Below are 113,532 nucleotides of genomic sequence, written 5' to 3'. Positions count from 1 at the left end.
GAGCAACTGGCTTCGTCCAATAACGGCGGCGGTCATTCCCTCTGGAGCCTCATCATCGTCGGCTCCTTCGTCTCCATCATCCCTCTCGTCGTCGCCTTCCTGACCCTGCAAAAGTACTGGCAGGGCGGCCTGTCCCTCGGCAGCCTCAAATAGAACGTCGTCACTAAGCACGGCGTACCGTTCCGTGCTTCCCCTTACCTGAAAGAAAACTATGGTTTCCGCACGCCTTACCATCGACCCGCAGTTCGCCGTGGGCCCCGTCAATCCCCGCCTGTTCGGCTCGTTCGTTGAACATCTCGGCCGCTGTGTCTACGACGGAATCTATGAACCCGGCCACCCCAGTGCAGATGCCGACGGATTCCGCACGGACGTCATCGGGCTCGTCAAGGAACTCGGTGTCTCCGCAATCCGTTACCCCGGCGGCAACTTCGTCTCCGGATTCCGCTGGGAGGACAGTGTGGGGCCCAAGGACCAGCGCCCCCGCCGCCTTGATCTGGCCTGGCACTCGACCGAAACTAACGAAGTCGGTCTGCACGAATTCGGCTCCTGGCTGGAGAAGGTAGGCAGCGAGCTGATGCTCGCCCTCAACCTCGGCACCCGGGGCACCCAGGAAGCCCTCGACCTCCTGGAATACACAAACATCAGTTCCGGGACGGAACTGTCCGAGCGCCGGGCAGCCAACGGCCGCGAGGAACCCTTCGGCATCAAAATGTGGTGCCTTGGAAACGAAATGGACGGCCCTTGGCAGTTGGGGCACCGCTCAGCTGACGATTACGGCAAGATCGCGTCCCAGACAGCAAAGGCCATGAGGCAGCTCGACCCGTCAGTTGAACTCGTCGTCTGCGGCTCATCCAGCGCCCACATGCCCACCTTCGGCGAATGGGAACGAGTTGTCCTAACCCACGCCTACGAAGACGTCGACTACATCTCCTGCCACGCCTACTACGAAGAGAAGAACGGGGACCTGGGCTCCTTCCTTGCCTCCGCCTCCGACATGGACCACTTCATCGAATCTGTGGTTGCAACGGCCGACCACGTCAAGGCAGTCAACGGCAGCTCCAAGACCATCAACATTTCCTTTGACGAATGGAACGTCTGGTACCTCGAGCGATTCCAGCAGGTCGATAAAATCGAAGGCATCGATAACTGGCCCACGGCGCCGCGGCTGCTTGAGGATGCGTACTCCGTCGCCGATGCCGTCGTTTTCGGCAACCTGTTGATCTCGCTGCTTAAACACGCAGACAGGGTCACGTCGGCCTCCCTTGCGCAACTGGTTAATGTGATCGCCCCCATCATGACCGAACCGGGCGGCCCTGCATGGAAGCAGACCACTTTCTTCCCTTTCGCGTTGACTTCCAAACTTGCCAAGGGAGCCGCTCTGGACGTCAAACTGGAAGCCGACGGCTACAGTACGGAGGTCTACGGCACTGTCCCTCTCATCGACGCGGTCGCCACCTTCGACGCCGAAACCCGCACCACCGCGGTCTTTCTGGTCAACCGCTCCCAAACCGAAGAAGCGAACGTGACGATAGACGTGACTTCTCTGAACGGCGCGATTGTCCTGGATGCTCAAACGCTTTCCGATGTGGACGTTTATGCGAAGAACACACTCGACCATCCAGACCGCGTGGGCCTCAACAGGAACAAGAGCGTCGCTGTCCGTGACGGCCTAGTCGCGATCACTCTGCCGCCAGTCTCGTGGACTGCGCTGCATCTCGGCTGACAGGCAAGGCGGGGGCATCCGAACAAAACGGGTGCCCCGCCACTGGCGCCTGGGGCAATTTCGACTTCCGGCCGGCCGGACCCTGAACCCCCGCCACCCCTCCGCAGTGCCCTGTTGCCATCCGCCGCATCTGAGTAGACTTCCAGTGCGTCCGGCCGGACGCGCCCAGTCCTCCCAAGGAGTGATCAAGCGATGACTGAAAACAGCGAGTCCAATACCGCAGGAAAGACACACAACAGCTCCAGGAACCCTGCACTTGAAGGCGAGAGCGGTCAGTACGTGGAAGGCGACTACGGCGATGCCGGCGTGGTGGCCGACGAGGCCGCCGCCGAAAAGGGTGACTACCCGGCCGGTGACTACGGCGATGCCGGCGTGGTCGGTGACGTGCCTGCGGAGGCCGAAGAAGGCGAATACTCCGAAGGCGATTACGGCAAGGCGGGGACATTGGGCCAGGAGCTCCCCGGCGAAGAAGAGGGTGAATATCCCGAGGGCGACTACGGCGCCGCCGGAACCGCGCGGGAGCGGGGCGCCGCCGGTGAGGTGAAGGACGGACTGACGGACGGCCAGGTCAACGCTCCGAGGAATGACGACGGCGGCACCTCCGCCGGGGGCTAGGAGCCGCCTCGAATAGCACCTCCAGAGCAGGTTCACGCAGAGCGAAACTGTGCTCGCGCCGTCGTCGTGGCCCCCGGTGTTCCGCCAAGTTCCGCGGATCACCGGGGGCCAACTGTTTGCGCGCGACCACCAAAATGGCAAACTTGAGCCGAGTCGACTCAACTTTGGATTGACTTAAATCGTCCGTTGAGTAAAGTTGAGTGCAGATCGCTCAAGGAGTGGGCGAGCCCCGATTCGACACGCCAAGTACTAGGCGTACACGCTCGAGCATCGGGGCCACACAGTTTCCAAGAAAGAAGGAAGCAACACATGTCACGTGCAGTAGGTATTGACCTCGGAACCACCAACTCCGTCGTCTCCGTTCTCGAAGGTGGCGAGCCCACCGTTATTGCCAACGCCGAGGGTGGCCGCACCACGCCGTCCGTCGTTGCGTTCTCCAAGTCCGGCGAAGTCCTGGTCGGCGAGATCGCCAAGCGCCAGGCCGTCAACAACATCGATCGCACCATCGCCTCCGTCAAGCGCCACATGGGCACTGACTGGGGCGTGCAGATCGACGACAAGAAGTACACCGCGCAGGAAATCTCCGCACGCGTGCTGATGAAGCTGAAGAACGACGCCGAGTCCTACCTCGGTGAAAAGGTCACCGACGCCGTGATCACCGTTCCGGCCTACTTCAACGATGCCGAGCGCCAGGCCACCAAGGAGGCCGGCGAAATCGCGGGCCTCAACGTCCTGCGCATCGTCAACGAGCCCACCGCGGCCGCCCTCGCCTATGGCTTGGACAAGGGCAAGGAAGACGAACTCATCCTGGTCTTCGACCTCGGCGGCGGCACGTTCGACGTCTCCCTGCTGGAAGTCGGCAAGGACGAAGATGACTTCTCCACCATCCAGGTGCGCGCCACCGCCGGTGACAACCGCCTGGGCGGCGATGACTGGGACAACCGCGTCGTTGAGTACCTGCTGAACCAGCTCAAGGTCAAGGGCATCGACCTGTCCAAGGACAAGATCGCCCTGCAGCGCCTCCGTGAAGCTGCCGAGCAGGCCAAGAAGGAACTCTCCTCCTCTTCCAGCACCAATGTCTCCCTCCAGTACCTCTCCGTCACCCCCGACGGCCCCGTCCACCTGGACGAGCAGCTGACCCGCGCCAAGTTCCAGGACCTCACCAAGGACCTGCTCGAGCGCACCAAGAAGCCGTTCCACGACGTCATCAAGGAAGCCGGCATCAAGCTCTCCGACATCGACCACATCGTGCTCGTCGGCGGTTCCACCCGTATGCCTGCCGTCTACGACCTCGTGAAGGAACTGGCCGGCGGCAAGGAGCCGAACAAGGGCGTCAACCCGGATGAGGTTGTGGCCGTCGGCGCGGCCCTGCAGGCAGGCGTGCTCAAGGGCGAACGTAAGGACGTTCTCCTGATCGACGTCACACCGCTGTCCCTTGGCATTGAAACCAAGGGCGGTGTGATGACGCACCTGATCGAGCGCAACACGGCCATCCCCACCAAGCGTTCCGAGACCTTCACCACGGCGGATGACAACCAGCCGTCCGTGGCCATCCAGGTCTTCCAGGGCGAGCGTGAATTCACCCGCGACAACAAGCCGCTGGGCACGTTCGAACTGACCGGCATCGCTCCGGCCCCGCGCGGCGTTCCGCAGATCGAGGTCACCTTCGACATCGACGCCAACGGAATCGTGCACGTCTCCGCAAAGGACAAGGGCACGGGCAAGGAACAGTCCATGACCATCACCGGCGGCACCGCGCTTTCGAAGGACGACATCGAGCGCATGGTCCGGGACGCCGAGGAGCACGCAGCCGAGGACAAGGCCCGCCGCGAGGCAACCGACACCCGCAACACCGCCGAACAGCTCGCCTACTCCGTGGACAAGCTGATCGCGGACAACAAGGACAAGCTGCCCGAAGAGGTCAAGACCGAGGTCCAGGCCGACGTCGACGCCCTCAAGAAGGCACTCGAAGGCACCGATGACGCGGCCGTAAAGACCGCGTTTGAGAAGCTGCAGGCTTCCCAGACCAAGCTCGGCGAAGCCATCTACGCCCAGGCCGGTTCCCCGGACGGCGCCACCGGCGCAGCAGGTGCCGAAGGCGCCCCCGCCGGCGACAAGGCAGGTTCTTCAGATGAAGATATCGTCGACGCCGAAATCGTTGACGAAGAAGAGAAGAAGTAGCCATGCCTCATCACGGTAACGAAGAAGAGCACAGCCCTTCACCAGACCAGGAGCATCAGGGCGGGCAGCGCGACGAGCCTGTTATCCGGGACCACCGCAAGGTGGACCCGGTGACCGGGCAGGCCCGCCACCCCGAGGGAGAGCAGCCGGCCGATCCGGCTGGTGCTTCCGCGGATTCGGACGGCGACGCCCTCGCCCAGGCTGAGGAAATCCTCAACCAGGTGGAGGTGCCGGCGGAGGAATCCGTGGCCCAGGGAACTGACGCCGCGGCTGCTGCCGAGCTGAAGAACGATCTGCTGCGCCTCCAGGCGGAGTACGTCAACTACCGCAAGCGCGTCGAACGCGACCGTGCCGTGGCAGGGGAGATGGCCGTCATCGGCGTCCTGAACTCGTTGCTTCCGGTGCTCGACGACGTCGACGCCGCCCGCCAGCACGGTGACCTGACCGACGGCCCGTTCGCCGCGATCGCCGCCAAGCTGGAGAACGCGCTCAAGACGTACGGCCTGGTGCGCATCGATGAGACCGGTGTGGAGTTCGATCCCACGATCCACGAGGCCCTCATCCAGCAGCCCGGCGCGGACATCGGGCTTGGTCCGTAAGGACCAAGCCACCACGCGAAGGGGCGGGGGCCCATGTTCCGCGCAGCGAAACGTAACCACAAACTTTGAAAGGAAACGCCATTGGCTAGCCAGGACTGGGTGGACAAGGACTTTTACGCGATCCTTGGCATCGCCAAGGACGCTTCCGACGCTGACATCAAGAAGGCCTACCGGAAGCTCGCGCGCCAGCACCACCCGGATACGAACTCCGGTGACGCTGCTTCGGAGAAGAAGTTCAAGGACATCTCTGAGGCGTACTCCGTGCTGTCCGACTCCGAGGAACGCCAGCAGTATGACGCCATCCGGGCCATGGGCGGCGGGGCACGGTTCGCTCCGCACGGTGCCGGAAGCACGGCCAACGGCGGCTTCGAGGACCTTTTTGGCGGGCTCTTCACCGGCAACGCCGGACGCCAATCCGGCGGCTTCGGCACGCCCGGCGGCGTCCCGCCCGAGTTCGCCGACCTGTTCGGCGGCGGCTTTGGCGGCGCCGGGGGTCCTGCCGGGTACCAACGCGCGCCGCAGAAGGGTGCGGACCGCACGGCAACCACCAGCATCTCCTTCGCCGGTTCCATCCGCGGCACCACCATCGGCCTGCGCGAGCCGGACGGAGAAGTCATCGACGTCCGTGTTCCGGCCGGCATCAAGGACGGCCAGAAGGTCCGCGTCCGCGGAAAGGGCCAGTACGGTCCCGCGGGCAACGGCGATCTCATGGTGACGGTCAACGTCAAACACCACGACTTTTACACGCGCGACGGCGACAACCTCCGCATCCACGTGCCGGTCACCTTCGCGGAAGCTGCTTTGGGCGCCGACATCGAGGTTCCCACGATCGACGGCGAGCATGTCCGGGTCCGCGTTCCCGCTGGCACGCCCGCGGGGCGCACTCTCCGGGTCAAGGGCCGCGGCGTGAAGACCTCCAAGGGCACCGGCGACCTGCTGGTGACGATCGACGTCGCCGTTCCGAAGAACCTGAGCAAGGAAGCCGAGGAGGCGGTGAAGGCGTTTGCCGCCGCCACCGCCGGCGCGGACGTCCGCGAGGGCCTGGCAGCCAAGGCCCGGCTCTAGAAACGGGCGTCAGCCGTGGACATTAACTTCGATCAGCCGATCTTCGTCATCTCGGTGGCGGCCGAACTGGCTGACATGCACCCGCAGACGCTTCGCCAGTATGACCGGCTGGGCATCGTCTCGCCCAGCCGTGCGCCGGGCAAGTCCCGCCGGTACTCGCAGCGGGATGTCAACATGCTGCGCGAGGTGCAGCGCCTGTCCCAGGAAGGCGTCTCCCTCGAAGGCATCAAGCGCATCCTGCAACTGGAGAACCAGGTGACCGCGCTGCAGCGGCGGGTGGGCGAGCTGACCGAGGAACTGGCCCGACGTCGAGACTCCATTGACTCCCGGATCTTTGCCGCCGGTGCCGCCGGGGACGTCGTCAGCCTTGCCCGCGGCCAGCGGCCCCGGCCACGGTCACAGGCCGTGGTGGTGTGGCGCCCCCGGGGAGCGAACAACCCATAGATCGCTGTGATCCTGCATGCCAGAATGGGATGAACCAGGCGCAGCGCGGCGTCTCGTTCAGGGCGTAAGTGGCCCGGGCAGAAGGGATGCACGGTCGTGACCTACATCAAGGACTTTGATCAGCTCGGGCGCGGCGACGTGGAGGAAGCCGGAGGCAAGGGAGCAAACCTCGGCGAACTCACCCAGGCAGGGTTTCATGTGCCACGGGGCTTCGTGCTCACCACAGCCGCCTACGCTGACTTCGTCGAGGCCAACGGACTCGGCGCGCGGATCCTGGAACTTGCCACTCTTCCCGCCGACGCGCCGCAGCAGGACTACGACGGTGCGGCGCAGCAGATCCGCTCCCTGTTTTCGGGCCGCGTGATGCCACCCGGAATCGCCCGCGAACTCAGCGAGGCCTACAGCCGTCTCCGCCACGCCCTTCCGGACGCCTCGGGTGAGGATATCCCGGTGGCGGTCCGGTCCTCGGCCACGGCCGAAGACCTGGCCTCCGCAAGCTTCGCCGGCCAGCAGGACACCTACCTGAACATCCGCGGTGCTGAGGCCGTGGCTGCCTCGGTGATTGCCTGTTGGGCATCGCTGTGGAACGCCCGCGCCATGGCCTACCGGGCCCGCGAAGGCCTCGGCCCGGCCACAGTGCGGCTGGCGGTTGTGATCCAGCAGATGGTCGAGTCCGACTCCGCCGGAGTGATGTTCACTGCCAACCCGGCCAACGGCCGCCGCGACCAGGTGGTGGTCAGTGCCGCCTGGGGGCTGGGGGAGTCCGTGGTCAGCGGGGCCGTGACCACCGACGACATCGTGGTGGACCCTGCCGCGGGCCGGATCCTGTCGCGGCTCACTGCTGACAAAGAGGTCATGACGGCCTACTCCAAAGATGGGACCGCTGAGCAGCCGGTCCCGGAGCCGAAGCGCCGGGAGCCGGTGCTCGACGACGCCGCGGCGGCCGCTCTGGCGCGCCAGGGAACGGCCATCGCGGAGCATTTCGCGGCGCCGCAGGACATCGAATGGGCGCGGGCGGGCGGGGAGTTTTTCATCGTGCAGGCCAGGCCGATCACCGCGCTGCCTGAACCGTCGGCCGATACCCCGACTGACTGGGAGCTGCCCTATCCGAAGGGTCTGTACTTCCGGGCGAGCATTGTGGAGCAGTTGCCGGATCCGCTCTCACCGCTGTTCGCCGACCTCATCGACGGCTCGGTGACCCGGTCCCTCAAGGCACTGCTGAGGGAGGCGGTCGGCAGTGACGTCGTGCGGGACGGAGACGTGTCCCTGCCCACGATTAACGGATATGCGTATTACTACTACAGCTCCACGGGAATGTGGCGGGTGATGGGCAAGTCCCTGACCGCCGTTGCCGCGTTGGCTCGCGGCAAGGCGCATATGGGCATCAGGGGATGGCGGGACCATTCCCACCCCCGCTACCGGGGCATCGTGAAGTCGTGGGCATCCAAGCCGCTGACGGACCTGCCGGCGTCGGAACTGTTCAAGGGGATCTCGGCCCTGCTGGACGCCGGCACCGTGTACTACACCGCGGTGCAGTCGGTCATTCCGATCGCAGCAACGAGTGAGATCCTGTTCCGGGCGTTTTATGACCGGCTGGTCCGCCGCGACGGCGACCCGCCGGGCCAGACATTCCTGCTGGGTTATGACAGTGAGCCCATCCGGGCGGAGAAGTCGCTCTACGACCTGGCGGCCTGGGCCCGTGGACGCCCGGCGCTTGCCGCCGCCATCACGGAGGGCTCCGCCGCAGCGGTGGCGGCGGCAGTCCGCACGGGGACTCCGCCAGCAGGCGTCGACCCCGCCGCGTGGGAGCAGTGGACCAAGCGGTTTCAGCGGCATCTGGACCAATTCGGGCACGCCGTCTACAACCTTGACTTCGTCAATCCGGTTCCGGCCGATGATCCTTCGGCCTTGCTGGAAACCCTGAAATTTTTCGTGCGCGGGCAGGGCAACAACCCCTACCAGCGCCAGCAGCTCTCGGCGTCCCGCCGGGAGGACCAGAGCCGGCTGGTCCGGGAGCGGCTGGACCCCGCCCGGCGCGCCTCGTTCAACCGGCTGCTGCGCTGGGCACAGAAGGCAGCGCCCGTCCGTGAGGATGCCTTGGCGGACATCGGCCTGGCCTGGCCGCTGATGCGGCGGATGCTGTTGGAGCTTGGACAACGGCTGGTCGGCTCGGGCGTCATCATAGAGCCCGGGGACATCTTCTGGCTGCGGCTCGACGAACTCCGACATGCCATCGACTTCGGACTGGCCACTCCCGGTGCGGCCATCAGCGGTGCCGGGCAGCCCGTCCGCGCGGAGGCCGTGGCCCAGCGCAAGATGCTGTGGCGCGGGCAGCGGAAGGCCGCGGCGCCGCAGATGCTGCCCGAAAGCCGCTGGGCAGACCGTGCGTTCGGAAAGATGATGCCGGCCGGTTCCCAGCAGCAGCGCGGCGACCGGATCTCGGGGACCGGCGCCAGCTCAGGTCAGGTGACAGCGCCAGCACGGCTGCTGGCCGGCCCCGAAGACTTCGCCACCATGCAGCCCGGTGAGGTGCTCGTCGCCCGCATGACCACTCCGGCCTGGACTCCGTTGTTCGCCATGGCTTCGGCGGTGGTCACCGACGTTGGAGGCCCTTTGAGCCACAGCTCAATCGTGGCCCGGGAGTACGGCATCCCCGCGGTTCTCGGCACCGGCGTGGCCACCCAGCGTCTGGCCAGCGGCCAATTAATCCACGTGGACGGCGATGCCGGCACCGTCACGATTGAACGGGAATGAACGCCCTACGGCGGCCCTTCCGGACCGCGTGACCGCGTGACCGCTGCGGTTCGTCAGGGCGTCAGCGTCCGGACCGGGGCGCCGTCCAGCCAGGCCGTTACATCCTCGAACGCGCCGCCGAAGAAGGCCCGGTAGCTCTCCTGCGTGACATAGCCCAGATGGGGCGTCAGGAGCGTTCGGGGCGCGGCCAGCAGGGCGTGTCCCGCCGGAAGCGGTTCCTGGTCGAACACGTCAATGGCCGCCCCGCGGATCCACCCCTCCTGCAGGGCGGAGACGAGAGCAGTCTCGTCGACGAGCGCGCCGCGGGCGGTGTTGACCAGGACACCTTCGGGGCCGAGGAGCTGCAGTTCGCGTTCGCCAACTGTCCCCTCCGAACGCGGCGACAGGCGCAGGTGCAGGGACACGACGTCGGACTCTATGAAGAGTTCTTCCTTGCTGACCCTGCGGGCACCGGCCGCCGCGGCGGTTTCCTCCGTCAGATTCTGGCTCCAGGCCAGCACGTCCATCCCGAAGGCGCGGCCGTAGGCGGCGATGCGCTTCCCGATCTTTCCCAGCCCAACGATTCCCAGGGTCTTTCCGGACAGCTCGAACCCGATGGCGGTCTGCCAGTGGCCGGAGCGCAAGGAGGCCTCTTCCGCGGTCAGGTTCCGGGCGAAAGCCAGCAGCAGTGCCCACGTCAGTTCAGGCGCGGCTGTGGGTGAGCCGCCGGTGCCGCACACCACAATGCCGTGGTCGGTTGCCGCCTCCAGATCGATGGCCGCATTGGCGGCGCCAGTGGTCACCAGCAGTTTCAGCCTGGGCAGCTGCCCGATGACGCTGCGGGGAAACGGCGTGCGCTCCCGCATGGCTATGACGATGTCAAAGTCCGCGAGGGCCGCCGCGGTTTCGGCTTCGGAGGCGAAATGCCCGCCGAACACCGTAACGGCGACGCCCCGCTGCGCCAGGGAGCTCCACGGGGCGAAGTCCTCCGCGACGCCTTGATAGTCGTCCAGAATGGCTAGCCGGTACTGGTTCATGGCTTTACGGTACCGGACGGTTGAGCGTTGCCCAGTTGGCTACGGGTTCACGGGGCGGCCACGTTGGACGGGCCCGGAGATCGGGGGCGCAAACAGTCATTATGGTCCTTTCAAAGCGCCTCGGGCCGGTATCCGGATCCCAATGGATCGGACACCGGCCCGAGGCGTGGTTGTTGACGGGGTGCGTGTGGCGGGCTGGTGATTGCTCCGCCGCAGTGTCAGGCGCCGGCCTTGACCGCCAGCACCGGGCAGGAGGCTTCGAGCAGGATCTGCTGCGCCGTGCTGCCCATGATCAGCTTTCCCACCGGCGTGCGCTTCCGGAGGCCGATGACAATCAGGTCGGCGCGGTACTTCTCTGCGGCTTCCAGCACCTCGTTGGCTGCATCATTCCCGCGGACCGGCTGCAGCACGAGATGCTCCACACCCTCTCGTTCCAGCCGCTCGGTGACTGCGTTGAGGTCCTCGGCCTGGACGTAGCGTTTGTCCACCAGGGCGTCGCCCCGCGAGGAATTGATGATGACGAGCCGGCTCTGGTTTCTCCGGGCCTCGGCGATCGCCCGGTCCAGGGCTGCTGCGCCTTCTGCCGTGGGAACGTACCCGACGATGATGCTCACTGTTTCTCCTGTCCGTTGCTGACGTGGGTGACCGCGTGGGTCTCCGCGTTTTCCCGGCCGTCGGTGGCAACTGCCTGGCTGTCGCGGGCCGCCGTCGAGTCGGCCGCCGTCGGGCTGTGCGCCGTCGACCGTGCCGCGGTAGGGCTGTCCGCGAGGGGGCCGTCCACAAGGGGGCTGTCAGCGAAAGTACCGACGGCTGCCAGCTGGCGGGGGCGGGCGCGGCGCCACGCCTTCAGCAGCAGCGGCCAGACCAGGATGATTCCCACCAGGATGTACACGACGACGGCGATCGGCTCGCTCCAGAGTCCGGAGACGTCGCCGGCGGAGAGCTGCAGCGTCTGACGGAGCTGCTTTTCCAGGCGCGGCCCCAGTATCACGCCGAGAATGAGGGGCAGCACCGGCAGGCCGTAGCGCCTCATCATGAAGCCGAGGGCGCCCAGGACCAGCAGGATCACCAGGTCAAACGACTGGAGGTTCACGGAGTACGCGCCCAGGGTGGCGAAGAACAGGATGCCGGCGTAAAGGTACGGGCGGGGGAGCCGCAGGAGCTTCGCCCACACCGGGGCCAGCGGAAGGTTGACCAGCAGCAACAGCGTATTGCCGATGAACAGGCTGGCGATCAGCGCCCAGACCAGCGGGCCTTCGTTGGCGAACAGGAGGGGTCCGGGCTGGATGCCGAACTGGACGAAGGCGGCCAGCATGACGGCGGCCGTGGCGTTGGTGGGCAAACCGAGGGCGAGCATCGGGGTCAGGGTGCCCGCTGCCGCGGCGTTGTTGGCCGCTTCGGGTCCGGCGACGCCTTCGATGGCGCCCTTGCCGAACTCCTCCGGGTGCTTCGAAAGCCGCTTCTCGGTCACGTAGGAGAGGAAGGTGGGGATTTCGGCGCCGCCGGCTGGGAGCGCGCCGAAGGGGAAGCCGAGGGCCGTCCCGCGCAGCCAGGGTTTCCAGGACCGCTTCCAGTCTTCCTTGCCCATCCAGGGCCGGCCGACGGGAATGATCTGCAGCGGAGTGCGGCGCAGGTGCGCCGCCACCCACAGGGCCTCGCCGACGGCGAAGATGGCGACGGCGACCACCACGATGTCCAGCCCGTCGGCCAGCAGCGGCTGGCCGAAGGTGAGGCGCCGCTGACCGCTGACGGAATCGATGCCCACGAGGCCGATGGCCAGGCCGAGACCCAGCGAGGCGAAGCCGCGCAGCCGGGACGCGCCCAGGACGGCGGTGACGGCCAACAGGGCCAGGATCATGATGGCGAAGTAGCTGGGGGAGCCGAGGCTGACTGCGAACTGGACCACGATGGGGGCGAAAACCACCAGCAGCGCCGTGCCGATGGTGCCGGCCACAAAGGAGCCGATGGCTGCCGTGGCCAGGGCCTGCGCGGCCCTGCCTGCCTTGGCCATCTTATTGCCCTCGATCGCGGTAATCACGGACGACGACTCACCCGGAGTGTTGAGCAGGATGGAGGTGGTGGAGCCGCCGTACATGCCGCCGTAGTAGATGCCGGCGAACATGATGAAGGCGCTGGTGGGTTCCAGGACGTAGGTCACCGGCAGGAGCAATGCCACGGTCATGGCCGGCCCGATGCCGGGGAGGACGCCGACTGCGGTGCCGAGGATGACGCCGATCAGGGCGTAGAGGAGGTTGATGGGGGTCAGCGCCGTCGCGAACCCGTCCATCAGTGAGGACAGGATGTCCATCTAGAGAATCCCTTCAAGGAGTCCGGCCGGAAGGGCGATGCCCAGGCCGAGGTAGAAGCCGTAGAACGTCAGCAGCGCCAGGGCCAGCGAGATGAGCCCGTCGCGGACATAGTGGCGGCTTCCGAGGGCCCAGACGCTGCCCCAGAAGAGCACCGTTCCGGAGATGACCCAGCCGGCCCAGTCGATCAGCAGGATGTTGGCAATGAAGGCGCCGGCCAGCGGGAGGACGGTCTTCCAGTCCGCGGGATGACTCAGGTCGACGTCTTCGCCCGCTTCGGCCTCGCCGTGGCCGCCGCGGAGGACATTCACGGCCAGCATCACGGCCGAGACGAGCAGGAGCGCTCCCACGATGACGGGCAGGGTCTTGGGGCCCACGGGGTCCGACTGGGAGTAGGGCGTGACCAGGCGCGCTGCATCCAGGAGGACCACGGCGCCGGCCGCCCCGAGCAGGGCGGCGACGCCCAGCTCGGAGCGGCCTTTGAGGCGGGATGACAAGGAGGTCACGCCAGGCCGAGCTTCGTCAGAACGTCGGCAACGCGCTTGTCCTGTTCCGTGAGGAAGGACTTAAATTCATCACCGGTGATGAAGGCGTCGGACCAGCTGTGTGTCTTCAGGGATTCCTTCCAGGACGCCGACTCGTGCATCTTCTTGAGGGTGGCGATCAGGGCGTCACGGTCGGCGTCGCTGATTCCGGGAGGAGCCACGATGCCGCGCCAGTTCGTGAAGACCAGGTCGATGCCGGACTCCTTGAGCGTGGGGGCATCAACGCCCTCAAGCTTCTTTTCGCCGCTGGTGGCCAGGACGCGGATGTCTCCGGTCTTGATCTGCTGGAGGTATTCCCCGGCGCCTGAGGCAGCAAAGCCCAGCTTGTTGCCGAGGATGGCGGGGAGCAAGTCACCGCCGCCGTCGTAGGAGACAAAGTTGACCTTGGTGGCGTCGATGCCCACCGCACCCGCGAGCTGCATGGGCAGGAGGTGGTCCGGGCCGCCGGGGGAGGAGCCGCCGCCCACGCTTACCTTGGACGGGTCCTTCTTCCATGCGGCCACGAGGTCGTCGATGGTCTTGTACGGCGAGTCCTTGGACACCATGATGGCGCCGGGCTCCTCGATGAGGCGGGCCAGTGGAGTGGTCTCGGTCAGCTTCGACTCGGACTTGTTGGTGTAGCTGGCTCCGACGACGCCCAGACCCATCAGCATGGTGAGGTCGCCGTTGGCCTTTTCGTTCACGATGCGGGCCAGGCCCACGGTGCCGCCTGCGCCGGCGAGGTTGAAGACCTCCGGGTTCGTGGCGAGCTTCTCGTCTTCGAGGACCTTCGCCGCTGCTCGGGCCGTGGTGTCGTAGCCACCGCCGGGAGTGTTGGGCACCATGATGCGCAGCCCCGCCAGGGGGGAGCTGTCCGCAGCGGCGGTGGACGGGCCTGCGGCAGTCTTGCCGGTTGCGCCGCAGCCTGTAGCCAATAGGGCGATGCCTGCAGCGACTGCAGCCACGCGCAATGCGCTGAATCCGCGCATGTTGTTCCTCTTCTCGTTGATCCGTTTGATCGGGGTTCTCCGATGCTAGGGCCCAAGGTGACGCGGCTCACTCTTGTGTAACCAGAGAAAGTTAAGTTCATTGCGTTCACGTTTCCGGACTGCAATCAGAGGTGCAACGGGGCGCAAACGGAGCCGCGGCAGCGCTCGAAGAAGCCTCGCATGCCGGCGAAAATCAGCCGGCCCGTGTGGGGTATAGTTCACCCCACCGCGATGCAGACGGCGGGGAACCGCGGGCGCGGTGAAGACCTCCCGCCCCACCCGAAAACACAAGGAAGACAGCAGCACATGACTCGACGGCGAGGAATGTCCCTCGCGGGGCAGTATCTCAGGCTCCAGCTGCTGATTGTGCTGGCAGTGCTGGTGGCGGTGGTGGCAATCTCGCTGGCGCAGTCCGCTGCAACCTTTGAACGGATCGAAGGGCGCCGTGCGCTGTCGGCCGCCGAGACGCTGGCTGCCAATCCGACGGTCCGCAGCCTGCTGGCAAACGCCCAGCCGGGCAGCGGGTCCGCACTCCCCTCGGTTGCAGAGTCGGTGCGGACCATCTCGGGTTCCTCGCAGGTTACCCTGGCCCGCGCTGACAGGACGGTAGTGACGTCCTGGGACCCATCACAGGAGGGCCGCGAGATGGAGCTCGGCGACAGCGTGGTGATGTCCGGGCGGGCCTGGACCGGATTGGTGGGGAGCGGGGCCTCGGAAGCGCTCTCGGCTCACGTGCCCGTGCTGGACGACCGGGGCAAGATGGTGGGCATAGCCGCCGTCGGCAGGAACTTCCCGTCCGTGCTGGAGCGGCTGGGCGATGCCGTTCCGAACCTGCTGACCTACCTGGGCGTTGCCAGCGTCCTGGGCCTGGCGGGATCGCTGCTGCTGGCCCGGCGGGTCAAGCGTCAGACCCTGGGCATGGAGCCGGATGAGATCACCGGCCTCGTCGAGAACCGCGAAGCCATGCTCCACGGACTCAAGGAGGGAGTGGTGGCGCTCGACCCCCAACAGCGGATCTCTGTGGTTAATGACAGTGCCCGGCGCCTGCTGGGCCTGCCCGACGACTGCGTGGGCAAGAGTCTTGGCAGCCTGAGGGTGCAGCCCGCCCTGAAGGAAGTGCTGACGCAGGACCAGCCCGGTCCGGACCGCCTGGTCTTGGTGGGGGAGAACCTGCTGGTGCTGAACCGGATGCCCATGCGCTCGCACGGGCGCGTCATCGGTTCGGTGACCACGCTGCGCGACCGGACGGAACTGGCCTCCCTCGAACGGGAGCTTGGCACGACGCGGACGGCCACGGACACCCTCCGCGCGCAGGCGCATGAATTCGCCAACCAGCTCCATACGATTTCCGGGCTGATCCAGATCGGCGAGTATGACGCCGTCGTCCAGTTCGTGAACGGCACTACGTCCAACCGCACGCGCCTCAATGATGAAGTGACCAGCCGGATTGAAGATCCAGCCCTGGCAGCCTTGCTCATCGCGAAGTCGAGCCTTGCCGCCGAGCGCGGCGTTTCGCTTGAACTTGCGCCGGAGTCCCGGCTGGGCAGAGTGGATGAGGAGCTGTCCCGGGACCTGACCACCGTGGTGGGCAACCTTGTGGACAACGCGCTCGATGCAGTCACGAATGCCGCTTTCGACGCCGAGGCGGAGGTGCTCATCGAGGAGGCCGACGGCGGTGTGCGGGTTGTGGTGCGGGACTCCGGTCCGGGCGTCCCGGCGGACGTCATGGATGACATCTTCCGGCAGGGATTCAGCACCAAGAATTCGTCCGACGGCGGCCGCGGCTACGGCCTCGCGCTTGCGCGGGTGGTCTGCCAGCGCCGGGGCGGACGACTCACGGTACACAACGACGCCGGCGCAGTGTTCACGGCGGAGCTTTTTCCCATCGGTCACAAGGGTAAGGGAGGGCGGCCATGATCAGTGTCCTGATTGTTGACGACGACTTCATGGTTGCCAAAGTCCACGCCGGATTCATCCAGCGCACCCCGGGTTTCGCCGTCGTCGGTGTTGCCCATACCGGGGCGCAGGCGATTCTGGAAACGACCAGGCTCCAGCCTGACCTCGTACTGCTGGACATCCATCTTCCGGACATCAACGGGCTGGACCTGATGCACCGCCTGCGGGAGGTGGCGCCCGAGCTGGACGTCCTGGTCATCAGCGCCGCCCGGGAAGTGGAGACGGTGCGGCGTGCCCTGCGCGGCGGGATCGTGCATTACCTGATCAAGCCGTTCTCTCAGACGGACCTGCAGGAACGCCTGGAGCATTACCGGAATGCCTACCAGAGCCTTACCTCCTCGAAAGATGTGGCGGAACAGGCCGACGTCAACCGGGTATTCGGCCTGGAGCGCGGGGACCGGCCGCTGCCGAAGGGATGCAGCGCCGAGACGCTGCAGGTGGTGGAGAGGGCGCTGCACGCGGCCCCGGGGGACGTTTCCGCGGCTGAGCTGGCCGTCCTGGTCGGCACTTCCCGGGTGAGTGCGCGGCGCTACCTGGAGTACCTCAACGATGAGGGGCTGGTGGATGTGACCCTCAAGTACGGCGTCGGACGTCCCGAGCGGCGGTATGCGTGGAAAGCGGTGTGAAGCGCCCCGCGGTGTTGGCCGCGGCTGGAGAAATGCGCCGGCGCGGCTGTCAGGTGGCAGTCCGCGCTTTGACGGTTTCGATCCCCTTCAGCGCGCTGGCGGTGACGTGGTCGACGTCGGCGGTGCCATCGACGGAGACCAGTATGCCGCGTCGGCCGTAGCGTGCGATGACGGGCTGGGTCTCTTCGCGGTAAAGCTGCAGGCGGTGACGGATGACGCTCTCGGTGTCATCGCTGCGCCCTTCGGCCCCGGAACGGAGAAGGAGCCGGCGGACGATCTCGTCGTCATCAGCGGTGACTTCCAGAACAGCGTCCAGGGTTTTCCCGCTGCTCTCGAGAATGCCGTCCAGGTTCTCCATCTGGCTCAGGGTTCGGGGGTAACCGTCGAGCAGGAAGCCGTTCCCCGTGTCGTCCTGCTGCAACCGCTCCCGCACCATCGCCGTAGTGATGTGGTCGGGCACAAGGTCGCCGGCATCGAGATATTTTTTGGCCTGGTTGCCCAGAGGCGTTTGGTCACTCAGGTGGCTTCGGAACATGTCCCCGGTGGAGATCTCCGGGATGCCCAACTTTTCGCTGAGGCGGTGCGCCTGGGTGCCTTTGCCCGACCCGGGAGGGCCGACTATCAACAGTCTCGTCATGCGTCTGTCCGTTCTGGTCTGTCGGCTGACGTTGCGCGGTGGCGTGACCGCCGCACGGAGGCGCTGGACGCCAGGCTTGCAACCATGACATGCGTGCCGGCAGCGGGTCAAGCATCGCTTCAGGGGATGCTGCACCCGGGCCCGACTGCGGACTGCCTGCGTACTGCCGAGTAATTCCGGGTAGTTGCGGCACAAAAGACGGGTAGCTGCCCACCGTGACTTAAGGGTACGGCGGGTCGTTGAATTGGTCTGGCAGGGCAACAGTCACAGTGACGGGGGCAACGAAATGTACTTTTCGGCCAGGCGGGCCGGGTCCCGGCAAGGATCCGCGGCATCCGGTCTTGAATCGTCCTGGAGCAGGCCATGAGCTCCGGACTGGCATCGGCGGTGCAATTCGCAGCCTCCCTGCCGGGCACGGTCCTTTTGACACTGGGGCAGGTCCTCGTCGTCGTGTGCGCCTGCTTCGACATGGTCCGGGTGCTCTCCGTGCCCCGTTCCCACCGCCGCTACGTGGCCAACACCGTCTTCCGGACGCTGGCGCCGCCGGCGATCCTGGTCACGGCGATCAAGGTGCTGATCGCGGCGGCGTCCGGCGTATGGCCGGACGTCACTGCCGGGATGTTTGTGCTGGTCGTCGTGACCTACCGGTGGTACACAGACAACGATGAGGACAGCTGGTGGAAGGGCAAGGGCAAGGCGCTGGGCCGGCGGCTCATGAAGCTGGCTGCGCTGCCGCCCCGGACTGCACCGGCCGCGGCCTGATTCGTGTCGTCCCGGCAGGTTGTCAGTCGTTGAACAGCCCGGCCAGGTCCTCAGCGGTCAGCGAACCGCCGGACAGGGCATCGCCTTCCATCACGTCGGCGAAGAGCTGCGACTTCTTCGCCTTCAGCGCCATGACCTTCTCCTCGATGGTGTCCTTGGCCACCAGCCGGTAGACCATCACGTTTCTGGCCTGGCCGATGCGGTGCGTGCGGTCCACGGCCTGGGCTTCGGAGGCGGGGTTCCACCACGGGTCCAGCAGGAACACGTAGTCGGCCTCGGTCAGGTTCAGCCCGAAGCCGCCGGCCTTGAGGCTGATCAGGAACACCGGGGCCGCGCCGTTCTTGAACTCGTTCACCACGTCGGTGCGGTTCCGGGTTCCGCCGTCGAGATAGCAGAACTCGATGTTCTCCTCGACGAGGCGCTCACGGACCTTCCCTAGGAAACCCGTGAACTGGCTAAAGATCAGCGCCCGGTGGCCTTCGGCCACCAGGTCCTCGAGCTGTTCGAACAGGACGTCCAGCTTGCTGGATCGCACACCGGACAGCGACGCGTCCACCAGCGACGCATCCAGACTTAGCTGCCGCAGCAGTGTGAGCGACTGGAAAATGGTGAAGCGGTTTTTGTTGACGTCGTCGATCAGGCCCAGGATCTTCTGCCGTTCCCGCTGCAGGTGTGTCTGGTAGACCTTCTGGTGCCGGGGGTTCAGCACCACTTCAAGGATCTGCTCCTGCTTGGGCGGCAGGTCGTGGATGACCTGCTCTTTCGTCCGGCGCATCATCAGGGGGCGGACCCGACGGCGGAGCTTGTCCAGCTGCCCCTTGTCACCGTTTTTTTCCACCGGCTTCTGGTAGTACTCGGCGAACCGCTTGGGACTCGCGAACAGGCCCGGCGCCACAATCGATGTCAGCGCCCAGAACTCCATCAGGTTGTTCTCCAGCGGGGTGCCGGTGATGGCGAGCTTGAACGCCGCCGGCAGCTTGCGGGCGCACTGGTAGGCCTTTGACTGGTGGTTCTTCACGAACTGCGCCTCGTCCAGCACCAGCCCGGCCCACTGCCGCGAGGCGTAAGCGTCGTAGTCGATCCGGAACAGCGCATAGGACGTGATGATGATGTCCGCCCCGGCCATGGCCTCGGCGGGGTCCACCCCGTTCTTCGCGAAGGTCTCGCCGATGGCCCGCACGGTGAGGCCCGGCGCGAAGCGCGCGGCCTCCGCCTCCCAGTTGCCCACGACGCTCGTGGGCGCCACCACCAGGAAGGGCGCGGCGCCGTCGGGCGTTGCCGTGTCCTCAACCGGAGCAGCACCAGCAGCGGCGTGGTCCTTGGCGGCGCACATCAGCGCCAGAGCCTGGACGGTCTTGCCGAGGCCCATGTCGTCCGCCAGCACCCCGCCCAGCCCGTGCCGGTACAGGAAGGTCAGCCAGTTGTAGCCCTCCAGCTGGTAGGGGCGCAGGTCGGCGTTCAGCGTGGCAGGCAGCGGCAGGCCGTTCACTCCGCCCTCAAGCAGTCCGCCTACCGCCTCACGCCAGGCGGCCGCCTGTTCGTCCACGATTCCCAGCTGCGCCAGCTCGTCCCACAGGCCCGCCTGGAAGCGGCTGATCTGCAGCGGGGCGTCCTTGTTGTCCTGCAGGGCGCGGGCTTCATCAATCAGCGCCCGCAGCTGGTGCAGCTCGGGGAGGTCGAGGGAGAAGTACGCACCGCTGGGGAGCAGCATGCGTGTCTGCCCGGCCGCCAGGGCCGAGAACAGCGCCGCGAAGGACACAGGCTGGCCCTCGAGGGTGATCACGATGCCGAGGTCGAACCAGTCCCGCTGGTCCGTCGCCTTCGTCGAAATCGCCACCACCGGGGCTTCCTCGGCCTCGCGGTAGTCTGCGATATCGCCGGATGTGTCCACATCGACGCCTGCGGTGTTTTGCAGGCGGGGGAGGACTTCCTCGGTGAAGGCCAGCGTGTCCAGGCCGCTGAGTTCGGCGGTGCCCGCAAGCCGCGGCGTGCCCCAGCCGCCCGTAGCGGATTCACCCAGCGCCGGCACAACATCCCAGGGCTGACCCACGGCCTCAAGGATCCTCGCTTCGGCGGGGTCGTCCCGGTAGCCGTGGTCACCCGGGTGCCGCCACAGCGGCTGCGCGGTGACGAGGTTTCCGGACTTGTAGTGCCACTCCCAGTGCAGCCTGAGGCGGTGGTCGGCGCCGTAATTGGCCAGCAGGGACAGGGTGGGGATGGCCAGGGTGGGCAGTTCAACCGATTCGTCCGACGCCGTAACCCGGGCCGTCTGCTTCAGCTTCGGGTAGAACCCTGTGAGGAAGCGGCTTTCGTCGCGGGCTGGGATGTGAAGGGTGCTCCCGGCCGTGACGAACGTCAGGAGTTCTTCGCTCAGGCCGCTTTCGAGCGGCGCCAGGGTGATCACGGTGTCCGCCGCAACGCCGGGCAGCGCATCCCCGCCGGAGGTTATGAAGATGCCATGCGCCGGGCGGCCGATGGTTCCCACCGATGCCGGATCCACCTCCGCGCCCTCAACGGTGATGGTGGGCGCAAGCTCCAGCCCGCCGCCGTCGGACGTCCTGGACCTGGCGCCATTCGCCGCCGCGTTGTCCGTCGCCGCTGCGACATCCACCGCTGCACCATCCACGCCGGAGCCGTAACGGCTCAGATTAAGGCCGACGGCGGCAGGCACTTCTGCGATCCGGACCGGCTCCTGCCCACGGCTGTGGACCAGGGCCACGCCGATCTTCTTGGCCTCATCCAGCAGGCTCCACAGGTTCTTGCCGGCAAAGGTGTTCATCCCCAGCCACAGGGCGGTCGACGAGTGCACCCGGCTGGCGGCCGACGTATGGGCAACGAGGAAGGCCTGCATCCACTCCACGTGGGCCTCGTTGCATTCGCGCCGGAAATTCAGGTAGCTGAGCGTGTTCCAGGAGACATCGCCACGGATCCACTTGCCCTTGGCCCCCATGATCACCGGGCGGGCCTTGAGCTGGCGGACGCTGCGGAGCGGATCCCGGCGGCCGGTGTAGGAGAAATGCGGGGCCGGTTCCTCCACCTCGAACTGGAGGGCCAGCGGGATGCCGCCGGTGGACTGGGTAATGCCCGGTTGTGAAATCAGCGGGCTCAGCGCCTGCTCCCAGTCCGCGAGCTCCGGACCGGACGGCTCGCGCGACAGCCGGGAAACCTCCGCCGGAGCCAGCAGCTTAACCCGGATGGCAGGATTGTCCTCGGCGGCGAACAGCAGCGCGGCCACATGCTTGCAGTCCTTGCGGACGGGACAGCTGCAGACACCCACCGTGCAGCTCCAGCCAGCGGCTCTCCGCACGAGTTTAGCCGTGGTCGAATACGGCAAGTCGGCGCCGCCGCGCACCTTGCCCAGCATCAGCCCCGTGACGGCGTCGAACGAGATCCCGGACACGCGGCTGCCCATGGCATACGCGAGTCCGGCCGCGAGGGAGCGGTCGTTGATCGCGGGGGTCTGGATTGCCAGTGCCGCACTCTCGTCCGGTTTGGATGGCATGGTGCGCGCTACTTTCAGCAGGTCAAAAATCTGCAGGTTATCTGATCCATCTTAGTCAGCCGGGAGGTGCCCTGAAACTTCGCCTGGCGTTCACCTCCCACTCAACCGCCGGGCAAGTGTCGGCGCGTACGTTGAAAGGGTCCTGAGCACCACCGGCTTTCTGCAGTGAGGATTTCCCATGACTTCCAGCGAATACCCTGTCGTTTTGACCCTTGAAGGCACCGAGGCCGGCAACGACGAGATTGTTGACGCCAACGTCTCCGTGGTGAACACGATGTACCAAGAGCTCCTCAACTCCGGGGAGATCGCGCCCAACGCCCTGCGCAGCTACTTCGTGGACTTCTACGTGACCCAGTCACTGGGCGGCGGCTTTGCACAGTACGTCTTCACCGCGCCGGAGCGTGAAGAGCTGGATACCTACGTCCGCGACGGCCTCGAAGGAATGGGCGCCACAGCCCACCTGGAGCTGTTCAACCGCACCGCGGCGGCCTTCGATTCCCTCGCGGACGAGGAAGCGGACATCTACCTGGACGGCGAATGGGACGCAGAGTCTGACGGGGAACTGCCGGAGGCCGTCCAGGCCATGGAAGACCTCGACGCCGAATTCGAATCGCTGCTGGAAACCGAGGACGTCACCGGCCTCAACGCAGCCTGGCTTCGGGGCCAGGAAGGACTGCTGGTCCTGACCGAGGTCGAGCTCACCGCCCATATCGCGATGCGCGTGGCCCAGATCCCGGACCTCGACGAGCGCCGTGCCGAAGCCGAGGAGGAAGCATTGGATAACGCCCCTGAGTTCGAGGTCATCATCCGCGAGCTGTGCGGCATCGCAGGTTACGCGCTGCAGAAGATCACCATGGGCGATCCCAACTACGAGCACAACGGCGAGACGGTCCTGGCCTGGCACTTCAGCACGGACCACGGCTACTTCCTCATGATTGAAGAGGACGATGAGGCCTTCATGCTCAACCCGGAGACCAAGGAAATCGTGGCGGCCGTGGAGTTCGAGGAAGTGGACGAGGACCTGGTGGACGCGTAGCGAAGCAGGGCACGGGGCCCGGGCACCCCCATTCGGGGGACCCGGGCCCCGCTGTCTAGGTTTTCCGCAGGGTCGCTTTCCGATACTGGCATCCACATCGGGCCATGGACCTGATGTGCATCACCGGCGGGCTGGGGTTCAGCCAGGTGAAGTCTGGGCCTTTGGAGGGGAGCTTTCCATGAATTCTGCACGCAATCGTCAGCGCTTGGCAACGGGGATCACCGCGGGGGCGCTAGTCGTCCTGGCTGCACAGTCCGCGGCCGTACCCGCGTTCGCCGTCATCAATCCTGTGCCGGCCGCGCCGCACTCAATCCTCGTCTTCCCGGTCAGGGATTTCGTGTCTTCATCCGGCTATGCTGCAGGCGACCGGCCTACAGTCCAGGTGCTCCGCGGCGGTGCCGTCATTGGCAGTGCCGCCGGTCTGGTGCCGCAGGATGACCCGACAACTGCCGGCTTTGACGGTCTCGTGGAGGTTAACCATCCCGGTGGTGGCTGCTGGGACACAGTGACCCCGGACATCCGCACGGGGGACGTCGTCCGCATTCTCACGGCGCCCGACGTGGGCGACGAGACTTTCACGGCGGACGTCACTGTAACGCAGCAGGCTACCAAGACGGGGCCGGGAACTGTCGTCATGAAGGGGACCGCAGTCGCGCCAGGCGGCGGACAGATTCCGATTGACCAGCTGCAGGCCCGCATTGTGGCCAAAAACCAGTCATTCGCCGTCAACGGGAAGCGGACACTCCGCGCCAGCGCCGCTGCCGGCGACGACGGCACCCTGGCTTACGACGGCCCGGGGCTCACCACCTGGACGGCGACGTGGACAGGTCTCACAGCTGTGGGCGGGGCTGACGGTCTTTCAGATGCGGACAGGGCATCCAGGCCAGCCAACGCTGAAAGCCGCGGCATGTGGCTCGGGCGCAACCCGGCGCTCCTGACTGAAAACACCATCTTCGAGTTTGGCCAGATCGGCGGCCCAACCGCACCGTGCACGGCGCCGCTCGCCAAAGGCCCGTCGATCCCCGACATGACCGCCGCTTCGGACACGGGTAGCTCTAACGCGGACAACATCACCCGCAATGCCACCCCCACTTTCGCGGGAGCTGTTGCGCTGCCCGATTCCACGAACGCAACGCTCTACGTCGACGGCGTTGCCAGCAGCACGGCAACAGTTGCAGCGAACGGCAGTTTCTCACTGACTCCGACCGCGGCGCTTGCGAATGGTCGCCATACGATCACGGCCAGTGAAACTACTGCAGGCGGCACCGAAACGATGTCGGCCGGGTCCCTTGCCGTTACGGTCGACACCGTGGCGCCCGTCCTCACAGCCAAGGCGCCGGCGCTGAACTCCATGTCGGTCAGCCAGACGGGCAACGTCACGGCAACCTTCAATGAGGCCATCTCCGGCCTGGGCACCGCGTCCTTTACCCTGAAGAACAGTGCGGGCGCCCTCGTGGCCTCACCTGTCAGCTGGAACGCCACCACCAGAGTTGCCACGCTGAACCCAACGGCTACCCTCGCTGCCGACAGGAAGCATACCGCAAGCGTCACTGCGGGCATCACGGATCTGGCGGGCAACCCGCTTGCTGCGTCCTCCTGGGCCTTCACCACCGGCCCGCGGCCGACGGTGACCGGCAGGACGCCCGCGGTCAACGCAACGGGGGTGAGCCGGACGGCCAACGTGACGGCAACCATCAGTGAGGCGGTCAGCGGTGTCAGCGGTGGAACCTTCGCCCTAAGGAACACGGCCACGGGAGCACTCGTCAGCTACGCGGTCAGCTACAACGCCACGACGCGGGTCGCCACGCTGAACCCCAACGTCACCCTCGCAGCAAGCACCAAGTACACGGTGGTCCTGTCCACGAGCATCAAGGATGCTGCGGCAAACCCGCTCATCGGAACGTCCTGGAGCTTCACCACAGGCCGGTAGCGGCACAGCTTCACTCGACGTCCGGCCCGGTGCCGCCCGCAAGGGCGGTCCTGGGCCGGACTCATGTGCGGGCACGGGCTTGCGCTGGTTGAGCTTGTCGAAACCTGGATCCCGGCCTGCGCTGGTTGAGCTCGTCGAAACCTGGATCCCGGCTTGCGCTGGTTGAGCTTGTCGGAACCTGGATCCCGGCCTGCGCTGGTTGAGCTTGTCGAAACCTGGATCACGGCCTGCGCTGGTTGAGCTCGTCGAAACCCCGACAGGGCGCGGATACATGGTGTGTACAAATGTACATAGCACTGTGTACGCTTGTACGCATGACTTCCGACTACTTCGCAGGCGACACCCGGACCAACCACGAGCGCATGCTGGCAGGGGACCTCTACATCTCCGACGACCCCAACATTGCCGCCCGGCAGCAGCGCGCAGTCCGGCTGGCCGTCGAGTACCAGGCAGCCTATGCCCGCGATATCGACTCGGCGCAGCCGATCATCAGGGAACTCTTGGGTGAACTTGCCGACGGCGCCCACATCCGGCCGCCGCTGTTCGTCGACTATGGCACCTACATCCGGGTCGGCAAAGGCACGTTCATCAACTTCAACCTCACAGCCCTGGACGTTGCGCCGATCACCATCGGCGAGGACTGCCAGATCGGCCCCAACGTCCAGCTGCTGACGCCCACGCATCCGCTGGAACCCCGGCCCCGGCGGGACAAGCTTGAGGCGGCCCAGCCGATCACCATTGGCGACAACGTCTGGATCGGCGGCGGGGCCATCATCCTGCCTGGGGTCACAGTGGGTGAAAACAGCGTCATCGGCGCCGGGGCGGTGGTCACCCGCGATGTGCCGCCCAACGTCGTGGCCGTGGGAAACCCGGCCCGCGTGGTCCGTGAGCTGTGACGGCGCCCCAGGGGCCGCCGTCGGAAAAACCGCGCTCCCGCCGCCATGATCCGGGACGCCGGGAGCGCCTGATTGACGTCACGCTGGATGTCATCGCTGAAAACGGGGTTGCCGGCACAACGCACCGGAAGGTCGCGGCGGCCGCAAACGTCCCCCTCGGCTCCATGACCTACCACTTTCAGGGCATCGACGAGCTCCTGGCGGCCGCCTTTACGAAGCTCGCCGACCTTACTGCAGACGGCTTCGAAGCAGCGCTGTCCGCGGCGGACGGTCCCCGGCAGGCGCGGGAGGCCGTCGTCGGGCTGATCACCGGTGACCTGCTGGGGGAGCGGCGAAGCATCCTGCTGACGTACGAGCTGTATGCGCTGGCCGCCCGCCGCCCCAACCTGCGGCAGGTGACCGACACCTGGATGGCGCGGAGCCGGGCAGCACTGGAACGGCACTTCGATCCGGACACTGCCCGGATGCTCGATGCGCTGATTGAGGGCCTGTCCATCCACCGGGCGCTGGCCCTGAACCCCATGCCCGTACAAACGGTCCGCGAGGCCGTCGAAAGAATTGCACCCGACTCATGAGTTCAGCTTTTGTCCCTGCCGACGCGCCCCAACTGTCCCCGCAGCGGCTACAGCGCGCCCGGTTCGCCATGGCGGCACTGTTTCTGACCAATGGCGCGCTCTTCGCCAACCTGCTGCCCCGTTACCCGGCAATTATCGACGATCTCCAGCTGAGCAACGCCCAATTCGGCGTCGCCGTCGCGTCATTTCCGTTGGGGGCAATTATTGCCGGCCTGGCGTCCGGGGTCCTGGTGCGCCGCTTCCGATCATCGCGCGTCGCGACGGCGGGCACCTGGCTGATCGGGGTCGCTATCCTGCTCGCGGGGATCGCCCCGTCCTGGTTGGCCCTTGCGGCAACGCTGTTTGTCGCCGGCGCAATGGACGCCGTCACCGACGTGGCCCAGAATTCGCACGGATTGCGGGTGCAGCGGCTGTACAAACGGTCCATCCTCAACTCGTTCCACGCAGTCTGGAGCATCGGCGCCGTCCTGGGCGGCCTCATGGGTGCAGCGGCAGCCGGACTGGACATCCCGCGGGGCCTGCATCTGGCGGTATCGCTGGTCGTCTTCAGCGCGCTGACTCTTACCTGCTACCGCTACCTGCTGCCGGGGCCGGAGCCCGTCGAAGTGCCGGAGGCAGCCGGAGCGCCCGGACAGAACCGCCGCGCTGCCCGGGGCGCGTTGGCGAAGTACTTCATTCTCGCGGCGCTTGTCCTTATCGCAGCGGCCGGGGCCCTGGTGGAAGACGCGGGCAGTTCCTGGGCCGCGGTCTACCTGTCCGGCCCCCTCGGAGCTTCCGCGACAGTGGCGGGGCTTGGCTTCGTTGCCCTGACCGGCATGCAGTTCATCGGCCGCATGTTCGGAGACCGCCTGGTTGACCGCTTCGGTCAGCGGCTTGTCGCGCAGGCCGGAGGGACCGTTGCCGCTGCCGGAATGGGCACGGCCCTGCTCTTTCCGTCCGTCGCAGGCACTATCACCGGCTTCGGACTGGCGGGCCTCGGGGTGGCGACCCTTGTGCCCGCCGCCATGCACACCGCTGACGAACTGCCCGGGCTCAGGGCGGGAACCGGACTGGCCGTCATCAGCTGGCTCATGCGGCTCGGATTCCTGCTTTCACCGCCCGTTGTCGGGGCAGTCGCGGATACCGCAGGCCTCCGTACCGGGCTGCTGGTCATTCCGTTGGCCGGTGCCATCGTTCTGGCCATGTCTCCGGCGCTTGCCTCCCGGGCCCGGGCAAACCTCCCGGAGCCAGCGTTGCCTGAACCCCTCGGGCAACGCCACTAACCGCCCGGCCGGCAGATCCGGCCGGATCCCTTCGGCCGGGTGGTGTCGGCCCGCGCGGGTTGACACTTGCAAAACGTTTTGTGTACTGTGGGTCACACAAGCACACAAAACGTTTTGCAAAGGACAGTCGATGGCGACCAAAGTTGGTATACGCGAGGTGGCGAGAGCCGCCGGGGTCTCGGTGACCACCGTGTCGCACGCGCTCAACGACGCCACCAGCTTCCGGGTCAAAGCGGAAACCCAGCAGCACGTCCGGGACGTGGCCAAGGACCTTGGCTATGCCCCCAACCGGCTCGCCAGCGGATTGCGTAACCAGCGGTCTCAGATTCTTGGGCTCGTCAGTGACGAGATCACCACCACCCCCTTCGCCGGCGCCATGATCCGCGGAGCGCAGGACGCCGCCTACGAACGCGGCTACGTGGTCATGGTGGTCAACTCGGGCCTGGACAGCGAGCTGGAGGCCCGGGAAATCCGGATGCTCCAGCAGCACCAGGTGGACGGCGTGGTCTACGCCAGGCTGTACCACCAGGGTGTCCAGGTTCCTGCCGAACTGGACGGCCTTCCCACGGTGCTGCTTGATGCCGTCACCGGCGACACCGCGGTCTCGTCAATTGTCCCCGACGAGGTCGGTGCTGCCGAAACCGCCGTCGACGCCCTCATCCGGGCCGGCCACACCCGGATCGGGATGATCAACAACGTGGACGACATCCCGGCAACCCACGGCCGGCTGGAAGGCTACCTCAACGCCCTGCGCCGGCACGGGCTGGAACACGATCCCCGCCACTTTGTGATCGGGAAGCCCGACACCAAAGGCGGCCGGGAAGCCGGGCTGGCCCTGCTCGGCCAGCCGGACCGTCCCACCGCCCTGTTCTGCTTCAGTGACAGGGTCGCGATGGGCGCCTACCAGGCGGCAACGGCACTGGGACTGCGCATTCCGGAAGACGTCTCCATTGTGGGCATCGACAACCTGGAGCTCATCGCGGACTCACTGTGGCCGGGGCTGACTACTGTGGCCCTGCCGCACTATGACATGGGGCGCTGGGCGGTCAACCGCATCCTGGACGACATCGAGAATCCGGGCATGGCGGCGGCCCAGACGCAGCTGGAATGCCCCCTGATTGAGCGGGGATCGGTGGGCCCCCCGCCAGGCTAAGCCACAAGGCACACACACCAACCATCAGTTCCACCACCGGGAAACCGTCAAAAAGGGGGACGCAGCCGTTGCACCGGCCGCGCCCCCGACGGACCCCGGGCAATCATCCACGCACAAATTCAGCAAAGGATTGACCATCATGAACAAGCGATTCACGCGGGTCCTGGCCACCAGCATAGCCGCGGCGGCACTCGTAGGCAGCCTCGGCGCCTGCGGCAAAGGCAGCGCCTCGGCATCGACCGAGGGCTCCAATGAAATCACCATGTGGACCCACAACGCCGGCAACCCGGACGAGCTCAAGGCCATTCAGGGAATCGTCGATTCCTACAACAAGAGCAGCGGCGCCAAGGCCAACATCAAGGTCCAGGCCTTCCCGCAGGAGTCCTACAACGACTCCGTGGTCTCCGCGGCTGCCGCCGGCAAGCTGCCCTGCATCGTGGACATCGACGGCCCCAACGTCCCCAACTGGGCCTGGGCGCAGTACCTGACCCCGCTCAAGCTCTCCGCCGACATCTCGAAGAACCTGCCCAGCACCGTGGCCAAGTGGGAGGGCCAGACCTACGCCGTGGGCTACTACGACGTAGCGCTGGCGATGCTTGCCCGCGCCTCGGACCTTAAGGCCGCCGGAGTCCGCGCCGCCACCATCGACAAGCCGTGGACCAAGGAAGAGTTCCAGGACGCGCTGACCAAGCTCAAGGCCCTCGGCAAGTGGCAGTACCCCCTGGACATGGGGACGGCCGGCGCCGGCGAGTGGTTGCCCTACGGCTACTCGCCGCTCCTGCAGTCCTTCGGCGGCGATTTGGTCAACCGTGACGGCTTCCAGTCCGCGGACGGCGCCCTCAACGGGGACAAAGCCATCGAGTGGGCCAACTGGTTCCGCGGCCTCGTGGACCAGGGCTTCATGGCCAAGAAGAGCGGCAAGGATTCCACCCAGGACTTCCTGAACAACAAGAGCGGCCTTCTCTACACCGGTTCCTGGGCAGCGGATAAGGCCCGTACTGCACTCGGCAAGGACCTGGTGGTCATGCCGACGGTGGACCTGGGCAACGGTCCCAAGATCGGCGGCGCGTCGTGGCAGTGGGGTGTGACGAGCGGCTGCAAGAACGCTGACGCCGCCATGGACTACCTGTCCTACTCCCTGAAGCCGGAGAACCTGGCCGCAGTGGCCAAGGCCACAGGAACCATCCCGGCCACCGACGGGGCCGCCGCGCTCCTTCCGGCCTTTGCCGAGGGCGGCGCCAACCGGGTGTTCATGGAATTCTCCCGCAAGTTCGCGGTCATGCGGCCGGAGACGCCCGCCTACCCGTTCATCGCCACCGAGTACGGCAAGGCAGTCCAGGACATCCTGGCCGGCGCCGACTCCAAGACCGTACTGGACAAGGCGGTCAAGGCGATTGACGCCAACATCAAGTCCAACGGCGGCTACAAGCGCTAGCCAGCTGCCCAACGGTCCGACGACGGCGGCCGGCACCTGCCGCCGTCGTCGGACCACCGGCACCCACTGTCAACGGAGACCCCATGACAACCACCCAGCTTCCCTCCCGCCGCCGCCCCGCCGTCACCGGGACGGCCGCGCCGGCCCAGTCCCCAACCCCGCGGCGCAAACGCCCCGGATACCTGCGCGAACAGCTCAGCGGATGGGGGATGATCACCCCGGCCGCAGTCCTCCTGCTCGCCTTCGTCTTCCTTCCCGCGATCCTGGGCTTCGGCCTCGCCTTCACGAATGCCCGCCTCATCTCGCCCCGTCCCGTGGAGTTCGTCGGAACGGACAACTTCGCCCGGCTCTTCAGCGACCCCACGTTCTGGCGTGCTCTGCTAAACGTCAGCTACTTCGCCGTTGTGGTGGTCCCCGTCCAGTCGGGCATCGCCCTGGCCATGGCGCTGCTGATCAACAAGAAATTCCGCGGCGTGAACTTCTTCCGCACCATCTACTTCCTCCCGGTGGTCACGTCCATGGTGGTGGTGTCCCTGCTGTGGCTGTTCATGTACCGCAAGGAAGGCCTGATCAACGAGCTGCTGTCCACCTTCAGCTTCGGACTCATCCAGGGCGCCGACTGGCTCAACGATCCGGCCACCGCCATGCCGGCCATCATCGCTCTGTCCATCTGGCAGGCGGCCGGATTCCACATGATCATCTGGCTCGCCGGGCTGCAGAGCATCTCCGGCGACCTGTACGAGGCCGCGCAGCTCGACGGAGCCAGTCGCTGGCACCAGTTCCGCTACGTGACCTGGCCGGGCCTCAAGCACACCCGCAGCCTGGTCCTGGTGACCATCACCATCCAGGCCCTCGGTCTCTTTGACCAGGTCAGTGTCATGACCCAGGGCGGACCGCTCGACTCCACCACCACCATCATCTACGAGGCGGTCCGTTCCGGCTTCAAGCAGCAGGAAACCTCCTACGCCTCGGCCATCTCGCTCGTATTCTTCGTCCTGGTGCTGCTGATCTCCGCGGTGCAGCGCTACCTGACCCGAGAGAAGGACTGACGTGAAAAACGCTCTTCGACTCAGCAGCGCAGCGGCCATGGCCGTACGGATCCTGTTCGCCGCCGTCGCCGCTTTCCCCATCGTGTTCATGCTGGTGTCCTCACTGAAGCCGGACACGCAGATCTTCGGCGACATGTCGTCCGTGGCGGCCTTTCTGCCGATCGGAAACATCTCTCTGGACAACTACACGGCAGTGTTCGACCGCGTCCCGGCAGCCCGCTTCCTGATCAACTCCATCGGTGTCTCCACCATCACCGTAGTGCTGGGCATCTTCATCAACAGCCTCTGCGCCTTCGCGCTGTCCCGCATGCAGGTGCGCGGCAAGCGCGTGGTCTTCACCGCCATCCTCGCCACCCTGATCGTGCCCTTCCAGACGCTGGCGCTGCCCTTGGTGTGGTGGGTGAACCAGCTGCCGTACTTTGAGCTCAACGGGTTCAGCCTGGAGATCTCGAAGGGCTGGCTGGACACCTACCAGGTGCAGATCATTCCGTTCATTGCCAACGCGTTCTCCATCTACCTGTACCACCAGTACTTCGAATCCATCCCGAAGGAACTGGACGAGGCAGCCAGAATCGACGGCGCCGGCTGGTTCAAGATCTACCGCCAGGTGGTCATGCCGCTCGCCGGACCGGCCACCGCCACCGTTGCCATCCTGACCTTCCTGCCCGCTTGGAACTCCTACCTGTGGCCGCTCATGGTGGTCCAGTCCGAGGAGCTGCGCCCCGTGATGATCGGCATCCAGTACTTCTTCCAGCTCAACGTCTCGTGGGGCGAAGTGATGGCGTACGCGTCCCTGATCACTATTCCCGTGGTGATCATGTTCATCGCGTTCCAGCGCTCCTTCATCAACAGCATCGCCTCCAGCGGCGTCAAGGGCTGACCACGGCCGGCTCCCAGTGCGAAAGACAGACATCCCCATGAACACAATTACCCAGCTCGACTGCCGGTTCCGGCCGAAGTGGCACTACGCCGCGGAACGCAACTGGCTGAACGATCCCAACGGACTGGTCTACTCCAACGGCACCTACCACCTCTTCTACCAGCACAACCCGCACGGCGATGTCTGGGGCAACATGTCCTGGGGTCACGCCACTTCGGCTGACCTCCTGAACTGGGAAGAACAGCCCGTCGCCATTGCCTGTGACGACGAGGAGGCCATCTTCTCCGGCTCGGTCGTGGTGGACGTGCACAACACCAGCGGCTTCGGCGACGGCGGAGTTCCGCCGCTCGTAGCCATCTACACCAGTGCCTACGCGCCCGCCTCGCCCTTGGCCGGCCGGCAGGCACAGTCCCTCGCCTACAGCACGGACGACGGCGCGACCTGGACCAAGTACGACGGCAACCCGGTGCTGGACCGCGCATCCGCCGACTTCCGCGACCCGAAAGTTTTCTGGTACGACGGCGATGCCGGGAGCTACTGGGTGATGGTCGCCGTCGAAGCCCTGGACCGGGAAGTGGTCCTGTACAAGTCGGCAGACCTGAAGTCCTGGGAATACCTCAGCAGTTTCGGGCCGGCCAATGCCACCGACGGCGTCTGGGAATGCCCGGACCTGTTTGAACTGCCGGTGGACGGCGATGCGCAGAACACCCGCTGGGTGCTCGTGGTCAACCTGAGCCCAGGCGGAATCGCCGGCGGTTCCGGCGGCCAGTACTTCATCGGAACGTTCGACGGCGTGGCGTTCCGTTCCGAGACCACCGTCACCGAGGGCCTGCAGCCGGATGAAAGCCGGATGGCGGAGTACGGCTGGCTGGACTGGGGCCGGGACTACTACGCGGCGGTGTCCTTCAGCAACGTGCCCGGCGGCCGCCGGCTCATGGTCGGCTGGATGAACAACTGGCAGTACGGGGCGTCAACGCCTTCGGACGGCTGGCGCAGCGCCATGTCCCTCGTTCGCGAAGTACGGCTGGTCTCCCGTGGCGGGCGTCCTGCGCTGGTGCAGGCCGCCGTGGACCCGTTTGCTGCCGCCGGAATGGAACTGTTCGCCCTGGACCGGCGGCGGCTACCCGAAGGCGTGACCTGGCTTCCGGCCGAGGCGTCCGGCGAAGTACTGCGGATCGACGCCGAGTTTGAACCCGGCGCGGCCGGCCGGACGGGCCTCGTGCTGCGAGCCGGCGGGGATTTTGGTGCCGGGGCCAGCGGCGGGGAGCGCACGGTGCTCGCTTATGACTCCGTCGCGGGGGAGCTCACCCTGGACCGGACGGCGTCCGGCAACGTGGGCTTCCACGAGACGTTCCCGTCCGTGGAAAGGGTGGCCGTTCCCCTGGAGGACGGCCGGCTGCGGCTCAGGATCTTTCTGGACCGCTGCTCCGTGGAGGTCTTCGCCCAGGGCGGCCTGGCCACGATCACTGACCAGGTGTTTCCCGCGGACTCAAGCACCGCCGTCGGCCTGCTCGCTGAAGGCGACGGCGGCACCCTGGTGAGCCTCTCCGTCGCTCGCTGAGCTTGTCGAAACCGGGCTGCGCTGGTTGAGCTTGTCGAAACCGGGGGGCGCGCTGGTTGAGCTTGTCGAAACCGGGGGGCGCGCTGGTTGAGCTTGTCGAATCCGGGGGGCGCGCTGGTTGAGCTTGTCGAAACCGGCAGTGTCCACATAGGGGTTACGAAGTCTTGCACTCATTTTGCTCGGTAACCATGCTCGAAGGATGCCTCACGTATACATGCTGCGGTGCTCTGACGGTTCCTATTACGTCGGAAGTACCGTGAACCTCGAAATCCGGCTCAGCCAGCATCAATCAGGAGAAGGCGCGGCCTACACCCGTCGCCGGCGTCCGGTGGAACTCGTGTGGGCAGTCGAATTTGACCGCATTGATGAGGCGTACGCCCGCGAAAAACAGGTGCAGGGATGGGGCAGAGCGAAGCGTGAGGCCCTGATCGAGGGGAACTATGGAGCCCTACCACGACTGTCTGTCAGCAAACCGACGCCCGATTGAGACTGTGGTCGGGGGCCTTGATCTCGACAGGCTCGATCAGCGGTTGCGTGGGTTGCCTGTCGAAACCTTGATCTCGACAGGCTCGATCAGCGGTTGCGTGGGTTGGCTGTCGAAACCTTGATCTCGACAGGCTCGATCAGCGGTTGCGTCTCGACCCTCAGTTTAGTGAGCCTCTCCATCGCTGGCTGACAGCTACTACACACGAACACCGCCTGTGGCTGCGGCCCATGCCAAGAGGGCGTCGGCGATGGGCCGCAGGTGCGGGTGGTCTTCGTACTGGCCATCTACTCAGAGGGTAGTGCCGGCGCCTGCACAGCAGGCGCCGGCTTTCCCAGTGTTGTTGCCCTACTTCATCATTGCGCCGTCGGGAGCCACGAGGTACCAGACATTCCCGACGCCCTGGCCGGTGATGTCGCCCGGGGCCTTGTCCTTCTGCCACAGGTAAACGGGCATGCCATCCACCGTCACCTGCTTCTTGCCGTCGGGCGTGGTGATGGTGCCGACCTTTCCGGTGACGCCCTCAACCTTGGGTGCGTCGCTGGTGGCGATGACCGGCGGCCACTTGACGAGGCAGTCACCGGTGCAGTTGCTCTTGCCCGAGTCCTTCACGTCCTTGGTGAAGTAGTAGACGCTCATGCCCTTGCCGTCCACCACAATGTCGCCCTTGCTCGACGATGCGGTCTTGAGGTCCACCGTTGCTGCTTCGCTGGCCGTTGCCGTGGCCGATTCGCTGGCGGACGCTGCTGCCGACTCGGTGGCGGGTGCCGCCGTCGTGGGCGTTGTGCTGGTTCCACCGCCACAGGCGGTCAACGAGGCGGCAAGTGCCAAAACTGCAAGACCAACGCTCAATTGCTTGTTCATGTGCTGCTCCTTGGCTCGGGCCGGCAACTGGGAGACCGGCGCTATCTGGAAGGACGCACAAAGGTGAAGAATGGTTCAAAGCTTCGCCGACAGACCCGAATGAACTTTTTGGGTGCCGCCTGCGTCGTATAGGCCATGAACGCCGGCTCGCGAGGACCGGCTTCAACGAGTACAGCTGGAGGTCCTGGTGGCGCTAGACGAAGAAGTGGTTGCCGCGATCTACCGCGACCACGGGACGGCCCTGCGCCGGTTCGTGATCAGTGCCTCCCACGACCCGCTCCTCGCAGACGACATCGTCCAGGAAACGGTGTTGCGCGTCTGGCAGCAGGCGCCGAAGATTACCGGCAGCATGCGCAGCTACCTGTTCCGGACAGCCCGGAACATCATGATCGACAATTACCGGAAATCCCAGCGCCGGCCGCAGGAGGCCGAAGAGCGCGACCTTGCCGACCCGGCGGAGGCCACCGGAAGGGTCGACGAACTGCTGACCAGGGTGCTGATGGAAGAGGCCCTGCTCCGGTTGAGCACGGAGCACCGGGACGTGCTGGTGGCACTGCATTACCGGCGCTTCACGGTGACCGAGGCGGCGGTCCAGCTGAACATTCCAAGCGGCACAGTGAAATCCAGGGCTTTCTACGCGGTGAAGGCTATGCGGACAATTCTTGATGAAATGGGTGTGGAACGGTGAACGGCAAGGAACTCCATGAGTTGCTGGGGGCATACCTGTTGGGAGGCCTCGACGACGCTGACAGGGCGCGCTTCGAGGAACATCTCAAGCAGTGCGGAATGTGCCGCGACGAACTCGCTGATCTCGAGACCCTGCCCGGGCTTCTGAACGTCGTGCCGGTGCCCGACGCTGTGGCGCTCGCCGTCCCCGCTCCGCGCGCGTCCGGCTCCGGGGAACCGGAGGCCGGCGTCCCCAAAAACGTATTCGACGAGTTGGCAGCCCGACGCCGCAATACCCGACGGCGGTTGACCGCCCTCATCGGGGCGGTCGCCGCAGCTTGCCTGGCCTTGGGATTTGCCGCCGCACCACTCCTCGACCCGGCCAACAAGCCCAACGTCAGTTACTCGGTTCAGGCCGACACCGGGATCCAGGTCACAGTGGGCATGGTCAAAAAGACCTGGGGCACCGAACTGGCAGTGGACGGCAAGAGTCTCCCGCACAAGGGAACGCTGTCACTGTGGGTCAAGGACCGTGCCGGAGCGGCGGATCGCGCCTGCGCCTGGATGGCGACGCCAAGCGGCAAAGTCAGGGTGACGAGTGCGACTCCGTTTCAGTACACGAGCATTGCCAGCGTCGAGCTGCGGAACGAACAGCAGCAGACAATTGCCGTGATTGCCGTGCCGGGCGCCTGAACAGCCCATTTTGTCCGACCCTCCTGTTCTACTGGTGTCCAGCAGCACCTTGCTGCCGGACAGCGCGGTTGGTACCCAGGGCGAAGCGGACGGAGATTCGATGGAGCAGCGACGGCGGGACCGCGGAAACGGCGGCCGGAGCCCCGGGAACCGCACTGAGGATGATCCCGTCGGGGTTGACGGTGCTTACGAGGTTGTCGCCTCCGGTGAGCAGCTCGCGCGGACCCTCACCGCAAAGGGCCGCACACGTCCGGCGGCGGTGATCGCCTGGCACCCCGCCATGCCCCAGAACAAGATCGACGTCGCTCACATAGCCCGCGAGGTGGGGGACCTCGCCGACGTCTACTACCTCGAAAACGGACCTGAGTCGTTCAGTTTCGGTGGCGCCCTGCCTCCCGGTGCCCACGTTTACGGCAATGCGGCACGGGTTTACTCTGCGGACCTCGACTGGATGCGGGACGTCTACAAGAGCCCGCTGCGGATGTCGCAGAGTCCCTTCGCTGCGGCGAAGGCAGCTGATTGCATCATCGAGGACGTTTTGAGCCGGGTCACCGCGCCGCCGCCTCCGGCCGTTCCCACAACACCGCTGAAAATGATGGAGGGCACGGTCAAGGCTTTTGCCAGCGCCGGCTCCCGGGCCATCGTGGAGCTGGCAGACGGCAGGCGCTGCGCCATCCGGCGCGAGCACGTCGCACCGCCCGTGCGCTTGGACTGGATGCTTGATCCGGGGCAGCCGGTGGCCGGCCTGTACGATCCCGTCGGCAGGACCCTGGACATCAGTGGGGCGAAGACAGTTCCGCGGCTCACGGATCTCTACTCTTCGGACGACCTTGTACTGGCACTGGTGGAGGAAGTGACCTGCAAGGCAGCTACCCTCACTCTCTTTCCCGGGTCCAGTTGGTCGGTGCCCGTCGACCGCATGTCGTCCAACCCCCTCGACACCGCAGACAGCCTCGTCACGGAGGGGGAGGTGGTGGTTGTCCGGTTCCTCCGTGACAAGGGTGCCGTTGTTCTCTCCCTCATCGACGTTGATGACGACGAAGAGGTCCGGGCAGCGCCGGCGCTCGTGCGGGGCGGGACTGCCTGGCTGCAGGCAGGACGGCATCTGCTGGAACGGGCGGAGACGGCCACCGGAGAGGCCTCGGCGGCATCCTCAGGGGCAGGGCTGCCCGCCGGACCGGGGCTGCCCGCAGGACCGGCGGGGGTGACGGGGCAGCCAGTCCCGCCAGCCCCAACGGGAGGTGCGGCCGGCACGCCGGCGGCTGCCCTGATGTCGGTGCAGCTTTCCCTTGCCACCGAAAGGGCCGAGGTGGGCAGGCTGCGGGAACTGGTCAAAGCTGGGAGCAGCGCCGGTCCGGAGCTCCTTCGCCTGGAGCGCGAGGTGGCGGCACTGCACGAAGAGCTTGGGCTGGAGCGCCGGCAAGCGGCGGCGAGCGAGGCGCACCTGGCCGGTTTGGCCGCTAAGAATGCCAAGCAGTTGGAGGATCTGCGCACGCTGCGTACCCGCAACCGCGAAATGCAACAGGGGCTGAAGCGGTCCCGCGACGATCAGACCGGGGCTTTTGAAACGGCGGAGGAACAAGTCCGGCACGATATTTATCTGGCCTGGGTGCGTAACGTTCCTGCCGACGACAAGTCCAGATTTCCCTTGCCAGCGGGATTCAGCATGGGGCCGGAGTTCGCCGCTTCAGTGTATTCGCGGAGGGAAAAGGGAGCCGTCGCCAAAGCATTGAAAGCGGTGGTGGAGGTCTTGACGGGCATTGCGGAGCGGAGTTCCGCCCGGGAGGTGCATCCTTTGCGCTCCAACGACGGAGGCGATGCCCCGCAGATACAGCGCGAAGACGGCGCCCGGTGCTTCCGGGCATCGATCGAGCGGGGCGTCGCGTCCGCGCGCAGACTGCACTACTGGAAGACGGAGGGCGGCGTGGAGCTGTCCCGGGTGGTGGTCCACGACGACTTCAAGCCATAGTCCGCCCGGGCCGGGTCACAGCATCGGCCGGGCCGGCTACATCCGGGCGAGCCTCGCGCGGACCACCATGTACGCCCCGTAGCAGATGAGCCCCAGCCCCACGGCTGCGAGCAAATACACGCCGAATGGCTGCTCGCGCAATCCCCTGAGCGCGCCGTCCAGCCCAGTTGATTCCTGGGGGTGGGCCGTGACCGCGGCAACGACCACCAGGAGACCCGTCACAAAGAGGGCCACGCCCTTGGCCACGTATCCGGCCATGCCAAGGCCGCGAACGCCCTTGCGGGAGTCTGGTGAGGACGGCATGCGGATGCGCTTCTCGAAGGACTTCCGGAATCCGCGGACCGCGTAGACGATGCCGGTGGTGGCCACAGCGGCGCCAATCAGCACGAGGAGCAGGACTCCGCCCGGCGCCTTCATCAGCGTGACGGTCATGTCGCTGGTGGACTCCCTGTTGTCCTTGCCACTTCCGCGGGCAAAGGAGGCAAACGTAAATGCGAAGGCCGCATAGACCACGGCCTGGGCTCCCGCCTGGAACTTACGGGAGGCTTTCTCCTTGGACGGCAGATTGCCGAAATCGAAGATCGCGTCGCTGGCCTGCCACAGGGCCAGAGCGATGCAAGCGGCGAAACTGACCCACAGCAGCAATGGCCCGGCCGGCTGGCTGGCCAGTTCCGCCACGGCCCCGCTGACGTCAGCCCGGCCGCCCTTGCCAACCGCCAGCCCGATGGCGATGGTCCCTACCAGGACGTGAAGCAGCCCGCTCACGGCAAACCCTGCCCTGGCCATCAACTCAAGTGTGCGGGAGTTGGTAACCTCCTGGGCTTTGTCCGATACGCCTTGCAGTTCTCTTTTGATGATCGTTCCTTTGCGCCGGCACCGTCGTGCAGTTACTGCGGTTTCCCGCCCGCTAAGGCTAATCGTGCCACGGGAAAGCGCTCGGCGACAGACCGCCGTGGTGCCCAAAACAGGCTGATCGAGGACCGGCTGCACCCCGCCCAAAGGCACGGCTGGGAACTATATCCGCCGGTAGCAGAGATCGAAGATCATGCGGCCGGCCTCGTGTGCCTTGTTCTCGAAGCTGGTGCGGATGCGGCCCTCGAAGCGCGGCGCCCAGCCGCCGGTTTCGTCGACGCCTTCGTTGGGTCCGGTGTGCTCGGTGCTGACAGGCGCCCGGCCTTCTTTCACCGGAGCGCCGCCGACCAGCGATTCGACGCCACTCTGCCAAACGTGCGTGAGAGGGCTCTCGGGACCCCTGCGCTCGCCGTTGTGCAGGTTCTCAAAGGCCGTGGAGCCGGCGAGCACGTCCCGTACATGCACGGCGTAGTTGGACCAGTCCGTGGCGATCCGCCAGAGCCCGCCCGGCTTCAGTGCCCTGGCGGCCAGCTCGGCGAACTCGGGCTGGATGAGCCGGCGTTTGTGGTGCCGGGACTTGTGCCAGGGGTCGGGGAAAAAGATCCACAGCTCGCTGACCGATGCTGGCGGAAGCATGCTCGCGAGGACCTCAGGGGCATTGGCCTCCACGACGCGGACGTTGGTGAGGCCCCTGCTGTTGATCTTGATCATGGTGTTCGCCAGCCCCGGCGTGTAGACCTCCACGGCGAGGAAGTCCTGGTCCGGGTTCTCCTCGGCGGCGTGGCAGACGGCATCTCCCAGACCGGAGCCGACCTCGACGATCAGCGGGGCCCTGCGGCCGAACTCGGCCTCGGCATCGAAAGTGTAATCCGGGTGAACCGAGGTGTTGGCGACGTGGCGCGGAACGTCTACCGCCCAGCGGTCCGAGTGCTCTTCCCAGGCGGCCTGCCGCCGGCCCTGAAGGCGGGTTCCGCGGCGCACGAAGCTGACCGGCCGCCCGCCGTACGTGCCGAACGACGCCTGGCTGCCCGGCGTGACGGGCCGCGGCGCGTTGGGATTTTCGGGCTGCTCGTTCCCAGGCTGCTGGGGGGATTCTGGAGTTTCACTCATCACCTCCAGAATAGTGGAGCCGACGGGCCGATCGCCGCCGTCCCGGCAATCGCAGGTGACCAGCGCAGCTGGCCGCGAGAGACCGAGGGCAAGATGTCTGGCACGGCCAGAGACATCGGCCGGAGCGCGGCGGCCGGCGGGCGTACGTGATGTGAAAGGGGCTCTCCAGCGGTTCAGGACATGAGGGTGATGATGCCTTGGATGACCGCCGGGATGATGAAAAAGGCGGCCTCCGTCCCTACGATCCATAACCCGGCGACCCCGCTTCTCCAGGCCTTGGTGCCACTGCGGTTCCGTCTGACCGCGAGGATGCCAAGGACCGTGCCAAGGAGTCCGAACAGCACGGGCAGGCTAAACAACACCGCCGGCGCCACCCAATCCAGGCCGCTGATGCCGGTGTCCGGCCGCGTAAACAGAACGGCGAATACGGTGGGCACAGCCGTGAGGACCATGCTGGGGATGGCCAGAACACTAAACACGAGACTCGCGCTCCCCTCCCCGGAGCCCTGCTGATCGTCACGGGGAGGCTGGGGCTCGTCGCGGTACATCGGCGCATTTGGAAAGCTCATAGGTCTCCCAACAGTTGGCGATTGATGACACGGAACCGGAAGCTTTCACTCCACACTATTTGCGGACCCGGGCAGACGTGACTGGCTTTTTGCCTAAGTGGATAACTGCCGCCCGGGCGTCCGGCTGGCTCGTTGGGCCACAGTTCGGCCTGTTTGGACAGGGACCGCCGCTGCCTGAGCGCCTGTAAGAATGGGCGAGTGAGGGAAGCGAAGAACACAGCAGCGACGAACCAAGAAATGCCCGGAGCGACTGGCAGGCGTCCTGGCATGCTGGTGGACGCCGAGATCGATGAAATCCCTGCCGCCGAACCCACGCAGGTTGGCGGCCCGCGGGCGCTGGCATACCTTGGCCTGTGCCTGGTGCTGATCGGGCTGAACCTGCGCACGGTGTTCTCAAGTTTTTCGGCCGTGCTCCCCGAAATAACGTCGGACGCCAGACTGCCTGGCTGGACAGTCGTTGTGCTCACCACTGTCCCGGTAACGCTTCTCGGCGTGTTCGCGCCGCTGGCACCCGTGCTGGGGAGAAGATTCGGTGCCGAGCGCGTGCTGCTGGGTGCAATGGCTGTTTTGACGGCCGGGCTCCTCCTGCGCCCGGTGGAAGTCCCAGGCGGCGGGCACCTGCCCGCCTTGCTCGCGGGTACGGCCGCGTGCGGGGCGGCGATTGCCCTGTGCAATGTCTTGCTGCCCGGGCTCGTGAAGCGTGATTTTCCGCACCGGCTGGGCCTAATGGGCGGCCTGTACACCACGGCCATCTGTGCGTCCGCTGCCCTCGGTGCGGGCTTCACCTACCCGGTCTTCATCGCGACGGGACAGTGGACCTCGGCGCTGTGGTTCTGGGCTGTGCCGGCCGCCGTCGTTCTTCTGCTTTTCCTGCCGGTCGCCGTACGGCAGCGGCACGGGCAGCACAAAGCCGTTCACGACGGCGTGAACGTGTGGCGCTCCGCAATCGCCTGGCAGGTCACCATCTTCATGGTGCTGCAGGCCATGATGTCCTTCAGCGTTTTTGCCTGGCTGGCCCCGATCCTCCGCGAACGCGGGGTGGACGGCGGCACGGCCGGGCTGATCGTGTCCGCATCGATCGCGCTGCAGATGCTGGGCTCGCTCTTCGCACCCGCCCTGGCCGCGAAGTTCCGTGACCAGCGCATCATCAACACCGTGGTGGCGCTCATGACCGGCGGCGGCTTCGCGCTGAGCATCTTCGGTCCGCAGGAGCTGATCTGGGTGTGGACCGGCCTTCTTGGCCTGGGCCAGGGGAGCCTCACGGCCGTGGCCCTGACCATGATCATGCTCCGCACACGGGACGGGCAAACAGCCGCACACTTGTCGGGCATGATGCAGGGCGTGGGCTACGGGCTGGGATCAACGGGAACGCTCCTGGTGGGCCAGCTGCACCAGTCCACCGGCTCGTTCACTGCTGCCGGCGTGCTGTTCCTCGTGGTGGGTTCGCTTGCCGCATTCTTCGGATACCGGGCCGGGCGGAACCGCTTCATCTGACTCGCTGGTTAAGCCTGCCTGGACCAAGCTCAACCAGCGGATTGCCAGCTGGCTAGTGCGTCAGGTCCTTGCCCTTGGTCTCGGGGATGGTGAAGATGAACGCCGCGCTAACCACCAGAAGCACCACCGCATAAACGTTGAACAGGTTGGGCAGCTGGAGCGTCGTGCCAAGCCACTGCTGCAGGTAGGGTGCGGTTCCGCCGAACACCGCCACGCAGATGGAGTACGGCACACCCACGCCCACGGTCCGGATGCTGGTGGGGAACAGCTCCGCGTAGACGGCGGGCACAATGGCCGCGCTCGCGGCGATGAAGATGAGCATCACGGACATGCTGACCGCCAGCTGCCAGGCAGAATCCTTCAGCAGCCAGGTCATGGGGAAGTGCATCACGGCCGCACCGATGGCGCCGGCCCACAGGACCTTCTTGCGGCCGATCCGGTCGGACAGCTTGCCCCAGAACGGCAGGGCGGCGATGAACACGATGTTGCCGACCACGCCGGCCCACAGCGCTTCGCCGCGGTCGATCTTCAGGGCGGTGGTGGCATAGCTCGGCGCCACCACACCCCAGATGTAATAGATCACCGTGAGGCCGACCGTCAGCCCGATGACCTGCAGCGCCTGCTTGCGGTAACGGACAATCTGCGGCCAGATCGGCGCGCGCTTCTCGGTGGTTGTCTCGCCTTCGAACACGTCCGACTCGTGCAGCCTGGACCGCATGATGAGCGCGTACAGGCCCATGGCGGCGCCGATCAGGAACGGAATGCGCCAGCCCCAGGCGTTCATGACCTCGGTACTCAGCGCCATGTTCAGGACCGCCCCCAGCAGCGTCCCAAACAGGATGCCCACCGTGCCCGAGGTGTAGATCAGCGTCGCCCAGAAGCCGCGGCGCTCCTTGGGTGCCATCTCGGACAGATACGTTTGCGACGACGGCAGCTCGCCTCCGTGCGCCAGGCCCTGAACGAGCCGGGCCACCAGGAGCATGAGCGAAGCCCACGCGCCGACGCTCGCAAACGTCGGCGCAACGCCGATCATCAGGCTGCCCAGAGACGCCAGCCCGACGGCGAGCGTCATGGAGGTCTTGCGGCCCACCCTGTCGCCGATCCAGCCGAAGAGGAACCCGCCGAACGGCCGGGCCACAAAGCCGACGGCGAAGATCGCCAAGGTGGACAGCACCGCCGACGCCGGATCCGCCTTGCTGAACAGCTGGCTGGCGATGAATGGGGTGAACGTGGCGTAGATGGCCCAGTCGTACCATTCGACTGCGTTGCCGATGCCTGTGCCGATGATGGTCTTCGCGGTGGACGCTCGGCCCGTGCGCTGCTGATTAAAGGTGGTGGTCATGGTTCTCTCCCTCAGGTGGGCGGGGCTAGGAGGCCGAGGCGGCGGCCGGAACGGCGGAGGCGCCGGCGGGCGACGCCGCCGCAGACAGCGTGGCCAGCCGCGAAACGGCGAGTTCGGCATAGAGCGCGGCACCGTCAGCCAGCACGGCGTCGTCGAACGTTGCGTACGGTGAGTGGTTGAACGGGGAGGTGGCGTGGTCCGCATCCCGGGGCACGGCGCTCAGGCCGATGAAGGTGCCGGGCACCTCGGCGAGCACCCGGGAGAAGTCCTCGGAGCCGCTGAGCGGGGTGGCCCAGCGCGCGAGCCGCGATTCGCCGAAGAGGCCCGCGATGACGTTCTCGGCCGTGTGCGTTTCGTCCTCGTCCGTGATGGTGAGGGGGTATTCCTGCTGGTAGTCGACGTCCACGTCGAGCCCGTGTGCGGCGGCGATACCCTTGAGCAGACGAGGCACAGCGTCCATCATCTTCTGCCGGGACTCTTCGGAGAACGTCCGGATCGTGGCCTCGATGCGCGCCGTTTCCGGGATGACGTTGCGCTTGGTGCCGGCGTGGAGTACGCCCACGGACAGAACCACCGGATCGAACATGTTGAACTGCCGGGTGACCATGACCTGCAGGGCCGTCACCATTTCGGCCGCCGCCGTGACGGGGTCCTTGGCCGAATGCGGGGCTGAGCCGTGGCCGCCGGCGCCCAGCACGGTGACCACCAGCCCGTCGGAGGAGCTGAGCATGACGCCCGGCTTCGTGCAGAACGTGCCGTGGGGCTCGAGGGAGGAGAAGACGTGCATGCCGTAGGCGGCGTCCACCCGGCGGCCCGGTGCGTCCAGAACGCCCTCGCGGATCATGTAGCTCGCACCGTCGAAGCCTTCCTCGCCCGGCTGGAACATCAGCACGACGTCGCCGGCCAGCTGGTCCCGGCGTTCTGCCAGCAGCGTGGCGGCTCCTGCCAGCATGGACGTGTGGAGGTCGTGGCCGCACGCGTGCATGGCGCCGTCGATGGTGGAGGTGTACTCGACGCCGGTCTTCTCCTGGACGGGCAGCCCGTCCATGTCCGCGCGGAGGAGGACTGCGGGCCGGTCAGCCCCGGTGGTGCCGGCGGCGCCGGGCGCACCGCCGCGCAGGACCGCGGTGACGGACGTCGTGTCCTTGCCCAGGGTGATCTCGAAGGGCAGCCCGTCCAGGGCCTTGAGGACCTTTTCCTGCGTCCGCGGCAGCTCCAGGCCGATCTCCGGCTCCCGGTGCAAGCCGTGGCGGAGCCGGGCGAGGTCTCCCTGCAGTTCCTGGGCATCGGCGGCAATTGGCACGTGCACTCCTTGTCTTCGGTTTTATGCTCTGTGCGTCTATTCTGAAGTGGCCTGCTTCACACTCCGGAGAAGTGCTAGAACAATGCATTTGTATTGGATTATCTGCAGGATTCATGCAGGACGGGAGGCTCATTTTGGAGCTCAGCGAGGATGACCTCGTTCTCATCAACGCCCTGCAGATCGCGCCCCGGCTCAGCTGGGCGGATGCATCCGGGGTTCTGGGCGTTCACGCCACCACGCTTGCCAACCGGTGGGAGCGGTTGCGCTCCGGCGGGGCCTCGTGGGTGACGGCCCATCTCATCGGCGACCCCAAGCAGATGTGCCTCGCCTTCGTGGCCGTGGACTGCGAGATGAACCGCCGGGAACGTGTCACGGCCAGCCTGGCGGCGATGCCGGAGATCGTCACGGTGGAGGAGGCCGCCAGCAACCGCGACCTGATGCTCACCGTCATTACCCGGTCGCTGGAGGAATTCAGCACCAATGTGGTGTCCCGGCTGAAAGACATCGAAGGCCTGGTGAAGTACCAGACGGCACTGTGCACCCGGCTGCACGCCGGCGGCGATGCCTGGCGGCTCAACGTGCTGAGCCGGGCGCAACAGGCGGCTCTTCGGGAACTCGCGCGCCCCGCTGGTCCCGGCACCGAGCGCCCGGGCTCCGCCCGGGAACCGCTGCCCGCGAGCCACCTGGATCTGCTTCCGTACCTGGCCAAGGATGGGCGCGCGACCGCGGCAGACATCGCGCGTGCCCTGGGCCGCAATCCTGCCACTGTGCAGCGCCAGCTGAACCGCGTGCTCGCCAGCGGAATCCTGTCCCTGCGGTGCGAGGTGGCGCAGCGTTACTCGTCCTACCCGGTCACCTGCCAGTGGTTTGTCAACGTTCCGGCCGGCCAGCATGAGGCCGCCGCCGCGGAGATCCGGACCATCCGGAACGTGCGCCTCAGCGCCTCGACCACGGGGCCCACCAATTTCGTGATCATCATGTGGCTCCAGTCGCTGGCCGACGTCATGACCGCCGAAGTCGCCCTGCAGCAGAAGGTCCCGGGCATCGAGCTGGTCGAAAGCGTCGTCATGCTCAGCACCGTGAAGCGGGTCGGCTGGTTGCTTAACAAGGACTCCACGGCGAGCGGCGCGGTCGTCGTCGATGCCGGGGGCCTCGAGCTCGCGGGTTAGCCCGCGGGTTCCCAGCGCAGCGGACCGGTGCCGGGTGCGTTGCGCCGCCACGTGTGGCATGCTGTCGCCGTGCACGAATCCGCCCCGCCACGTTCCGCAGCACCCGCCGCAGGGATCCTCCGGCACCCCTATCTCCTGGTGACCGTCGGCTCGTGCGCCCTGGTGTTCCTGGCCGCCTTCGAATCGCTGGCCGTGACCACCATCATGCCGATCGTCAGCCGCGAGCTCGACGGGGCAAGCCTGTACGCCCTGGCGTTTGCCGGCCCGCTGGCCACCGGGGTGATCGGCATGGTGGGCGCCGGCAACTGGTCCGACCGGCGGGGGCCTCTGGCGCCGCTGTACGCTTCCGTGGCCGTGTTCGTTCTGGGGCTGCTGATTGCGGGCACGTCCGGCAGCATGGCCGTCCTGGTCTCTGGCAGGCTGGTCCAGGGCCTGGGCGGCGGCGCCATGACCGTGGCCCTCTACGTGGTGGTGGCCCGCGCCTATCCGCCCGAGCTCCATCCCAAGATCTTCGCCGCGTTCTCCGCAGCGTGGGTCATCCCGTCCCTGGTGGGGCCGTTTGCCGCCGGACTCGTGGCGCAGCTGGCCGGCTGGCAGTGGGTGTTCCTCGGCGTAGTGGCCCTCGTTGTCCCCGCCCTGGCCATGCTGGTCCCGGCGCTGCGCGGGGTCCGGTCGGGACCGGAGGAGCAGCCGGCACCGTGGGCCTTCGGGCGGCTGGCCTGGGCTGCCCTCGCCGCCCTCGCGGTATTGGGCCTGAACCTGTCCTCCCGGATTCCGGTGGCCGGCGCGCTCGTCGCGGCTGCCGCCGTCGTGGTTGCCCTGCTGGCCGTCAGGCCATTGGTGCCGCGCGGAACCCTGGCTGCCCGCCGCGGGCTGCCCAGCGTGATCCTTACCCGGGGACTGGCGTCGGCCGCGTTCTTCGGCGCCGAAGTCTACCTGCCCTACCTGCTGGTGGAACGCTACGCCTTCTCGCCCACCTTCGCCGGACTCACGCTGACCGGGGGAGCCCTCGCCTGGGCCGCGGCCTCCGGCATCCAGGGTCGCCTCGGCGGACGGCTGCCGAGCCCGGTCGCGGTCCGGATCGGTTCGCTGCTGGTGCTGTCCGCGATAGTCCTCGCCCTGGTGACCACCGCCTTCGGCTGGCCGGCCGCCATCGCGATCGCCGGCTGGATCCTTGCCGGCGGCGGCATGGGACTGATGTATCCGCGGCTGAGCGTCATGACGCTCGCGCTCTCGACGCCGGACACGGAAGGCTTCAACAGCTCGGCGATGTCCATTTCCGATTCCCTCGGCGGTGCCCTCGCCCTCGCCACCACCGGCATCGTGTTCACCGCGTTTACGACGACGGCGGCATCGTTCGCCGGGGTGTTCGCCCTCACGGCCGCGGTCGCCGCAGCCGCTGTGGCCATTGCACCCCGGGTGGCCGACTAGCGCCGGAGCCTGTTAGAGGCGGGGAAGCACCTTGCAGGCGTCTGCCCGGGTGGCGCGCAGCACGGCGTCGGCCAGGAGCGCCATCTGTCCGTCCGGGCCGGTGGCCTCGCGTTCCCTGGCCTCAGCCACGTCCACCCGCCATTCCGGCGCCGTCAGCCCGAGCTCGGACACGAGCTCCTCCGCCGTGAAAAACCGTCCCGCCGCGTGGCCCGCTCCGCCGTCGTCGGAATGGCTGTGACCGGACCAGGGCGGCAACCCCTCCGGATGGTGCCCCACGATCAGCAGTGAGCCGCCCGGCCGCACCGCGCCCGCGGCAATCCGGTGGGACCGCTGCCAGGGCATTTCGGTGGAGTGCAAGAACTGCGCGGAGACGAGGTCAAACTGTTCCTCCGGCGTCCACGTCTCCAAGTCCTGCCGCAGCCAGGAAATGCGGCGGCCGGCCTCTGATTCCGCTGCATGCGCGGCGGCCCGTTCCAGCGCGACGGCGGACACGTCCACCGCGGTCACCGTCCAGCCCCGTCCGGCGAGCCACAGGGCATCGGCACCTTCGCCGCAGCCGAGGTCCAAAGCCGTTCCCGGTCTCAGCCCGGCCGTTTCAGCGACAAGCTGCGGGTTGGGCCGTCCGCTCCAGATGCGCGGACGGCTCCGGTACATTTCGTCCCAAAGGTGGGCGGCGCCGTCGTTCTTTGCCGCGTAGTGCTCTGCGTTCGCGCCGTCCGCGGAATGCTGGTGGGAAGGTGAAGGCATCCGGTTATCCGCCGCTCTTGATCTTGCGCCAGCCGCCGGCGCGGTTGTTGGCGATGACAGCCCTGAACAGTTCCGTCAGGGCAGGTGCATTGATCGCTTCGCCTTCGTAGAAGGCCACCGTGCGGGCCGTCCTGTTCTCGTGTCCACCGGTGATGAGGTGCTCCGGGTCAGGCACGATCCCGCCGTCGTACAGGAAGACGTTGACGTGGTCCTTGGCCGCGAGGAGGGCGCAGATGTTGCCCTGGAGTTCAAAGTAGGGTTGCCGCGTGCGCTTGATGGTCTCCGTCACTTCCGGATCGGCGGCATGGACCAGCTCGCGGACTTCCCGGCACACCGCCTGCTGCCATTCGGGAAGCGCGCCAATGTAGGCGTCCACGCGCGGATCTGCGGTGTAGTCCATTGGGAACACCCTGCCACACAATCCGCAGTTGGAGACAGTGTCAGGGGAGCTGCAGGATGATGTTCCCCTCGCCGTCCGCGTGCACCGGATAGCTGCGCAGCGGGCCGGCTCCGGTGGTGGAGCAGCCGGTGTCCAGCTCGAAGGAGTGCTGGTGCAGGGGACACATCACCAGGGCCTGGTCGATGGTGCCGTCGGCGATGGGGCCGCCCTTGTGCGGGCAGACAGCGGAAAGCGCCCGGAGGGACCCGTCCCTGAGCCGGAATACCGCGATCTGCTCACCGTCGACGCCGAACGCGCGGCCCTCGCCGACGGGAACCTGGTCCAGCCGGCCGAGGACGTGCAGACCGGCGCTCTGCCCGGCGTTGGAGAGTCCCGTTTTGGAGAGTCCCGTGCTCATCGGACCGGCACCTGGGGAAGAACCTCAAGCGGGAGCGAAGTGCGGAACTGGCCGGGGGTGAACGGATCGTCGCGTTCGGTCCAGGGGTCGACGTAGGCGTCGACGGACTCCTGCATGGCGGCGTCGAGCTGCGCGGCGATCCCTTCGGCGTCGTCCACGATCACAGACCGGAGGTGCTCAATGCCGACGCGCGGCACAAACGCGTACGTGCGCTCCAGCCAGTTGGCGCCCTCCCGGTAGTACTGCATGAAGCGGCCGGTCAGAAGCTTCACAGTCTCGGGGCTGTCCACGGTGGCAAGCAGGTCGCCCTTGCGGATGTGGGCCCCGGCCGCACCGCCCACGTAGATCTCCCAGCGGCCGCCCTCCACCGCCACCACCCCCACGTCCTTCACCAGCGATTCGGCGCAGTTCCGCGGGCAGCCGGACACGGCCAGCTTCAGTTTCGCCGGCGACTCGATGCCCTGGAAGCGCGACTCGATCTCGATGCCCAGCCGGGTGGAATCGCCGGTCCCAAAGCGGCAGAACTCCTGGCCCACGCACGTCTTCACGGTCCGGAAGCTCTTCCCGTAGGCATAGCCGGACGGCATGTCGAGGTCGGCCCAGACCCTGGGCAGGTCCTCCTTGGGAACGCCGAGCAGGTCGATCCGCTGCCCACCGGTGAGCTTCACCATGGGAATCCTGTACTTGTCCGCGACGTCGGCAATCCGGCGGAGCTGCTCCGGGGATGTCACGCCGCCCTTCATCTGCGGCACCACCGAAAACGTGCCGTCCCGCTGGATATTGGCGTGGACCCGGTCGTTCACGAACCGGGCGTCACGCTCGTCGACGTATTCACCGGCCCACATCATCTTCAGCAGCGAGGCCAGGCCCATCTTGGATTTCGCATCCTCGGTTCCGCCGGGAACCAGCGCGGCGAATACCGCAGATACCGAATGCAGATTCTGTTCGCGGATGGCCTTCATGAGGGCAGCCTTCTCCAGCGGCACGCCCGGCACGTAGTAGCTTGCCGCGGGATCTTCCGCCACGGCGCCGTCGGCGGCCCACTCCACCACCTGCCGGACCAGCAATTTGCAGGAGCCGCAGCCCTTGCCCGCGCGCGTCGCGTCCATCACGCCGGCCAGCGTGTTGCAGCCGCCGGCCACGGTGTCCACAAGGGCCTGCTTGCTGACGCCGTTGCAGTTGCAGACCTGCGCGTCACCGCCCAGTTCGGCCACGCCCGCCTCCTCAGCCGGCCCGCCGACGTCGAACAGCAGCGAGACGCGTTCCTCCGGCAGCGGCAGCCCGCGGTCGAACGCCTGCGTCAGGTAGGCCACTTTGCGGCTGTCCCCGAGCAGCGTGGCACCTACGATCTTGCTGTCCCGGATCACGATGGACTTGAAGACGCCGCGGCTCGGCTCCGAGAACACCACGTGTTCGTCGGTGTCCCGTTCCGGGGCCTGCAGCCCCATGGAGGCGACGTCGACGCCGGCCACCTTGAGTTTCGTGGCCGTCCGGGTGCCCAGGTAGGCCGCTTTCGGATTGGCGCCCGTCACGTGGTCGGCCAGTACGGCGGCCTGCTCCCACAGCGGCGCCACGAGGCCGTACACCTCGCCGCGGTGCTGGACGCACTCGCCCACCGCGTAGATCTCGTCCTCATCCGGCACGCGCATCTGGTCGTCAACCACGATCGCCCGCTCCACCGGCAGGCCGCTCGTGACGGCCACCTCAACGTTGGGGCGGATGCCTGCCGCCACCACCACCATGTCGCAGCCGATGTCCGGCATGTCCCGCAGCCGGACGCCGCGCACCCTGTCATCGCCCAGGATGGCCGTGGTCCGACTGCCCGTGTGGACCCTGATGCCGAGGGCTTCCACGCTTCGCCGCAGGACCGCGCCGCCGTCGGGCCCCATCTGGGCGTTCATCAGGTGACCTCCAGAGTGGACCACCTCGACGTCGATGCCGTGGCTTTGCAGCCCCCGCGCGGCTTCCAGCCCCAGGAGTCCGCCGCCGATCACCACTGCCCGGTGGTGGTGGTCCTGCCGGGCGTAGGAGACCATGCCGTGTGTGTCGTCGATCGTGCGGAACGCGAAAACGCCCGGACGCAGCAGCCCTCCGGGGGTGTACAGTCCGTCCATCGGCGGCAGGTGCGAGCGGCTGCCGGTGGCAATGACCAGGACGTCGTACGGCGTGGCACGGCCGTCGTCGGAAAATACCAGCCTGGCGAAGCGGTCGATTTTTTCTGCCCGGACGCCCGCGTGCAGCGTGATGTCGTTCTCCCTGTACCAGGCCAGGGAATTGAGGAAGATATCGCCGGCGCTTTCCTCGCCGGAGAGGACGTGGCTGAGCATGATCCGGTTGTAGTTGCCGTACGGCTCGTCCCCGAACATGGTAATCCTGTACTGCACGCCGCCGCCGCGGGCCAGGATCTCTTCGACGGCCCGCGCCCCGGCCATGCCGTTGCCGATCACCACGAGCCGACGGCGGGAATCAACAGTTTTCGTCCGGGCGGACCGGCTCGCCACGGCTGTCATCAGTGCTCCACCATGCCCAGATCGACCACCACTGAACCGCTCACACCCGAGTCCGCCAGCAGCCTGAGTTCGATCAGCGAGCCGCCCTCGATGTCCTCCACCACGCGGAGCGGGACGTGGACATCGCTCTTTGCACCGATAGGGAAGTACCGCATGGGAATGCCGTCCCGCATCAGGACCACCGTGATCAGCTCCGGTGAGGAGTTGCCGCCCCTGAAGTACAGCGTCTGGTTGATCACTCCGTCCGGAACGTAGTGCGACAGCTGGCTGTGGATGGGCGAGGGCTTTTCCAGGCCGGCGCCGTCGAAGGGGAAGATGCCCTGGAGGAAGAGGTTCTTCAAGATCACGGTCAGATCCTTTTTTCGGCAGAGAGTCGCTGACCTGGTGGCGATCAGCCGGGCATACAACCATGGTGCTCCGGGGTTGTTTCGCGATTCCGCGCGCGAGGTAATTTCCGTATAACACCTTCCTCACCACCGCCTGCTTTTCGGGCAGTGACCGGGAGCGGAGGCCGCAGATGGTAGACTGGTGGAACTTGATGTGCAGTGATGCCCGCTTTGTTCCGGTCCATCAACCGGAATCCCGCTTAGGATCCGTCCGGCAGGGAGTGGGCTTTTTTCATGTGAGAGGCACATCCTGCGTCGATGAACGCTATTTGGTCCCAGCCGCAAAAACCGGCCGGTTGATCACCTGACTTTTCTTCGGCGACCCCCTGAGCCAACCGGCATCGGGGGCCGATATCCGCTTGGATACCGCCTGAAAGACCCTGATAAACACATGACTACTTTCGCTGCCCTCGGCACGCCCAAGGCACTCGCCGACACCCTGACAGCACAGGGGATCGAAACACCGTTCCCCATCCAGGTCAAGACCCTTCCGGACACCCTTGCCGGTCGCGACGTCCTGGGCCGCGGCCGCACCGGCTCCGGCAAGACCATTGCTTTCGCCATCCCGCTTGTAGCACGACTCGCTGAGCGGGAAGCCAAGCACTTCCGCAAGCCCGGCCGCCCCATGGGCCTCGTTCTTGCACCCACCCGTGAGCTGGCCACCCAGATCAACGCCACCATCGAGCCGATGGCCAAGGCCATGGGCCTGACCACCACCGTGATCTACGGCGGCATCTCCCAGGCCCGCCAGGAAAAGGCGCTGCGCGCCGGCGTCGACATCGTCATCGCCTGCCCGGGCCGCCTGGAGGACCTGATCCGCCAGCGCATCCTGACGCTCGAAGCCGTGGAGATCACCGTCCTGGACGAGGCAGACCACATGGCCGACCTCGGCTTCCTGCCCGTGGTCAAGAAGCTCATGGACATGACCCCGAGCCAGGGCCAGCGCCTGCTGTTCTCGGCCACCCTGGACAACGGCGTGGACAAGATCGTCCAGCGCTACCTGTCCAACCCGCTGACCCACTCCGTGGACGATCCGCAGGCCGCGGTGACCACCATGGAACACCACGTGCTGGTGGTGAACGACCAGACCGTCAAGAAGCAGCTGATCGTCGAGCTCGCCTCGGGCGCAGGCCGCCGGGTGCTCTTCATGCGCACCAAGCACCACGCCCGCAAGCTGGCCAAGACCCTGACAGACGCCGGCATCCCCGCCGTCGATCTGCACGGCAACCTGTCGCAGAACGCCCGTGACCGGAACCTGGCCGAGTTCTCCTCCGGTGACGTCCGCGTCCTGGTGGCCACCGACGTCGCCGCCCGCGGTGTCCACGTGGACGACGTCGAACTGGTCATCCACGTTGACCCGCCCACCGAGCACAAGGCTTACCTGCACCGCTCGGGCCGCACGGCACGCGCCGGTTCGGACGGCACCGTGGTCACGCTGACGCTCCCGGAGCAGCAGTCGGACGTCAAAAAGCTGATGAAGGCTGCCGGCGTCGAGGTCAACTTCGAGCGCGTCACCGCCAACTCGCCGCTGGTTGCAGAACTGGTGGGCGAAATGGCCGACAAGATCGATCCGCGCACCCGCGCCGCACTGCTCGCCGCGAAGGCGGCACAGCACGGCGGCGGCACCTCCACCGGTGCCAACGCCGAGCGCAAGCGCGCACGCCGCCAGGCTGCACCCACCACGGGTGGCCGGGGCGGTCGCGGCGGACGCGGACGTGTTTCCGCCGAGGCTCCCCGCACCGATCTTCCCCGCGCCGAGCGCCGTGCCGCGGCCTACGAAGGCCAGGCTGCCGCGCGGAACGCCGCAGACCGCGTCATCGAGCAAAACGAAGACCGGGCCCAGGCAGCAGCAGCTGCACGCCGCAACGCACGTGGCCGTGGCACGGCGTCCACGCACCGCAACGACGTTCCAGCAGCTGGTGGCCGTCCGTCGGCTGGCCGCGGTTCGGATGGACGTTCCGAATCCCGCATAACCCGCAGCGACGCTCCCCGTGGCGGCACCGGCCGCCCGGCGACCGGCGGCCAGCGCAGCGGACGCCCGGCAACAGGCCAGCGTGCCGCGGGAGCCTCTGCCGGCACCGGCGCCCGTACCGGCGGCGGCAACACCGGCGGCCAGCGCGCTGCCGGCGGTAACACCGGCGGCAACAAGGCTGTCTGGTCCTCCAACACCGGCGGCACCTCGGGTGGATCCTACGCAGGCGGCGGCAACGGCCGTTCCGGCGAAGGCCGTCCGGCACGCAGCGGCCCCCGCCGCGCCTCGGCTCCGGCTTCCAACGAACGCCGCAGCCGCTAAAAACCCGCACAACCACCATCGAGTGCTCCGTAACTGCCGTTTAGAGGGTTCATAACGGCAGTTCTGGAGCACTCGATGAGGTTTCAGGCCTCACCAGCCGCGGGCACGCCACTCCTCAAGATGCGGACGCTCCGCGCCGAGGGAAGTGGGCTTGCCGTGGCCCGGGTGCACTATGGTGTCGTCCGGGTAGGCATCGAACAGCCGCTCGCTCACATCGGTGATGAGTTGGTTGAACCGTTCGGCATCCTTCTGGGTGTTGCCCACGCCGCCCGGGAACAGTGAATCGCCCGAAAAGATGTGGGCCGGGCCCTCCGGGTCCTGGTACACCAGTGCCACCGAGCCGGGTGTGTGCCCGCGCAGGTGCACTGCCGTCACGTCGAAGCCGTCGAAGTTGCCGACGTCCCCGTGGTCCAGCAGCACATCCACCGGCACCGGCAGTTCAGGGGCGTCATCCGTGCCGGCCGCCGTCTTGGCGCCGGTCGCAGCCACGAGCTCCGGAAGCGCACGGACATGGTCCCAGTGCTGGTGCGTGGTGGCAATCAGTGCCAGTTTGGGCGTTGCCGCTGTATCCGCTGCAGCGTCTGCGAGCAGGCCCTGGATTGCGGGCAGGTCATCCGCGGCGTCGATCAACAGCTGCGCGCCGGACTCCTTGGCGGTGAGCAGATACACGTTGTTGTCCATCTCGCTGACAGAAATGCGGCGGATGGTGATGTCCCGGAGTGAATGAATGAGCGTGTCCATGCGCTTCAGTCTACGAAGGTTGAGCGCTGACGCTCTTGCAGGGCCGCCGCGCCCTCCGCGGATTCCACTATCGGAATGCGGAGGGGCGGCGTTTCTGCGTCTGCCGCCGGTGCGCCGCCTACTCGCGGCCCTGGGACACCCACTGCGGATCAGCGGACCGGGAGCCGACGACGGCGTCCGCGGCTGCGTCGAGCGTCTCCAATTGCGTCGGGGTCAGCTCCAAAGCAAGGGCGCCCAGGTTTTCGTCGATGCGGCGCGCTTTGCGCGTGCCGGGGATCGGGACGACCGGCAGGCCAAGGCGCGTGCCGTGGGCGAGCAGCCAGGCCAGCGAAACCTGAGCCGGCGAGGACGCCAGCTCCGACGCTACGGACTGCACTGCCGCCACGACTTGCTGGTTGGCGTCCAGCGCACCTTCGGCGAAGCGCGGGATCTTGCGCCGGAAGTCATTGTCACCCAGCTGCGAGGCGTCAACGGTTCCGGTGAGGAATCCCCTTCCCAGCGGCGAATACGGCACGAAGCCCACGCCAAGGTCGGCCGCTGCCGGAACCACGTTGCGTTCCACATCCCGGCTCCAGATGGACCATTCGCTCTGGACGGCGGCGATGGGGTGGATGGTGCTGGCCTCCCGGAGTTCATCGGCTGTTACTTCCGACAGGCCCAGGTGCCGGACCTTCCCCTGCTCCACCAGCTCCGCCATGGCGCCCACGGTTTCAGAGATCGGAACCCGGACGTCGCGGCGGTGCATGTAGTAGAGGTCGATGACGTCCGTGCCAAGCCGCTGCAGGCTGCGGTCCACGGCTGCCTTGACGTAGGCGGCATCCCCGCGGATGTCGCTGTAGCCAGTGGTCGGTGAGCCCACGAGGCCGAATTTGGTGGCCAACTGGACCTCACCGCGGCGGTCACGGAGCAGCTGCGCGATCAGCTCTTCGTTGTTTCCGCCGCCGTAAATATCGGCGGTGTCGATGAAGCTGATGCCTGCGTCCACCGCATGGTGCAGGGTCCGGAGGGCTTCGGCCGGGTCCACCTCGCCGTACACGGGGGTGAGCGCCATGCCGCCGAAACCCAGGGGGCTGACATGGAGGCCGTCGCCCAGGTGCACCAATGCTGCCAGGTTGTTCGTCATCTCAATCTCCGTCTCCAGGAAAGTGCTGTCCCAGCCAAGAACCAAGGCGGCCGGGCAGGTATTCCGGCAGCCCGTTCCAGGACGCGCCGGGAGGGCCGCTCAAAGGTGGGGAGGTTCAGCGCCGGTGCTTGACGGCGCCGGAGGCAGCAGCTTCAGTCCCGCGGCACAACCGACGATCCCGGCGATGAACAGCATCTTGAGCACGCTGACAGGCTCGACGCCGGTGGCCATGGCCCAGCCGACCGTCAGCGCCGCGCCGATCCCCACCCAGACGGCGTAGGCCGTGCCGAGCGGGATGCGTTTCACCGCCAGGCCGAGACCCAGCATGCTGAGCGTCGCCGCCGCGGCAAACACGAGCGAAGGCACCGGCCGGGTAAAACCTTCGGACAGCCCCAGCGCCGTCGCCCAGACCGCCTCAAGGACGGCGGAGGCCAGCAGGATGAGCCAGGCAGTGCCAGGTTTCGAGGTCATCACGCCACCACCTTCAGGCCAACCACGCAGGCGGCGATCCCGCCGAGCAGCAGCAGCCGGGCCGCCGTCGGCCGTTCAACCCTGGTGACAATCGCGTAAGCGGACGTCAGCACGACGCCCACGCCGACCCACACCGCGTAGGCGGTGCCGGTGGGAATGGACTGCATCGCGATGGCGAGGCCGCCCGTGCTGGCCAGGACCGAGGCGAGGAAAAGGGCTGCGGGGGCGATCCGGCGCCGGCCCGAAGACTGGAAGGTGCGGTGCAGCGCCGCCGCCCACACCGCCTCAAGGGCACCGGAGAAAATGAGGATGAACCACGACATGACAGATCCTTTGGCCAGTCTTGTCGCGTGCCGGGTACTGAACCGTCGTCCGGAGGTCCGCCGAACGGGACCTTGTGTTTCAGCCTAGCAACGCACGACGGCGGGTGGCCAGCTGGGTTGATTGGCTAGCTGGGTTGATTGACCAGCGGGGTTGATTGACCAGCGGGGTTGATTGACCAAGCGGGGCGGGTGGCTAGCCTACGACCGGGCCGGTGGACGCTGAGCCGCGGGATCCGGCGTCAGTGGACGCGGCGTCGGGGGACACGGCATCGATGGACACCACGGCCAGGAACCCGCGTCCCAGGATTTCAGGCGTCCGCGCGTCTGAACCGACCACGGCGTCGTAGCGGCCGAGCGGTTCCGCGTCACCCGAACCGGCTTCCGGGCCAGCATCGTCCGGTTCCGTGCCGGGACTGACCGTCGCCTGGCCTTGGAGCAGGATGCCAAGCTGCCCCTCAAATACTGGATGTGCCCGCTTCTTGGAGAGCTCCACAATTGACGTGTATCCCTTGAAAGCGCCAGTCCGGGCGATGACGTTAAGGTCGCGGATGTCACCCGTGGGCAACGCGCCGGAGGCCGCCGCTTCGCCGGAGAAGCGGAAGGGCCGGTATTTCTCGAGCGGATGTTCGCCGCCGTCGACGGTCAGCAGCAGGAGCTCACCGTCGATGACCGTCAGGACGCGCTCCATGCCGGGGAAGGACGAGAAATCGCCGGCTTCGGCGACGTCGGCGATGCTGACTCGCCAGTCCCAGGCGCCGTCCTGTGCAGAGGCGGCCAGGGGATGGCTGGCCAGCTCCCGGGTCACCCCGCCGCCGTTGCGCCACGGTTGCGGTCTGAGGTCTGCGAAGCGAATGATCTCCATCCGCCCAGCCTAGCCGGGGCGGCGTCCGGCGCGGCAGCCAACCGGCTGGCCGTTGCCGGGTCTTTCGTTGCCCGCGGGTCGTGGCCCGCGTAAAGTCAGCGCTGTGAAACCACGCAACTGGGGGACACATCAACCAAAGGAGCCGGTGAATGTTCGTCAAAGTGTGCGGGTTGAGTACGCCTGAATCGATCCGGGAGGCAGTGGAGGCCGGAGCGGATGCGGTGGGCTTCGTACTGACCGCCAGCCCCAGGGTTGTCTCCCCGGCGCAGGTCACGCAGCTGCTCCGCAGCGTTCCCGAAGGCGTCGCCGCCATCGGCGTTTTCCGACACGAACCGGCCGGCGACGCCGTGGCCATAGCGCGCGCGGCCGGCCTGGAATGGATCCAGCTTCACGGCCGCCGCACTCCCGAGGACGTAAAGACAGCGCATGACGCCGGGATGAAGGTCATCCGGGCAGTCACCATGGATGACGCCCCGGACGCGTTCGGGAGCTGGGGCGAGGAGCTGCTCCTGGTCGATGCCGCCGTCCCCGGATCGGGCGAAAGCTGGGACTACGGCTCCATGCGCACCAAGGGCCTCGAAGGCCGGAGCTGGCTCCTCGCCGGCGGGCTGAACCCTGCAAACGTCGCAGAAGCCGCCCAAGCGGCGGGGGCGTGGGGCGTGGACGTCTCCTCCGGCGTCGAGAAGTCCCGGGGCGTCAAGGACCTGGCGAAAATCCGCGCGTTCGTGACTGCCGCGAAAGCCTGACAACTGCGTGGGCTCCAGGCTGCGTTCAAGATCGGTCAGTTCAGGGTTAAATCAGGGCGGACCCCGAGGCTCCAACAGCTCTTCGAGGGGCAGAATGGACTGATGAAGACACTTCTCAACATCATCTGGCTGGTGTTCGGCGGCCTCTGGCTGTCGATTGGCTACTTCCTTGCCGGCGTGGTCTGCTGCCTCCTGATCGTCACCATCCCGTGGGGCATCGCGTCGTTCCGGATCGCCTCGTACACTCTCTGGCCGTTCGGCCGCATGGTGGTGGACAAGCCGGGAGGAAACGGTGTGTTCGCCCTGCTGGGAAACGTAATCTGGCTGCTCGTAGCGGGCATCTGGATCGCCATCGGGCATGTGGTGACGGCGTTCGCCATGGCCGTCACCATCATCGGAATCCCGCTGGCCATCGCCAACCTCAAGCTCATCCCGGTCTCCCTCATGCCGCTGGGCAAGCAGATCGTGCCCACCAACACGCCCTTCGTCAGCAGCTACCGCTGATTCAACAGTCCATGCAGCCCCACGGAAAGTGAGGAAGAGCCATATGTCTGAAGCCCAAGCCACCACAACGAAAAGCACGCCCACCGAGGAACCGATGCTGGTGATCACCCGCCACTTCGAGGCCCCGGCCAGGCGGGTATGGTCCGCCCTGACCGATCCTGACCAGGCACCCTCTTGGTGGGGGCCGCACGGATTCCACACGCCGCGGGAGACCATCGAGACGGACTTCGAAGTAGGCGGCCGCTACCGGGCCTGCATGATCAAGGACGAGACCGGCGAGAAGTTGTGGTGGAGCGGCATCCACACACGGATCGACCCGCCTGCCGCCTTCGAATTCACCTATGCCTGGGACAACGAGGACGGCACCCGGGGCTACGAAACGGAAGTGGCCGTCGAACTCGAGGAAGAGCCCGGCGGCACCCGGATGACCTTCACGCAGGGCCCCTTCGAATCAGTGGAAAGCCGGGACGGGCACGGCGCCGGCTGGGGCGAGGCGTTCGACCGCCTGGCAAGCCACGTCAGGACTGCCGGCTAACCGCCCACAGTCCGCCACGCAGCCTGCGCTCAGCGGCCTGCCGTGTCGAGCTCGCCCCGGAGGTTCCGCCGGGCGGCGTCCAGCCACAGCGTGCGGGCGCGGTCGGTGTGGAACAGCGGATCTAGCGCGAGCAGCTGGCGGACGACGGCGGTCCTGCCGGCCGCGAAGTCAGCGTCGCCAATGTGCGCGTAGTCTTCCCGGACGGCGGCTACATAGCGGGCGTAGGACTCGGGTTCGCCGCCGAGAACGGACAGGTCCGCATCGCAGAGGAGGGCGCCGCCGTCGTCCCCGGATGCCGGCCGGTGGTCGGAGGTGAGGCGGACCAGCCGCGCCACCTCGGCGACGTCATCCGCGGGCAGGCCTGCTTCGGCAAGCCTGACTTCGGCGAGCCGGGCCGACTCCTCCTCGTCCTGGCCGGCGATGCCTTGGTAGACGGCGTCGTGGAACCAAGCTGCGAGGAGCACTGTGCGAGGCGGTTCTGCGGGTCCGGTGAGCAGGTCCAGGGCCTCAAGAACCGCAAGCAGATGGGTACAGCCGTGGTAGCGGCGGTGGCTTTCGCTCCAGCGGTCCAGAAGGTCCAGGAAGAGGGCGTCGTGGCCCGGCATCACCGCGTTCCAGCGGTTCAGCAGCGGAACTTTCAGGGATTTGTTGCGCTCGCGGGCGGGGATCCTGAGTCCGCTCGCAATGAGTTTCCGGACCAGGACCCGTGCCTCCACGGGAATGGCGCCTGCCACCACCAGGTCGTCGAAGCGCCGCTCGGGCACGTCGTAATGGTCGCCGTCGAAGGCCCGTTCAGGGATCTCCGCCGCTGCGGCGAAGGCGTGCAGTTCCGCCAGCGAGGAGTCCGAGATCAGGTGCGAGAAGTGTGTTCCGTGCGCAGGCCAGAGAGGCGGATCCAGGTAAACGGCCATGGAGGAAGTCTAGTCCCCGGGGCCATCGGGATCCCGCGCCCAAGGGCCCCGGTGATCCCGGCAGGCGGCCGGTAGCCGCCTGCCGTTCTGGAATGTGCGCGGAAGGACGAATGTGCGCGGAAGGACGCTTCGTACTGCACGTCCGGGTCGGTCGGGCCGGCGCTATGAGCTGGACCGCTTGACCACGACGTCGTCGATGTATTCATCTCCCATCTGGCGGGAGTGTTCGGCTCCGAGCTGCACGGCGCTCACACTCGAGGCGCCCAGGTTCTGTGCGGTGCTGGAGAATTCCTGGAGACCGTCGAACCACACCTTGATCGTGGAGGTGCTGCCGTTGGCCCTGACCTGCATCGTGGCCCGGTGCCAGGTGTTCAGCGGAATGGTGGAGGACTTCAGTTTCGTGTAAGTAAACGTCCCGCTGGGGCCCGTCACGCGGAGCCAGAGCTGCCCGTTGCTGTTGTAGCGGTAGATATCCGCAATCCGCGTGCCGCCCGAGAAGAACCGGATGTAGGGGACGTCGTTTCCGGCGAGCCCGGCGGTGGTCACATTGAACCAGCCGTCCACGCCGGCTGTCTTGGTCCCGGCTGCCAGAGGCAAAGACATCAATGCGACGGACCCGGAATCTGCCGTCACGTGCAGTTTGGCCGAACACAGGCCGACATGGTCCGTGGTGCTGCTGACGGCGGCTGTGCCCGTCCCCGCCGTGCTCGGAAGGAACGGCGAGAGGGATCCTTCGAAGCTGGTGGCTGCGACCGTCGTTCCGGTGATCGTGCTGCTGGTTGGAGTGGTCTGTGGCGTGCGGCAGGTGACCGCGCTGGCCGCCTGCGCGGAACCGAAGACCAACCCGCCGGTAATGATCACCCCGAGGCTGCCAATGGTGCCGAGTTTCTTAAGCTTGCTCATTTCTGTGTCCTCACTATCTTGTTCGGGTCTTGGATTACCGGTCCCCTACGGCGGTCCCGGCCCTGCAGCTAGTTAGGCCGCGCCGGGTGCGAAATGCTTTAAAACAGCTGGATAAGCCGTGCCACGAGCGAAACGCAGATCAGGGAAAGGAGAGCTGCAGCAGTGTAGATTGCGGCTTTCGGAAGCGGTGTGTCCGGCCGCCTGATGCGGAGGACGTCGCACGTGACCAGGGTCACGACGGTGGCAAATCCCGTCAGGAAGATGAGCATTATGCACCTACCAGGGCTTCACGGGACCGCTTGGCGCCGAGCGCCAGGAGGCCAAGGGTGATGAGTGACAGCAGGAGCACGGCCACAGGCGGGGACCACATCCGCGCAAAGACCATGGCGGTGGCCACAATGGTGGAAAGCGCCAGGCTGGACGCGACCGCGATTGCTATGGCCAGCGGGAGAGTACTGTGCTTCTCCACCTGGTCCGGGGATCCGAACCGCAGAAGCATGACCAGGGCTGTTCCCGGTCCCGCGAGCAGGAACAGGCCGATCACCACCAGCCGGAGTCCTTCGGGGCCGACGAATGAGAGGGGTATCGCGGCCACGGCCACGGCGGCCACAGCGTAGCTTGCGTATTTTTGATCAAATGCCATTGCCTGCTCCTTTGATGTGGAAGACCACGCCGCCGGCGTTTTCGAAGACTTTCGACCAGCCGGGGCTGGTGCCGCACGTCGCAATGAAGTGGTCGAGATCGCCGGGGGGAGTGGTGCCGAGAAGATCCGCGGCGCGTTTTTGGCTGGTTGTGACGATCAGGTAGGCGCCCGACCGTTGGGCGATTCTGTTGCTCGCATCGCAGGTCAGAGGATCCGGATTGGTCCTTGGCTGGGCCGCGAGGAGTGCCCGGTAGTCATACTCGGCGTATTTTTGGAACTGCCACGGAGTATTTCGTATGGCCTCGATCAGGATTGAGCCGTTCGGTGCCGTGGCGTAGAGGCGGTTGACGAGGGAAACTTCGTCCTGGGTGAATTTTTCCATGCTGTCATTGCCATAGCGGGTAACCACTGTGGCCGTGGCAAGGACCGAGCCGAGGAGCAGCAGGGCGAGCGCCCTGCGCCAGCCCGGGGTGCCGTTCCGGTCCGGGATGAGGGTGAGGACCGCCAGGCAGGCCGCGAACGGCAGGCTGAACATGTACAGGCGGAGAAGCAGTTCGCCGCCGTAGGGCTGGCCGGGAATCAGCGCCAGCGGCGCCACAGCCCCGAGCGCCGCCGTGAGCCAGGCTGTCCGCCGCCGGTGGGCCATGAAGGCGCCCAGTGCGGCCAGAATCCACACAAATGCCACCTCGGCAAGGCGAATGTAGACCACCAGCACATGGGAATCGCTGCCGGAGACGCGCTGGGTGACGGCACCGAGCGTGTTGGCCTGGACGTCACCGAACGATCCGAAGAGCTGGCTCAGGTGGCCTTCGAAGTAAGCCGAGGCCACGAACACCAGCCAGGCCAGCGGCAGTGCGACCGCGAGGAGGGGAAGGAAAGGCAGTCGGAGCCGGCCGCTCAGGAGGAAGACCGCCAGGATCGGGATGACCGCGAACGGCGTGAGCTGGTGCGAAGCGGTCATGGCGACGAGGAAGCCCGCGCACACCACTACCAGCACGGCTGCGTCGGCCGGGGGAGGACTCGCCATGCCCTGGTGCGGAACGGTCGGGTCAAGCTTCGATACGCCGCGCGCCAGCGATGCGGTGAACCTGTTGGTGCCGGTGGGCCACGCCCAGCCGCTGAACGCACTCAGCACACAGGCAAGCAGCGTGACGAGCAGCAGGAAGGCGTAGGCCTGCGGGGACAGGTAGTCCTGCCCCACCCAGCTGGTGAGGAAAAAGATCCAGACGCCGGCCCAGGCCTGCCGGGGCTGGGAGGTGATCCTTGTTGCCAGGGCCAGCAGGGGCGCCAGCAGCAGCAGGTTGATTCCCAGGGGGGCCCAGGTGGCGACGCCGATCAGGTCCTTGACACCGGTTGCTCCGGAGACCAGCCCTAGGAAGTCGAAGAAGCCCGGCCAGTTGAAGTAGGCGTCGAGGTTCGGATCCAGCTGCCCGGACTTTGCGATGTGGTCTGCAATGCCCAGGTGGCGGTAGCTGGCCTCGAGCCGCGGCAGGCCATGGATGATGGGGTCGGCGGAATGCAGGATGACCACCATGACCAGGACCTGCCCGGCCAGAAGCGCCGGCGTGTGCCGCCGCAGATTCAGGGTGGCCACAAAGCCCGTCAGGCTGAGGGCCAGGGCCACGAAGAAGGCCGGCGGCAACGCCTCAATGAGCCCGGTCCCGCCAATCCGCTCCGGATCGACGTTCAGCAGGCTCCAGATGCCGAGGGCAAGGGCAGTCGCGGCCAAGGCTGCCAGCGCTGCCAACTTCCAGGGCGGTGACGGCTCATGATGGACGACGGCGGGTGGAACCGTGCCGCCGTGCTTGGCACTGCTGTGCTTGGTTTCGGCATGCTTGATTTCGCTGTGTTTTGCGTCGCCATGTTTGGTGCCGCCATGCTTCGTTTCGGCGTGCCGGTGGGGCGCGGGTGCCGGAGGGGCGGTCGGCGTGGGTTCGGGTGTCATGGTTGCTCGATTCCAGTCGGCTGGTTGAGTGCCGCTGACGGAACCTGGGCCGGTTCAGCGGCGGGCGTGGCCGAGGTGAGATTCCTCAGGCGCCAGAGGGCGATCAGCGCTGCGGCCGCCTGGGCCGCGGACCAGAGCGCGGATACGCCGGTGAGGCCATATTGCTGGGCCACAACGGCGGCGGGTGCCACCACCAGCACGGCGGCCAGAACGGCTACTGCCGTGGCTTCGACGAGACGGCCCTGCGCGCGGCACAGGCCGAAGTAGACCTGAGTGATGCAGCTCAGAAGCAGGGCTGGCACCAGGACTGGCAGCAGTGTCCAGGCGGCCGCGTACTGCGCGCCCAGAAAACCGAGGAGGTAGGGGCCGGCCAGGAGCAGGATGGCTCCGGCTGCCAGTGTGAGGGCGAGGCTGCTTCTGAGAGCCGAGGACACGAGGCCAGGTTTCGACCGGTCGCCCGCCAGGGCGGTCTGAAGCGAGAACCCGGCGGACTGCGGCACAAAGAAGACCGCCGACGCCATCATCCACACGATGTACCAGGACGCTGTCGCCGAGGTTCCGAGCGTGGCAGCGACGATCAGCGGCAGCAGGTAACCGGGTGCGCGGTCCGCGAGCATCAGTGCGTGGTTCGGAAGCCCCGGCTTCAGCAGCTTCACGGCGGGGCCAAACCGGAACCCGCCTTTCCAGTCCGGGGAGGTGCTGGCCTGGCGGAGCTGGCGCAGTCCTACGAGCACGCTGGCCAGGGCACCGGCCGCCACCGCTCCCACCACAACCGTCAGCTCGCGGGCGCCTGCCGCCAGGGAAATTCCAAGGAACGCCAGCTGGACCAGGCTCTGGGCCAGACTCCGGACCAGGGTGCGGTCGGCGCGCTCCTGCGCCACTCCCACGTGGTCCAGCTGATAGGCGGAGGCCGCGAAAAGCGCGGTTGCCATGAAAATGATGGTGACTGCGGGGTCGTTCCAGGCTTCACCAACGCCCGCGCCGAGCGCGTGCGTCACTGCGGCCACTGCGCCGGCAACAACCACCGACGCGACCCCCACTGTCAGCAGGCTGCTCGCGATCAGGCGGCGTCCGCCGTCGGACTGTGCCGGAAGAAGGGTGAGCGTGGCCGGCCCGACGCCGAGCATCCCGAGCTGCACGGTCAGCAGGGCCGCGGCAACCACGGCGGAGCCCATCCCGATTTCCGCCGGCGGCATCGCAAGCGCCGCGAGCGCCCAGAACAGGAACCCCGTGACCATCGGTGCCACCCGCGCTGCGGTCAGCCACGCGGCATTTCCGCCGACGGAGAGGCCGGCGCCTGGCGGGCGGAGGATTTCGCCGAACATCGAGCGGTAGTTGTACAGGAGGAAACCGGCCCAATACGGCAGGAAGCGCGGCGCGTGCAGGAGCGACAGGCCAACCCCGCGGACCGTTGCCAGCAGCGGCAGGGCCACAAGCCAGCCGGCGCGGGCCGGGTGCTTGCGGATGGTCCGTGCCAGGCCGGCGCCGTCCTGGAGCCACTGGTCACGGGCGCAGTCGAACGTGTCGATGAAGCGGTGCCGCACTACCGTGGTGCTGGAGACGCCCAGCCGGTAGCCGGCTTCCTCCAGCCGTATCCTCAGCTCGATGTCCTCGCCCGAGCGGAAGGTGTCGTCGAAGGCAACCGACATCAGTACTTTCCGGCGCATCAGGGTGGCGCAGACTCCGAACCACGACCGGACCCGGCTGTGGTTGTGGTGCCAGGCCAGGGCCGCCCCCCAATATCCGGGACCGTCGGATTCGCTGGCGAGGCCGAACTGGAGCCCGTCGTAGCCGCCGGCCTTGAACTCGTCCAGCAGGCCGCCCAGGGAACCGGGCGGAAGAACCACGTCGGCGTCGATGAGCGCCACGGCATCGCAGCAGGCGTTCTCGACGCCGAGCATCCGGGCCGCGGGCAGCCCGCGGCCCTCGTCGGAAATGACTCTCGCTCCGAACGATCGTGCGATCTCGGCCGTGTCATCCGTAGAACAGCCATCCACCACGATGATCTCGCGCGGCTTTTCGCTGCGGATGGATTCCAGGCATTCCGCCAGCCACTGGGCGGCGTTGCGCGCGGGAACCACCACCGATACTTCAAGATCGCTGACGTGGCGCCTCATCTCACTCCTCCAGCTTTGAGCTGATCAGGTTCGCAACGTAATCGGAGGTCCGGTCCGCGGACCACGAGGCGGGGATCCGTAGCAGGGAACACGGGACGCCGTCGAGGGCTTGCCGCACCACTGCTGCCTTGTGGGCGAAGTACTCCTCCAGAGGAACGAGGCCGGTAGCGCCCAAAGCCTCCACGAGCCGCCGCGAAACCATGGGCAGCTCAGAATGGAAGTTCCCCACGATGCGCGACGTCATCCATTCGGTGCTGCGTGTTTCCAACCGCGCATCGGAACCGTCGAAGCGTTCAAGGAAGATCGCCAGCCTGGTAAGCGCCCCCGATGAGATGCGGCCCGGGCCGAAAACCTCCTCGGGATGCACCATCCTGTGTTCAGGGGACCAGCGGCGGGTGAAGGCCGCCGTCTTTGGATATCTCACGATCACCGGGTGCACCGCGGTGGCAAGCCGGGCCACTGAATTGGTGAGCCAGCCCGGCGCCAGCGGCTTGCGGGCACCACTGAACATGTCCGGGTAGATGGTCTTGTGGTGGGGCTTGAGGAACATCGGTTTCGCGTACCCCATGAGCATGCCGTCGGAACCCAGGAAGGCCCAGTCATCGGCCATGAAGCGCACCCCGGGTTTGGCCACCAGCTTGGCCACCGTGCTGGTCTTGCCCACACCGCCCCACGCAGGAAGCAGAACTCCGGAACCGCGGTAGTCCACCACGGCCGCATGAATCATCGCGGCGTTCTCCCTGATGCAGAGGGCGTCGAGCAGCGGGATGACAGCCGTCAGCAGCTCGCCGTTGCCCTGAACGGCATAGCCGTCACGGGTTTCGATGATCTGTACTCGGTCCGCGGGAAGGTAGAGCGAGTCTGCCGTGAAGCGGTAGGCATCCTCGGCGTGCGACTGGTCTGTCACCGCCGTCATCTCTCCGCTGACATGCAGGCGGAGTGGCGCGTGGGATCCGCCGAGAAACGGGCCAAGCATGTCCCGCAATTGCGATTCGCCGGGAGTGCCGGGGGCCACGTCGATACCCACGAGACCGTGGACATCAAAGCTGGCGCCTGCGGGCGCACCCGATTCCTTCGTTACGCTGCGCTCAGACTGGCTCATGATCTGCGCTTCCGGCTGGCGTGGCGGTTAAGGCGTGGCTGTGTTTTGGATTAATGCAAATCAATTGACTTCCCTCCAGCTGGGTCGTGCTCCGTTTTGCTTCGATTCCGCGTCTATGGGGGCTGCTGGCAGGCGCCGCCCGCGGACGTACCCGCAGGTGGTGACGGCCAGTACGGCGATGATGGTCATGGCGCGGCCCAGGCCCGCCGGATCCTTGCCCTGGACCCGATCCCTGATGCCGACGAACACCGCACGGGGCAGAATCTGCCGGACGTAGCGCCGTTCCGGTCCGAGTGCCCGCTTGTGCCCGACAATCTTGCTGACCTGTGCCTTGGAAATGCCCTCGGACCAGGCGCGCCGCAGCATGTAGTTCAAGGTGCCGCGCTGGGCGGGAACGAAGTGATGCACGAGGGCAGCGGGTTCGTACACCACACGGGCGCCCGGCGTGCCGATGACCGCCCTGATGCAGATCTCCGTTTCCTCGCAGCCGAGCGGCAAGGAATTTTGTCGGCCCAGGGAGGTGTTGAAGCCACCCACGACGTCCAGTACCTCGGAGCGGAATGACATGTTCGCGCCGATCACGTTGCGCACTTCCGCGGCCACCCTTGGCATCCCCCGGTGGGTGCAGCCGACGATCCAGTCGAGCTCCTCCGCGAAATAGCCCGGACGCCCCTTTTCCCACACGGGAACGGCTCGTCCGCCCACCGCCAGGACATCGTGGTCGTCGTAGAGCGCCGTCAGGCGTTCCAGCCAGTCCGGTGCCGCCTGGGCGTCGTCGTCCAGGAAGGCAACGATGCCGGCGGTGGCGGCGGCGGCGCCCGTGTTGCGTGCCCCGGACAGGCCCTTTGGGCCGGTGTTTTCCAGGATCACGACGTCCGACACCGTGAAAATGAGCCTCTTGTAGAGGTCCATGTTGTAGTCGACAACCACAATCGTCTGCTCCGGCGGAACCGACTGGCCCCGGACAGACTCAACGGCTGACATCAGCAGGTCCCAGCGATCCTCCGTGTAGGAGCAGATCACGACGGAAACCGCCGGCAAGCCCTCAGTATGATGCATGTTAGTCGCCCGCCATGAGGCCCAGGACAGTCTGGGGATCGGTTGGAATGTGAGGAAGGGAAATGCTTGGGTACTTGTACTTCACGCGCCTGAGTGCCTCCGGCCGGGCGCCAGCCGTGGGCGCCTCCCACCCGACGCACTCGCGGGCAAGGGTCCGGAGGACGCGCCAGCCGTCGCGAAAAGTGTGGAGGTTCGAGTTGCCGGAGATGCGGTTGAGCTCGTTGCTGGGGACCTCTGCGATCCGCAGCCCGGCCCTGGAGGCGCGGACAATCAGTTCCGTCTCAATCTCGAAGCCCTCAGACTGGAGCTCCAGGATCTGCAGGCACTCACGGCGCATCGCGATGTAGCCGTAGCAGAGATCCGAGAAATCGCTGTGGAGCACGAGGTTGGCCAGGCCGGTCAACGCCCGGTTGCCGGTGCTGCGAAGCAACGTGATGTCCTCGGAACCTCCGCCCGTGACGTAGCGGGAACCCTTGACGAAGTCGAATTCGTGCTGAAGCGGGGAAACGAACCAGCCGATCTCCTGGGGGTCCATGCTCCCGTCTGCATCGAGCATGACGATGATGTCGCCGGAGGCTGCGGCCAGGCCGGCCCGCACCGCGAAGCCCTTGCCGGCCTGCGGTTCGGAAACCACCACGACGTCGAGGCGGAGGGCGCGGGCGACGTCTACTGTGCTATCCAGGGAACGGCCGTCGACGATCACCACTTCGTCTACATAGGAGGGCATTCGTCGAAGGACCCAAGGAAGATTCTTGGCCTCATTCAGGGTGGGGATAACCACGCTGACCGAAGCCAAGGGCGATGGAGCAGGTAAGTCTGCGCGCAGACTGGAAACAAGAACAGGGATGGTCACTAGCCTCACCACTCAATGGAGTTGTATGCCTTTGCCAACCCGCAGCAGCCTTCCCGGTCTCCCGGGAAGTAGACCAAAGCGTTTGCTGCTGCGTCGGAGGCAACTTGCGTGCACTCCCCCTCGTTTATGTTTTATTTATCAACTTGGGAAAACCTTGGGGTTCCTTGGGGTCACCCCACTTTTGGGGGTCGATGAACGCCGGGATCGGCGCAACCCCCAGTTTTGGGGGTCGCTAAATCCTAGGAAGCGTGAAGTTCGTGGTGCCAGACTTGCCGCATGTTTTTCTCAGCCCAGTGGAGCATCCGTCCGCGCCGGGGCCGGCGGCGCCGTTACGGCCTCCGGAGCCTGGCCACGCTCGCCGCGATGGTGATGCTCGCCGGATGCGGATCCGTGGCCAACGAAGCCCGGCGGTTACCGCTCGGGGAGCTGCCCCCTGTCGACCCCCTCATCAGCAAACTGCCGGTGGGTGACCTGCCCGGCTGGAAACAGGTGTTCCTCGAGGACTTCGACAAGGGCAACGTTCCCGTGGGCAGTTTCCCGGGCGATGCGTACGGCCAGATGTGGAGCGAGGGATACAAGGACGGGACCCCTGACACGGCGGGACAGACGGGAACGAAATCGGGCTACTACCCGTCCAAGGTGCTGAGCGTGAAGGACGGGACCCTGGACTGGTACCTCCATTCCGAGGACGGCGTCTCCATGGGCGCCGCGCCCACACCCAAGATCCCGAATGACAGTTCGAACCCGCACCGGGCCAACAGCCTGCTCTACGGAAGGTATTCGGTCCGCTTCAAGGCCGATTCCCTGCCGGGCTTCAAGACAGCGTGGCTCCTGTGGCCGGACAGCGGGGCGTGGCCGCGGGACGGCGAGGTCGATTTCCCTGAAGGCGACCTTTCCAAGACGTTCTACGGTGCCGTGCACAAAATGGGCAAAGACCCGCAGGACCAAGACCTGTTCGACTCCCGGGCAACGTTCGAGACGTGGCACGTCGCCACGATGGAGTGGAGCCCGGGCAAGGTCGAGTTTTTCCTCGACGGCCGCTCACTCGGAGCAGGAACGGAGAGCACGCCGACGACCCCCATGCACTACATCCTTCAGACTGAGTCCTGCCTGCGGGGATGCCCGGAGCCCGAGACGGCGGGACACGTATCCGTGGACTGGGTGGCCGTCTGGAAACGCGGCTGAGGGGGAGTGGTAAGAACTACTTCCGTTCAATGGTGAAGTCGTCTGTGAAGCTGTAGCCTTCGGCGGGGACGAACCTGGCGGAGAGCCGGCCTGCCGTGGCGGTGACGTCCAGGGTGCCCAGTGCCGCATCGCGGTTTCTGCCCGCCATGGCGGCAAAGTACCGGGCTTCGGAATCGTCGCCGTGCACGTCGTAGAAGCCCACCCCGCCCGTGCCCACAGTTGCGAAAACCGTTCCGGCACCGTGGACCATGCTTTGATCGGAATCAGCAATGCAGCCTGTCGAAAAAGCGTCGGGCACGACATTGGCACACGGAACACCGATGCGGAGCTGGTGCGTCCGCTGGTACGTGTGTTCATGCCCCGTCAGCACCAGGTCAACGTTCTTGTCCACCAGCAAGTTCATGAAGTCCTTGCCCGGCTGGCACTCGTACTTGCCCACGCTGAGGCAGGGTGCGTGCATGCCCACCACGGTCCAGGGAATCCGCTTCGACTCTGCTCCGTCCAGGGCCGCCGCGGTCCAGCGCCAGCGCTCGCTGTTCCTTGAATAGTCCAGGTTTTTTCCGTCGTGGAAGTCAATGCCGGGAGACACCATGACGAACCGCACCAGGGGGTTCCGTTCCGGGACATCGACGTACCACTGCGTGCCGTAGTCCCCCTGGAGGCCCGGCAGTTTGTTGGGCAGGCACCTGACGATGTTCTGGATGTCGCCGTCGTGGCCATCACTTTCGTGGTTTCCCGTGACGACCTGGTAGGGAAAATCGGAGCCCAGTTTACCCGTGACCATGTCGCAGAACTCCTGCTCGAGCCCGGCCTCGTAGGAGTAATCCCCCAGTCCGAGATTCAGCTGCGGCCGGAGCCCGGCAATGGTGTCCAGAACGCGCCGGGCCCCGTCGCCGAGGCCCACGTCGCCTTGCGCCGTGAAGTGGACAGAGGGTTCTGCCGGCTCCGACTGAGTGGGCGTTGCGCTGGGGCTTGGTGTTTCGGTCGGCCGCGATGTTGCGGTCGGGGAAGGCGCTGGCGGGCTCGATGTTCCCGGCGAGCCGGTTGTGGGTGGCGGGCTCGACGGCGGGGGCTGCGGCGGGTCTTGCTGGCATCCGGTCAGGAGCAACGCCAAGGCCAAGACGGCGGCCGGAACCCGTCCTGCCAGCTTCCGCGGAGTGGACGGTCCAGTCATGATCCCTCACATCACAGAACGGCACCTGATGACGCGGATCAGCCCGAGGCGATAGCGCGACAACTGCTTGGCCCCAGAGTAACGCCGGCTGCGCAGCTTAGGCCATAGCAGAGGCTTCGCCCGTCATCCCGCGTCGCCTCCCTCCGTTACATGCCCGGGATGTCGAGGGCCTCGTAGACCTGGATGTTGGCGCCGGGCATCATCAGGTGCGGGTGGCCCTCGAGCAGGGCCAGGGCGCCGTCCATGTCCTCTGCCTGAAGGATGCCGTACCCGCCCACGTTCGTGCTGGTGTCGGAGGTTCCGGTGGCGCTGACCTCTTTGCCGGCGCCCAGCGGATTACCCATGTCCACGATGCCGCCACCCGCCCGCTGGGCCCACTCCATCCAGGCCTTCATGCCTTCTTGGGCGGCCTCGGGGGTGCTCTCAGCCATTTGCGCTTGTGCCGACTGCGGGGCGTTGTAAAGAACAACAAACTTCGTCATGTCAGGTCCTCTTCTCGAGTGTGCTGATGAAACCATCATCGCTGGTCACGGGTCGATCCTAGGGGGATTCCGGTGGCAGGGATACAGTTCAAGGGCGATGGTTTTCCCGAAGTTCATCTGCCCCGAAAGGGCCGTTCGCTGTGGGCAAACTTGGACCTCTCAGCGTCTTTTGGCAAAGTTGAGCGTATTAGACTCAATTTACTTCATCGCATCCCGGAAGGAGCTCTCTTTGGACGCCAAATTCACCACCAAGAGCCAGGAGGCTCTCTCTGCGGCAGCCATGAACGCGTCAACGGCCGGAAATCCCCAGGTGGAGCCGGCCCACTTGCTGAAGGCGCTGATGGACCAGCGGGACGGCGTCGCCGTCGCCCTGCTCCGCGCCACCGGGACGGACGCGGATGCCGTCAGCGTGCAGGCCAGCACGGCCATCAAGAAACTGCCCGCAACGTCGGGAAGCTCCGTCCAACAGGCGCAGCTGTCCCGCACGGCCCTGCAGGCCATCCAGACCGCGCAGAACGAGGCGGACAGGCTCGGGGACTCGTTTGTCTCCACCGAGCACCTGCTGCTGGGCCTTTCGGCCGGGAGCGACGGCGTCGGAAAGCTTTTGCGCGACGCCGGCGCCTCCCACGAAGCGCTGCTCGCCGCGGTGCCCGGGGTGCGCGGGGACCGCACCGTCAACAGCCCTGATCCCGAAAACACGTTCCAAGCCCTGGAAAAATTCGGTACGGACCTGACCGCCATGGCCCGCTCCGGGAAGCTGGACCCGGTGATCGGCCGCGATACGGAAATACGGCGCATCATCCAGGTGCTGAGCCGGCGCACCAAGAACAACCCCGTGATCATCGGCGAACCCGGCGTGGGCAAGACGGCCGTCGTCGAGGGCCTGGCCCAACGGATCGTGGCCGGCGACGTGCCGGAAAGCCTGCGCGGCAAGACCCTCATCGCGCTGGACCTCGCGTCCATGGTGGCCGGTGCAAAGTACCGCGGCGAGTTCGAGGAGCGGCTCAAGGCCGTATTGGAGGAAATCAAGAACTCGGACGGCCAGATCGTTACGTTCATCGACGAGATCCACACCGTGGTGGGCGCCGGCGCCACGGGCGAGAGCTCCATGGACGCCGGCAACATGCTCAAGCCCATGCTGGCCCGCGGCGAGCTGCGCCTGATCGGTGCCACCACGCTTGACGAGTACCGCGAGAACATCGAAAAGGACCCCGCTCTGGAGCGCCGCTTCCAGCAGGTGTACGTGGGTGAGCCGAGCGTGGATGACACAATCGGCATCCTCCGCGGCCTGAAGGAGCGCTACGAGGCCCACCACAAGGTGGCCATCGCGGACTCCGCGCTGGTGGCGGCGGCGTCGCTTTCCAACCGGTACATTTCCGGGCGCCAATTGCCGGACAAGGCCATCGACCTCGTGGACGAGGCCGCCTCCAGGCTGCGGATGGAGATCGACTCCGCGCCGGAGGAAATTGACCAGCTGCGCCGACAGGTGGACAGGCTCACCATGGAGGAGCTGGCCCTCGCCAACGAGAAGGACGCGTCCTCGGTGGAGCGTCTTGCCGCGTTGCGCGCGGACATGGCGGACAGGAAAGAGGAACTCGCCGCCCTGAACTCCCGCTGGGAGGCGGAGAAGGCAGGCCTGAACCGCGTGGGAGACCTGAAGGCCAAGTTGGACGAGCTTCGGTCCGCCGCGGACAAGGCCCAGCGTGAAGGCGACCTCGAGACCGCCTCGCGCGTACTCTACGGCGAGATTCCGGCGCTGGAGCGCGAACTGAACGCCGCCGCAGAAGCCGAGGCCGCCGTCACGGACAAGTCCGGTCAGATGGTGGCGGAGCAGGTCACTGCTGACGACATCGCCGAGGTCATCTCGGCCTGGACCGGCATCCCCGCCGGCCGCATGCTGCAGGGTGAAAGCCAGAAGCTGCTCCACATGGAGGAGGAACTCGGCAGGCGCCTGATCGGCCAGTCCAAGGCCGTGGCCGCCGTGTCCGACGCCGTCCGCCGCGCCCGCGCCGGCATCAGCGATCCGAACCGCCCCACCGGCTCCTTCCTGTTCCTCGGCCCCACCGGCGTGGGCAAGACCGAACTGGCCAAGGCGCTCGCGGACTTCCTGTTCGACGACGAACGCGCCATGGTGCGGATCGACATGTCCGAGTACAGCGAGAAGCATTCCGTGGCGCGGCTCGTGGGGGCGCCCCCCGGCTACGTGGGCTACGAGGAAGGCGGTCAGCTGACCGAGGCCGTCCGCCGTCGGCCGTATTCCGTAGTGCTGCTCGACGAGGTTGAAAAGGCGCACCCGGAGGTCTTCGACATCCTTCTGCAGGTGCTCGACGACGGCCGCCTCACCGACGGCCAGGGCCGCACCGTGGACTTCCGCAACGCGATTTTGGTGCTGACGTCCAACCTGGGCAGCCAGTTCCTGGTGGACCCCATCCTGGACGCCGAGGCCAAACGCAATGCCGTGATGGCTACGGTGAACGCGTCCTTCAAGCCGGAGTTCCTGAACCGGCTGGACGAGGTGGTGCTGTTCGACCCCCTGACAGTGGACGAACTCGCCAGGATCGTGGAGCTGCAGGTGGCAGAGCTGTCCGGCCGGCTTTACGAGCGGCGGCTCTCGCTCGAAGTGACCGACAGTGCCCGCGCCTGGCTGGCGATGTCCGGCTTCGACCCGGCGTACGGCGCCCGCCCGCTGCGACGGCTGGTCCAGCGCGAGATCGGCGACCGCCTCGCCAAGGCCATCCTCGCCGGCGGAATCGCGGACGGCGACACTGTGCTTGTGGACACGGCCGCCGACGTCGACGAACTCACCATTGAGGGGCTCGAGGCCATGGCAGGACCCGGTGGCGGCGCTCCCGCCGGAAGCGGCCTTTCGGTCCGCCGCAAGGGCTAGTCGCCGCCCGCCCGCGCCTAGGGGACGCCCGCCCGCGACTAAGGGAGCAGGCTGGCCTTGATGATGTTGCCCGCGTCCGCGATGACGTAGCAGTCGACGCGGCGGTCGCCTTGGCCCCAGCTGTCGCTGCTGGGGTAGGCAAGCCTGTAGCTCAGCACATAAGCGTTGGATTTGCTGGTCAGGGCCGCAGCTTGGCAAGCCTCCCGCGCCTTGGCTTTCATCGCTACCCTGCCGGGGTAGGAGTCCCCGGCAGGGTAGCGGTGGGCTGCCACGAGCTGCGCCGAGTGCTCGGTGGTGCACGCCACCACGGTGGCGCCGGTTGCTGATGGGTCAAAATCCTTGAAACAGTCGCCAACCCTGAAGTCCAGCGGGCTCACGCCCTTGAGTGGGAGCTTGGGGCGCGGCGATGCGGACGGAGCGGCGGCGGAGGCCTGCCCGTTGGAGGCACCCGGCTGTTTCGCGGCCTCCAGCGTTGCGGTGGCCAGCAGCGAAGTCAGTGTCCAGGTGAGCAGGCCGGCCACTCCGAGCAGTGCCACCACGAAGGCCGCCTTGAACAGGTTCTGCCTCAGTTCGGCCCTTGGCTCCGGGGCCGGCCGGGCTCCGGGATATGGCGAGATATCCTCCGGGGCGGTTTGCGGCGGCGCAATTCTGGGTGGGGCAGCCGGGGGCGGCGGGATGGCCCGCGGCCCGGCGCCGGGGACTGGATTGTCATCATTCACTTGGGGCGGCACCCCTTTCCAAGACCGGATATTTCAGTCGTTCATGAGACTCTATCGAACAAAAAATCCGTGCAACCCCCTGATTACGGCGGTTGTTGCCCTCCACCGGCCCGGCCGACGCGCCCGTGGCGAGCAGTTGCCGCCGAAAGCATGTAATCTAGGGATACGACAAATTGACCAAACATTCCGGGGCCTCACCGATAGCCAAGGTGACCACCTCCGGTCCAAGTACAAAAGGGGGTCACGCCATGGGGCGCGGCCGTCAAAAGGCAAAAGCTACCAAGCAGGCTCGGGACATTAAGTACTACTCCCCGAACACTGACTATTCGGCCCTTCAGCGTGAGCTCACGGGCCCGGGAAGTCGTGCTACGAGCCATTTCGCGAATGAACCGGTCGAACCGGACTATTCAGCCTACGTGGATAAGTACGCGGACGATTTGGAAGACGACGACGACGAGGTTGACTCCCGTCGGATCGGTTAGTCGTTACAGCCTGAACCTGCCGTAAGGCAGTCAGCTGCATGCTGCCGTCGTGCACCTTGTGTGCGTCGTTTGTGTGCGTAGTTCAATTCCGGCACCCCGTTTGGAAGTCTTCTTTCCAAAGACCAGGTGCCGTCGCAATCATCAAAGCCCGCCGGGCATGCCAGTTAGTGGCGTGCCCGGCGGGCTTTTTGCTGTTCTGGATTCCGCCTTCACCGGCGGGCCTGTTCACGTCTAGGCTGAAGAAGGTTTCTCTCCAACGAAGGGATAAGCGGCATGGTTCAGCGCAACGGATACACACGAGGCGAGTTGTGTTGGGCCGACGTCCAGACGCCGGATGTGGCGGCCGCGAAGTCGTTCTATGCGGCGGTGTTCGGCTGGCGTTACGAGGATCTGCCCACGCCGGACGGGCGCAGCTACGGCCAGGCGTTCGTGGACGGTGATCTGGTGGCAGTCGTCGCGCCGCAGCCTCCGCAGCAGCAAGGCACGCCGGCGCAGTGGAACGTCTACTTCGCTGCTGATGACGCCAAGGCCGTGGCCGAGGAATCCCCCCACGCGGGCGGAACCGTGGTCTTCGGCCCCGAGGAAGTGGGGGACACCGGCGTCATGGTGTTCGTGGAGCCGCCCGGCGGCGGCAGCACCGGCGTCTGGCAGGCCGGAACGCACACGGGCAGCGGGCGGTACAACGAGCCCGGCGCGTTCGCCTGGGCCGAACTTCTCACGCCCGAGCCGCAGGCCGCCGTCGGATTTTTCCAGCAGGTGTTCGGCCACGAGGTGACGGAATATCCGCAGGACGACGGCGGCACGTACACCACGCTGATGGTGGACGGCGCGGAGGTGGCCGGCGTCGCCCCGGCGCCCGAGGCAGATGAAAGCGCCCACTCCGAGGCTGGGGATTCGCCCGACTCAGACGGGGCCGAAGCCCGGGCGCGCCTGGGCTGGCAGGTCTACTTCGGTGTCTCCAGCGTCAAGGAAGCCGTGCTGGCGGCCGTGGCTGCCGGTGCGGAGGTTCTCGTGGAGCCGGAGTTCGATGAGGACGCCGGAACCATCGCCACGCTGAAGGATCCGCAGGGCGGAGTGTTCAGCGTCCTTGAGGTTTAAAAACGCATCGAGTGCTCCGTAACTGCCGTTATGAACCTTCTAAACGGCAGTTATGGAGCACTCGATGACGACTTTAGGCGTAGGTGTTGACCATGCGGACGGCGCCGCCGTCAACGCCCTTGGCGCCCTGGACGTAGTCCGGACCGGTCTTGAGGATGGAGTCGGAGTCCGCGCTGACCGTGCCCATGATCCAGGACGGCAGGCCTCGCTCGTTCAGGCGGGCCACAGCGGCGTCGGCGACGTCGGCGGAGACGATCGCCACCATGCCCACGCCGAGGTTGAGCGTGCGCTCGAGGTCTGCGAGGGGTACGCGGCCGAGTTCGGAGACCAGCTTGAAGATGGCCGGCAGTTCCCACGTGGCGCGGTCCACCGTGGCCACCAGACCCAGGGGCAGGACGCGGGCCAGGTTGGCTGCGAGGCCGCCGCCGGTGACGTGGCTGAAGCCGTGCACGGCTCCGCGGCCTGTGGCAGTGTCAGTGGTCACCGGGAAGGCGCGGGCGAGGTCCAGGCAGTCAGCGGCGTAGACGCGGGTGGGCTCCAGCAGTTCCTCACCCAGCGTGCGGCCGAGTTCGGAGACTTGGCGGTCCAGGGCCCAGCCGGCGTGGTTGATGACGCGGCGGACCAGGGAGTAGCCGTTGGAGTGCAGGCCGGAGGAGGCCATGCCGATCACCACATCGCCGGCGCGGACCCGATCCGGGCCCAGGAGGGCGTCGGCCTCGACCACGCCGGTGGCAGCGCCCGCAACGTCGTATTCGTGCTCGCCCAGCAGGCCAGGGTGCTCGGCGGTTTCGCCGCCCACGAGGGCGGTGCCGGCGACGGAACAGGCCGCCGCGATGCCGCGGACGATGTCCGCGATGCGCTCCGGGACCACCTTGCCGCAGGCGATGTAATCGGTCATGTAGAGCGGTTCGGCGCCCACCACCACGATGTCGTCAACCACCATGCCCACGAGGTCGAAGCCGATGGTGTCGTGGATGTCCATGGCCTGGGCGATGGCCACCTTTGTGCCCACACCGTCCGTGGACGTGGCCAATAGCGGGCGCTTGTAGGTGAGAAGCTTCGAGACGTCGTACAGCCCGGCAAAACCGCCGACGCCGCCAATCACCGACGCGTTGTGGGTCGCCTTGACGGCGTCCTTCATGAGTTCGACGGCGCGGTCGCCCGCTTCGACGTCGACGCCGGCGGACGCGTACGTGATGCCGGCGTTGTTCTGTGCCAAACGGTTCTGGGCAGCGTTCATGTCAGCAGTGGGAGAGGCGGAAGTCATACGGACTCTTTCTTGTCAGCGCCGACGGGGGCAGCGTCGTGGTGGACATCAGGCACGCGGTCGGCCTCGGTCAGCAGGTTCTCAAACTCGGAATCCGGTCCGGGATCACAGCCCGTTGCGCCGGGCTTCTCCGCAGGGTCTTCGGTGACGGGAATGCTGTCCGGGTTGCCGTCGGCTGCGGACGCGGGCTTGGAGAGTGCGGCAGAGCCCGCTGCGGGCAGCCCGCCGAGGTCCGTGCGCTCCAGCAGGTTCTTGCCGAGCTTGTCCGCGCCGGGAAGCTCGATGGGGTACTTGCCGGTGAAGCAGGCGGTGCAGAGACGTTCGCGGGGCTGACGCGTGGCGTCGATCATGCCGTCTTCGGAAATGTACGCGAGCGAATCGGCGCCGATGGCCTGCGAGATTTCCTCGATGGTGGCGCCGTTGGCGATCAGCTCTGCACGGGAGGCGAAGTCTATGCCGTAGAAGCAGGGCCACTGCACGGGCGGGGAGGAGATCTTCACATGCACGGACGCGGCCCCGGCCTCGCGAAGCATCCGGACGATCGCGCGTTGGGTGTTGCCGCGGACGATCGAGTCATCCACCACCACAACGCGCTTGCCGCGGATCACGGACTCGAGGGCGTTGAGCTTGAGCCGGATGCCCAGCTGGCGCAGGGTCTGCGAAGGCTGGATGAACGTGCGGCCCACGTAGGAGTTTTTGACGAAGCCGTGCGCGAACGGGATGCCGGATTCTTCGGCGTAGCCCACAGCCGCGGGAGTGCCGGATTCCGGGACCGGAATGACGATGTCCGCTTCCTGGGTGTTTTCGCGGGCCAGCTGGCGGCCCATTTCCACGCGGGATTCGTACACGGAGCGTCCGGCGATCGCAGCGTCGGGGCGCGCGAGGTAGACGTATTCGAAAACGCAACCGGCCGGCGTCGGCTCTGCGAAGCGCTGGGACCGCACGCCCTGCTCATCGATGGCGATGAATTCGCCGGGTTCGATCTCGCGGATGAAGCTGGCGCCGACGGTGGCGAGGGCGGACTGCTCGGAGGCAACCACCCAGCCGCGCTCCAGCCGGCCGAGGACCAGCGGGCGGATGCCGAAGGTGTCGCGGGCGGCGTACAGGGTGCCTTCGTCCATGAAGACGAAACAGAAGCCGCCCCGGATCTTGGGGAGCAGTTCGATGGCGGTCTGTTCGAGGGTTTTGCCCTCTTCGCCTTCGAGGAGTGCGGTGACCAGGGCGGTGTCAGAGGTGTTGCCCTGCTTCATTTCGCCGCTGAGCTGGCCGCCGTTGCGTTCCGTGATCATGGCGTTGAGTTCGGCGGTGTTGGTCAGGTTGCCGTTGTGCGCCAGGGCAACAGTGCCGGTTGCGGTGGCGCCGAGGGTGGGCTGGGCGTTGGCCCAGTGGCTGGCTCCGGTGGTGGAGTAGCGGCAGTGGCCCACAGCCAGGTGCCCGGTCAGGGTGTTCAGCGTCGTCTCGTCGAAGACCTGGGACACGAGGCCCATGTCCTTGTAGACGTTTATCCGCTTGCCGTCGCTGGTGGCTATACCAGCGGACTCCTGACCGCGGTGCTGCAATGCATACAGCCCGTAATAGGTGAGTTTTGCTACTTCTTCACCTGGTGCCCAAACCCCGAAGACGCCGCAAGCGTCCTGAGGGCCTTTTTCGCCAGGGAGAAGATCATGAGAAAGTTTTCCATCGCCGCGTGCCACTGGTCGATTATCTCACGTCATCAGGTAAGGAACTTCCGGCGGCCGGTTTATGACCGGAGGCCGGGTTCGCTGCCGTTGTCCCGCGGTTGCTCCTGCGCTGGGGGCTGTTCCGTCTCCGTCGCGGCCTGTTCGGCGTCGGCAACGGCTTCCGGTACGGCTTCGACGACTGCCTGCTGCGTGCGCCTGACGCTCAGCCGGTCCAGGATAAGCGCAGCAATTGCGCCGAGAATCACACCGCCGGCCGCACACATCACCATGAAGAAGCCGAAGACGGAGCCGGGGTCGTAGCTGGCGTCGCCGGGAAGCGCGTAGGCGATGATTGCCGCCACGGCGATGCCCAGGAGTCCGCCCAGGATCAGGAACGGGACGTACTTTGGCGCGCGACGTACAGTGATTTCGCGCCGTTCAGGGGTGGGGTGGTCAGAAGCCATGCCCTCTAGCCTACTGTCATCGGGAGCCCGGTACCGGAGCCGGGTTTGACGCCGGTACCGGGCGGCCGCCAGAAAACCGCAAGGGATCAGGCCGGAGCCGCCGCGTCGACGAGCCGCTGCCGCTGTTCGCCGAGCAGCCCTCCGCCGGACATCCGCATGATGTCTCCGGCCCTGAGGTACGGGAACCGGCCGGACAGGGCAACGCCGGCCGGGGTGCCTGTGGTGATGAGGTCGCCGGGTTCGAGCACCATGTACTGCGAAAGGCGGCGGACCAGCTCGGCGGGCCCGAAGACCATGTCCTGCGTCGAACTTTTCTGGCGCGGTTCACCGTTGACCCATGACGCCAGTTCGATGGCGCCGGCGTTGGCGGCGGTGGCCGGCACCAGCCACGGGCCTACCGGGTTGAAGGTGGGGCAGGACTTCCCCAGCGACCACTGCGGTCCGGAGTGTTCCAGCTGGTACTCGCGCTCGGAGACGTCGTTGGACAGCACGAATCCCGCGATGCAGGCGGCAGCCTCGGTGTCGGACTTCAGGTAGCTGGCCTGCTGGCCGATCACGACGCCCAGCTCCACCTCCCAGTCCACGCGCTGTGCGCCGGGAGGGATCACGACGTCGTCGTTGGGTCCCACCACGGTGTTGGGGTGCTTGAAGAAGATGATGGGCCGCTCCGGCAGCGGAAGGCCGGATTCGGCCGCGTGCGCCGCATAGTTCAGGCCGACGCCGATCACCGCACCAGGACGGGCGATCGGCGCGCCGATCCGCTTTCCCTCCATGGCTACGCGCGGGAGTCCTGTCAGGTCGAGCTCGTCCAGCTGTCCGGCCCACGTCTGGAGGAAGCCGCCGTCGATGTCTGCAGTGACGGGACGCAGGTCGTACGCCTGGCCTTCGTCGTCGATGATTACGGGGATCTCGTTTCCCGCCGTGCCAATGCGCATCAGCCGCATGGTTGTCCCTTTCAGCTGCCGCGGTAGGTCGAGTAGGCGAACGGGCTCAGGAGCAGCGGCACATGGTAGTGCTCCGTCCCGGTCACCTCGAAGATGAGGTCCACCTCGGGAAAGAACGTGGCCGTGCCCTGCCCCGCGTAGTAGGCGCCCGTGGCGAAGTTGAGCCGGTAGTTGCCCGGTGCCAGCTCCGCGGGGCCGAGGTCCTTGGCGCGGCCGTCGGCATCGGTGGTGCCGTTTGCCAGCTGAGTCCAGCTGCCGCCGTCGTTCGCATAAAGCACGACGGCGACGCCCGCCGCCGGGCGGCCGGCACCGGTGTCCAGGATGTGGGTGGTGACGTGGGAACCGCTCATTCGCTGATCACTCCTTCGAGCCGCAGCAGGGCGATTTCGCGCAACTGCCGGGCCACAATGACGTCTTCTTGATCGGGGGTGTTGGCCAGGCGCTCGTTCAGCGCGGCCAGGATTTCGGGAGCCGTACGGCCGGCGGCGCGGATCAGGAAGACGCGGCCGAACTTTTCCTCATAGGCGCGGTTGCCGGCCGCCAGAGCCTCCGTGACCGCCGTGTCCGCGGGGTCGACGCCGGACTGTTCGGAACGCGACATGGACGCCTCGGCGGTCGCCGCCGTCGGGCGTTCCCCGATCCGCGGGTGGTGCGCCATGGCGGCTTCTACTTCCTCCGCGGTGAACGGGGCGGCGGCCCGGCGGGCGAAGCCGAGCAGCGCCTCGCCGGTGGCGAAGGGCCGGGCGTCGGCGATCTGGTCCACCCAGCGCTGGATGTCGATGCAGGGCCGGAGGGCCGCGCTGGCGTCGGCGCGGTCGGCTTCGTTGAATTCGGCAAGCTTCATGCTTGGTGATCCCTCGTGCAGGTGCTGGCATCCATGGTGACGGCTATGCGGAGAGCCGGGTCTTCTTCCGGCGAAACCGAGACGAACTGCTGGCGGTTTCCGCATCATGGAACTGTTATTTCAGCATACGTAATAGTGAAGCCGACCGGAAGCGCCGGTGTCAAGAGAGTACCGCACGGCCGGTGGTGGCTGCGGGTCACATTTCCTCCGCACCGATCATGGCTGCGCTTGGCGTTTAAAGAACCCAGCATGAACTCGGCGAGGGCGGCGCGGTCCGATCGTCGCTGGTGCCTCGGAAATCCAAGAGTTGTCCAAGAATGGTGCCGCAATCCCCCTGTTCCGTGTGTATCCCCAGCGGTTTCGGCCCAGCGGGAACATAATCAGGTATGCAGATCCTGGTTGTTGAAGATGATGAATCGGTTGCCGCCGGCGTCCTTGAAGGACTGGTCCGCGCCGGATTCCAGACCAGACACGTTGCAGACGGAAAGACGGCCCTCGCCGCAGTACGCGACTCGGGCCCTGACTTCATACTCCTTGACCTTGGATTGCCGGACATGGACGGCACCGACGTGTGCCGCGAAATCCGCGCGCTGACCCTGACGCCGATCATTGTGGTCAGCGCGCGGGACGAGGAGATAGACAGAGTGCTGGCTCTGGAACTCGGCGCGGATGATTACCTCGTGAAGCCGTTCGGCATGCGGGAACTCATTGCCAGGATCCGGGCGGTGGCACGGCGCTCCGATGACCACGCAGGGGAGGGCCAGGCCGCTGGCGGGAGTGCCAGGCAAATCGGCACGCTCAGCATTGACCAACGTTCGCGCCGCGTGCTCGTGGACGGCATGGAAATCCACCTGACCGTCAAGGAATTCGAGCTCCTGTACTACCTGGCGGAAGACCCGGGGGCGGTGTGCCCGCGTAGCGACATCCTTCGGGCCGTTTGGGACGGCAACTGGTACGGCACCACAAAGACGCTGGATGCGCATGTGGCCGCGATCAGGAAGAAGCTCGGGGACCCGCGCTGGATCGAAGCCGTGCGCGGGGTGGGATTCAGGCTGGACGTCCCGGGATGAGGTGGCGGCTGATCTCCGCCTTCATGGTGATCACCTTGCTGGTGGTGCTGGTCCAGGACATCCCGCTGGGGAACTACCTGGTCCGCGTCGAACGTGACCGCCTCACCACGTCCCTGGAGCGGGATGCCTTTCTGCTCGGCGGAAGAGCCAGGCAGCTGCTTGAAGCCGGCACCGGGGCGCCCGCCGGCGTGGCGGACGCCGTCCGCAATTACGGCCAGGCTAGCGGGGCCAGGGTGGTGATCGTGAATCCTGCCGGGACCGCGGTTGCAACGTCCGACGACGATCAGTCTGCCACCGGATCCTCCTATGTCTCACGCCCCGAAATCGCGGCGGCCCTGAGCGGCCAGATCACGTCGGGTCAGCGGCACTCCGACACGCTGGGCTTTGACCTGGTGTACGTCACCGTTCCAGTCCTCAGCGGCGAAAAAATTACTGGTGCGGTCCGCCTGACCTACCCCGCATCGGAGGTGACCGACCGGGTGTCCGGCCAGCTCACGGTGCTGTGGACCGTGGCGGCCACAACCGTGCTGCTGGCCGGCCTGCTGGCCTACCTCATGGCCGGCGCCGTCACAAGGAGGATCAACAGGTTGCAGAAAGCCACGGAGCGGCTTGCCGAGGGCGACCTTTCAGCCCGGACCGAAGAGGACGAGGGCGCCCCGGAACTCCGTGCCCTTGCGGGGTCGTTCAATCGCATGGCAGACAGGCTGGAACACCTACTCCAGCAGCAGAAGGGCTTTGCCAGTGACGCCTCCCATCAGCTTCGCACCCCTCTGACCGGACTGAGGCTGCGGCTGGAGAACGCCGTTGACTCCCTCGGCAGCGACCCGGACAATGCCCGGGTCATGGTGGCCGGCTCCCTGGAGGAAACGTACCGGCTTCAGCGGATCATCGACGGGCTGCTGCTCCTCAGCCGGGCGGACAGCCGGGACGTGGCACGTGCCACCGTGGATCTGAGTGCCGTCGCCTGGAACCGGCTGGAGCAGTGGGAGGCGCTCGCCGAAGAAACCGGAGTCCGGATCAGCCTGGATGCCCTTCCGGAGGCTAATGTCACGGCCATGCCGGGCGCCGCCGAACAGATCATCGACAACCTCATTGACAACGCCCTCGCCGTGGCGCCGCCGGGTTCGCTAATCAGACTGGTGGTTTCACATCCTGAGAGTGACGGAATGGTGGAGCTCCACGTTATCGACGAAGGTCCCGGACTCTCCGCCGAGGACAGCCAGCGGGCGTTCAACAGGTTCTGGCGCGGGCCGGGCAGCTCCGAGGGAACGGGGCTGGGGCTGGCAATCGTACAGCAGCTGGCCGAGGCCAGCGGAGCCGTTGCTTCGCTGGCCCCGCGGGATCCCGGGGCCAACACCGCCCCGAACGAGTCCGGGGGAATCACCGGCCTGGACGCGTGCGTGACGTTCAGAGCGGCGGCAGGGCCGTGATGCCGGCTGTGGTGTGACGGCTATTGCGGGGAAGCTCCGCCAAGCCGCGAGGTTACGCGCCCGGCAGCGGCAGAGCACGATTCAGCGAGGCTCTGCAGTGTGTCCGGAGAGACGCGGAAGCGGGGCGCCGGGATGAGCACCGCCGCCACAATATCGCCGCGGTGATCGTAGACAGGGGCCGCGACGCCCACTTCATCAAGCGAGGATTCACCGTAGTTAACGGCCCAGCCGCGCCGGGCGACGTCGCCCAGCCGGATCAGATAGGCCTCGAGGCTGGTGTCGTCCAGGCCCGGGTAAGTGATCGCTCCGCTGCGCAGCAAAGTACGGACGCGGTCGGGGGACTCCGCGGCGAGGAAGACCTGTACAGAGGCACTCAGGGCATCGTTATAGCGGGCGCCCAGCGGGGTGGTGTGCTTGATCTGGTGATGGCTGGCGATCTGCTCCACGCACATCGAATCGGAGCCGCTCCAGACCATCAGGGCACTGGTTTCGCCGGTCTGTTCGGCGAGTTCGCGCAGGACAGGGTATGCCACACGGCGCTCTTCGAGTTCGGCCAGCAGCGGCCCGGCGACGGCGATGAGGCCCAGGCCCAGGCGGAACCTGCGGGTCTCCGGATCGCGCTCCACCAAGTGTTCCTGCTCGAACGTGGCCAGGATGCGGGAAACGGTGCTCTTGTGCAGGCCAACGCGGTTGGCGATCTCGGTGACGCCGAGCAGCGGCTCGTCCGCCGTAAAACTTCGCAGCACGGCGATGGCGTTGACGATGACCGACGTGCCCTTGGTGTCACCGTTGCCGCTGGTTTCGGGAGCTTCTGCAGAGGTCATGGTGTCCACCATCATTCCGTATGTGAGCCGGAAAGCGGCGCCACGCAGGACGTGGCGCCGCTTTCCGGTGAAGGCTGATGTGGTGCTGTTATGCCCCCACGATGTTGTATTCCGGGCCGAACGGGAACTTGGTGATGTTCTCGGCGCCGTCCTCGCCGACCACGAGGATGTCGTGTTCGCGGTAGCCGCCGGCTCCGGGCTGGCCGTCCAGGACCGTGATCATGGGCTCCATTGAAACCACCATGCCGGGTTCCAGTACCGTGTCGATATCCTCGCGGAGCTCCAGCCCGGCTTCCCGGCCGTAGTAGTGGCTGAGGACGCCGAAGGAGTGCCCGTAGCCGAAGGTGCGGTTGGCCAGGAGGCCGTGGCCCACGTAGATCTCGTTCAGTTCGGCAGCGATGTCCTTGCAGACGGCGCCGGGCTTGATGAGTTCAAGGCCGCGCTTGTGGACTTCCACGTTGATGTTCCACAGTTCCAGCGAGCGGGCATCCGGTTCGCCGTAGAACAGGGTGCGCTCCAGTGCGGTGTAGTAGCCGGAGGTCATGGGGAAGCAGTTCAGCGACAGGATGTCGTGTTCCTGGATCTTGCGGGTGGTGGCCCAGTTGTGTGCGCCGTCCGTGTTGATGCCGGACTGGAACCACACCCAGGTGTCGCGGATCTCGGAGTCCGGGAAGGTCCGGGCGATTTCGTGGACCATGGCCTCGGTTCCGATCAGCGCCACCTCGTACTCGGTGATGCCGGCCGTGATGGCGTTGCGGATGGCTTCGCCGCCGAGGTCGCCGATGCGTGCGCCGTGCTTGATCACCTCGATCTCCTCGGCGGACTTGATCATCCGCTGGCGCATGGCCGCCTGGGCCACGTCCACCAGGGTTGCGGATGCGAAGGCGGCCTGGATCTTGTTGCGGTTGTCCAGCGGCAGCGAGTCGTCCTCGACGCCGATCCGGCGGGCGTTGATGCCGCGGCTGCGCAGCACTTCCTGGATGGCGTGGATGTAGTTGTCGCGGCGCCAGTCCGTGTAGACGAGGTTGTCGCCGTAGCTGCGGCGCCACGGCATCCCGGCGTCGATGTTCGCGGTGACGGTGACGGTGTCGTCCTTGGTGACCACCATGGCGTAGGACCGGCCGAAGTAGGTGAAGAGGAAATCGGAGTAGTACTTGATCGAGTGGTAACTGGTCAGGACGACGGCGTCCAGTTCCTTCTCAGCCATGATGCGGCGCAGGCCGGCCAGGCGGCGTTCGAACTCCGCGTCGGAGAATGTCAGCCTTACTTTTTCGCCATTGTTGAGGACCTTCAGGCGGTCCAGCTTGGCGACATCGTTGACGGCCTCGGTTTCGATGGTGGTCATGGGTTTGTACCTTTCTTTAGTGCTGAATTGAGTGAGGAAAGTTTGAGGTGTGCCCCGCCGGAGGCGGGCTGGGGTGCAAGGGTCCCGGAGGTGAGGGTCCCGGACATGCGGTTCACTCCTGCCGGAGCGGTTTCTTGGACGTCTCGGTGGCGAACAGGACGGCGGTCAGGGAGACGACGGATGCTGCCACCAGGTACCAGCCCGGGGCCACCTTGCTCTGGGTGAGGCCGATGAGCAGCGTGGCCATGAACGGTGCCGTACCGCCGAACAGAGCGTTGGAGAGATTGAAGCTGACGGCGAATCCGCTGTAACGGACGCGGGTGGGGAACAGCTCCGCCAGGAAGCTTGGAAGTGTGCCGTCGTTGAGCGTCAGCATGCCGCCAAGCAGGATCTGGACCAGGACAATGACCAGGAAATTTCCGGTGTCCAGGAGCATGAAAGCCGGGACCGTCAGCACGATAAAGAGCAGGGAAGCGGTGATCAGCATGCGCTTTCGGCCGAACTTGTCCGAAGCGCTGCCAGTCAGGAAGATGAAGCCGATGTAGCTGGCCAGAGCGATGGTGGTGGCCAGGAACGATTCGGCCGCACCGAAGCCGAGTTCCTCCGACAGATACGTGGGCATGTAGCTGAGGATCACGTAGAACCCCACAGCGTTGAGCAGGACAGCGCCGGTGGCGATGATGAGCTGCTTGCGGTACGTCCGGAACATCGCGAAGACCGGTGTTTTGACTGTGTGGTCCTCGGCAGCCAGGGCCTGGAAGGCAGGGGTGTCTTCGAGCTTGGTGCGGATATAACGGCCTATCAGGCCCATGGGCGCGGCGAGCAGGAATGGCAGCCGCCAGCCCCACTCATGCAGCTGCTCGGGGGTGAGGACGGTGCTGAGGAGCGCCGCGATCAGGGAACCGAGCAGCAGGCCGGCCGCGGTGCTGGCTGGAACGACGGCGGCGTAGAGGCCGCGCTTATTGGCGGGTGCGTACTCCACGAGGAAAGCCGAAGCACCGGCGTATTCCCCGGCGGCGGAGAAGCCCTGAACGACCCTGACCAGGAGGAGAAGGATCGGCGCCATCACTCCGATGCTGGCGTATCCAGGGATCAGTGCGATGCAGAACGTCGACACGGACATGATGACGATGGAAAGCGACAGTGCTTTCCGCCGTCCCAGGCGGTCGCCGAGGTGTCCCCAGAAGAATCCGCCAAGGGGGCGGACGAAGAACGAGACCGCGAAGACGGCGAAGGTGGCCAGCAGGGCCGCCTGCCGGTCGGCGTCCGGGAAGAAGACCGAAGAGATGGTGGCGGCGAGGTAGCCGTAGACGGCGTAATCGAACCATTCGACGAAGTTGCCGATGAAGCTGGCCGTGACTACCTTCCGGCGCGTTTCCCTGCTGACGCCGCTGACATCGTCACCGCTGCTGCCGTCCGGATCCACGCGACCGCTCAGTGTGGCGGGTCCGGGCGATGTACTGCCATGCCCGTCATTCGACTCCGGGCTGGTTGGTCCCGCAAGAGCGGCGGGGGAGGAAGTTTCGTTACTCATATGTCCACCAAAGTGTTTGGAGTTGCAATCAGCGCAACGCTGTTGCACCAGATTAGGCGTGACCTGTCACACAGTCAATGATTTTTTGTTTCGGACCGGTAAATTGGTCTGCAGATCGCGGCGGTTTGCGCGGTGAAATGCGCACCAAAGCGACGGCCAATTAGTTGCAATGAGTGAGACTAGGTTGCGATATGCGTGAGACGTGCGAGGCGTCATCAAATGGCGGCCGGACGGTGAGGCCCAGCAATCTATTGACACTCTCGCGTGGCGACTGTCATATTTTCCAGTACGCGCTATGTGCATCGTGTTGTGTAATACGCAATTCAGCTGACTCCGTATGGTGCGCAGGCCGACGTCTCGATCAGGGAAGGCCTGGCGTTGCCACGCCTGGTCCGCATGACGTGAACGGCTGCCCTGAGCAGGGCATCGAGCCGCTGGACGAAGATTTGGAACCGGAACGAGTCAGCTAGATTGGCAACGGGCGCCGTTGCCAAAGAGTCCCCCGGGCTCAGGAAAGGAACACAGGAATCATGGTTCACAAAGTAAAGGCAGTCATTGCCAAGGAAAAGAACGCCCCGGTCTCGGTCGAGACGATCCTGGTGCCGGATCCCGGCCCGGGCGAGGCGCTGGTGGACATCCTCACGTGCGGTGTCTGCCACACCGACCTCCACTACAAGCAGGGCGGAATCACCGATGATTTCCCCATCCTGCTGGGACACGAGGCTACCGGCGTGGTCAGCGCCGTCGGACCGGACGTCACCGAGGTGGCTCCCGGCGACCGCGTGATCCTCAACTGGCGGGCCGTGTGCGGCGAATGCCGCGCCTGCGCCAAGGGCCAGCCGCAGTACTGCTTCAACACGCACAACGCCACCCAGAAGATGACGCTGGAGGACGGCACTGAGCTCTCGCCCGCGCTGGGCATCGGTGCCTTCGCCGAAAAGACGCTCGTCGCCGCCGGGCAGTGCACCAAGGTGGACGACGACGCCGATCCCGCCGCCGTCGGGCTGCTCGGCTGCGGTGTGATGGCAGGCATCGGCGCCGCCATCAACACCGGTGAGGTCAAGCGCGGCGAATCCGTCGCCGTGATCGGCTGCGGCGGCGTGGGCATCGCAGCCATCGCCGGGGCGAAGCTCGCCGGCGCCACTACGATCATTGCCGTGGATATCGACGCCAACAAGATCGAGATGGCCAGGTCGCTGGGCGCCACCCACGGAGTGGACTCCAGCAAGGAAGATCCCATCGAGGCCATCCGGGCCCTGACCGGAGGCAACGGTGCCGACGTCGTCATTGAAGCGGTCGGACGTCCCGAAACGTACAAGCAGGCGTTTTACGCGAGGGACCTGGCCGGCCGTGTGGTGCTGGTGGGCGTCCCGACGCCGGACATGAAGCTCGAGCTGCCGCTGCTGGACGTCTTTGGCCGCGGGGGTTCCTTGAAATCCTCTTGGTACGGGGACTGCCTGCCCTCCCGGGACTTCCCGATGCTGGTGGCGCACTACAAGCAGGGCAACCTCGACCTGGACGCCTTCGTGTCCGAACGCATCACCATCGACCAGGTGGAAGAGGCCTTCACCAAGATGCACGACGGCAAGGTTCTCCGGTCTGTGGTCGAGGTCCAGTCCGTCGAAGACATCCTGCAGGCGGGGGCATCCGCATGAGCGTCACCATCGAGAACCTGGTTACCTCGGGCACTTTCTCGCTCGACGGCGGCACCTGGGACGTGGACAACAACGTCTGGATCGTCGGCAATGGCGATGAATGCGTCATCATCGACTCCCCGCACGACGCAGAAGCCATCATCAGCCAGGTCCGTGGCCGGAAGGTTCTTGCCATCCTGCTCACCCATGCTCACAACGACCACATCGGCGCGGCCCGCGAGGTGGCGGAGGCCGTTGGCGCCCCGATCTACCTGAACCCCGAGGACCTCGTGCTCTGGGAACAGGTCTATCCGGACGTGAAGCCGGACCGTGACCTTGCCGATGGCGAGGAGTTCCAGGTGGGCGGTGCCACGCTGACAGCCATCCACACCCCGGGCCACTCGCCCGGCTCCACCTGCTTTCTCTTGGCGGATGAAGGAACGGTGTTCACCGGGGACACGCTGTTCAACGGGGGCCCGGGGGCGACCGGCAGGTCCTACAGCGACTACCCGACCATCCTCGCCTCGATCCGGGAACGGTTGCTGACGCTCCCTCCCGAAACGGTGGTCCGCACCGGGCACGGCGACAACACCACGATTGGGGCGGAGCGCGAGACGCTCGCCAAGGTATCCCAGTAAGCAGGGGTTTCTGAGTATCAAACAGCCCAATAAGGCGCGCCAGGGAAGCCTGGCGCGCCTTATGTGCGATCGAACCAGCAGGAATTTAGCGGTAAGGAAGTTGGAACAATGAAGTTCGGGAAGCAGCCCGCCCCCGTCGCGGACATCAACGAGGACGAGCTCGAAGTCCACAAACCGAAGACCGAAGCCGCCGGCGTCAAGGCGGTGATGGTTGCGCTGGAGCGTGCCGTGGCGCAAGCCGGGGTGGCCCGGACGGCGCAGTCACTGCTGCGGCTGAACCAGCGCGGCGGCTTCGACTGCCCGGGCTGTGCTTGGCCGGAATCGGACAAGAAGCGCAAGGCGGCTGAGTTCTGCGAGAACGGTGCCAAGGCCGTGGCCGAGGAGAACACCCTGCGGACGGTCGGAGCCGAGTTCTGGGCCACGCATTCCATCGCGGAGCTGTCGGGGAAAACCGAATACTGGCTGGGCAATCAGGGCCGGATCAGCGAACCGGTGGTGATCCGGGAGGGTGAGACGCACTATTCGCCGATTTCCTGGGCGGAGGCGTTCGGGCTCATCGGGGAGCACATCCGGGCCAGCACGCCTGACCGCTGCGTCTTCTACACGTCCGGCCGGACGGCGAACGAGACGGCGTTCATGTACCAGCTGTTCGCGCGGGCCCTGGGCACCAACAACCTGCCGGACTGTTCGAACATGTGCCATGAGTCCTCGGGCTCGGCGCTGAACCCGACCATCGGCATCGGCAAGGGGACCGTTTCGCTGGATGACATCCACGATGCCGAGCTGATCTTTGTGGTCGGGCAGAACCCGGGAACCAACCATCCCAGGATGCTGTCGGCGCTGAAGGAGTGCAAGGACAAGGGCGGCAAGGTGGTGGCGGTGAACCCGCTGCCTGAGGCCGGCCTGTTCAACTTCAGGGATCCGCAGACCGTCTCGGGCGTGGTGGGCGGCGGCACGCCGCTGGCTGATGAGTACCTGCAGATCAAGGTGGGCGGCGACATGGCGCTGTTCCAGGCTCTCGGCCACCTGCTCCTGGCGGAGGAAGAGCGGAACCCGGGCACCGTCGTCGACCTTTCCTTCGTCGAGGAGGTGACCGACGGCTTCGACGCGTACCGCGACGCCCGCCGGGAGCTGGACTGGGAGGAGACCGAGAAGGCCACGGGCCTGACCCGCAAGCAGATCGAGGACGTGGCCGGGATGCTCGTCCGGTCCAAGGCCACGATCTTATGCTGGGCACTGGGCGTGACGCAGCAGCCGCATTCGGTGGACACCATCAAGGAGATGGTCAACGTCCTGCTGCTGCAGGGCAACTTCGGCAAGCCGGGGGCCGGCGCCTGCCCGGTCCGCGGACACTCGAACGTCCAGGGCGACCGGACCATGGGCATCTGGGAAAAGCCGAAGGAATGGCTCCTGGCGGCGCTGGACACTGAGTTCGGGATTGCTTCCTCCCGCCACCACGGGTACGACGCAGTGGAGTCCATGGAGGCGTTCGAACGCGACGAGGTGGACGTGTTCGTGTCGATGGGCGGGAACTTCTCGCTCGCGTGCTCGGACACGGAGACCCTGGAAGCCGGCATGCAACGGATCGGCCTGACGGTCCATATCTCCACCAAACCGAACCGGTCCCATGTGGTGCACGGGCGCACGTCCCTGATCCTTCCCACGCTGGGCCGCACGGACAAGGACGACAAGCACCCCAAGGGCGCCCAGTTCCTGTCCGTGGAGGACTCCATGTCCGTGGTCCACTCGACTCAGGGCAGGCTCCAGCCGGTGTCCGAGCACCTGCTCGCCGAGCCGGTGATCGTGGCCCGGATGGCCGAGGCAACCTTCGGTCCGGACCACCCGGTGGACTGGAAGGCCATGGCCGAGGACTACGACGTGGTTCGGGACCATATCTCCCGGGTTCTTCCGGGGTTCGAGGATTTCAATGCCCGGGTCCGGACGAAGAACGGCTTTGTGCTGCCCAACCCGCCGCGGGACACCCGTTCCTTCAAGACGGACATCGGCCGGGGCCGCTTCACGGTGAGCCCCTTGGAGTACCTCACGCCGCCGGACGGCCACCTGGTCCTCCAGACCATCCGCAGCCACGACCAGTACAACACCACTTTCTACGGCCTGGATGACCGGTACCGCGGGATCTCCGGCGGCCGCCGCGTGATCCTGGTGCACCCGGAAGACCTGGCCGAGCTCGGCTTCAAGGACCGGGACCTGGTGGACGTGGTCAGCACGTTCCGGGGGAAGGACCGGCAGGCGGACAAGTTCCGGCTGGTGGCCTACCCGACGGCGAAGGGCTGCGCCGCGGCGTACTTCCCCGAGGCCAACGCCCTGGTCCACAAGGAAAACGTGGCACGGGAATCCAACACCCCCGGCTTCAAAGCGATGTTCGTCCGGTTCGTGCCGGCCCGGGAGGAAGCCGCGCACCCCGCGGAGCGGCCCGAGGCGGCCGCAGCGGGGGCTTAAAGTGTTCGTTTGCGCTACTTACCGGCTGCCGTCCTGACCCTCTATTAACCAAGAACGACGGCGACACCCCGGACTCACCGGTGTGTCGCCGTCGTTCTGGCGCCAAAGAGGGTCAGGACGGCCGCATGGCCGTCAGCCGCGCAGCCGCTCCATCCCCGGGTCAAACAGCGGCTCGGCCGTGACGGTCGCCGCGATGCGCTTGCCGAAGTACTCGATTTCCACGGAGTCACCGATCCCTACGGCGGCAGGCAGCCAGGCGTAGGCGATCGGCTTACGCACCGTGTAGCCGTAGGCGGCGCTCGTGACGTAGCCGGCGGCCTCGCCGTTGACGTACACCGGCTCCTTGCCCAGGACCATGGAGGTGCCGTCGTCCACGGTCAGGCACCGCAGTGCCCGGGTTGCGGGCTGTTCCTTGCGTGCGGCCAGCGCCTCACAGCCCACGAAGCCCACCTTGTACTTGGCCACGGAGAAACCCAGGCCGGCCTCGTAGGGGTGGTGCTGCGAGGTCATGTCCGTGCCCCACAGCCGATAGCCCTTCTCGAGCCGCATGCTGTTGAACGCGCCGCGCCCGGCGGCGACGATGCCGTGCTCCCGGCCGGCCTCGAACAGCAGGTCCCAGAGCTTCAGCCCGTACTCCGACGTGGTGTACAGCTCCCAGCCCAGCTCGCCGACGTAGGAGAGCCGCATGGCCGTGACCGGGATGCCGCCCACCGAAATCTCCTTGGTCCGGAAGTACTTCAGGCCGTCGTTGGACAGGTCGTCGGTGCTGACCTTGCCGATCACTTCACGTGCCAGAGGCCCCCACAGGCCGATGCAGCACGTGCTGCCGGTGATGTCGGTGACATGCGCCCACCGGGCCGGGTCCGCGGCCGACTGCTTCCTGGCCTCAACACGCAGGTAGTCGAAGTCCACGTTGCTGTTCACGCCGAGCTGGAACTGTTCCTCCGCGAGACGGGCAATGGTCACGTCGCTGCGGATGCCGCCGTCGTGCTCCAGCAGCAGGCAATACGTGACGGCGCCGGGCTTCTTGGTGATGTTTCCGGTGCTGAGCCGCTGCAGCAGTGCCTCGGCGCCGGGACCCGTCACCGCCAGCCGCTTCAGCGGCGTCATGTCATAGAGCCCGACGGCGGTGCGCGTCTTCCACGCTTCGGCCGCCGAGATGGGGGAGGAAAACATCGCGGACCACTCGTCCCGCTCCGGCGCCTGCCACTCGGCCGGAAGTTCGTCGAGGAGGCCGGCGTTGGCCTCGAACCAGTGCGGGCGCTCCCAGCCGGCGGACTCCAGGAAGAACGCCCCCAGCTCCTTCTGCCGGACGTTGAACGGGCTGACCCGCAGGTCCCGCGGGGACTCCTTGGGCTGGAGCGGGTGCAGCACGTCGTAGATCTCCACGAAATTCTGCTGGGAGGTTTCGCTGACGTACTGGTCGCTGGTCTGGACCTTCTCGAAGCGCGTGAGCTCACAGCCGTGCAGGTCCGTCCGGGACTGGCCCTCGATGAGGAGTTCGGCCATGGCCCGGGCCACGCCGGCGGAGTGGGTGACCCAGACGGCCTCGGCAACAAAGAAGCCCTCGAGGTCGGGGGACTCGCCCATGAGCGGCCCGCCGTCCGGGGTGAAGGAGAAGATGCCGTTGAAGCCGTCCTCGATCTGCGCCCCGCGCAGGGCCGGGAGCAGGTCCTTGCTGTCCTCCCAGGAGGGCAGGAAGTCCTCCATGGTGAAGTCCATGCGGGAAGGCATGCGGTGATCGGACATCTCTTCGGCGCCGACGCGGGGAAGCTGTGCCATGTCCACCGGCATGGGGCGGTGCGCGTAGCTGCCGATGCCGATCCGGTCGCCATGCTCGCGGTAGTAGAGGTCCTTGTCCTGGTAGCGCAGGATGGGCAGGCGGGCGCCGTTGGGAAGCTCGTTCCGGCCCTTGAGTTCCGGCAACGCCGTGGTCTTCACGTACTGGTGGGCCAGCGGTAGCAACGGGACTTTCATGCCCACCATCTTGCCGAGCTCGCGGCCCCAGAATCCGGCGCAGGACACCACGATGTCCGCCGGGATCACGCCGTCGGCCGTTTCGACGCCGGTGACCCTGCCGCCGGTCTGTTCGATGCCGGTCACGGCGGTGGAGCCGAGGTAGGTGACGCCGGCTTCGCGGGTGCGGCTGATCAGCAGCTGGACGGCACGGGCCGCGGAGGCCAGTCCGTCGGTGGGGACGTAGAGGCCGCCGAGGACTTCGCGGCCGTCCCCGAGGGCGCTGGAGTTCAGCAGCGGGTAGTGCTTCTCGCACTCGTCGGGGTCGATGATCCGGCCTTCGATGCCCCAAGATGTGGCGTATCCGAGCTTGCGCTTGAGGTCCTTCAGCCGGGTCTCCGTGGTGGCCAGTTCGAGCCCGCCCAGCTGGTTGAAGCAGGACACTCCGTCGGCGCTGAGGGAGAGCAGCTTGTCCACCGTATAGCTGGCGAATTCCGTCATGGTCTTGGACGGGTTGGTCTGGAAGACCAGGCCGGGAGCATGGGAGGTGGAGCCGCCGGCGAGCTCCAGCGGTCCCTGCTCGACGACAGTGATGTTGTTCCAGCCCCGGCTGGCCAGCTCGTCGGCCAGGTTCGTGCCGACGATGCCGGCGCCGATGATGACGACGCGTGGTGATGCGCTCATAAGTGTTTCTCCTGGTTCGCGTTAGCGGAATACGACGGTGCGGGTGTTGTTGAGCAGGACGCGGTGCTGGCAATGCCACTTGACCGCCCGGGACAGGGCCTGCGATTCGGCGTCACGGCCCACAGTCACCAGGGCGTCCGCATCCAGGCTGTGGTCTACCCGGAAGACCTCCTGCTCGATGATGGGTCCTTCGTCCAGGTCCGGCGTCACGTAGTGCGCCGTGGCCCCGACGAGCTTCACACCGCGGTCGTAGGCCTGGTGGTACGGCTTGGCACCCTTGAAGCCGGGCAAGAAGGAGTGGTGGATGTTGATGGCGCGCCCGCGGAGGTTGGTGCACAGGTCGTTGGACAGCACCTGCATGTAGCGGGCCAGGACCACCAAGTCGGCGTCGTACTCGGCGACGAGCTCCAGCAGCCGCGCCTCGGCCTCCGGCTTGGTTGCGGCCGTGACGGGAACGTGGATGAAAGGCAGCCCGGCGGCTTCGGCCATGGGGCGCAGGTCCTCGTGGTTGGAAACCACGACGGCGATCTCCGCGCCGAGGCTGCCGGCCCGCCAGCGGAAAATCAGGTCGTTCAGGCAGTGGCCGAACTTCGACACCATGACCAGGAGCCGCTGGGGACGGCCATCGTGGATGCTGAAGTTCATGCCGAACTCGTGGGCGATGGCTGCGAACTCGGATCTGAGGCTTTCGGCCGTCTGAGGGTCCCGCTGATCGAGCCTGGCAAAGGGATCCTGATCGCCGGCATCGCCGCTTTGGGTGAAGGCCGTGCGGAGGTAAAGGTTGCCGCTGACGTGGTCATCGAACTGCTGGTGTTCCACGATGTCGAAGCCGCGGTCGGCCAAGAATGTGGTGATGGCGCGGACGATGCCCGGCCGTTCGGGGCAGGCCAGCGTCAGGACGAACTCTGCGGTGTGGGCGTTGGCCCCGGGTCCGGCCGTGGTTGTGGCGCTGCTGGCGGGGACGCCTTCAAGGACTGTGGACAAGGGTTGTCTCCTAGGTTCGTGCAGACGAGGCTGCGGTTGCGGAGGTGGCCCTAGCCGCGCTGCTTTGGCCACCGGACGTGCTGGCGTTAGACGTGGCCGTTCACTGTCAGGCCGGGAGGAAGGTTGGGCGCCTCCTCGGATTCGATGACCATGATGTCGCCGTCCACGACGGTGACTTCGTGCGTACGGACGGGCAGCTTGGCCGGCGGTGCGTCAACCTTGCCGGTCCGAAGATTGAACTTTGAGGCGTGCAACGGGCACTCGACCTCGCAGCCTTCCACCCAGCCATCGGTCAGGGAAGCATCCTGGTGGGTGCACGTGTCATCAATGGCGAAGAGCTCGCCGTCTTCGGTGTGGAAAACAGCGATGGGCGGCGCGGTGTTCAGGCGCAGGGCTTCACCCGGGGCCAGCTCACTGAGCGGACATGCCTTGTGCATGAGTAGACCTCTTTTTCTCGTTTAAACGGTATGGACGGCTGAAATCTGCTTTGTTCCGCATGGAACAACACACGTCGTAATATGCAACAGAGTGCTTTCGCTCACACTGTTTTGTCAAGGGCTGGCGGTCCAATTACGTACCTCTTCTTTAATGAGTCACGGGCCCCTTGACAGGTTCCGTGGCATAGATCACTCTGTTGCATATAGCGCTTGTTGTTGCTTAAGAAGCAATTGAAAGAGGGTGAGAGAAATGCAGACACTTGCAATCGTGGGAGCCTCCTTGGCCGGTCTTTCCGCCGCGCGGGCAGCCCGCGCCCAAGGCTTCACCGGACGGCTCGTCATCATCGGCGATGAAGAGCACCGCCCGTATGACAGGCCGCCGCTCTCCAAGGACTTCCTGCTGGGGTCGATCACGGCCGAGGATCTGTCCCTGGAAACCGACGGTGACGACCTCGACGCCGAATGGCTGCTGGGTTCACGTGCCGTGTCCCTGGACGCGTCTTCGAAAATTATTGGTCTGGCCAACGGCCAGGTTGTCCAGGCCGATGGCATCGTGATCGCCACCGGCGCACGGGCCCGTCAGCTGCCGGCACTGGCCGGCTTGAGCAACGTCTTTTCCCTGCGCACCCTCGCCGATGCGCAGAGCCTGGCGCCGGAACTGGTGCCGGGAAGCAAAATGGCCGTCATCGGGGCCGGCTTCGTCGGCGCCGAGGTTGCTTCTTCGGCCGCCTCACGTGGCATGGACGTTACCCTCGTTGACACCAAGCCGGTGCCCTTTGCAGCCCAGCTGGGCATGGAGATGGGGTCGGTGGTGGCGGGCCTGCACACCGCCAAAGGTGTCCGGATCATCTCCTCGGCAGTTATTGAAGACTTCTACGCAGGCGAAGGAAACGTGACCGGCCTTCGGCTGGCTGACGGGACGTTCGTGGCTGCGGACGTTGTGGTGGTCGGCATCGGTGCCGAACCCAACGTCGAATGGCTCGCCGGTTCGGGGGTGGACGTCGACGGTGGTGTGTTGTGCGATGCGATGGGGCGGACTAACGTTCCGGGCATTGTGGCGGTGGGGGATTGCGCTGCGTGGTTTGATGCCGCGGTGGATAAGCACCGCCGGGTGGAGCATTGGACGGGGGCCCTGGAGCGGGCGGCGCTGGCGGTGCAGGCGCTGCTGGATAGCCACGCCCCGGCGCAGCCGTTGAAGCCGCCGTATTTCTGGTCGGACCAGCATGGTGTGAAGATCCAGTTCGCTGGCCACTCAGCCGGTTACGACCGCCTGGACGTCGACGCGGGGGATGCTGCCGAGCACAGCCTGCTGGCCGTGTACTACCGGGAGGACGTTCCCGTAGCCGTTTTGGGCATGAACCAGCCACGGCTGTTCACCAAGTGGCGGAGGAGCCTCGCGGCGTCGGCCCCCAAGCCGGCAGCCGCCGTCGTGCCCGAAGTCTCGACGCCGGCGGACGTACCCGCCCTTGCCGGTGCCGCCGTGGGGCTCTAGCCCCAATTTTCCTTCTTGTTTTAGTTGTTTTTTGTGTCTTTGGAATAGGAGAACAAAATTGTCTGTTGAGGTAACCACGCCGAGTCTGATTCCGACCCTGGGCGGTTCTTTGTATACGGATCCGGCTATTTTCCGGGCGGAGCAGGAACGGATTTTCGAGCAGATGTGGTTCTGCGCGATCCGTTCGGCGGATCTGGACAAGCCCGGGGCGTGGCAGACGGTGCAGGTGGGCCGGGAGAGCGTGCTGATCTCGCGGACCCGCAAGGGCCAGATCCGGGCGTTTTACAACGTTTGCCGGCACCGCGGCGTGAAGCTGTGCATGGAGGAAAAGGGCGAAGCGGCCCGCAACTTCCAGTGCCCGTACCACGCCTGGACCTATGACTTTGAGGGCAAGCTGATCGCGGCCCCGAACCTGACCAAGATGCCGGACATCGACCGTGACGAGTACGGCCTGGCCAAGGTCCACATCCGCGAGTACCTGGGCTACGTCTGGGTCTGTCTGGCCGAGGAACCGCCGTCCTTCGAAGAGGAAGTGATGGGCGCGATCGAGGAACGCCTGGGCAGTGTGCACGCGATCGATGGCTATGACGTGGCGAATCTGTCGCTGGGCCGGCGGATCCGGTATGACGTGAAGGCGAACTGGAAGCTCATCATTGAGAACTTCATGGAGTGCTACCACTGCGCCACGATCCACCCGGAGCTGACCGAGGTCCTGCCGGAGTTCGCCGACGGCCTGGCCGCGCAGTACTTCGTGGGCCACGGGGCGGAGTTCGGTGAGGACATCAAGGGCTTCACGGTGGACGGGTCCGAGGGCCTGGACCTGATTCCGGGCGTGGCTGAGGACCAGGACCGGCGGTATTACGCGATCACGATCAAGCCGACCGTGTTCGTGAACCTGGTCCCGGACCACGTGATCATCCACCGGATGTTCCCGATGTCGGCGGATCACACGATCGTCGAATGCGACTGGCTGTACCTGCCCTCGGTGGTGGAGTCCGGCAAGGACGTCACCGCCTCCGTGGAGCTGTTCCACCGGGTGAACATGCAGGACTTCGACGCGTGCGAACGCTGCCAGCCCGGCATGGCCTCCAAGGTGTACTCCAAGGGCGGCGTCCTCGTCCCCAGCGAACACCACATCGGTGCTTTCCACGACTGGGTCCAGGAAAAGGTCGGCGACGTCCCGCTCTCAGGAGAGGCACTGCTGGGCATCACCGAGAACACCCCGCCGCTGGAGGAACGCGCCGAAACCCTCGAACGCAAAGAAACCCCAGCAGCCCCGGCCTCCTAAAAGCACCGGCCACTAACGGCAGAACCAAACACCCGCGATGACCCCGGACCCCGGTCCGGGTTCATCGCCGCGTGTAGCCCATCTTTCCGCTGATGCTCAGGCCGGCGTCCTGGAGGCCCTGGATCAGACCTGGAGTGTTTTCCGGGTCGAAGCGGAAGGCGGGGCCGGAGATGCTGACGGCCCCGATGACCGTCCCGAAGTGGTTATAGATGGGCACTGCAACGGCGTTCAGTCCGATCTCGAATTCCTCGTGAACAACTGCGTAGCCGTCGCGGGAAACGTCGAGGAGCTGGTTCTCCAAAGTATCCCGGTCCGTGATGGTGCGCGGGGTGCGGGCGGGAAGGCCCACCTTCTTGAGGATCCGGGCCCGTTCTTCCACCGGCAGTGCTGCCAGCAGTACTTTCCCGCTGGACGTGGCATGGAGGGGCGTGAGACTGCCCACCCAGTCGTAGGTGGCCAGCGTTGACGGGCCCATGGCCTGGTCCACGTTCACCGCGTAGTTGGAACGCAGGACGGCGAGGTTGACCGTTTCCTTGTATTGGTCTGCAAGGCTCTCCAAGACCGGACGCGCTTCGTGGACCAGGCTCAGCCGGCCGGGAATGGAGCTGGCTAGGCGCAGGATGCCAAAGCCCAGCTGATACTTGCCTCGATCGCTGTTTTGCCGCACGATCTCCCTGGACACGAGGGATCCGAGCAACCGCGAGGCGGTGGACTTGTGAACCCCCATCTCTTCAGCAATATCACTAACGCCTGCGTGTCCGTCCCTGGCGAGGATCTCCAGGATCTGGAGCGCACGGTCGACTGACTGAACGCCTCCGCCTTGGGCGTCCGGATCCCTATCAGTCCCTGTTTCGTCTCTTGCAGCCATCAGAGGTGCTCCCGTTTTGTCGCCGTGACCAGGGGTCAGACTCTGCGTTGTCCCGCCTGCTTCACAAGTCTGATCCTAGACTGCGACGGACGCGCGGCCGTCATTGTCCTACTCGCAGCATCCGTGAACTGAGGTTTCGACAGGCTCAACCGGCGGGGTTCCCTGTCGTTGCCGGGTGTGGTTAGCCGATCTTGATGGCGGCTTCGGCGTCGGAGAGCGCGGCTGCGCCAGCGCCTTCGGCGCCAACCCATTCGACTGTGCCGTCGCTGAAGAACTGTTCTTTCCAGATGGGTACGCTGGCTTTGACCCGGTCCACGAGCTCAGAGCAGATGGTGAACGCCTGCCGGCGGTGCGCAGCCGATACGGCGCACACCAGGGCCAGGTCGCCGATGCGCAGCGTCCCAACCCGGTGGGCCACCCAGATTCCGACAGGCTGGCCGGCTTCCCCCGAGTGTTCGGCGAGGACGGCAGCCGCGACCTCCGCTATCGCTTTCTGGGCGGTGGGATGGGCGGTGTAGCACAGCCGCTCCACGGCCTTGCCGCCGTCGTGGTTCCGGACCACGCCCCGGAAGCTGACAACTGCACCCGCTGTGGCGCTTTCGACGGCGGCAAGAGCCACGTCCTCAGAGAGGGGATCGGGGCTGAGGATGGCGCCGGCCACTTCTGTACCCGCCACTTCTGTACCGGCCATTGGTTTCCTTTCAGGTAAGACCGGCACCTAGCCCTGGCCCGCCGTCGTCAATGGAGTCGTCAATGGAAGTGCCGCCCGGGGAGGTGCCGTTAGCGCAGGTGCCAGCCGTTCCTGCCCCACATAGGCGTTGAGACTCTTGCCCCGGCTGAAGCCCACGAGTGTTACGCCGGTGTCGGCGGCGAGGTCCGCCGCCAGGCTTGAGGGTGCACTGACCGCGGCCAATACCGGGATGCCGGCGAGGGCTGCCTTTTGAACGAGCTCGAATGATGCCCTGCCCGAGACCTGCAGGACCATTCCGCGCAGGGGCAGAAGCCCTTCGCGCAGCGCCCACCCGATCACCTTGTCCACGGCATTGTGGCGGCCCACGTCCTCGCGGAGGCAAAGGAGCTCCGCTTCTCCGCGGTCGCCGATCTTGAACAGTCCTGCTGCGTGGACGCCGCCGGTTTTGTCGAACAATGCCTGGGCTTCGCGCAACTGTTCGGGCAGCCGCGCGAGCACGTCGACCGGCACGCGCAGCTGGTCCTCATGGAGGTCGTAGGTGAGGGTTTTGCGGACGGCTTCGATGGATGTGCTTCCACAGATGCCGCAGGAGCTGGACGTGTATACGTGCCGGCCAGTGTCCGGCAGTGCCAGGCCGGGACGGAACTGCGCTTCAACGACGTTGAAGGTTTGCCTGCCGGTTTCATCCTCGCCGGCGCAAAAGCGGAGCGACACGAGATCCGCCTGGCTGCTGATGATGCCCTCAGAGACGAGAAAACCGGCAACGAGGTCGAAGTCGTTCCCGGGCGTCCGCATCGTCACGGCAAATGACAGGTCTTTGAAACGGACCTCCAGTGGTTCCTCGGCCGCCAGCACGTCTTCGCGTACCCGTACGGGATATGCGATAGCGGCCTCGGAGCCGTCCAGCAGGTACCTGTGGACCTTCCGCCGCTGGGTCATGCGTGCCACGTCCTAGTCCTCCGATCAATCTGCCAGGAAGCGCCGGACGCAGGTCCGGGCGCCACGGGAGCGCAAAGGCCGGAACCGGTTCCCGTAGCTGAACGCCCGCCGACGGAACCACCATGACGCCGTCGGCGGTGGCCAGCCCGCGCATCATCCCGGGCCCCGTGTAGTGGGCCGGTGTCGCCAGGCCGTTGACCCAGCGGAACGGCATGAGCCGTGTGGATGCCGTGTGGGCGTCGATTACCGTGCCGCACGGCAGCCGGCTGATGCCGGCCAGGGGCTGATTGCCGAGCGCGGCCAGGAGCGGACCGCCAATGGTGAAGAGCGCCATCAGGGCAGCGAGCGGGTTGCCGGGAAGTCCGACGACGAATCGGCCATTGGGCAGTTTGCCCAAGGCGGCGGGGTGGCCCGGTCGCATGGCGATGCCGTCGATGAGGAGCCGTCCGCCGAGAGCGGCCACGGCTTTGCGGAAATGGTCAGCGCCGGAGCGCCCTGTCCCGCCGGTGGTCACGACCACGTCGGGCCATTGGCCCATCGGCGCTTCGGAGGCACCCAGTGCTGTGAGCCATTCCTCGTAGGAGTCCCCGATGCGGACCAGTGGCCCCGGGACACCCCCGAGCATCTGGATGATGGTGCGGAACTGGGGGCCGAAGGCATCCCTGACCTGTCCCGGCACCGGAATCCTCGCCGTGACCACCTCTGCGCCAGTGATAAGCATTTTCACCAGCGGTTTGCCGCGCACTGTCAGTTGATCGAAGCCGGCGACGGCCGCCAGTGCGATATGCGCAGGGTTCAGGGCTGTCCCGGCGGGGATCAGCACCTCGCCGGCGGCCGCTTCCTCGCCCGATTTACGGATGTGCTGGCCAGGGCGGGGTTCACCTGGGGACGCCGCGTCGCCCACTATCAGGATGGCCTGGCCGCCTGCGCCGTCCGCAAGCCGTCCGCTCTCGACACGGAGCACAGACTGGGAGCCCGGAGGGATGACGCCACCTGTGACCACCGGGCTGGCCTCACCGGGACCGAGGGGTTTTCCTGGTTCCGTCAGCGCCCACGGGCCGGCACCGTTAACCGTCCAGCCGTCCATGGCGGACGAGGCGTAGTGGGGCATCTCCTGAAGCGCGCTGAGGTCAGCGGCCAGGATTCTTCCGTTCGCCTCCCCGAGTGGAATCCGTTCTGGTCCAAGGGGCGTGGCGCAGTCGAAGGCCAGACGGCGTGCTTCCGCCCAGGTGTGCTCCCCGTCAGCGGCACGCCCGCCGGCCATGCCCGGCCTGTCGACGGGGTGAAGGGTTAGAGCTACCACTGGTCGTCCCTTCGTTGGTGGCTTGGTTTGTTGGATCGGCGGGGCAGCCACGCGGTGGCGGCGCTTCTGGGACTGGCGCCGCACCTGCTCGTTCCCCGAAAGCGGTGTTCCGGCGCTTACCTCCCCAGGTATTCAGGCCTCCGAAACACCGTTCACGGGGAACGTACTTGCCGCATGGATTTGGGGACTTTGTCCCGCACTGCAGCGGCACCATCTGATATTCCAAATATATCTTAAAGATATATCAGAGAACAGAGGCGGCGCCCGTCCGATTTTCGAAGGACCGCCATCACCCCATCGCGGTCAGCGGCCCAAGATCAGGCTGAGTGCCTCCGCGCGGGCTGCCGGCAGGCGCAGCTGTCCGCGCACCGCCGAGGTAATGGTCTTCGCGCCCGGCTTCCGGACGCCCCTCATGGACATGCAGAGATGCTCGCATTCCACCACTACGATCGCCCCCAGCGGCCGGAGGGACGATACGAGCGAATCCACCACCTGGGTGGTCAGGCGTTCCTGCACCTGCGGTCTGCGCGCAAACGCATCCACCAGCCTGGCCAGCTTGCTGAGGCCTGTTACCACTCCGTCCGCCGACGGGATGTAGCCAACGTGGGCCACACCGTGGAAGGGCACCAGGTGGTGCTCGCAGGTTGAGTAGAAAGGAATGTCCTTAACCAGGACCAGTTCCTCATGTCCTAGGTCGAATGTCCTGTCCAGTACCGTGGCTGGATCCTCGTGGAGGCCGCCGTACATTTCCACTGCGGCGCGGGCCACGCGTGCCGGAGTCTCAGCCAGGCCAGGCCTGTCGGGGTCCTCGCCGACGGCCAAAAGGAACTCCCGGACCGCCCGCTCCACCCGCGGGCGGTCCACCCCCTTGCGGCGCAGCAAGGTATCAGGGGCATCAAGCATGAAGCCGCGCTCCTGCCGGTTCCAGCCGCACGACGACGGACTTGGACGTCGGGGTGCCGCTGGTGTCAGCGACGGAGTCCAGCGGCACCAGCACGTTGGTTTCCGGGTAGTACGAGGCTGCGCAACCCTTGGGCGTCGAGTAGCTTACGATGCGGAAATCCTCCGCCCTGCGCTCTGTTCCCCGGAACTCTGAAACCAGGTCCACCATGTCCCCGTCCGCGTAGCCCATCTCGGCTATGTCCGCCTCGTTGACCAGCACCACGCGCCGGCCTCCGTGAATTCCGCGGTATCGGTCGTCCTTGCCGTAGATGGTGGTGTTGTACTGGTCGTGTGAACGCAGGGTCTGCAGGATCAGCCGGCCGGGCGGGACCCGAAGGTACTCCAGGGCATTCGACGTGAAGTGCGCCTTGCCGGACAGTGTCTTGAATTCCCTTTTGTCCCGCGGCGGGTGGGGCAGAACGAAACCGCCGGGGTGCTGGATTCTCTCCTCGAAATTCTCGAAGCCATCAAAGACAGCTTCGATGTGCTGCCTGATCAGGGAGTAGTCATCCCGGAGGGAGAGCCAGTCGGCTGCCGGCGTGTTGGAAAGGGGGAGGCCGGCGTCCGTGAACACTTTGTGCGCGAGGTTGCAGACGATGGCGACCTCGGACATTAGGTGCTCGCTGGCGGGCTTGAGCCGGCCGCGGGATGCATGGACAGCGCTCATGGAATCCTCCACGGTAACCCTCTGGTCGCCGGACCGCTGGGTATCCCGCTCAGTGCGGCCCAGCGTTGGGAGAATCAGGGCGCGTTTTCCTGTCGAAAGGTGCGAGTGATTCAGTTTCGTCGAGATCTGCACAGTCAGCCGGGTATTGGCCAGGGCCTTCTCGGTGGCATCCGAGTCCGGAGCCGCCCGGACGAAGTTCCCGCCCATGCCCACGAACAGCCGGACTTTTCCGTCCCGCATCGCCCGGATCGCAGCGACGGTGTCGTAGCCGTGCGCCCGGGGTGAGCGGAACTGGAATTCCTGGTCGAGCCGGTCGTGAAACGCTGCCGGCATCTGTTCGAAGATGCCCATGGTCCGGTCGCCCTGGACATTGGAGTGTCCGCGAACCGGGCAAACACCGGCTCCGGGCTTGCCGATGTTGCCCTGCAGCAGCAGGACGTTGACGACGTCCCGAAGCGTAGGCACTGAGTGTTTGTGCTGTGTCAGGCCCATCGCCCAGCAGACGATGGTCGACCCTGATGCCAGGAGGCGTTCACCGGTGGCGGCGATCTGTTCCATGGTCAGCCCGGTCGCCTCGACGATTTCGTCCCACTGCACCTGTTCCAACTGCCAAAGGTAGGACTCCACGCCGACCGTATGGTTCTTGATGAAGTCGTGGTCAAGGACCGTTGTCAAGCCCGGGCTGTTCCTGCCTGCACGTTCTGCTTCCAGCAGGTATTTCCCAAGACCCTGGAAGAGTGCCTGGTCGCCACCGGCCCGGATCTGCAGGAAATCGTCCGTCAGTTGCGAGCCCACCAGCATCCCCGAGATGTTCTGCGGGTTCTCGAAGTGAAGCAGTCCGGCCTCGGGGAGCGGGTTGACGGAGACGATGGCCGCGCCGTTTTTCTTTGCCTTCTCCAGGGCGCTGAGCATGCGCGGATGATTCGTTCCCGGGTTCTGGCCCGCCACGAAGATGAGGGACGCCGTTTCCAGATCCTTGAGGCTGACGGAACCTTTGCCGATGCCTATGGTCTCCACCAACGCCGAGCCGGAGGACTCGTGGCACATGTTTGAACAGTCCGGGAGGTTGTTCGTGCCCACGCCGCGCACAAGCAGCTGGTACACGAATGCGGCCTCGTTGGACGTCCTGCCGGACGTGTAGAAAACGCCCTGGTCCGGGTGGTCCATGTCTCTGAGTTCCTGGGCGACCAGTTCCAGGGCTTCGTCCCAGCCGATGGGCCTGTAGTGGCACGCGCCCTCATCCAGGACCATTGGGTGGGTCAGCCTTCCCTGCTGTCCGAGCCAGTAGTCATCACGCGTCTTCAGGTCGGCAACGGAATGCCTTGCGAAGAATTCCGGGGTGACCCGGCGGCGGGTAGCTTCCTCTGCCACCGCCTTTGCGCCGTTCTCGCAGAATTCCGCTGCATTGCGCTTCTCGTGTTCCGGCCAGGCGCAGCCCATGCAGTCAAATCCGTCGATCTGGTTGACGGCGATGAGTGTCTGGACGCTGCGCAGCGGGCCCATCTGCTCCAGGGATATTTTCAGGGCGCTGGCCACCGCGGGGATGCCTACGGCCTTGGTTTTCGGTTTGCTGACAGTCAGCTTTGACTCGTCGATATTCTCGCGTGGTGCTTTGGAAGCCATTGGCTCTTCCTTCAGATCTTTGCCGGGCAGTAGGGGTGTGCTTGGCCTATGGAACTTCGACCGTGATGATGTCGCCGTTCTCGCGGAAGAACATACGGCGGCCACCCCCGAAGGTCAGAACCAGCCAGATGATGCGGCCGTCCTCTGTCAGGTCGTCGATCCAGCCGCTGTGGGGAACTGTGTAGGACTCCAGCACCGTGACGAAATCGCCTGGCATGAGCGCGGTCCAGTCGGCCACGACCTTTGTGCTGGCGGAATGAAGCGCCGTGCGGCGTGCCATTAGTGCGTCGGTCATGGTGTGAGTACAGGCGTCCGGGCCGCGCGTGTCTGGTCCCGCGCCGCTTCGGCGGTGTGGAGAAGCAGCAGCGCCGTCGTGACTGAGCCGACGCCGCCTGGGACCGGCGTCAGCGCTGAAGCCACCGTCCGGACGCTGGCTTCGTCGACATCGCCGGCGAGCGAGCCGTCGGAAAGCACATTGGTTCCCACATCGATGACCACCGAGTGTTCCGAAACATCCGTCCCGGTGAGCAGCCCGGTGCGGCCGGCCGCAACAACCACGACGTCGGCCGCCTTGGTGTACTTCGCGAGAGGGCCGGACTTCGAGTGGCAGACGGTGGTGGTGGCGTCCTTCTGCAAAAGCAGCAGGGACAGGGGCTTGCCCACCACAGTTGAACGGCCCACCACCACCACGTTGCGGCCCGCCACCGGAATCTCAAAGTGGTCCAGCATTTCTACAACGGCCCGTGCCGTAGCCGGTGCGAAGGCGCGTTCCCCTACGGCCAGCAGTCCCAGGCTCAACGGGTTTGCGCCGTCGACGTCCTTTTCCGGGGAGATGTACTTGACCAGTTCCGGGGTTCTGACGCACGGAGGCAGGGGAGTCTGCAGGATGATGCCATTGACCGAAGGCTCGGCACTGAGGTCCTTCAACACGGCAATGAGTACCTGTTCAGTCGCGTCGTGGCCGACGTCGATAATCCTGCAGCCGATGCCGGCGTTTTCGGCGGCGCGCTCTATGGAGCGCACATACCAGTGGGTCGAGCTGTCCTCAGTGGCAACCACGACGGCGAGGGTAGGGCCTGAGCCCTCCTCGGCCAGGGCCTTGGCCTGGGCTGTCGCCTGCTGCTGAATCAGCTTGGCAAGAGGCTTGCCGGAGAGCAAAGATGCCGTCACCGGAGGATCCTTTCCCGCACCTGGCGTGAGAGCGAGTCCGCCGCCAGGACGACTTTTTCTTCGAGGCCGTCCGTCTGTTCCGCCAGCGAGGCGTGCGCCTGGGTGTCCTTGATGGCCACCACATTGATGTCGATGTTGACGCGGGCCGTAGTCGCCGCTGCCCTGGCCGCGTCGGCGGCTGCGGCAATGTCGCTGATGACGTTCGGGTTCGCAATATCCAGAAGTTCAGCGGCGAGCTCCACGACGGCGCCCGCCAGCTTGATCAGACGGACCGGCGGTTGGGCGGCCTGAACAAGTGCGTTTTGGATGGCGGCCGCACGCGTCTCACGGTCGGCCTCGCTTGCCGCCGGCAGCTTGTAAGAGGTGATGACGGCTTTGAAGGCGGCTTCGTCGGCGTCGGCCAGCTCCAACGTCTCGCCGGTGAGCCGGTCGGCTGCGGCAATGATTCTGGACGTCGTCTGTGCGTGCTGCTCATATTTGCCGCCGCTGCTGAACCTGGCCACCATGGCCACCAGGGCTGCACCTTGCGCAGCATGGAGCGCTGCGGCCGCGCCGCCACCAGGGGTGGGCCTCCGTGAAGCAAGCCTGCCGAGGTAGTCATTAAGTGTTTCTGAACCGATCATTTTTCCATTCCTGGGCTGGTTGAGGCTGGGGGCGGAACGGGGGCTGCACGCAGCCCGGCTCCCGTTGCGAGGATGAGCCGGGCTGCGTGCCCCCAAATGGCCTTGCGGGCTGATTACCCGCGGAGCCTGGTCATCTTCGGGTCGTACAGGGGCTCTTCCGAAACGGTGGCCCTGATACGCCGTCCGAAGTATTCGATCTCGACGGCATCGCCGACGGAAACGGTGGCCGGAAGGTAGGCGTAGGCAATCGGCTTGGCCACGGTGTATCCGTAAGCGGCGCTGGTCACGTAACCGACTGCCTGCTCCTTGTAGAAAACGGGTTCCTTGCCCAGGACGATGGACCGGCCGTCGTCGATGGTCAGGCAGCGCAGCCGCCGGGCGGAGCCCTCCTCGGTCCGGCCCTCGAGCGCGCCCTTGCCGATGAAGCTGTCTTTGGACATCTTCACGGCGAACCCGAGACCCGCTTCGAAGGGGTCGTGCTCCGTGGTCATGTCCGTTCCCCAGGAGCGGTAGCCCTTTTCGAGGCGGAGGGAGCTGAATGCCGCCCGTCCGGCCGCGATGACGCCAAAGGGCTGTCCTGCCTGCCAGAGCGCATCCCACAGCTTCTGTCCGTTGTCGGCGCTGGTGTACAGTTCCCAGCCATGTTCGCCAACATAGGACAAACGCATGGCCGTGACCGGGACCCCGCCAATGACAACGCTCTTGGCCCGGAAGTACTTCAGGCCGTCGTTGGAGAAGTCATCCTCGCTGACCCCGCTGACCAGGTCGCGGGCCAAAGGCCCCCACAGGCCGATGCAGCAGGTGCCTCCCGTGGTGTCGCGCACCTGGACCCAATCAGCGGCGGACCCGCTTTGCGTCTGGTGCCGGGCTGCCCTCGTGAAGTAGGCGGTGTCGATGTTGCCGTTGGCTCCGAGCTGGAAGGTGTCCTCGCTCAGGCGGGCTACTGTGATGTCGCTCCGCACACCACCTGCGTGGTCGAGCAGAAGCGTGTAGGTGACGGCCCCCGGCTTCTTGTTCAGGTCCGCAGTTGTCAGCTCCTGAAGCAGCTTCAGGGCTCCGGGACCGGACACTTCCAGCCGTTTGAGCGGCGTCATGTCATACATTGCGACTGCGGTGCGGGTCTTCCACGCTTCAGCGGCAGCAATGGGGGAGCTGAACATCTGGGACCAGGTGTCCCGGGCCGGCGGCAGCCATTCCGCCGGCATCTCCTTGAGGAGGGCGGCATTTGATTCGAACCAGTAGGGCCGCTCCCAGCCGCCGGACTCCAGGAAGAAGCCCCCCAGCTCCTTGTGCCGGGCGTGGAACGGGCTGACGCGAAGGTTGCGCGGGGAGAGGCGGGGCTGGAGCGGGTGAAGGACGTCGTAAATTTCCACGAAGTTCTGCTGCGAGGTCTCGCTGACGTATTCGGGGGTGAGCTGGACGTCCTCGAAGCGGGTGATGTCGCATTCACCCAGGTCGGTTTCGGACTTGCCCGTGGTCAGCAGTTCGGCCATCGCCTTGGCAACGCCGGCCGAGTGCGTGACCCAGACCGCTTCAGCGACAAAGAAGCCGTCGAGTTCCTTGGACTCCCCAAGGAGCGGTCCGCCGTCGGGGGTGAAGGAGAAGATGCCGTTAAAGCCATCCTCGATTTCGCTCTTCGCCAGTCCGGGAAGGAGCTCCTTCGAGGCCTCCCAAGCCGGCAGGAAGTCCTCCAGCGTGAAGTCGAGGCGGGACGGCATGTTGTGTTCGCTGACGCTCTCGGGGGCGTAGGTTCCCAGAGTGTCGACGTCGACGGGCATGGGGCGGTGGGCATAGGAGCCGATGCCGTAGCGTTCGCCGTGTTCGCGGTAGTAGAGGTCCTGGTCCTGGTGGCGCAGGATGGGCAGCGTGGCTCCGTTGGGCAGTTCATTGCGGCCGTTCAGCTCGGGCACGGCAGTGGTCTTCACGTACTGGTGGGCCAGCGGGAGCAGGGGAACGGACATGCCGATCATGGCGCCGATCTTGGCTCCCCAAAAGCCGGCGCATGAGATGACGATGTCGGCCGGAATGACGCCCTCGGAGGTCTCGACGCCGGTAACCCGCCGTCCGGACTGTTCGATTCCTGTCACGGCCGTGGAGCCACGGTACTTGACTCCCGCCGCCTCTGTGCGTTTGATCAGCAGCTGAACGGCGCGTGCGGCACTTGCCAGGCCGTCACTTGGAACGTGGAGGCCGCCGAGAATGTTCTCCTCGTTCAGGAGCGGGTAGAGCTCCTTGCACTCGGCAGAGGAGAGAATACTTCCTTCGATTCCCCAGGAGGAGGCATAGCCCAGCTTCCGCTTCAGGTCAGCGAGACGGGTTTCGGTGGTCGCGATTTCCAGGCCGCCCACCTGGTTGAAGCAGCTGACGCCGTCCTCTGTAAGGGACAGCAGCTTCTCCACTGTGTACTTGGCGAAGGACGCCATGGTCTTGGATGGATTCGTCTGGAACACCAGGCCCGGAGCGTGGGAGGTGGATCCGCCGGGCATGTTCAAAGGCCCCTGGTCCAGGACTGTGATGTTGTTCCATCCCCGGGCGACCAGTTCGTCGGCGAGATTCGTCCCGACGATGCCAGCTCCGATGATGACAATTCGTGGCGTCGATGCCATGTGGTTTCTCCTGCTGATTTGGGTTGTGGGCTTCTGCGGCCTGTAGGTGGCTGCTTTAGCGGAAGACGATTGTGCTGGCCTGGTCTATCAGCACACGGTGTTCGCAGTGCCAGCGAACGGCTCGCGCCAGGGCCAGGGCCTCAGCGTCCTGGCCGATGGTGGAGAGCGTGGTCGGCCTGAAACTGTGATCGACGCGGATGACTTCCTGCTCGATGATCGGGCCCTCGTCGAGGTCGGCCGTGACGTAGTGGGCGGTTGCGCCCACAAGCTTGACTCCGCGGTCGTAGGCCTGGTGGTAGGGGCGTGCTCCCTTGAATCCCGGTAGGAACGAGTGGTGGATGTTGATTGCCCTGCCCGTGAGCGACCGGCACAGCTCATTGGAAAGGACCTGCATGTAGCGGGCCAGGACAACCAGGTCGATGTTGTACTCATCCACGAGCTCGAGCAGCCGGCGCTCGGCATCCTGTTTCGTTTCCGGCGTCACGGGGATGTGAATGAAGGGCAGGCCGGCAGCCTCGGCCATCGCCCGGTGCGTTTCGTGATTGGAAACCACCAGAACCAGATCGCCGCCGAGGCTGCCGCCCCGCCAGCGGAAAATCAGGTCGTTAAGGCAGTGTCCGAACTTGGAAACCATGACCAGAACGCGCTGCTTGGTTTCGTCGTGCACTTGGAACCTCATGTCGAAGCGTTCCGCGATGGGGTGGAACTCCTCTTCAAGCCTTTCCGGGGCATAAGCCGCAGTTCCGGAGAAGGCAGTGCGCAGGTGCAGGGTCTGGCGGAGGCCGTCGTCGAACTGCTGGTGCTCTTCGATGTTGAAACCCCGCTCAAACAGGAACGTGGTCACTGCCTGAACGATGCCGGGACGCTCGACGCATGACAATGTGAGTACGAACCTGCTGGTCTTGGCTTCTCCAGTGGCTTCTGCCTGCGGAGCTGGCCTGGTTTCTGGGGACGCGGCCACTGCGGTCATGCCTCTCCTTCAGATATATGGTTGACCACCTTATTGATATATCAGGGGTGATGGCCAGCGTATACTGGTGAACGGACGAGGTCAATAGTCGAATTTTGGCCGATGAGAGAGGCGGAGCGGTGGCGTTTGAAGCTTTCGCGGTGACGGAGGCCGGAGTCTCGAAATCCTTGGCTGATGTGGCCTACGAACGGATACGTGACAGTCTGTTGACCCTGGAGATCCGTCCTGGTGATCCGCTCTACGACGAGGGGATTGCCAAGGAACTCGGTGTGGGACGGACTCCCGTGAGGGAAGCGCTGAAACGGCTTGAAGTGGACCGGCTCGTTGTGACCTATCCGAGGCGTGGCACTTTCGCGACGCGCGTGGAGGTGACGGACCTCGCGTTCATCTCGGAAATCAGGGCTCAGCTTGAGCCCCTCGCGGCTGCCCGTGCCGCCAGGGTGGGCACGGCGGCAGCGCGGGACCGGCTCCGCCTCATCGTGGCGGAAGTGGAGTCCTTTGACGTGGACAGCGCATCTGTTGTGGAGACGTTGCGGCTGGACGCCCGGGTGCACCAGGGAATTTATGCTGCAGCGGCGAATCCGCACCTGGAAGACGTGCTGATCCGCTACGACAACCTCGCAACGCGGATTTGGTGCATGGTGCTGGACAGGCTGCCAAACCTTTCCCGGCATGTGCATGAGCACGTCGACCTGCTTGAAGCTGTGATCGACGGAGACGAGGCCCGTGCCGCAGAGCTGGCCCGCGTTCACGTCGATGGCTTCGAGAAGGCCGTGCGGACAGCGCTGTTTGCCGCCTAGCCAGGACGACGGCGGGATGGTGCCCGCCCTTTGAAGCGCGCCCATCCTAACGGGTGGGTGGCGCCGCCCGCTTTGGTGGTTCAACGCTCCCTGCGCAGGTGACAGCCTTAGGAGCAAATCCCCTGTGGCAAAAATGCGCCTTGGCGCGTCAGCCACTGAAAGCTAAGGCACTAAACCAACCATGCCAGATACTTTGAACGGCAGAAGGTCAGCGGGCAGGAGCGGGAACCCTTTGCGGGATCCGCGGGACCGCCGTCTGAACCGGATTGCCGGACCGTCGTCGCTCGTGCTCTTCGGAGTCACGGGTGACCTCGCCCGCAAGAAGCTCATGCCCGCCGTGTATGACCTCGCGAA

The 113,532-nt window shown here is 66.0% G+C and carries 101 protein-coding genes, 2 pseudogenes and 1 riboswitch (1 of these 104 only partly in view); of the genes and pseudogenes, 45 read left to right on the top strand and 58 right to left on the bottom strand.

The genetic code is table 11. The features are described from left to right. The 8 genes from AC1DDG_RS12015 to AC1DDG_RS11980 form a co-directional block, all read left to right on the top strand. A protein-coding gene (locus AC1DDG_RS12015; protein ID WP_476876235.1) for a carbohydrate ABC transporter permease crosses the window boundary here: on the top strand, positions 1–153 show its final stretch. 744 nt of this gene lie to the left of the window's left edge; only the last 153 of its 897 coding nucleotides appear in the window; its start codon lies beyond the left edge, outside the window; its stop codon occupies positions 151–153. A 58-nt stretch (positions 154–211) separates the two neighbouring features. Beyond that, on the top strand, positions 212–1,723 hold the full coding sequence (gene arfA / locus AC1DDG_RS12010) for an arabinosylfuranosidase ArfA (RefSeq protein WP_476876234.1): 1,512 nt from the start codon (positions 212–214) through the stop codon (positions 1,721–1,723). Positions 1,724–1,915: 192 nt separating this feature from the next. Then, entirely contained in the window at positions 1,916–2,338 is a 423-nt protein-coding gene (locus AC1DDG_RS12005; protein WP_230119218.1) for a hypothetical protein, read from the top strand. 309 nt (positions 2,339–2,647) lie between these two features. Next, positions 2,648–4,519: a molecular chaperone DnaK gene (dnaK, locus tag AC1DDG_RS12000; RefSeq protein WP_230119219.1), complete on the top strand. Its 1,872-nt coding sequence runs from the start codon at positions 2,648–2,650 to the stop codon at positions 4,517–4,519. Between the two features lie 2 nt (positions 4,520–4,521). Continuing rightward, entirely contained in the window at positions 4,522–5,118 is a 597-nt protein-coding gene (locus AC1DDG_RS11995; RefSeq protein ID WP_476876233.1) for a nucleotide exchange factor GrpE, read from the top strand. Between the two features lie 81 nt (positions 5,119–5,199). Continuing rightward, positions 5,200–6,183 (top strand): DnaJ C-terminal domain-containing protein, encoded by a 984-nt coding sequence (locus AC1DDG_RS11990; RefSeq protein ID WP_476876232.1) that lies wholly within the window; start codon positions 5,200–5,202, stop codon positions 6,181–6,183. Between the two features lie 15 nt (positions 6,184–6,198). Then, complete coding sequence (locus AC1DDG_RS11985; protein WP_476876231.1) at positions 6,199–6,627, top strand: heat shock protein transcriptional repressor HspR; 429 nt, start codon at positions 6,199–6,201, stop codon at positions 6,625–6,627. Positions 6,628–6,723: 96 nt separating this feature from the next. Continuing rightward, positions 6,724–9,381, top strand: coding sequence for a PEP/pyruvate-binding domain-containing protein (locus AC1DDG_RS11980; RefSeq protein WP_476876230.1), 2,658 nt, complete (start codon positions 6,724–6,726; stop codon positions 9,379–9,381). A gap of 53 nt (positions 9,382–9,434) precedes the next feature. On the opposite strand, the gene AC1DDG_RS11975 is transcribed toward AC1DDG_RS11980, so the two are convergent. From AC1DDG_RS11975 to AC1DDG_RS11955, 5 genes are all read right to left on the bottom strand, one after another. Further along, positions 9,435–10,397 (bottom strand): D-2-hydroxyacid dehydrogenase family protein, encoded by a 963-nt coding sequence (locus AC1DDG_RS11975; protein ID WP_476876229.1) that lies wholly within the window; start codon positions 10,395–10,397, stop codon positions 9,435–9,437. A 218-nt stretch (positions 10,398–10,615) separates the two neighbouring features. Continuing rightward, positions 10,616–11,011 carry a universal stress protein gene (locus tag AC1DDG_RS11970; protein WP_230121354.1) on the bottom strand — a complete coding sequence of 132 codons (396 nt, stop codon included), beginning with the start codon at positions 11,009–11,011 and terminating at the stop codon, positions 10,616–10,618. Beyond that, on the bottom strand, positions 11,008–12,705 hold the full coding sequence (locus AC1DDG_RS11965; protein ID WP_476876228.1) for a tripartite tricarboxylate transporter permease: 1,698 nt from the start codon (positions 12,703–12,705) through the stop codon (positions 11,008–11,010). The genes AC1DDG_RS11970 and AC1DDG_RS11965 overlap by 4 nt, the downstream gene beginning before the upstream one ends. Next, complete coding sequence (locus AC1DDG_RS11960; protein ID WP_476876227.1) at positions 12,706–13,209, bottom strand: tripartite tricarboxylate transporter TctB family protein; 504 nt, start codon at positions 13,207–13,209, stop codon at positions 12,706–12,708. Further along, complete coding sequence (locus AC1DDG_RS11955) at positions 13,206–14,216, bottom strand: Bug family tripartite tricarboxylate transporter substrate binding protein (RefSeq protein WP_476876226.1); 1,011 nt, start codon at positions 14,214–14,216, stop codon at positions 13,206–13,208. The genes AC1DDG_RS11960 and AC1DDG_RS11955 overlap by 4 nt, the downstream gene beginning before the upstream one ends. Before the next feature lie 324 nt (positions 14,217–14,540). Here AC1DDG_RS11955 and AC1DDG_RS11950 point away from each other — a divergent pair, with 324 nt between their 5' ends. Beyond that, complete coding sequence (locus tag AC1DDG_RS11950; protein ID WP_476876276.1) at positions 14,541–16,133, top strand: sensor histidine kinase; 1,593 nt, start codon at positions 14,541–14,543, stop codon at positions 16,131–16,133. After that, positions 16,130–16,798: a response regulator gene (locus tag AC1DDG_RS11945; RefSeq protein WP_476876225.1), complete on the top strand. Its 669-nt coding sequence runs from the start codon at positions 16,130–16,132 to the stop codon at positions 16,796–16,798. Before AC1DDG_RS11950 ends, AC1DDG_RS11945 begins: the two co-directional genes overlap by 4 nt. A 49-nt stretch (positions 16,799–16,847) precedes the next feature. On the opposite strand, the gene AC1DDG_RS11940 is transcribed toward AC1DDG_RS11945, so the two are convergent. After that, complete coding sequence (locus tag AC1DDG_RS11940; protein ID WP_476876224.1) at positions 16,848–17,435, bottom strand: adenylate kinase; 588 nt, start codon at positions 17,433–17,435, stop codon at positions 16,848–16,850. 363 nt (positions 17,436–17,798) lie between these two features. Here AC1DDG_RS11940 and AC1DDG_RS11935 point away from each other — a divergent pair, with 363 nt between their 5' ends. Continuing rightward, positions 17,799–18,197, top strand: coding sequence for a hypothetical protein (locus AC1DDG_RS11935; RefSeq protein WP_476876223.1), 399 nt, complete (start codon positions 17,799–17,801; stop codon positions 18,195–18,197). A 22-nt stretch (positions 18,198–18,219) separates the two neighbouring features. On the opposite strand, the gene AC1DDG_RS11930 is transcribed toward AC1DDG_RS11935, so the two are convergent. Further along, complete coding sequence (locus tag AC1DDG_RS11930) at positions 18,220–21,699, bottom strand: DEAD/DEAH box helicase (protein ID WP_476876222.1); 3,480 nt, start codon at positions 21,697–21,699, stop codon at positions 18,220–18,222. A gap of 178 nt (positions 21,700–21,877) precedes the next feature. On the opposite strand from AC1DDG_RS11930, the gene AC1DDG_RS11925 reads away from it, so the two are divergent. The 11 genes from AC1DDG_RS11925 (at position 21,878) to AC1DDG_RS11875 (ending at position 33,963) form a co-directional block, all read left to right on the top strand. Then, positions 21,878–22,735 carry a DMP19 family protein gene (locus AC1DDG_RS11925; RefSeq protein ID WP_476876221.1) on the top strand — a complete coding sequence of 286 codons (858 nt, stop codon included), beginning with the start codon at positions 21,878–21,880 and terminating at the stop codon, positions 22,733–22,735. A 205-nt stretch (positions 22,736–22,940) separates the two neighbouring features. Continuing rightward, a complete protein-coding gene (locus AC1DDG_RS11920; RefSeq protein WP_476876220.1) occupies positions 22,941–24,665 on the top strand; it encodes an Ig-like domain-containing protein in 1,725 nt (574 codons plus the stop codon). Positions 24,666–24,979: 314 nt separating this feature from the next. Then, a complete protein-coding gene (locus tag AC1DDG_RS11915; protein ID WP_476876219.1) occupies positions 24,980–25,561 on the top strand; it encodes a sugar O-acetyltransferase in 582 nt (193 codons plus the stop codon). Beyond that, entirely contained in the window at positions 25,558–26,136 is a 579-nt protein-coding gene (locus tag AC1DDG_RS11910) for a TetR/AcrR family transcriptional regulator (RefSeq protein ID WP_476876218.1), read from the top strand. Before AC1DDG_RS11915 ends, AC1DDG_RS11910 begins: the two co-directional genes overlap by 4 nt. Continuing rightward, entirely contained in the window at positions 26,133–27,398 is a 1,266-nt protein-coding gene (locus AC1DDG_RS11905) for an MFS transporter (protein WP_476876217.1), read from the top strand. Before AC1DDG_RS11910 ends, AC1DDG_RS11905 begins: the two co-directional genes overlap by 4 nt. Positions 27,399–27,528: 130 nt before the next feature. Then, entirely contained in the window at positions 27,529–28,551 is a 1,023-nt protein-coding gene (locus AC1DDG_RS11900) for a LacI family DNA-binding transcriptional regulator (protein WP_476876216.1), read from the top strand. A 139-nt stretch (positions 28,552–28,690) separates the two neighbouring features. Then, positions 28,691–29,986 carry a sugar ABC transporter substrate-binding protein gene (locus tag AC1DDG_RS11895; protein ID WP_476876215.1) on the top strand — a complete coding sequence of 432 codons (1,296 nt, stop codon included), beginning with the start codon at positions 28,691–28,693 and terminating at the stop codon, positions 29,984–29,986. A gap of 83 nt (positions 29,987–30,069) precedes the next feature. Next, entirely contained in the window at positions 30,070–31,035 is a 966-nt protein-coding gene (locus tag AC1DDG_RS11890) for a carbohydrate ABC transporter permease (protein ID WP_476876214.1), read from the top strand. Position 31,036: 1 nt separating this feature from the next. Further along, positions 31,037–31,915 carry a carbohydrate ABC transporter permease gene (locus AC1DDG_RS11885; protein WP_476876213.1) on the top strand — a complete coding sequence of 293 codons (879 nt, stop codon included), beginning with the start codon at positions 31,037–31,039 and terminating at the stop codon, positions 31,913–31,915. A gap of 37 nt (positions 31,916–31,952) precedes the next feature. Then, complete coding sequence (locus AC1DDG_RS11880; protein WP_476876212.1) at positions 31,953–33,476, top strand: glycoside hydrolase family 32 protein; 1,524 nt, start codon at positions 31,953–31,955, stop codon at positions 33,474–33,476. A gap of 199 nt (positions 33,477–33,675) precedes the next feature. Further along, positions 33,676–33,963 carry a GIY-YIG nuclease family protein gene (locus AC1DDG_RS11875; protein ID WP_476876211.1) on the top strand — a complete coding sequence of 96 codons (288 nt, stop codon included), beginning with the start codon at positions 33,676–33,678 and terminating at the stop codon, positions 33,961–33,963. Positions 33,964–34,308: 345 nt separating this feature from the next. On the opposite strand, the gene AC1DDG_RS11870 is transcribed toward AC1DDG_RS11875, so the two are convergent. Next, positions 34,309–34,824, bottom strand: a complete 516-nt coding sequence (locus AC1DDG_RS11870; RefSeq protein ID WP_476876210.1) for a COG4315 family predicted lipoprotein — start codon at positions 34,822–34,824, stop codon at positions 34,309–34,311. Between the two features lie 187 nt (positions 34,825–35,011). Here AC1DDG_RS11870 and AC1DDG_RS11865 point away from each other — a divergent pair, with 187 nt between their 5' ends. The 3 genes from AC1DDG_RS11865 to AC1DDG_RS11855 are packed head-to-tail and all read left to right on the top strand — an operon-like array spanning position 35,012 to position 38,152. Beyond that, positions 35,012–35,512, top strand: a complete 501-nt coding sequence (locus AC1DDG_RS11865) for a sigma-70 family RNA polymerase sigma factor (protein ID WP_476876209.1) — start codon at positions 35,012–35,014, stop codon at positions 35,510–35,512. Further along, a complete protein-coding gene (locus AC1DDG_RS11860; protein WP_476876208.1) occupies positions 35,509–36,183 on the top strand; it encodes a zf-HC2 domain-containing protein in 675 nt (224 codons plus the stop codon). The genes AC1DDG_RS11865 and AC1DDG_RS11860 overlap by 4 nt, the downstream gene beginning before the upstream one ends. A 34-nt stretch (positions 36,184–36,217) precedes the next feature. After that, complete coding sequence (locus AC1DDG_RS11855) at positions 36,218–38,152, top strand: hypothetical protein (protein WP_476876207.1); 1,935 nt, start codon at positions 36,218–36,220, stop codon at positions 38,150–38,152. Positions 38,153–38,188: 36 nt separating this feature from the next. Here AC1DDG_RS11855 and AC1DDG_RS11850 read toward each other — a convergent pair whose 3' ends face one another. The 3 genes from AC1DDG_RS11850 to AC1DDG_RS11840 all read right to left on the bottom strand — a co-directional run bounded on the left by AC1DDG_RS11850 (position 38,189) and on the right by AC1DDG_RS11840 (position 40,683). Continuing rightward, positions 38,189–38,917, bottom strand: coding sequence for a DUF1206 domain-containing protein (locus AC1DDG_RS11850; protein WP_476876206.1), 729 nt, complete (start codon positions 38,915–38,917; stop codon positions 38,189–38,191). Positions 38,918–39,166: 249 nt separating this feature from the next. After that, positions 39,167–40,114: a tRNA (guanosine(46)-N7)-methyltransferase TrmB gene (trmB, locus tag AC1DDG_RS11845; protein WP_476876205.1), complete on the bottom strand. Its 948-nt coding sequence runs from the start codon at positions 40,112–40,114 to the stop codon at positions 39,167–39,169. 173 nt (positions 40,115–40,287) lie between these two features. After that, positions 40,288–40,683: a hypothetical protein gene (locus AC1DDG_RS11840; protein ID WP_476876204.1), complete on the bottom strand. Its 396-nt coding sequence runs from the start codon at positions 40,681–40,683 to the stop codon at positions 40,288–40,290. Between the two features lie 237 nt (positions 40,684–40,920). Between AC1DDG_RS11840 and AC1DDG_RS11835 the strand changes: the two genes are divergently transcribed. Beyond that, entirely contained in the window at positions 40,921–42,177 is a 1,257-nt protein-coding gene (locus AC1DDG_RS11835; RefSeq protein ID WP_476876275.1) for an MFS transporter, read from the top strand. A gap of 52 nt (positions 42,178–42,229) precedes the next feature. Here AC1DDG_RS11835 and AC1DDG_RS11830 read toward each other — a convergent pair whose 3' ends face one another. Both AC1DDG_RS11830 and AC1DDG_RS11825 read right to left on the bottom strand, forming a co-directional pair. Next, positions 42,230–43,519, bottom strand: coding sequence for an MFS transporter (locus AC1DDG_RS11830; RefSeq protein ID WP_476876203.1), 1,290 nt, complete (start codon positions 43,517–43,519; stop codon positions 42,230–42,232). Positions 43,520–43,544: 25 nt separating this feature from the next. Beyond that, on the bottom strand, positions 43,545–44,822 hold the full coding sequence (locus AC1DDG_RS11825; RefSeq protein WP_476876202.1) for a M20 metallopeptidase family protein: 1,278 nt from the start codon (positions 44,820–44,822) through the stop codon (positions 43,545–43,547). A 113-nt stretch (positions 44,823–44,935) separates the two neighbouring features. On the opposite strand from AC1DDG_RS11825, the gene AC1DDG_RS11820 reads away from it, so the two are divergent. Next, positions 44,936–45,991 carry an Lrp/AsnC ligand binding domain-containing protein gene (locus AC1DDG_RS11820; protein WP_476876201.1) on the top strand — a complete coding sequence of 352 codons (1,056 nt, stop codon included), beginning with the start codon at positions 44,936–44,938 and terminating at the stop codon, positions 45,989–45,991. Between the two features lie 69 nt (positions 45,992–46,060). After that, positions 46,061–47,422 carry an MFS transporter gene (locus AC1DDG_RS11815; protein ID WP_476876200.1) on the top strand — a complete coding sequence of 454 codons (1,362 nt, stop codon included), beginning with the start codon at positions 46,061–46,063 and terminating at the stop codon, positions 47,420–47,422. Between the two features lie 12 nt (positions 47,423–47,434). Here AC1DDG_RS11815 and AC1DDG_RS11810 read toward each other — a convergent pair whose 3' ends face one another. The 5 genes from AC1DDG_RS11810 to AC1DDG_RS11790 are packed head-to-tail and all read right to left on the bottom strand — an operon-like array spanning position 47,435 to position 51,823. Further along, positions 47,435–48,169 (bottom strand): SAM-dependent methyltransferase, encoded by a 735-nt coding sequence (locus tag AC1DDG_RS11810; RefSeq protein ID WP_476876199.1) that lies wholly within the window; start codon positions 48,167–48,169, stop codon positions 47,435–47,437. A 4-nt stretch (positions 48,170–48,173) separates the two neighbouring features. Further along, positions 48,174–48,569, bottom strand: coding sequence for a DUF1801 domain-containing protein (locus AC1DDG_RS11805; RefSeq protein ID WP_476876198.1), 396 nt, complete (start codon positions 48,567–48,569; stop codon positions 48,174–48,176). Positions 48,570–48,609: 40 nt separating this feature from the next. After that, positions 48,610–48,966, bottom strand: coding sequence for a Rieske (2Fe-2S) protein (locus tag AC1DDG_RS11800; protein ID WP_476876197.1), 357 nt, complete (start codon positions 48,964–48,966; stop codon positions 48,610–48,612). After that, entirely contained in the window at positions 48,963–51,476 is a 2,514-nt protein-coding gene (gene nirB, locus AC1DDG_RS11795) for a nitrite reductase large subunit NirB (protein ID WP_476876196.1), read from the bottom strand. Before nirB ends, AC1DDG_RS11800 begins: the two co-directional genes overlap by 4 nt. Continuing rightward, complete coding sequence (locus tag AC1DDG_RS11790; RefSeq protein WP_476876195.1) at positions 51,476–51,823, bottom strand: molybdopterin oxidoreductase; 348 nt, start codon at positions 51,821–51,823, stop codon at positions 51,476–51,478. The genes nirB and AC1DDG_RS11790 overlap by 1 nt, the downstream gene beginning before the upstream one ends. Positions 51,824–52,253: 430 nt before the next feature. On the opposite strand from AC1DDG_RS11790, the gene AC1DDG_RS11785 reads away from it, so the two are divergent. Beyond that, entirely contained in the window at positions 52,254–54,155 is a 1,902-nt protein-coding gene (locus AC1DDG_RS11785; protein WP_476876194.1) for a DEAD/DEAH box helicase, read from the top strand. Between the two features lie 90 nt (positions 54,156–54,245). Here the strand turns inward: AC1DDG_RS11785 and AC1DDG_RS11780 are convergent, their stop codons facing one another. The 5 genes from AC1DDG_RS11780 to AC1DDG_RS11760 form a co-directional block, all read right to left on the bottom strand. Beyond that, on the bottom strand, positions 54,246–54,896 hold the full coding sequence (locus tag AC1DDG_RS11780) for an MBL fold metallo-hydrolase (RefSeq protein WP_476876193.1): 651 nt from the start codon (positions 54,894–54,896) through the stop codon (positions 54,246–54,248). 118 nt (positions 54,897–55,014) lie between these two features. Then, on the bottom strand, positions 55,015–56,019 hold the full coding sequence (locus AC1DDG_RS11775) for an aldo/keto reductase (protein WP_476876192.1): 1,005 nt from the start codon (positions 56,017–56,019) through the stop codon (positions 55,015–55,017). A 99-nt stretch (positions 56,020–56,118) separates the two neighbouring features. Further along, the gene (locus AC1DDG_RS11770) at positions 56,119–56,490 is read right to left on the bottom strand and encodes a DMT family transporter (protein WP_476876191.1); all 372 of its coding nucleotides are present in this window, start codon (positions 56,488–56,490) and stop codon (positions 56,119–56,121) included. After that, positions 56,490–56,813, bottom strand: a complete 324-nt coding sequence (locus AC1DDG_RS11765; RefSeq protein WP_230119801.1) for a DMT family transporter — start codon at positions 56,811–56,813, stop codon at positions 56,490–56,492. Before AC1DDG_RS11765 ends, AC1DDG_RS11770 begins: the two co-directional genes overlap by 1 nt. A 9-nt stretch (positions 56,814–56,822) precedes the next feature. Beyond that, positions 56,823–56,889, bottom strand: a riboswitch (guanidine-III (ykkC-III) riboswitch). 117 nt (positions 56,890–57,006) lie between these two features. Next, complete coding sequence (locus tag AC1DDG_RS11760; RefSeq protein ID WP_476876190.1) at positions 57,007–57,675, bottom strand: HutD/Ves family protein; 669 nt, start codon at positions 57,673–57,675, stop codon at positions 57,007–57,009. Between the two features lie 149 nt (positions 57,676–57,824). On the opposite strand from AC1DDG_RS11760, the gene AC1DDG_RS11755 reads away from it, so the two are divergent. The 3 genes from AC1DDG_RS11755 (at position 57,825) to AC1DDG_RS11745 (ending at position 59,460) form a co-directional block, all read left to right on the top strand. Then, positions 57,825–58,421 carry a phosphoribosylanthranilate isomerase gene (locus AC1DDG_RS11755; protein ID WP_476876189.1) on the top strand — a complete coding sequence of 199 codons (597 nt, stop codon included), beginning with the start codon at positions 57,825–57,827 and terminating at the stop codon, positions 58,419–58,421. Positions 58,422–58,523: 102 nt separating this feature from the next. After that, on the top strand, positions 58,524–58,925 hold the full coding sequence (locus AC1DDG_RS11750; RefSeq protein WP_230119797.1) for a YccF domain-containing protein: 402 nt from the start codon (positions 58,524–58,526) through the stop codon (positions 58,923–58,925). Between the two features lie 43 nt (positions 58,926–58,968). Then, complete coding sequence (locus AC1DDG_RS11745; RefSeq protein WP_476876188.1) at positions 58,969–59,460, top strand: SRPBCC family protein; 492 nt, start codon at positions 58,969–58,971, stop codon at positions 59,458–59,460. Positions 59,461–59,489: 29 nt separating this feature from the next. Here AC1DDG_RS11745 and AC1DDG_RS11740 read toward each other — a convergent pair whose 3' ends face one another. The 9 genes from AC1DDG_RS11740 to AC1DDG_RS11700 all read right to left on the bottom strand — a co-directional run bounded on the left by AC1DDG_RS11740 (position 59,490) and on the right by AC1DDG_RS11700 (position 68,921). After that, positions 59,490–60,371, bottom strand: a complete 882-nt coding sequence (locus AC1DDG_RS11740; RefSeq protein WP_476876187.1) for a DUF4031 domain-containing protein — start codon at positions 60,369–60,371, stop codon at positions 59,490–59,492. A gap of 162 nt (positions 60,372–60,533) precedes the next feature. Then, positions 60,534–61,274: a polysaccharide lyase gene (locus tag AC1DDG_RS11735; protein ID WP_230119794.1), complete on the bottom strand. Its 741-nt coding sequence runs from the start codon at positions 61,272–61,274 to the stop codon at positions 60,534–60,536. Positions 61,275–61,372: 98 nt separating this feature from the next. Next, entirely contained in the window at positions 61,373–61,543 is a 171-nt protein-coding gene (locus AC1DDG_RS11730) for a hypothetical protein (RefSeq protein ID WP_230119793.1), read from the bottom strand. Further along, positions 61,543–61,917 carry a hypothetical protein gene (locus tag AC1DDG_RS11725; RefSeq protein ID WP_230119792.1) on the bottom strand — a complete coding sequence of 125 codons (375 nt, stop codon included), beginning with the start codon at positions 61,915–61,917 and terminating at the stop codon, positions 61,543–61,545. Before AC1DDG_RS11725 ends, AC1DDG_RS11730 begins: the two co-directional genes overlap by 1 nt. Next, the gene (locus AC1DDG_RS11720; RefSeq protein WP_230119791.1) at positions 61,907–63,862 is read right to left on the bottom strand and encodes a hypothetical protein; all 1,956 of its coding nucleotides are present in this window, start codon (positions 63,860–63,862) and stop codon (positions 61,907–61,909) included. The genes AC1DDG_RS11725 and AC1DDG_RS11720 overlap by 11 nt, the downstream gene beginning before the upstream one ends. Next, positions 63,859–65,979 (bottom strand): glycosyltransferase, encoded by a 2,121-nt coding sequence (locus tag AC1DDG_RS11715; protein WP_230119790.1) that lies wholly within the window; start codon positions 65,977–65,979, stop codon positions 63,859–63,861. Before AC1DDG_RS11715 ends, AC1DDG_RS11720 begins: the two co-directional genes overlap by 4 nt. 1 nt (position 65,980) lies before the next feature. Next, positions 65,981–67,081 carry a hypothetical protein gene (locus AC1DDG_RS11710; protein ID WP_230119789.1) on the bottom strand — a complete coding sequence of 367 codons (1,101 nt, stop codon included), beginning with the start codon at positions 67,079–67,081 and terminating at the stop codon, positions 65,981–65,983. A 60-nt stretch (positions 67,082–67,141) separates the two neighbouring features. After that, a complete protein-coding gene (locus tag AC1DDG_RS11705) occupies positions 67,142–68,122 on the bottom strand; it encodes a glycosyltransferase family 2 protein (protein ID WP_230119788.1) in 981 nt (326 codons plus the stop codon). A 19-nt stretch (positions 68,123–68,141) separates the two neighbouring features. Next, positions 68,142–68,921, bottom strand: a complete 780-nt coding sequence (locus AC1DDG_RS11700; RefSeq protein WP_290369783.1) for a glycosyltransferase family 2 protein — start codon at positions 68,919–68,921, stop codon at positions 68,142–68,144. Positions 68,922–69,269: 348 nt separating this feature from the next. Between AC1DDG_RS11700 and AC1DDG_RS11695 the strand changes: the two genes are divergently transcribed. Then, a complete protein-coding gene (locus AC1DDG_RS11695; RefSeq protein ID WP_230119786.1) occupies positions 69,270–70,178 on the top strand; it encodes a glycoside hydrolase family 16 protein in 909 nt (302 codons plus the stop codon). A 16-nt stretch (positions 70,179–70,194) separates the two neighbouring features. Here AC1DDG_RS11695 and AC1DDG_RS11690 read toward each other — a convergent pair whose 3' ends face one another. Beyond that, a complete protein-coding gene (locus tag AC1DDG_RS11690; RefSeq protein ID WP_230119785.1) occupies positions 70,195–71,082 on the bottom strand; it encodes a metallophosphoesterase in 888 nt (295 codons plus the stop codon). A 416-nt stretch (positions 71,083–71,498) separates the two neighbouring features. Then, positions 71,499–71,834 carry a YciI family protein gene (locus tag AC1DDG_RS11685; RefSeq protein WP_230119784.1) on the bottom strand — a complete coding sequence of 112 codons (336 nt, stop codon included), beginning with the start codon at positions 71,832–71,834 and terminating at the stop codon, positions 71,499–71,501. 229 nt (positions 71,835–72,063) lie between these two features. Between AC1DDG_RS11685 and clpB the strand changes: the two genes are divergently transcribed. Then, complete coding sequence (gene clpB, locus AC1DDG_RS11680; RefSeq protein WP_230119783.1) at positions 72,064–74,721, top strand: ATP-dependent chaperone ClpB; 2,658 nt, start codon at positions 72,064–72,066, stop codon at positions 74,719–74,721. Positions 74,722–74,759: 38 nt separating this feature from the next. On the opposite strand, the gene AC1DDG_RS11675 is transcribed toward clpB, so the two are convergent. Then, positions 74,760–75,260, bottom strand: coding sequence for a septum formation family protein (locus AC1DDG_RS11675; RefSeq protein WP_476876186.1), 501 nt, complete (start codon positions 75,258–75,260; stop codon positions 74,760–74,762). A gap of 428 nt (positions 75,261–75,688) precedes the next feature. Between AC1DDG_RS11675 and AC1DDG_RS11670 the strand changes: the two genes are divergently transcribed. Continuing rightward, positions 75,689–75,922 carry a DUF3073 domain-containing protein gene (locus AC1DDG_RS11670; RefSeq protein WP_230120272.1) on the top strand — a complete coding sequence of 78 codons (234 nt, stop codon included), beginning with the start codon at positions 75,689–75,691 and terminating at the stop codon, positions 75,920–75,922. Between the two features lie 273 nt (positions 75,923–76,195). Beyond that, entirely contained in the window at positions 76,196–77,020 is an 825-nt protein-coding gene (locus tag AC1DDG_RS11665) for a VOC family protein (RefSeq protein ID WP_230120268.1), read from the top strand. 73 nt (positions 77,021–77,093) lie between these two features. Here the strand turns inward: AC1DDG_RS11665 and purM are convergent, their stop codons facing one another. The 6 genes from purM to uraD form a co-directional block, all read right to left on the bottom strand. Further along, on the bottom strand, positions 77,094–78,287 hold the full coding sequence (gene purM / locus AC1DDG_RS11660) for a phosphoribosylformylglycinamidine cyclo-ligase (protein ID WP_230120266.1): 1,194 nt from the start codon (positions 78,285–78,287) through the stop codon (positions 77,094–77,096). Beyond that, positions 78,284–79,981, bottom strand: a complete 1,698-nt coding sequence (gene purF / locus AC1DDG_RS11655; protein WP_230120265.1) for an amidophosphoribosyltransferase — start codon at positions 79,979–79,981, stop codon at positions 78,284–78,286. The genes purM and purF overlap by 4 nt, the downstream gene beginning before the upstream one ends. Before the next feature lie 47 nt (positions 79,982–80,028). Next, positions 80,029–80,412 carry a hypothetical protein gene (locus AC1DDG_RS11650; protein ID WP_230120263.1) on the bottom strand — a complete coding sequence of 128 codons (384 nt, stop codon included), beginning with the start codon at positions 80,410–80,412 and terminating at the stop codon, positions 80,029–80,031. Positions 80,413–80,498: 86 nt separating this feature from the next. Continuing rightward, positions 80,499–81,356 (bottom strand): fumarylacetoacetate hydrolase family protein, encoded by an 858-nt coding sequence (locus tag AC1DDG_RS11645; protein WP_476876185.1) that lies wholly within the window; start codon positions 81,354–81,356, stop codon positions 80,499–80,501. Between the two features lie 11 nt (positions 81,357–81,367). Next, a complete protein-coding gene (uraH, locus tag AC1DDG_RS11640) occupies positions 81,368–81,706 on the bottom strand; it encodes a hydroxyisourate hydrolase (RefSeq protein ID WP_476876184.1) in 339 nt (112 codons plus the stop codon). Beyond that, a complete protein-coding gene (uraD, locus tag AC1DDG_RS11635) occupies positions 81,703–82,200 on the bottom strand; it encodes a 2-oxo-4-hydroxy-4-carboxy-5-ureidoimidazoline decarboxylase (RefSeq protein WP_476876183.1) in 498 nt (165 codons plus the stop codon). Before uraD ends, uraH begins: the two co-directional genes overlap by 4 nt. A gap of 386 nt (positions 82,201–82,586) precedes the next feature. Here uraD and AC1DDG_RS11630 point away from each other — a divergent pair, with 386 nt between their 5' ends. Both AC1DDG_RS11630 and AC1DDG_RS11625 read left to right on the top strand, forming a co-directional pair. Beyond that, positions 82,587–83,270, top strand: a complete 684-nt coding sequence (locus AC1DDG_RS11630) for a response regulator transcription factor (RefSeq protein WP_230120250.1) — start codon at positions 82,587–82,589, stop codon at positions 83,268–83,270. Continuing rightward, positions 83,267–84,700: a sensor histidine kinase gene (locus tag AC1DDG_RS11625; RefSeq protein WP_476876182.1), complete on the top strand. Its 1,434-nt coding sequence runs from the start codon at positions 83,267–83,269 to the stop codon at positions 84,698–84,700. The genes AC1DDG_RS11630 and AC1DDG_RS11625 overlap by 4 nt, the downstream gene beginning before the upstream one ends. Before the next feature lie 20 nt (positions 84,701–84,720). Here the strand turns inward: AC1DDG_RS11625 and AC1DDG_RS11620 are convergent, their stop codons facing one another. From AC1DDG_RS11620 to AC1DDG_RS11610, 3 genes are all read right to left on the bottom strand, one after another. Then, positions 84,721–85,524 (bottom strand): IclR family transcriptional regulator, encoded by an 804-nt coding sequence (locus AC1DDG_RS11620; protein WP_230120246.1) that lies wholly within the window; start codon positions 85,522–85,524, stop codon positions 84,721–84,723. A gap of 88 nt (positions 85,525–85,612) precedes the next feature. After that, a complete protein-coding gene (locus AC1DDG_RS11615; protein WP_476876181.1) occupies positions 85,613–86,869 on the bottom strand; it encodes an aminopeptidase P family protein in 1,257 nt (418 codons plus the stop codon). A gap of 112 nt (positions 86,870–86,981) precedes the next feature. Continuing rightward, positions 86,982–88,403: an MFS transporter gene (locus tag AC1DDG_RS11610; RefSeq protein ID WP_230120242.1), complete on the bottom strand. Its 1,422-nt coding sequence runs from the start codon at positions 88,401–88,403 to the stop codon at positions 86,982–86,984. Between the two features lie 530 nt (positions 88,404–88,933). On the opposite strand from AC1DDG_RS11610, the gene AC1DDG_RS11605 reads away from it, so the two are divergent. The 3 genes from AC1DDG_RS11605 to AC1DDG_RS11595 all read left to right on the top strand — a co-directional run bounded on the left by AC1DDG_RS11605 (position 88,934) and on the right by AC1DDG_RS11595 (position 93,135). Beyond that, entirely contained in the window at positions 88,934–90,058 is a 1,125-nt protein-coding gene (locus tag AC1DDG_RS11605; RefSeq protein ID WP_230120240.1) for an S-(hydroxymethyl)mycothiol dehydrogenase, read from the top strand. Continuing rightward, positions 90,055–90,675 carry an MBL fold metallo-hydrolase gene (locus AC1DDG_RS11600; protein ID WP_230120238.1) on the top strand — a complete coding sequence of 207 codons (621 nt, stop codon included), beginning with the start codon at positions 90,055–90,057 and terminating at the stop codon, positions 90,673–90,675. The genes AC1DDG_RS11605 and AC1DDG_RS11600 overlap by 4 nt, the downstream gene beginning before the upstream one ends. A 108-nt stretch (positions 90,676–90,783) precedes the next feature. After that, positions 90,784–93,135, top strand: coding sequence for an FdhF/YdeP family oxidoreductase (locus AC1DDG_RS11595; protein WP_230120236.1), 2,352 nt, complete (start codon positions 90,784–90,786; stop codon positions 93,133–93,135). A 132-nt stretch (positions 93,136–93,267) separates the two neighbouring features. Here AC1DDG_RS11595 and AC1DDG_RS11590 read toward each other — a convergent pair whose 3' ends face one another. The 3 genes from AC1DDG_RS11590 to AC1DDG_RS11580 all read right to left on the bottom strand — a co-directional run bounded on the left by AC1DDG_RS11590 (position 93,268) and on the right by AC1DDG_RS11580 (position 97,196). Further along, positions 93,268–95,775, bottom strand: coding sequence for a GcvT family protein (locus tag AC1DDG_RS11590; protein WP_476876180.1), 2,508 nt, complete (start codon positions 95,773–95,775; stop codon positions 93,268–93,270). A gap of 21 nt (positions 95,776–95,796) precedes the next feature. Continuing rightward, positions 95,797–96,759 carry a formyltetrahydrofolate deformylase gene (gene purU / locus AC1DDG_RS11585; protein ID WP_230120227.1) on the bottom strand — a complete coding sequence of 321 codons (963 nt, stop codon included), beginning with the start codon at positions 96,757–96,759 and terminating at the stop codon, positions 95,797–95,799. 86 nt (positions 96,760–96,845) lie between these two features. Beyond that, positions 96,846–97,196, bottom strand: a complete 351-nt coding sequence (locus tag AC1DDG_RS11580; protein WP_230120225.1) for a bifunctional 3-phenylpropionate/cinnamic acid dioxygenase ferredoxin subunit — start codon at positions 97,194–97,196, stop codon at positions 96,846–96,848. Positions 97,197–97,446: 250 nt separating this feature from the next. Between AC1DDG_RS11580 and AC1DDG_RS11575 the strand changes: the two genes are divergently transcribed. Both AC1DDG_RS11575 and AC1DDG_RS11570 read left to right on the top strand, forming a co-directional pair. After that, positions 97,447–98,688 carry an NAD(P)/FAD-dependent oxidoreductase gene (locus tag AC1DDG_RS11575; RefSeq protein WP_230120223.1) on the top strand — a complete coding sequence of 414 codons (1,242 nt, stop codon included), beginning with the start codon at positions 97,447–97,449 and terminating at the stop codon, positions 98,686–98,688. A gap of 58 nt (positions 98,689–98,746) precedes the next feature. After that, positions 98,747–99,976: an aromatic ring-hydroxylating oxygenase subunit alpha gene (locus tag AC1DDG_RS11570; RefSeq protein ID WP_230120221.1), complete on the top strand. Its 1,230-nt coding sequence runs from the start codon at positions 98,747–98,749 to the stop codon at positions 99,974–99,976. Between the two features lie 61 nt (positions 99,977–100,037). On the opposite strand, the gene AC1DDG_RS11565 is transcribed toward AC1DDG_RS11570, so the two are convergent. From AC1DDG_RS11565 to purU (AC1DDG_RS11515), 11 genes and pseudogenes are all read right to left on the bottom strand, one after another. Further along, on the bottom strand, positions 100,038–100,844 hold the full coding sequence (locus tag AC1DDG_RS11565; RefSeq protein WP_230120220.1) for an IclR family transcriptional regulator: 807 nt from the start codon (positions 100,842–100,844) through the stop codon (positions 100,038–100,040). Positions 100,845–101,025: 181 nt separating this feature from the next. Beyond that, positions 101,026–101,535 (bottom strand): molybdenum cofactor biosynthesis protein MoaE, encoded by a 510-nt coding sequence (locus AC1DDG_RS11560; protein WP_230120219.1) that lies wholly within the window; start codon positions 101,533–101,535, stop codon positions 101,026–101,028. A 27-nt stretch (positions 101,536–101,562) separates the two neighbouring features. Next, entirely contained in the window at positions 101,563–102,483 is a 921-nt protein-coding gene (fdhD, locus tag AC1DDG_RS11555; RefSeq protein ID WP_476876179.1) for a formate dehydrogenase accessory sulfurtransferase FdhD, read from the bottom strand. Positions 102,484–102,535: 52 nt separating this feature from the next. After that, a pseudogene (locus AC1DDG_RS11550) lies at positions 102,536–103,738 on the bottom strand (molybdopterin molybdotransferase MoeA); the annotation flags it as partial. 342 nt (positions 103,739–104,080) lie between these two features. After that, positions 104,081–104,680: a GTP cyclohydrolase I FolE gene (gene folE / locus AC1DDG_RS11545; protein ID WP_476876178.1), complete on the bottom strand. Its 600-nt coding sequence runs from the start codon at positions 104,678–104,680 to the stop codon at positions 104,081–104,083. After that, a complete protein-coding gene (locus tag AC1DDG_RS11540) occupies positions 104,673–107,009 on the bottom strand; it encodes an FdhF/YdeP family oxidoreductase (protein ID WP_476876177.1) in 2,337 nt (778 codons plus the stop codon). Before AC1DDG_RS11540 ends, folE begins: the two co-directional genes overlap by 8 nt. A gap of 46 nt (positions 107,010–107,055) precedes the next feature. After that, positions 107,056–107,304: a hypothetical protein gene (locus AC1DDG_RS11535; RefSeq protein WP_230120209.1), complete on the bottom strand. Its 249-nt coding sequence runs from the start codon at positions 107,302–107,304 to the stop codon at positions 107,056–107,058. Beyond that, positions 107,301–108,179, bottom strand: a complete 879-nt coding sequence (locus tag AC1DDG_RS11530) for a bifunctional 5,10-methylenetetrahydrofolate dehydrogenase/5,10-methenyltetrahydrofolate cyclohydrolase (RefSeq protein WP_230120208.1) — start codon at positions 108,177–108,179, stop codon at positions 107,301–107,303. Before AC1DDG_RS11530 ends, AC1DDG_RS11535 begins: the two co-directional genes overlap by 4 nt. After that, positions 108,176–108,802, bottom strand: a complete 627-nt coding sequence (locus AC1DDG_RS11525; RefSeq protein WP_230120206.1) for a cyclodeaminase/cyclohydrolase family protein — start codon at positions 108,800–108,802, stop codon at positions 108,176–108,178. Before AC1DDG_RS11525 ends, AC1DDG_RS11530 begins: the two co-directional genes overlap by 4 nt. Before the next feature lie 113 nt (positions 108,803–108,915). Beyond that, positions 108,916–111,408 carry a GcvT family protein gene (locus AC1DDG_RS11520; protein ID WP_476876176.1) on the bottom strand — a complete coding sequence of 831 codons (2,493 nt, stop codon included), beginning with the start codon at positions 111,406–111,408 and terminating at the stop codon, positions 108,916–108,918. A 55-nt stretch (positions 111,409–111,463) separates the two neighbouring features. Then, entirely contained in the window at positions 111,464–112,378 is a 915-nt protein-coding gene (gene purU / locus AC1DDG_RS11515) for a formyltetrahydrofolate deformylase (protein WP_476876175.1), read from the bottom strand. 119 nt (positions 112,379–112,497) lie between these two features. Between purU (AC1DDG_RS11515) and AC1DDG_RS11510 the strand changes: the two genes are divergently transcribed. Beyond that, a complete protein-coding gene (locus tag AC1DDG_RS11510; protein WP_230120201.1) occupies positions 112,498–113,178 on the top strand; it encodes a GntR family transcriptional regulator in 681 nt (226 codons plus the stop codon). Positions 113,179–113,359: 181 nt separating this feature from the next. Beyond that, positions 113,360–113,532, top strand: a pseudogene (locus AC1DDG_RS11505) (glucose-6-phosphate dehydrogenase); the annotation flags it as partial.

The organism is Arthrobacter sp. 10L430 (assembly GCF_056395245.1).
The sequence above is the reverse complement of the archived record's forward strand: the minus strand, read 5'-3'. Positions and strand labels throughout refer to the sequence as shown.

What these genes read in the sequence shown, in the direction of transcription:
- AC1DDG_RS11935 (WP_476876223.1), top strand. Translation starts at nt 17,799, where the DNA reads ATGAGCTCCGGACTGGCATCGGCGGTGCAATTCGCAGCCTCCCTGCCG.
- AC1DDG_RS11540 (WP_476876177.1), bottom strand. Translation starts at nt 107,009, where the DNA reads ATGGCTTCCAAAGCACCACGCGAGAATATCGACGAGTCAAAGCTGACT.
- AC1DDG_RS11955 (WP_476876226.1), bottom strand. Translation starts at nt 14,216, where the DNA reads ATGCGCGGATTCAGCGCATTGCGCGTGGCTGCAGTCGCTGCAGGCATC.
- purM (WP_230120266.1), bottom strand. Translation starts at nt 78,287, where the DNA reads ATGACTTCCGCCTCTCCCACTGCTGACATGAACGCTGCCCAGAACCGT.
- AC1DDG_RS11810 (WP_476876199.1), bottom strand. Translation starts at nt 48,169, where the DNA reads ATGCCTTCACCTTCCCACCAGCATTCCGCGGACGGCGCGAACGCAGAG.
- AC1DDG_RS11930 (WP_476876222.1), bottom strand. Translation starts at nt 21,699, where the DNA reads ATGCCATCCAAACCGGACGAGAGTGCGGCACTGGCAATCCAGACCCCC.
- AC1DDG_RS11905 (WP_476876217.1), top strand. Translation starts at nt 26,133, where the DNA reads ATGAGTTCAGCTTTTGTCCCTGCCGACGCGCCCCAACTGTCCCCGCAG.
- AC1DDG_RS11575 (WP_230120223.1), top strand. Translation starts at nt 97,447, where the DNA reads ATGCAGACACTTGCAATCGTGGGAGCCTCCTTGGCCGGTCTTTCCGCC.
- AC1DDG_RS11750 (WP_230119797.1), top strand. Translation starts at nt 58,524, where the DNA reads ATGAAGACACTTCTCAACATCATCTGGCTGGTGTTCGGCGGCCTCTGG.
- AC1DDG_RS11525 (WP_230120206.1), bottom strand. Translation starts at nt 108,802, where the DNA reads ATGATCGGTTCAGAAACACTTAATGACTACCTCGGCAGGCTTGCTTCA.
- AC1DDG_RS12005 (WP_230119218.1), top strand. Translation starts at nt 1,916, where the DNA reads ATGACTGAAAACAGCGAGTCCAATACCGCAGGAAAGACACACAACAGC.
- AC1DDG_RS11880 (WP_476876212.1), top strand. Translation starts at nt 31,953, where the DNA reads ATGAACACAATTACCCAGCTCGACTGCCGGTTCCGGCCGAAGTGGCAC.
- purU (WP_476876175.1), bottom strand. Translation starts at nt 112,378, where the DNA reads ATGACCGCAGTGGCCGCGTCCCCAGAAACCAGGCCAGCTCCGCAGGCA.
- AC1DDG_RS11715 (WP_230119790.1), bottom strand. Translation starts at nt 65,979, where the DNA reads ATGAGGCGCCACGTCAGCGATCTTGAAGTATCGGTGGTGGTTCCCGCG.
- AC1DDG_RS11940 (WP_476876224.1), bottom strand. Translation starts at nt 17,435, where the DNA reads ATGACGAGACTGTTGATAGTCGGCCCTCCCGGGTCGGGCAAAGGCACC.
- AC1DDG_RS11835 (WP_476876275.1), top strand. Translation starts at nt 40,921, where the DNA reads ATGCCCGGAGCGACTGGCAGGCGTCCTGGCATGCTGGTGGACGCCGAG.
- AC1DDG_RS11685 (WP_230119784.1), bottom strand. Translation starts at nt 71,834, where the DNA reads ATGACGAAGTTTGTTGTTCTTTACAACGCCCCGCAGTCGGCACAAGCG.
- AC1DDG_RS11695 (WP_230119786.1), top strand. Translation starts at nt 69,270, where the DNA reads ATGTTTTTCTCAGCCCAGTGGAGCATCCGTCCGCGCCGGGGCCGGCGG.
- AC1DDG_RS11595 (WP_230120236.1), top strand. Translation starts at nt 90,784, where the DNA reads ATGAAGTTCGGGAAGCAGCCCGCCCCCGTCGCGGACATCAACGAGGAC.
- AC1DDG_RS11620 (WP_230120246.1), bottom strand. Translation starts at nt 85,524, where the DNA reads ATGACCTCTGCAGAAGCTCCCGAAACCAGCGGCAACGGTGACACCAAG.
- AC1DDG_RS11975 (WP_476876229.1), bottom strand. Translation starts at nt 10,397, where the DNA reads ATGAACCAGTACCGGCTAGCCATTCTGGACGACTATCAAGGCGTCGCG.
- AC1DDG_RS11800 (WP_476876197.1), bottom strand. Translation starts at nt 48,966, where the DNA reads ATGAGCACGGGACTCTCCAAAACGGGACTCTCCAACGCCGGGCAGAGC.
- AC1DDG_RS11605 (WP_230120240.1), top strand. Translation starts at nt 88,934, where the DNA reads ATGGTTCACAAAGTAAAGGCAGTCATTGCCAAGGAAAAGAACGCCCCG.
- AC1DDG_RS11560 (WP_230120219.1), bottom strand. Translation starts at nt 101,535, where the DNA reads ATGGCCGGTACAGAAGTGGCGGGTACAGAAGTGGCCGGCGCCATCCTC.
- trmB (WP_476876205.1), bottom strand. Translation starts at nt 40,114, where the DNA reads ATGAGTGAAACTCCAGAATCCCCCCAGCAGCCTGGGAACGAGCAGCCC.
- AC1DDG_RS11650 (WP_230120263.1), bottom strand. Translation starts at nt 80,412, where the DNA reads ATGGCTTCTGACCACCCCACCCCTGAACGGCGCGAAATCACTGTACGT.
- AC1DDG_RS11590 (WP_476876180.1), bottom strand. Translation starts at nt 95,775, where the DNA reads ATGAGCGCATCACCACGCGTCGTCATCATCGGCGCCGGCATCGTCGGC.
- AC1DDG_RS11580 (WP_230120225.1), bottom strand. Translation starts at nt 97,196, where the DNA reads ATGCACAAGGCATGTCCGCTCAGTGAGCTGGCCCCGGGTGAAGCCCTG.
- AC1DDG_RS11535 (WP_230120209.1), bottom strand. Translation starts at nt 107,304, where the DNA reads ATGACCGACGCACTAATGGCACGCCGCACGGCGCTTCATTCCGCCAGC.
- AC1DDG_RS11520 (WP_476876176.1), bottom strand. Translation starts at nt 111,408, where the DNA reads ATGGCATCGACGCCACGAATTGTCATCATCGGAGCTGGCATCGTCGGG.
- AC1DDG_RS11730 (WP_230119793.1), bottom strand. Translation starts at nt 61,543, where the DNA reads ATGCTCATCTTCCTGACGGGATTTGCCACCGTCGTGACCCTGGTCACG.
- AC1DDG_RS11710 (WP_230119789.1), bottom strand. Translation starts at nt 67,081, where the DNA reads ATGAGCCAGTCTGAGCGCAGCGTAACGAAGGAATCGGGTGCGCCCGCA.
- AC1DDG_RS11755 (WP_476876189.1), top strand. Translation starts at nt 57,825, where the DNA reads ATGTTCGTCAAAGTGTGCGGGTTGAGTACGCCTGAATCGATCCGGGAG.
- AC1DDG_RS11915 (WP_476876219.1), top strand. Translation starts at nt 24,980, where the DNA reads ATGACTTCCGACTACTTCGCAGGCGACACCCGGACCAACCACGAGCGC.
- AC1DDG_RS11895 (WP_476876215.1), top strand. Translation starts at nt 28,691, where the DNA reads ATGAACAAGCGATTCACGCGGGTCCTGGCCACCAGCATAGCCGCGGCG.
- AC1DDG_RS11740 (WP_476876187.1), bottom strand. Translation starts at nt 60,371, where the DNA reads ATGGCCGTTTACCTGGATCCGCCTCTCTGGCCTGCGCACGGAACACAC.
- uraH (WP_476876184.1), bottom strand. Translation starts at nt 81,706, where the DNA reads ATGAGCGGTTCCCACGTCACCACCCACATCCTGGACACCGGTGCCGGC.
- AC1DDG_RS11760 (WP_476876190.1), bottom strand. Translation starts at nt 57,675, where the DNA reads ATGGAGATCATTCGCTTCGCAGACCTCAGACCGCAACCGTGGCGCAAC.
- AC1DDG_RS11720 (WP_230119791.1), bottom strand. Translation starts at nt 63,862, where the DNA reads ATGACACCCGAACCCACGCCGACCGCCCCTCCGGCACCCGCGCCCCAC.
- folE (WP_476876178.1), bottom strand. Translation starts at nt 104,680, where the DNA reads ATGCTTGATGCCCCTGATACCTTGCTGCGCCGCAAGGGGGTGGACCGC.
- AC1DDG_RS11615 (WP_476876181.1), bottom strand. Translation starts at nt 86,869, where the DNA reads ATGACCACCATCGAAACCGAGGCCGTCAACGATGTCGCCAAGCTGGAC.
- AC1DDG_RS11765 (WP_230119801.1), bottom strand. Translation starts at nt 56,813, where the DNA reads ATGTCGTGGTTCATCCTCATTTTCTCCGGTGCCCTTGAGGCGGTGTGG.
- AC1DDG_RS11900 (WP_476876216.1), top strand. Translation starts at nt 27,529, where the DNA reads ATGGCGACCAAAGTTGGTATACGCGAGGTGGCGAGAGCCGCCGGGGTC.
- AC1DDG_RS11890 (WP_476876214.1), top strand. Translation starts at nt 30,070, where the DNA reads ATGACAACCACCCAGCTTCCCTCCCGCCGCCGCCCCGCCGTCACCGGG.
- AC1DDG_RS11625 (WP_476876182.1), top strand. Translation starts at nt 83,267, where the DNA reads ATGAGGTGGCGGCTGATCTCCGCCTTCATGGTGATCACCTTGCTGGTG.
- AC1DDG_RS11840 (WP_476876204.1), bottom strand. Translation starts at nt 40,683, where the DNA reads ATGAGCTTTCCAAATGCGCCGATGTACCGCGACGAGCCCCAGCCTCCC.
- AC1DDG_RS11950 (WP_476876276.1), top strand. Translation starts at nt 14,541, where the DNA reads ATGTCCCTCGCGGGGCAGTATCTCAGGCTCCAGCTGCTGATTGTGCTG.
- AC1DDG_RS11945 (WP_476876225.1), top strand. Translation starts at nt 16,130, where the DNA reads ATGATCAGTGTCCTGATTGTTGACGACGACTTCATGGTTGCCAAAGTC.
- nirB (WP_476876196.1), bottom strand. Translation starts at nt 51,476, where the DNA reads ATGACAGCCGTGGCGAGCCGGTCCGCCCGGACGAAAACTGTTGATTCC.
- AC1DDG_RS11775 (WP_476876192.1), bottom strand. Translation starts at nt 56,019, where the DNA reads ATGACGAACAACCTGGCAGCATTGGTGCACCTGGGCGACGGCCTCCAT.
- AC1DDG_RS11995 (WP_476876233.1), top strand. Translation starts at nt 4,522, where the DNA reads ATGCCTCATCACGGTAACGAAGAAGAGCACAGCCCTTCACCAGACCAG.
- AC1DDG_RS11780 (WP_476876193.1), bottom strand. Translation starts at nt 54,896, where the DNA reads ATGGACACGCTCATTCATTCACTCCGGGACATCACCATCCGCCGCATT.
- AC1DDG_RS11665 (WP_230120268.1), top strand. Translation starts at nt 76,196, where the DNA reads ATGGTTCAGCGCAACGGATACACACGAGGCGAGTTGTGTTGGGCCGAC.
- AC1DDG_RS11870 (WP_476876210.1), bottom strand. Translation starts at nt 34,824, where the DNA reads ATGAACAAGCAATTGAGCGTTGGTCTTGCAGTTTTGGCACTTGCCGCC.
- AC1DDG_RS11925 (WP_476876221.1), top strand. Translation starts at nt 21,878, where the DNA reads ATGACTTCCAGCGAATACCCTGTCGTTTTGACCCTTGAAGGCACCGAG.
- arfA (WP_476876234.1), top strand. Translation starts at nt 212, where the DNA reads ATGGTTTCCGCACGCCTTACCATCGACCCGCAGTTCGCCGTGGGCCCC.
- AC1DDG_RS11565 (WP_230120220.1), bottom strand. Translation starts at nt 100,844, where the DNA reads ATGGCTGCAAGAGACGAAACAGGGACTGATAGGGATCCGGACGCCCAA.
- AC1DDG_RS11630 (WP_230120250.1), top strand. Translation starts at nt 82,587, where the DNA reads ATGCAGATCCTGGTTGTTGAAGATGATGAATCGGTTGCCGCCGGCGTC.
- AC1DDG_RS11745 (WP_476876188.1), top strand. Translation starts at nt 58,969, where the DNA reads ATGTCTGAAGCCCAAGCCACCACAACGAAAAGCACGCCCACCGAGGAA.
- AC1DDG_RS11645 (WP_476876185.1), bottom strand. Translation starts at nt 81,356, where the DNA reads ATGCGGCTGATGCGCATTGGCACGGCGGGAAACGAGATCCCCGTAATC.
- AC1DDG_RS11785 (WP_476876194.1), top strand. Translation starts at nt 52,254, where the DNA reads ATGACTACTTTCGCTGCCCTCGGCACGCCCAAGGCACTCGCCGACACC.
- AC1DDG_RS11805 (WP_476876198.1), bottom strand. Translation starts at nt 48,569, where the DNA reads ATGGACTACACCGCAGATCCGCGCGTGGACGCCTACATTGGCGCGCTT.
- AC1DDG_RS11770 (WP_476876191.1), bottom strand. Translation starts at nt 56,490, where the DNA reads ATGACCTCGAAACCTGGCACTGCCTGGCTCATCCTGCTGGCCTCCGCC.
- dnaK (WP_230119219.1), top strand. Translation starts at nt 2,648, where the DNA reads ATGTCACGTGCAGTAGGTATTGACCTCGGAACCACCAACTCCGTCGTC.
- AC1DDG_RS11830 (WP_476876203.1), bottom strand. Translation starts at nt 43,519, where the DNA reads ATGACCACCACCTTTAATCAGCAGCGCACGGGCCGAGCGTCCACCGCG.
- AC1DDG_RS11610 (WP_230120242.1), bottom strand. Translation starts at nt 88,403, where the DNA reads ATGAGTAACGAAACTTCCTCCCCCGCCGCTCTTGCGGGACCAACCAGC.
- uraD (WP_476876183.1), bottom strand. Translation starts at nt 82,200, where the DNA reads ATGAAGCTTGCCGAATTCAACGAAGCCGACCGCGCCGACGCCAGCGCG.
- AC1DDG_RS11670 (WP_230120272.1), top strand. Translation starts at nt 75,689, where the DNA reads ATGGGGCGCGGCCGTCAAAAGGCAAAAGCTACCAAGCAGGCTCGGGAC.
- AC1DDG_RS11875 (WP_476876211.1), top strand. Translation starts at nt 33,676, where the DNA reads ATGCCTCACGTATACATGCTGCGGTGCTCTGACGGTTCCTATTACGTC.
- AC1DDG_RS11725 (WP_230119792.1), bottom strand. Translation starts at nt 61,917, where the DNA reads ATGGCATTTGATCAAAAATACGCAAGCTACGCTGTGGCCGCCGTGGCC.
- AC1DDG_RS11820 (WP_476876201.1), top strand. Translation starts at nt 44,936, where the DNA reads ATGCAGGACGGGAGGCTCATTTTGGAGCTCAGCGAGGATGACCTCGTT.
- AC1DDG_RS11600 (WP_230120238.1), top strand. Translation starts at nt 90,055, where the DNA reads ATGAGCGTCACCATCGAGAACCTGGTTACCTCGGGCACTTTCTCGCTC.
- AC1DDG_RS11965 (WP_476876228.1), bottom strand. Translation starts at nt 12,705, where the DNA reads ATGGACATCCTGTCCTCACTGATGGACGGGTTCGCGACGGCGCTGACC.
- AC1DDG_RS11735 (WP_230119794.1), bottom strand. Translation starts at nt 61,274, where the DNA reads ATGAGCAAGCTTAAGAAACTCGGCACCATTGGCAGCCTCGGGGTGATC.